Origin of the sequence: Streptosporangium sp. NPDC002721 (genome assembly GCF_042888905.1) — a bacterium.
GTDB lineage: Bacteria > Actinomycetota > Actinomycetes > Streptosporangiales > Streptosporangiaceae > Streptosporangium.
Genome location: NZ_JBIAQI010000001.1, coordinates 311,976 through 427,078, shown reverse-complemented (window position 1 = coordinate 427,078; position 115,103 = coordinate 311,976). Strand labels below are relative to the sequence as shown.

Sequence of the window (115,103 nt, the reverse complement as noted above, 5' to 3'; positions counted from 1 at the left end):
GGCGAAGGGACACCGGGGCTCGCGTCAGGCCGCCCGGGAAAGTCAGGTCGCTCGGAAAAGTCAGGCCGGTCGGAAAAGTTGAGCCGCTCGGGAAACACGGCTCGGGTCAGGCCGCCTCGGGGGACACCGGGGTGGCCACTCCAAGCCACTCCAAGCCACTTCAAGCCACTTCAAGCCGCTTCAGGCCGCGCGTCCCCGGGGCGGCACGGCCTCCGGGCCGGGTGGCGGCCCCGGCGGGGTGCCGTCCCCGAACGGCCTGCCGCCGAGCTCCTCGCGGCCGTGCGGGGTGAGCCATCCGGACAGGTCCGGGCCGCCGGGCACGATGTGACGGGGATTGCTCTCGTCCAGCACGAGGTGGTAGTGGCGCTTGATGTGGTCGAAGTCGACCGTGTCCCCGAAGCCGGGGGTCTGGAACAGGTCGCGCGCGTACGCCCACAGCGCCGGCATCTCCGTCAGCTTCGACCGGTTGCACCGGAAGTGCCCATGGTAGACCGCGTCGAAGCGCACCAGCGAGGTGAACAGCCGGATGTCGGCCTCGGTGATCGTGTCGCCGACCAGGTAGCGGCGGGTCCGCAGCCGCTCCTCCAGCGCGTCCAGGCGGGCGAACAGCGCGTCGTAGGCCCGCGAGTACGCCTCCTGGGTGGTGGCCATGCCCGCCTCGTACACCCCGATGTTCACGTCGCGGAACACCAGCTCGTTCAGCTCGTCGATCTCCGCGCGCAGCGGCTCGGGGTACAGGTCCGGGGCGCCGGGGCGGGCGAGTGCCGTCCACTGGGTCGCCAGGTCCAGGGTCATCGCGCCGAAGTCGTTGGTCACCAGGCGCCGGGTGGCCACGTCGACCATCGCGGGAACGCTGAACCCGCCGTCGTAGTCCGCGTCGGCGGCTAGGTACGCCTCGCTGAGGTAGCGGTAGCCGAGGACGGGGTCCCTGCCGCCGGGGCCGAGGCCGAAGTTCCAGCCCCGGTCGTCCTGGATGGGGTCGACGAGGGCCAGCGAGATCGCGTCCTCCAGGCCGAGCAGCCTGCGGCTCACCACGGCCCTGCTGGCGAACGGGCACGCGCGGCTGGCGACCAGCCGGTAGCGGCCCGGCTCCACCGGCCAGGCCGAACCCGGATCCGCGGTGATCCGGGCGTCGAAGTGGCTGGGGGACATCACGGACTCGGACTCCGCTTCGGCCCCTGCTTCGGTCCCTGCTTCGTTCCCTGCTTTGGACTCCGTGCTCAATTCGGCTCCATGGGATCGTGGTCGGTCTCTCCGACGGTGACCTTCCCCGTACGCGCCGGGGCATTACGACTTCGAGGGATCACAGGGCTCCGAGGAATCACGGCTTCGAGGAGTCCGCGGGGACCGGGGCCGCCGGGGTGCGGCGCGACCGCGCCCCGGCCGAGAGCGCCACGGCGGTCGCGACGTTGACCGCGGCCATCGCCAGGCAGAGCAGCGGGAGCCCGCCCAGGGAGAGCAGCGGCCCGGCGAGGACGAGGCTCCCGGCCGCCGCGGCGGCGCCCATGGCGAGCTCTCCGAGCCCCTCGGCGCGGTTGCGCAGCGGTTCCGGCGTCACCTCCACCAGCCACATGCTGCCGCTGACCAGGTGTAGGTTCCACGACACCCCGACCAGCGCCAGCAGCGCCAGGTCGGAGCCGACGCCGCCGCCGAGAACGCCGAAGGCCAGCGAGCCGGTCATGCACAGCGCGGCGACCCGCGCCACGGGGCGGGGGCCGAACCGCCTGCACAGCGCCGCCGAGACCGGCGCGAAGGCGAACATCGCGCCGATGTGCAGGGCGGCGAACATCCCGACCGCCTGAAGGTCCCACCCGCTGTGCTGCAGGTGGTTCGGCGCGGAGCCCATGATCGCCACCATGGACAGGTTGCCGGTGCCCAGGACCAGCAGCGGCAGCAGCCGCCCCGTCCCGCGTCCGGCGGCCGGGGTGTCCGTCGCGGACGCCTCCGGCCCGCCGCCACCACGCAGCCTGAGCAGGATCAGCGAGGCCAGCGGGAACACCACCACCGCGAGCAGGTGCAGACCCGTCTGCGGGGGCAGGCCCACCGCCCGCGCCACCGAACCGGTCGGTCCGAGCAGCACGGGGCCGAGGACCGCGCCGACGGTGACGGCGGCCACCGCCATCCCCATCGCCTGCGGGGCACGGCGCTCGTCGACGAGGTCGGTGGCCAGATAGCGGCCGAGCATCACACCGGTGGTGCCCGCGCCCAGCAGCACGGTGCCGAGCAGCAGGCTCGCCAGCCCCCAGTTCACCGAGAACACGACGACGGCCGCGCCCGCGGTCGCGCAGAGGTTGCAGGCGGCCGGGCCCCACACGCGCCCGAGCCGCCGCATGATCGCGCCCGCGGCGGGACCGGCGAGCGCCGACCCGGTGACCAGCGCGCCCATCGCCGTCGGGCCGTAGGCCGCCGATCCGGTGATCAGCTCGGCGAGCAGGGGGCCCGCGGTGGCGCCCGCGGCGAGCCCGAGCGATCCGACGATCTGGCTCAGGCACAGCAGCAGGACCGTTCCAGGAAGCCGGGTGCGTCCGGAGGTGTTCATCGCGCCGCCCACCACCTGACGCGGTCGTTGACCATGCGGTCCGTGGCCGTCATGTGCCGGCGGTGCGGTTCGCTCAGGTGCGCGACACGGCGTACGACGGACCGGGGCGTCTGTGCCAGATTGGCTTCCAGCAGGGTGCGCGCGAACCGGTCGAACGCGTCGGCCAGGTCGTGCTCCCGGGTCCCCAGGCAGAGGTCACCGAGACGGTCGAGTTGCCGTACGGCCGCCGCGGGCAGCCGGAACCGGCAGGCCACCACGTCGACGTCCGGGGAGACCGAGCGCTCGGCGCAGGAGGCCTCGAAGGCGTTGAACAGCGGGCTGATCCCGGTGAGGCCCGCCTGGCCCGTCAGGTCCGGGCAGTGCTGGGGCGGTCTGCCCGTCACGTCGTCGGCGATGCGCATCGCCGTCACCCCTTCCTCTCTCATCACCCCGACCGCCAGGTCCAGGGGGGTCGCCGGCAGGGCGAGGTCGCGGACGGCGTGCACGGCCGCCGCGCCGGTGCGGGCGCCGATCGCCGCCACCAGCAGCAGCTGCGCGGCCTCCTTCGCGGACTGCAGGTGGAATCGCCGGGCCGGTGCCGGCAGCCACAGCACCGTCCCCTCGCGGCACGAGCGGCGGAAGCGGCGCAGCAGCGGCGAGTCGTCGGCGACGTGGGCGAGGCGCGCGATGACGGCGTTCACCCGCCCCCGGGACGCGGCGTCGGCGACGATCAGCTCGATGGCCCGCTTGCTGGCCGACCGGACGTCGTGGGCGTACAGGAGCAGCGACTCCTCGGCGGAGGCGACGACCAGGACGCCGACCCGCGCCTCGGCGCAGGCGTCCACGACGTGGCGCGTGCCCAGCACGTCGGTGCACACCGAGTCGTGGGTGCCGCCCTCGGCCGTTCCCGTGACGGGACGCGTGGCCAGGTGGAAGACGACGTCGGGACGGACATCGGTGATCAGCCGGGAGACCCGCTCCCGGTCGCGGACGTCGAGGACGCGGTGCTCGGCGCCGTTCACTGTGCCTCCCACTGCGCCGTCAACGGTGCTGTCCACGGTGCCGTCCACGGTGCTGTCCACGGAGGCGTCCGGTGAGAGGCCGGCCGTCAGCAGCCTGCCCGGCCCCATGCCCGCCAGCCCGGCGACCAGCATGCCGCCGATGCGTCCCTCGGCCCCGATGACCAGCACGGTACGGCCGCCGACCAGGTCGCGTACCCGCCGGTGCGGCACGCCGACGTCCCGCCCGACCGGCGCGAGGACGTGCCGGTAGCGCGCGCCGCCCGCCGGGTACGTCGCGGTCAGCTCGGCGGTCAGCTCCCACAGCCTGCGCAGGGTGGCGTTGTCCAGCGCGCGGCGCCACGCGGGGGCGATGGCGCGGATCTCGTCGAGGATTCCCTCGATACGCCGTGCGGCACTCATCTCGAAGACTCCTGTACGGCAGGACCGGCTCGGGACTCGGTGCTCAGTGCTCGGTGTCCGGGACTCACGGGTCCGGACAGGGCCCGGGGCTCGGGACCCGCAGGTTCGACGGGTCCGACGGAGCCCGGGACCCGGGGTTCGGGGCTCGGAAGGCCGGACGGGGGCCCGATCGGCGCCCCGTCCGGAAGCGCGGCTCAGCTCGCGGCGGGAGCCCGTTTGATCCCGCTGATCACCCCGTGCGGGGTCCAGGTGTCCCCGGGCAGCCTGCGCACCTCGTCGAACCCCGTCTCGCGCATCCACCGCTCGTAGTGGCTCCAGCTGTAGATCATGCTGCGCGGCGCGGTGAGCGTGGCGAAGTAGGCGTTGTCCAGCGCCGAGTAGAGCGGGCCGTCGCCGGTGTCGCCGGACATCACGTTGAACACCATGACCCTGCCGCCCTCGGGCAGCGCCGCGTGCGCCTTGCGCAGCAGGTCGCGGTTCTGCTCCGGGGACCAGATGACCAGCTGGTTGGCGAACAGCACCGCGTCGTGGCCCTGGGGGTACGGGTCGTTGAAGATGTCGCCCACCCGCACGTCGATGCGGTCGCTCAGGCCGTTGTCGGCGATCTTGCGCCGGGCGATGTCCACCGCGCCCGGCAGGTCGAGGACGGTGAACTCGACCCCGGGGTTGGCGCGGGCCAGCTCGATCGCGTTGACCCCGTCGCCGCCGCCCACGTCGAGCACCCGGCGTACCCCGGTGAGGTCCGCCTTGGCGACCAGGACCGGGTTGGACAGCAGCGACCAGGAGCGCATGCAGCGGTAGAAGAGCCGCTCCAGCTCCGGCGTCTCGGGCAGCCGGTGGTACAGGTCGTCGCCCGTCCCCGCGAACCGGGCGAGCCCGGCGTTGGTGTTCTCCCGCAGCGACTCGACGAGGTCGGCCAGCGGAAGGTAGACGAGCTGGGCCTGGAAGGCGACGATGTCGGCCAGCACCTCCCAGGAACCGTCCTCGAACATCTCCCGGATCACCGCGCAGTTGCGGTAGCGCCCGCCGGTCACCTCGGTGAGCCCGAGGGCGGTGACGCCGAGCAGCAGGATCTCCGCCGGCCGCGGGCCCAGCCCGAGCGCGTCGCCGACCTCCTCGGCGGCCAGTTCCCCCTTGTCGCGCAGCAGGGCGAACAGGCCCAGCTCGCAGCCCGCGTTGAGCATCTGGAACGCCGCCGCCCCGAACAGCGGGCCGACGAGATCCTCACGTGACCGCACCTTCCGCGGACCCTGATGATCGTGAGGACCCTGATGGTTGTGAAGGGACACCGCGCTCTCCTCCCGTGTTCTCGCGCGTGGGGCCGTCACGACACGTCGAACAGCGTGCCGGGGACGGGGTGGCATCTCTGCTCGGTGCCCAGGTCGTCCAGCCGTGCCATCTGGGACTCGTCGAGGGTGAAGTCGAACACCTGGATGTTGGCACGGATGCGCTCGGGCCTGGCCGACTTCGGGATGACGACGATGTCGTGCTGCAGGTGCCAGCGCAGCACGACCTGCGCGGGCGTCCTGTCGCACTCCCTGGCGATCTCCACCGCCGTGGGATGCTGAAGCAGTCCCTGGTCACGGCCGATGGGGCTCCAGGCCTGCGTCACGATGCCGCGCTCGGCGTGCGCCGCGCGCAGCTCGTGCTGCGGGTACAGGGGGTGCAGCTCGATCTGGTTGACCGAGGGGACCACCGAGCACTCCTCGGCCAGCCGGTCGAGCTCGGCGACGCCGAAGTTCGACACGCCGATCGACCGGACGCGGCCGTCGGCCCGCAACCTCTCGAACGCCCGCCAGCTGTCCACGTACCGGTTCAGCGCGGGGCGCGGGAAGTGGATCAGGTACAGGTCGAGCTGGTCGAGGCCGAGCCTGGCCATGCTGTCGTCGAAGGCCCGCATGGTCTCGTCGTAGCCGTGGGCGTCGTTCCACAGCTTGGTGGTGACGAAGAACTCCTCGCGCGGAACCTCGCTGTTGGCGATCGCCTTTCCGACTCCGGCCTCGTTCTGGTAGGCGGCGGCGGTGTCGATCAGGCGGTAGCCCTCTTCGATCGCCGTCGTCATCGGCTCCACCACCTGGTCGGCGGGGATGAGGAACACCCCGTACCCGAGCTGCGGGATGGACACGCCATCGTTGAGGGGCACGTGCGGGATCGTGGTCACGGCAGGTTCGTCCTTCCTGTTCGGGGCCGTCGTCAGGAGTAGCGGCCGGGCTCGGGCACCTCGTCCAGCAGCCGGTACAGGCCGACCTCGCGGCGCTGGTAGGCCACCGGGTGGTGCAGCGTGTGGGTACGGACGTTGCGCCAGAAGCGATCGAAGCCGAACCGGTTCGCGGTGGAGCGGGCGCCGGTGACCTCGAAGATCCGTGAGGTGACCTCCAGTGCCACCTCGTCGGCCCGCGCCTTGACCGCCGCGGTCCGCACCTTGTACTCGCCGCGGATCCGGGGGGTGACCGAGTCGGGGTCGCGATGGAGCTCCATGCCCTCCTCGGCGACCTGGTCGGCCAGCGCCTCGGCGGCCCAGAGTTTGGCGGTCAGGTCACCGATGGTGTCCTGGACGCGGGGCTCGTCGACGGTGCGCTCGTAGCCGCCCCAGCCGCGGCCGTTCTGGGTGTACTCGATCGCGGCGCGCAGCGCGCCCCCGGCCACGCCCAGCCAGATGTTGCAGAACAGGAGCTGGCCGGTCGGCACGTTCGTGGTCGCGTAGGTACGCGGGTTGAACTCCTTGTCCCGGTAGCCCAGCGCGTCCTCCCATGGCACCCTGACGTCGCGGATGGTGATCCCGCCGCTCTCCGTCAGGCGCTGGCCCATGTTGTCCCAGTTGTTGTGGTGGATGATGCCCGGCTGGTCGGTGGGCACGACGGCCAGCACGTGGTCCTTGCCGTTCAGCACGCCCTCCAGCACCGTGTGGTCGGAGACCTTCACCCCGGTGCAGAAGTGCTTGCTGCCGTTGAAGACCAGGTGGTCGCCCTCGTCGGTGGCGACCACGTCGGCGTCGCGCGGGTTGAGGGCGCACCCGAAGAACCAGTTGCCCCGGGTGGCCTCGATCTCCAGCCGCCGGATCTGCTCCTCGGTGCCCAGCCACCGGGGCAGCCAGCACCAGGTGTAGTGGTCGCCCAGCAGCTGGCCGATCGACCCGTCGGCCGAGGCGACCGCCCGCACGACCCGGTAGGCCGTCGGCCACTCCTGGCCGGCGCCGCCGTGCTCCACGGGACCGAAGATCGGCACCAGTCCCGACTCCTTGAGGACCTGGATCTCCTCGTGCGGCGTCTGGTTGGCCCGGTCGCGCTCGGCCGCGCCGACGCTCAGCACGTCGGCCACCTCCCGGGCGCGGTCGACCCAGCCCTTCGGCGTGTCCGGCCTGGCCGACCAGTCGGGCCGGGGTATGGCCCCCGAAGGGGCGGGCGTGGTGATGGTCACGTTCTCTCCTTAGGGTGTCGGGGGGATCAGGGCGCCGGGACGGTCAGGCCGCGGGGCGCGTGGTGCCGTGCGGGTTGTCGATGACCGAGCGCCAGAGGCCGTCGGCGCCGCGCCGGATGACGTCGGTGCTCGTCCCCTCCATCCGCATGTGGTCGCCGCCGGGGCCGGTGCCCTCCACCACCCAGTCGGCGATGATCAGCGCGATGTCGTCCGCGACGTAGACGTGGCGGTCGCGGATGTCCATGGGCAGCCCGAGCGCGAGGAAGTCGGCGATCGCCTTGCTCGCCTCGCCGCCGGTGACGGGGTCGCCGGGGCCTCGGACGAACACCGCGCCGTCCTCCAGGCCGGCCTCGACGGCGGCCGCCTCACCGGAGTTGAAGGCGCGGCGGAAGTTCTCGGTGTGCTGGTACGGGTCGGAGACCGGGGCGAAGGCGCTCCTCGTCGAGCTGGTCATCTGTGCTCCTTCATGACATTCGGTGACTCGCGGTTTCCGCGGTCAGCGCGGGCCGGTGGCGGTGTCCCGCGACGGCGGGCTCGGCGACCTCGGCGGGTACGGGCTCGTGCGGTTCCGGCCACACCGAGTAGCGGCGCAGCCCGTACAGCAGCGGACGGCGCGACTCCCGGCGCAGCACGCGCTGGACCGCGCCCATCACGACGGTGTGGTCGCCGACCCGGTCGGCGCGCGACACCAGGCAGTCGGCGATGGAGTGGGCGTCCCGCACCAGGTGCGGGCCGCACGCCCTGCCGTCGACCGTCCACTCGGCGCGCTCGAAGCGGCGCGGATCGCCGGAGGCGAACAGCTCGGCGGTCGGCCGGGCGTTGTGGTCGAGAAGATTGAGGGTGAACCGCCGGGCGGCGAGCACCGCCGCCAGGGTCGGGCTGGCGTTGCGCACGCACACCAGCAGGGTCGGCGGGGCAAGGGTGACGCTGCAGACCGACGAGCAGGTTATGCCTTTGGGACTGCCGTCGGCGGAGACGACCGTCACGACCGCCACCCCGGTGGGAAAACCCGCCATCAGGGCGCGGAAGTCGTCCTGGCCGCTCTGATTCGTGTTCGGTACTTCGCGCATGTGATACCGCCTCTGCTGGCCGGGAGCCCGGTCCGGACCCGTACGCGACGATGTCCGGGAACCGCCTGCAATCACGTGAGTTCACGCTATGGGCGTCGGCTCTCGAAGCTCTCTTCACCCTCTCTCACCGGCCTTGACCTGGGCGGGCCATGAGACGGCGAGGCCGCCGGAGCGATGCTCCGGCGGCCTCGGGTGACGCCTGTCGTGCCGTGCCGGGCGTCAGGTGCCCGCGGCTCGGTGGGTCGTCATGGTCGTCGTCGTTGTCGTCGTCGGGCTGGGTGTCACGCGTTCGCGGCTCACGGCTCACGGCTCACGGCTCACGGCTCACGGCTCACGGCTCACGGCTCACCAGGAGCCGGTGGCGGGCGGGACGTCACGTGTGCGCGGCTCGCAGCGGCTTGAGCGCCTCGGCGATCCGGGCGAAACGGGCACCGTGGTATTCGGCGGCGGCGTACACGTGCTTGGCCAGGTCTTCGTCGCCGTCGCGGATGCTGATGCCGTACGGGTTGCCGCCCGCGGCGTGGATGAGGTCGTAGTCGACGTACCCGGTGGGGACGATGATCGAGCCCCAGTGGTGCATCACGTTGTAGAGGGCGACCAGGGTGGTCTCCTGCCCCCCGTGGACCTCGTAGCTGCTGGTGAACCCGGTCGCCGCCTTGCCCGCCAGCTCGCCCTCCTGCCAGATCTTGCCGGTCATGTCGAGGAACTGCTTGAGCTGGGAGCTGACGTTGCCGAAGCGGGTGGGCGTGCCGAAGACGAACCCGTCGGCCCAGACGAGATCGTCGACGGTGGCCTCCTCGATATGCGCGGTGGCGTCAACGTGCTCCCGCCAGGCCGGGTTGGAGTCGATCGCCGAACGGGGGGCCAGCTCGGTGACCCGGCGCAGCCGGACCTCCGCCCCCGCCGAGGCGGCACCACGGGCCAGGGCCTCGGCGAGCGCGTGCACGTTGCCCGTGGCCGAATAGTAGATCACTGCGATTCGGGTATTCATCAGCACACCTCTCAACTGTTCATTCGACAGATCTCAATTCAAAGGCGCGGGCGACCGGGCCCGCCGGGTTTCACGCGTACGCGTCCCATCCCGGCCGGGCCCCGTCCGTCTCCCACGCCTCCGTACGACGGCCGTCAGCTCGCGGACGGCACGGCCGCGACACCGTCCTGGTCGTCCGCGTCCGCGCCGACGATGCCGAGTTCCCGGCGGCCGAGCCGGGGGCGGGACGGTGACGGCACGCGGGACATCCGGCCGCGGTGGCGGGCGGCGAAGCGCAGCCCCTCGGCCTCCAGTTCGAGCCAGGCGCCCGGATCGGACGTCACCATCTCGATCATCTGCTCGCACACCGACGTCGGGCATTCGATCAGGCCGGACGCCCCCGCCTCGCCCCTGAGCAGCCGCTCGGCGCCCTGGGCGAGCCCCAGCCAGCAGTCGGTGGCGCGATCGAGCATGCCGGTCCGCTGCGCGGCGGTCAGCTCGCTGAGGGAGCGTTCCCTGGCGTACAGCCCCATCAGCTGGTGCATCCGGCAGCGCAACACCCCCATGTGGTCGGTGCCCGCCACGTCCAGCAGCCCCCGGTCGACGAGGTGTTCCAGGATCGGCTCCACGTCGGCGATCGGGGTGTCGACGGCGGCGGCGATCACCCAGGCGCCGAAGTCGGGCACCTGCAGCATGCCCGCCGCGTACCAGACCCGCCGCACGTCCGGGTCGAGGGCCTCGACACTGGGGGCCAGGTAGGAGCGCATGTCGAACGCGCCGTGGGAGAGCTCGTCCAGCCGGCGGTCCGGGTCGCTCAGCCGCTGCGCGAGACGGCCGATCTTGAGGTGGGTGCGGGCGGCCAGGCGCGCCGCGGCGGCACGCACCGAGAGCGCCAGCCTGCCGGTCGCGCCGACCACCTGGTCCACCGCCTCGGGCTCCGCCGCTATGCGGTGGACGCCCACGACCTTGCGCAGGAGCTCGACCGACTGGTCGACGGTGAGCATGCCCACCTCGACGGGGAAGTTGCCCGGGACGTCGGACAGGTTCGAGCGGCTGGTCATCAGCAGCGCGGCCTCGGGCGTGGCCGGGATGAGCGGCCAGACGTGACCGGCCCCGAGCACGTCGTCGAGCATGATGAGCACGCGCCTGCGGTCGAGCAGGCTGCGGTAGATCGCGGCCCGCTCGGAGAGCTCCTTCGGGATCGCGGTGTCGGCGACGCCGAAGGAGCGCAGGAAGCAGGACAGCACGTCGCCGACGTCGACCGGGTCGGGCCGGGAGCCGCGCAGGTCGGCGTAGAGCTGCCCGTCGGGGAACTCGCCGCGCAGCTGGTGGGCCACGTGCAGGGCCATGGCCGACTTGCCGGAGCTCCACTTGCCGTAGACGCCGCAGATGCGGGCGCCCTGGCTGTCGGCCGTCAGCGCGGCGCGGATGCGGCGCTCGTGCTCCGGCCGGCCGACGTAGTCGGGCAGGTCCGCGACAAGCTGGGCGGGCACGTTGACGGGCGTTTCCTCAAGGGTGTGAACCGGTTCGCCCGCCAGGACGCGCTGGTGCATCTCCCGCAGGGTCGGGCCGGGTTCGAGGCCGAGCTCGTCGACGAGGAGCGCCCGCCCCGCGGCGTACGCCTCCAGGGCCTCCGCCCGCCGGTCGGCGCAGTACAGCGCGTACATCAGCTGCGCGCGCAGGCCCTCCCGCAGGGGATACCGCTCCACCAGGGCCATCAGCTCGTCGATCAGCTCCCGGCCCCGGCCACACTGGAGCTCCAGGTCGATGCACTCCTCGATGACCGACAGCCGCCGCTCCTCCCACTTGGCGGCGATGGCCTGCACGGCGGGGCTGTCGACCTCGGCGAGCACCGGGCCGCGGAACAGCGACAGAGCGCAGCGGAAACGGGACGCCGCCAGCGTCCGGTCGCCCTGCGCGGCCAGCGAGCGGGCGTCGGCGACCTGCTCGTTGAACCGGTGCGCGTCGACGGTCTGCGGGTCGACGCGCAGGGCGTAACCCGGTGACGTCGTCTCGATGAGGTCCGCGACCGCTCCGGCGAGCGCGAAGGAGCGGCGCAGCTGCCATATGCACGTCTGCACCTGCTCGGCGGCGGTCCGCGGCGGCCTGCCCGCCCAGAGGGCCTCGACGATCTCCCCGACCGTCACGATGCGGCCGGCGCCGGCCAGGAGCATCGTGAGAACGATGCGCTGCCGGTTCTTGCCGACGACGACGGGTGTGTCACCGATCAGCACTTCAAGTGGACCCAGTATACGAAACAGCATGTGCGCCTCGACACTTCCGTTAACGGCAATCTAATCGGATCGTCTCGCCTCGTCCCATCAATCCCCATTCCCGGTCGGGTATTCACGGCGCCCTCCGCGACAACCCGGTTGACCATGGAAGGGGGACCGTCACGACCGTTCGTCACCTTGCCTTTCCTTTCACGATGGATCGCCGTTTCGCCGGAGGAGCGGCGACGCGGGGTGAATGTGACGCACCCATACCGCCAATTCCGGGTGATCACTATTCAACACATGTGATCTTGATTTAACAAGACCTCACCCTCTTTACATATAGCAAATCACCGCACACGTGGCAAGCCAGCGATAAATTGCATGGTCACGGCCAATAAGCGCCCATCAATCATAAGTCTCCCAACGTAATTCCAATTTTTACCGTGACATAATTCGTCACGCCACGTCGCCCCGTTCCGCACGCGTCGTCCCGGGGAAGCCGTGGGGAAGGAGGCCCGCGAGCGAGGAGCCGAAAGGGCGGAGGAGGCGGTTCACCAGGGAAGGTTCCCTGTCTCCGGTTCGGCGGCCGACCGGGCCCGGCATCGGGCGTCGGCGGCTCGCCGTGACCGGGCGCGACGGACCCGAATTTCGGTCAACATCGCCGGGTCCCGCACGTTTCGTTCACGGCACCCGGTCGCCGAATCACCGATCAGGGGCGAAGGACCGTGCCACAGAACGTTTCGGATTCCAGGAGGGAACACCCCCGCTTCAGGGAGAACGTCATTCCCCGATTACCAAACCCTCGTACGGTGCGGGAATTCCCGGGCCACGGGTACGGCCGAATTCAAGAATGTCCGGCCACGAAAACGGTGTCGATGAAAAACGCGTACGCGACCAGGTCCTGGTCGCGGCCGGCGACGGCGGGGAGAACACGCCATCGGCGACTTGAATTGTCGGAGGTCCTGCCTGCCCGGACAACCACCACCCATCGCGCTGTTTTGTTCGTTCTTCGCGTGCTTCGTTCTTCGCTTGCTTCGTGCTTTACGTGCTTCGTTCTTCGTGTGCGAGGAGCGACCGGCCCCCGGCCGACCATCGCTACCCGCGCGAGGATCGGTCAAACACGGCCGGGCGCGGTCCCGCACGCCCTTGTGCGACGTTCCGGCCCGCCGCCCTGTTCACGACCGTGGACGGACGGCCACCGGGCGATCGGGCTCACCCGCCGGTTCGCCGTCCCGTGGCCTGCCATCCGGTACGCGGGACACGGTGACGGCCGGGTCTCCGTTCGGAGACCCGGCCGTCGCGGTCCCGCACCGCGCGGGGCCGGAACCGGAGCCGGAAAGGTCAGGGCAGGGTCAGGGCCGCGTGACGGCCGTGTCCGGTCCTCGGACGCTCAGGGAGTCGGGGTGGGGGTCGGGGTCGGAGTGGGGGTCGGGGTCGGAGTGGGGGTCGGGACGGGGGTTTCCGTCACGGTGGGGGTCGGTTCGGGAGTGGGGACGGTCGGCGTCTCCGAGGGAGGCGGCGTGGGGGTCACGACGGGCGGCGTGGGGCAGACGACCTTGGGCTCGCGCCACTTGCTGGACCGCCAATGGTTGACCGACCACCAGTCGCCGCCGCGCCAGAACTTCTTGCTGGGCCGCGTCAGGTCGAAGACGTAGGCGGCCGTCGCCGTCTCGCCCGTGGCCGGCGGGCTCGTGGGCGTCTCACTTACGGTCGGCGTACTCGTGGGCGTTTCGGTCGGCGTGTCAGTAGGCGTGTCCGTGGGCGTCTCGCTCACGGTCGGCGTACTCGTGGGCGTCTCACTTACGGGCGGCGGGCTCGTGGGCGTCTCGCTCGCGGGCGGCGGGCTCGCGGGCGGCGTGTCCGTGGGCGGCGTGTCCGTGGGCGGTGTGCTCGGGGTCGTCTCGCCCGTCGCCGGTCCGCCCGTGGTCGTGGTCGCGGTCGTGGCGGTCACCGAGACCCAGTCGCCCTGCCTGATCATGTTGCCCCGCCGTCCCGAGAGGGACCTGGTGGAGTCGGTGATCGCGTACACCTTCTCGAAGCCGTCCTGGCTTCGCACCGTGATCGAGTCCTCCGCCACGGCGATCGCCTCGCCGGTCTGGGCGAACACCGTGAAGCCGCAGCCGTCCTTCGCCGGTAGGACGAACTCGCCGTGCAGCACGCCGGGGAACGCCACCCGGGGTACGCGCGGCGGTGGCGTCGGGGCCGGGGTCGGGGTCAGCGTGGGGTCCGGGGCGGGGGGCTCGCTCACCGTCACCGTCACGCTGGGGGTCGGCGTCTCCGTCGGCGCGGGAGCGGGCGGCGGCGAGGCCGCCGACGCCGAGGACACCCCGACGCCGCCCGAGGCCGCCAGTACGAAGGCGGTGGCGAGGACCATCGGGCGTGGAACGCGCCTGGGTGCTCCACCCGATCCGCTCGACGACACCTCGTTGGACCTGCCGGGGGTTGTTCGCGTCACCTTGTCCTCCATCTGGTTCGATCCGAAACCAGCGGGGGCGTCGAGGGGGTGCCTACGCCCGCCGCCGAGACCGAGGACCACCGCCCGGTCGTGGTCCTCTGTCAAGGGCGCGGGAAAGAGTGCCCGCTTCAAGCGGACCCATGCGAACAAAATAAGTGCACGACACCCTAAATCGGGCGTTCCAGCAGCTCACCACCGTGTTAAAAAATCGAATTTTGACCAGATTCGTCCCTGCCGGGCCCGTCATCCCGGTGCCGGACGGAGAAGGGGTGCCCCGGGTCCCGCGGGCCGACGATCGTCGCCCGCGTCCCGTACGGGATGCCCGGCGGGGTCCTCAGTCCGCCACACCCCGGTCGGCGACGACCTTGCCGACGCGGAGCCTCACCAGCCACTCCCCCGGCACGCCGTTGCGGCGGCCGAACTCGTCGGCGCGGTCGCGGCCCATGTACCGGCCGCCGATCTCGGTGGTCCACCTCAGCAGCTCGTCCTGGTCCGAGGAGAGGGTGACGATGCCCTCGATCATGACGTAGGAGAACGGCGGGGTCTCGTCGTCAACGCACAGCACCACCCTGGGGTCGCGCCGCAGGCTCTTGCCCTTGACGCCGCTCTCGTGGGTGGTGAACACCACGTCGTCCCTGTCGAGCACGAACCAGATCGGCGTCACGTGCGGCCTGCCGTCGGCCCTGACCACCCCGAGCTTGCCGGTGCGCGTCCCCGTCATCACGAACTCACGCCATTCGGCGTCGGTCATCTTCTCCATCCGACGATTGTCGTCGGCCTGTCTCCCGGACGCGCGCGGGACGCGCCGCCCGCACATCCCGCGCGCCCCCCGCGCCCCCGGCACGCTCAGGCGTACGAGGCGACCAACCCGACGACCACACCGGCGAGCGAGACGAGCGTGAGAAGGCAGCCGAGGAGCACGGCGGCCCGGAAGCCCCATCGTGCCCTGGAGACGTAGAGGAGGACGTACGGCAGGAAGCCCAGCACGCCGACGCCGAGGAACGGCATGGTCAGCGCGGCCAGGACACCGGAGGTGCCGGTCGGTACGGCGCGGTCGCCCTCGGGGGTGAGCCTGGCCGGTTTGACGTCACCGGCGCTGGAGTCGGGTGAGGCGTCGACCGGGATCGCGTCGCCACCGCCGTCGGGCGCGAAGCTGCCCTTGCAGTCGTAGCGGCCCCGGCCCAGGTCCTCGCACGAGACGACCGTGAGCGTCCCCGGGGTGCCGACGGAGCCCGTCGCGAGCTTGAGGTCGGGCACCGCGACCACGAAGGGCAGCACGCCCAGCCCCGCCCAGAGGATCAGCAGGACGGCCATGCCGACCTTGCCCGGGGTGCGTCCCGGGCCGGGGGCCGGCGCCGGCTGCAAGGCGTCCATCACGTTCTCGAATGCGCTGCTCATGGGGCAACGATGAGACACGCGACTTGCGAACCACCTGTCTATGACTTGTCCTGGACCGCCCTCGCCTCGGCCTCGGCGGCGTCCAGCTTGGCGGCCTCCTCGGGGGTGGGCGCGGTGCCGCCGAGGTGGCGGGGCTGCCACCAGACGCCCGGCGGGATCTCCGGGTAGCTCCGCTGCGCCTTGTCGAGCATCTCGGCCATGCGCTCGCGCAGGTCCACGGTGACGGCGTCGTAGTCGTCACCGCGCTGGGGGTACATGGGCTCGCCGACCTCGATCGTGATCGGCACGTGCCGCTGGAACAGCTTCTTGGGGTGGCCCTTGGTCCACAGCCGCTGGGTGCCCCACAGGGAGACCGGGATCATCGGCACCTTGGCGGCGACGGCCATCCGGACCGCGCCGTTCTTGATCTCCTTGATCGTGAAGGACCGGCTGATCGTGGCCTCGGCGAACACCCCGACGACCTCCCCCTCCTTGAGCGACTTCAGCGCCGCGCCGAACGCGGCGGCCCCGGCCGCGCGGTCGACCGGGATGTGGTGCATGCCGCGCATCAGCGGCCCGGAGATCCGGTGGTCGAACACCTCCTTCTTCGCCATGAAACGCACCAGGCGCTTGGAGGGGCGCGCGGCCAGACCGGCGAAGATGAAGTCGAGGTAACTGATGTGATTGCTGACCAGCACGGCCCCGCCGGTCCGCGGGATGCGGTCGGCGCCCTCGATGCGGATCTTGAGGTCCAGCGCGCGGAACAAGGTCAACGCCGCCCCGACGACCGGGGGGTACACGATCTCAGCCATGGCTGAACCGTACCTCAGCTCTCCCCCCGGCCCGACCTCCCCCGATCCCCTTCCCCGGGCCCTCGTGTGACCGGCCCTCAGTGCCCGCGGAACGCCTCCTCCAGCCACCACGACCCGCGCGCCCGGGCGACCCTGGCGTGCACCAGCAGGGGCCGCTCGCGCGCTCCCTCCAGCCACCGGGCCACCCCGGCGAGGTCCTCCCGATCCTGTACGGTGACCGCCTCGCAGCCGAAGCCGCGGGCGATCGCGGCGACGTCGGCGGGCGGGAAGGTCACGGTGTCCAGGGGGTGCCCGTCCGGGCCGAAGTGGTGCACCTCGGCGCCGTAGCCGTCGTCGTCGTACACCACGACCACCATCGGGAGGCCGAGCCGCACGACCGTCTCCAGCTCGGCGACGCCCATCAGCGCGCCGCCGTCGCCCAGCGCGGCCACCGGGAGCCGGTCCGGCCGGGCCAGGGCCGCGCCGATCGCGGTGGCCAGGCCGAGGCCGATCGACTGGAACGCCTGGGTGAAACAGAAGCCTCGCTCGTCGGGGACATCGAGGAACATCGACGGATATCCCATGAAATTTCCGGAGTCGACGGAGACCACGCGTTCCGTGGGAAGCAGGTCGTCCAGCGCGATCGTCAGCGTCCGGGGGTCGATCCTGCCGTTGCCGCTCTCGTCGGTGTAGGGAACGTCCCGCCAGCGGTTCTCCTTCGCGATCCGCGCGGCCAGCCCCGCCGAGCGGTACCCGGTTTCGGCCCCGCCTTCGCTCGCACCGCCGCGCGGCACACCGTCACCCCCTTCGAAGACAGCACCACCGTCGCCTTCTCCCAGCAGGCGGGTGACGGCCCGCGCGGTACGGGCGACGTCGCCGACCACCCCGAGGTGGACGGGCCGGTGGGCACCGAGCGCGGCGTCGTCCAGGTCGACCTGGACGACGGTGGTGCCGCGGCCGATCAGCGTGCCGTGGCGCATGGTCCACATGTTGAGGGCGCAGCCCCAGCCCACGAGCACGTCCGCGTCGCGGATGAGCTCGACCGTGAGCGGCGAGGCGAAGCCGCCGCTCACGTCCAGGTCCCACGGGCTGCCCCGGAAGAGCCCTCTGGCCACGGCGGAGGTCGCCAGCAGCGCCCCGGTCCGCTCGGCGAGTTCCTCGATCTCGCGCCGGGCCCCGCGTGCGCCCCGCCCGGACACGAAGACGGGACGGCGGGCCGCCGCGAGGATCTCCGCCAGCCGGGCGACCTGCCCGGCCCCGGGCTCCGGCGACCGGACGACCTCTTCGGCCGCGGATGCCGGAACCTCCCGGTCCGCGTCCGGGACGGTCAGGCCCTGCACCTCCAGCGGAAGGTTGAGCAGGACCGTACGGCGCCCGTCGCGGGCGATGCGGAACGCCTCGGCCGTGTCGGCGGCGGCGGTCTCCGCCGACACGATACGCAGCGGGACGGCACCCACCGCCCCCGCCAGCGCGGCCTGGTCGACGAAGAAGTTCGAGCGGGGCTCGGTCACCTCCCCGGCCAGCACGACGAGTGGGGTGCGGCTCTTGGCGGCCTCGGCGATACCGGTCATCGCGTTGGTGAGCCCGGGTCCCTGGTGGACGCTGAGCACGGCGACCTCGCCGCTGAGGCGGGCGTAGGCGTCGGCCATGGTCGCCGCGCCGCCCTCGTGACGCGCGGCGACGTAGCGCGCGCCGTACGCGACGAGAGCGTTGGTCACGTGGAAGTTGCCGCTGCCCACCACCCCGAAGGCGGTGCTCACGCCGAGTGAGGCGAGGGTCCGCCCCACGACCTCGGCGACGTTCACCTCTCGACCAGGGCCAGCACCCGCAGCGGGCTGCCCGAGCCTCCGGCGATGGGCAGCGGCGGGGCGACGACCACGGCGCCGGTCGCCGGGAGCCGGTCGAGGTTGCGCAGTTGGGTCAGGCCGTACTTCCCCGCGCCCAGCAGGAACGAGTGGCACGGGAAGGCGGGGTCGAAGCCGTGCGCGGCGCCCGCGTCGGTGCCGACGGTCTCCACGCCCAGCCCCGCGATCGGGGTCTCCTCGGCCAGCCAGCGGGCGCACTCGACCGAGACGCCGGGGGTGTGCGGGCCCGTCTCGTTCGCGTTCAGGAAGCGCTCCTGGTCGTGGGAGCGGGCGTCCCAGCCGGTGCGGTAGAGCAGCCACCCGCCCTCCGGCAGCGGCCCGTTGGCCTCCTCCCACGCCTTGACGTGCGCGATCTCCAGCAGGAAGTCGGCGTCCCCGGCCGCCTCGGCGGCGAAGTCGAGGACCACGGCCGGGGCGATCAGCCGGTCGACCGGCACCTGCGAGACGTCGTCGCCGTCCTTGCCGGTGACCCAGTGGACGGGCGCGTCGAAATGGGTGCCGGTGTGCTCACCGGTCACGATGTCGTTCCAGTACCAGGCGGGGCCGCGGTCGTCGTAGCGGCTGATCTCCTTGAGCTCGAACGGGACGGTGTTGCCGAACGGCTCCGGCAGCCGCAGGATCGGCGTCTCCGACGACAGCGGCGCCGTCAGGTCGATCACCTCGATCCCGCCGTTCCGGATGCTCTCCACCAGGTTCCGCAACACCGACATGACGCCTCCAACGGGGAAAAGACCTGGGCAGATCTTCCTACAGCGCCGCCTTCGCCCGCCACCTCCGCCTCCCTCGAGGACCGCCCGGCCCGGCCACCCGGTTCGGGGCGAACCCGGCGCGAGCCTCCGCGGACCCTCCGCGGGCCACCGCAGGCCACCGCGGGCCACCGCGGGCCACCGCGGGCCACCCCCTGCCGATGCTTGCCATCGCCCGCGATCGGGGCGAGGTTGGGAACTGTGAAAAAGCTCATCAACGATGTCGAGTCCGTCGTTCCCGATGCGCTGCGCGGCGTCGCGGCGGCCCATCCGGGGCTGCGGGTGGACGTGGAGAACCAGATCGTGTTCCGGGCCTCGGGGCCGCGCCCCGGCAAGGTGGGCCTGGTGTCCGGCGGCGGGTCGGGACACGAACCGCTGCACGCCGGATTCGTGGGGTATGGCATGCTCGACGCGGCCTGCGCCGGTGAGGTCTTCACCTCCCCGGTCCCCGACCAGATGATCGAGGCCACCGCGGCGGTGGACGGCGGGGCAGGCGTCCTGCACATCGTGAAGAACTACACGGGCGACGTGCTGAACTTCCGGATGGCCGCCGAGCTGAGCGGCGAGGAGGGGGTTCAGGTCGAGAGCGTGCTGGTCGACGACGACGTGGCCGTACGCGACTCCCTCTACACGGCGGGACGCAGGGGCACCGGCGCCACGCTGTTCGTCGAGAAGATCGCCGGGGCGATGGCCGAGACCGGCGCGCCGCTGGCCGAGGTCGCGCGGGTGGCCAGGGAGGTCAACGCCCGCAGCCGCTCCTTCGGGGTCGCGCTGAGCCCGTGCACCACGCCCGCGGCGGGCAGGCCCACCTTCGACCTCGCCGACACCGAGATCGAGCTGGGCATCGGCATCCACGGCGAGCCCGGCCGGACGCGCTCGGCCATGCGCCCGGCCCGCGAGCTGGTCCACCTGGCGATGGACGCGATCCACGAGGACCTGCCGCTGTCCGGTGACACCCTCGTCATGCTGAACGGCATGGGCGGCACGCCGCTGATCGAGCTGTACGTCGCCTACGCGACCGTCGTGGACCACCTGGCGGAGAAGGGGGCGCGGGCGGCGCGCAACCTCGTCGGCAACTACGTGACGAGCCTCGACATGCAGGGATTCTCGATCACGGTCTGCCGGTTGAACGAGGAGCTCACCCGGCTGTGGGACGCCCCGGTCGAGACCCCCGCCCTGCGCTGGGGCCGCTGATGACCCCCGAAACAGACACCCACCCGGATACCGACACGAATACGGGTACTGATACCGATACCAACACTGACACGAACACCGACACCGACACCGACACGGACGCCGACACCGACACGGACGCCGAGATGAACACCGCGATGGACACCGCCCTTTTCGCCGCCTGGATCGAGGAGACCGCCAGGACCGTCGCCGCGGAACGGGACCGGCTGACCGGCCTGGACGCCGCGATCGGCGACGCCGACCACGGCGCCAACCTCGACCGGGGCCTCACCGCGGTCACCGCGGCCCTGGCCGCCAGGGAGCCCGGCACCCCGGGCTCGCTGCTGGTGCTGGTGGGCAACACCCTGATTCGCAAGGTCGGCGGGGCGTCCGGCCCCCTGTACGGCACGGCGTTCCGCGAGGCGGGCAAGACGCTGGGCGACACCCCCGAGGTGTCCGTCGCGCAGCTCCACGCCGCCCTGGAGGCCGGGCTCGCCGGGGTGCGGAAGCTGGGGTCCGCGGCCGAGGGCGACAAGACCATGGTGGACGCCCTCGCCCCGGCCGTACGGGCACTGGAGCAGGCCGTACGGGAGGGGAAGGACGCGGCACAGGCGGTCGGCGCCGCGGCGGAGGCGGCCCGCGCCGGAGCCGAGGCGACGATCCCGATGCAGGCCCGCAAGGGGCGGGCCAGCTATCTCGGCCCCCGCAGCGTGGGCCACGAGGACCCCGGCGCCGCCTCCACCGCGCTCATCCTCTCCGCCCTGCGTACCGTGACGGCGCGGTGAGCCCGTCGTGGTAGGCATCGTCCTCATCTCGCACAGCGGCCCGCTGGCGGCCGAGGTGGCGCTGCTGGCCTCGCAGATCGGCGGCACGAACGTCCCGCTGGCCGCCGCGGGCGGCACCGAGGACGGCGGCCTCGGCACCAGTCCCGACCTGGTGGCGGCGGCGATCGAGGAGGTGGACCGCGGGGACGGCGTGATCCTCGTCCCCGACCTGGGAAGCTCGGTGCTCACCGCCCGGCTCTTCGAGGACGAGCGCGTGGTGATCGCCGACGTGCCGTTCGTGGAGGGGACGATCTCGGCCGTCGTGTCGGCGGGCACCGGCGCCCCGCTGCGGACCGTACTCGCGGCGGCCGAGGAGGCGAGGACCTTCCGCAAGCTCTGACGTACGCCCCCGCCCTCCGAGGAGAACGGGGGTCGACGGCGCGCGCGTGAGGCCGGGCCGGTCCCGGCGCCCGCACGTGACGAAGGCGGGGTCGGCGCGCGGCCGGGCCGGTGGCGCGCAGGCCGGTCGCGGCGTCCGCGCGTGGCGCAGGTAGGACTAGCGCGTGGCCAGCAGGCCCTCCAGCAGGCCGAGGACGGCCTGGACCGGAGGCGGCGTGGTGCCGAACTCCACGTCGGTCCCGCTGACGGAGTCCATCACGCTGACCGAGCTCTGCGGCAGTCCCCAGCGCTCGCCGCCGTCGTGCCCCACGCCGACCTCGATACCGGCGAAGGTGACGTACTCCCAGTTCTTCAGTTCCCTCCTGAGTGCCTCGTGGCCGCGTACGGTGGCCCACTCGGCGACGGCCGCGAGGATGTCGCCGAGCGTGTTCTCGCGCTCCTTCAGGTCTCCGGACTGGAGTTCCTCGATCAGGCGGTCCAGCTCGGCGCGCTGGGCGAGGAGTGCGTTGAGGTCGCTCATAGGGGAGCCTTTCAAGGGAGGTGAGAAGTATGCGGGTGGAAGCGGCGCGTTCAGTTGAAGATCGTTCACGAGAGGAGCGGGCCTCCACCCGGGCAGGACCCCGCCGCGATCCGCGAGCTGCCGGAGGCTTCGCCGATCGCCGGACAAGGACATTGCCGTCATGCGTCACATAATGGTGCCGTACGAGCCCACCCGGCGTCGATCCGTCTCGTGGAATCATCACCGCTCAGAGGCATCGGGCATCGAGAAGCCGGCGTGCGGGTCAGGGTACGGCGTCGCGAGCCCGCGCGGTGAGGTCGAGATACTCCCCGCGTCCCAGCGCGCGGACCTCGAAGCCGAGCCCGTGCCGCGTGGCGAAGCGGTGCGCGTCCTCCAGCGGCCGGGGACCGGGCAGGTGACGGACCGGCCTGCCCTCGCCGTCCACGACGAAGAGCCCGGACAGCCTCTCGTGGCGGTAGGCCACCAGACCGGCCGCGCAGCCCAGGTCGGGCCCGATCTCCAGGTCGTCGGGAACCATCCGCGAGCCGAGCCGGACGCGCAGCGTCCTCCCGTACGGGACGCGCACCGTCTTCCCGCGAGGGACGGAGAGGTACGGTCCCCCGGGCGGCCCGAGCGCGGTGCCGCGCCGGACGCGCCAGGTGTGCCACGCCTCGCGCGCGGGCTTCAGGACGACGAGCAGGGGGCGAAGGAGACCGCCAGCCACTTGGCGTCCAGCAGGTCCAGCAGCAGCCCGCCCAGCGCGGACAGCCCTCGCCACGCGAACCAGCCGCCCGCCGTGACGACGTAGGCCATCGCGACCAGCCCCACCGCCCCGGCGCAGACCGCGACGACCTTCTTGGTCCTGGACATCCGGTGGACCTTCAGACCGGTGAGGCGCGTCCAGCTGGGCGCCCGCCTGCTCAGCACGGTGCGCACCACCGTCGGCGGCGCCACCAGGGCGTCGTGCACGGGAAGCCTCCGCCCGGCCGCGAAGGCGGCCACCTCGTGGGCCGGCCACTCGCCGGGAAGGTCGGCGAGCACCAGCCCGTCGGCGTCGAGCAGGGCGAGGCCGGTGAGGGAGCGCGACTCCTCCCTGCCGGAGACGAGCACCGTGCGCTCGTACCGGCAGCCCCGCGTCCGCCGTGCTGCGCCACCCCCGCGCCCGGGTCTCGATGTCGGCGCGCCCCTCCCGCTCCGTGGCGTGGTGCCGGTACTCGAAGAGCAGGCCGGCGTGCGCGGCGAACGCCTCCACCAGATGACGGGGCCTGGCCCCCGGGGAGTCGAGCATGCCCCTTCCCCCGGCCTCATCCCGTGCGAAGCACGAAGCACAGGCTCGCTCGCGAACCCTCGAAAAAACCTCGTCCCCTTCATTGACGACGTTCCACCACCCCTTCTAACATTGTCTCTGTCAGCGACAAAGTTCGGCGCGTCCCGCGGACACGGGGCCCTGTCCCGGGCGTGGTAGTAATGGGACCCACGGAGGAGGCCGGACAGACAAGTTGGTGCGCCATGACCGAGCACTTCCTCGGCGTTCTCGGCATCGGCGAGGCGCTGGGAGTGAGCCGGCACGCGGTGCACAAGTGGCGCTCCCGCTATCCGGGCGATTCGCGTCACCCCTTCCCCGAGCCCGACGTCGAGGTCGACGGGGCTCCCGGCTGGCGGGCCGACCGGCTGGAGGAGATCACGCGCTGGCGTGACGGCCTGCCGGGCCGTGGCGCGGGCGGGGGCCGTCCCTCCGCCGCGCGCCAGGAGTACCTCCGGGCCGCGGCGGCGCGTGGCCTGGACCGGGGCGAGGCGATGCGCGCGCTCGTCACGTTCGCCGAGGAGTTCCCCGAGATGACCGAGCCGGAGATCTGCGCCTGGCTCATCGAGAAATGGCGCCGGTAGCACTTCCCGGCGGCACACCCCCAAACGGAAGGCGATGACGCATGCCCGAAATCGGTGGGAGCACCGCACCGGGATTCGAAGGAGTACGCGAGGCGTTCGCGGCCAACCTGGCCGGCGGGCAGGAGGTGGGCGCCGCGGTCGGCGTCTACCTGCACGGCCGGAAGGTCGTCGACCTGTGGGGCGGCCTCGCCGACCCCGCGACCGGACGCCCCTGGGAGCGCGACACCCTGCAGGTCGTGTTCTCCACCACCAAGGGCGTCACCGCCGCCTGCGCGCACCTGCTGGCCCAACGGGGCGAGCTGGACCTCGACGCGCCCGTCGCCGCGTACTGGCCGGAGTTCGCGGCGAACGGGAAGGAACACATCCCGGTCCGCTGGCTGCTCACCCACCAGGCCGGGCTGCCCGCGCTCGACCACCCGGTCACCCCGGCGGAGGCGATCGCCCGGGAGCCGGCGGTGACCGCGCTGGCCGCCCAGCGCCCCCTCTGGGAGCCGGGCACCGCGCACGGCTACCACGCGCACACCTACGGCTGGCTGGTCGGAGAGGTCGTCCGCCGGGTGACCGGCCGCAGCCTCGGCGCGTTCCTCTCCGAGGAGATCGCCGCGCCGCTCGGCCTGGACCTGTGGATCGGGCTGCCGGAGAGGGAGCTGCCCCGGGTCAGCCGCATCGTCGCCGCCCCCATCGACCTGGACGCGTTCGCCCGGATCGACCTGGACACCCTTCCCGAGCCCGCGCGCGAGGTGATGCGGGCCTACGCCGACTCCACCTCGCTGACCATGCGGGCGATGACCGTCGTCACACCGATGCTGAACCACGACGACCCCGCCGAGCAGGTCGCCGAGATGCCCTCCACCAACGGCATCTGCACGGCCCGCGCGCTGGCCCGCTTCTACGCCGCGCTCATCGGCGAGGTCGACGGGCATCGTGTCCTCTCCCCCGCCACCCTGGCCGCGGCGACGGCGGAACAGGCCGGCGGCGTCGACCGCGTCCTGCTGACGCCCGTCCGGATCGCCACCGGTTTCGGCCTGCCGACCCCCGACTCCTTCTGGTACAGCCCGACCGCCTTCGGGTTCTCCGGCTACGGCGGATCGCTCGGCTTCGCCGACCCGGCGACCGGCCTCGCCTTCGGCTACGTGATGAACCACATCCAGGAGGGCGTACCCGACCGCAGGGCCGCCGACCTCCTCGACGCGGTCCACGAGGGGATCGGGGCCCAGGCCCGGTGAGACAGGCTGACCCGACCCAGTGGTCCGGGCGGTGCCGCGCGGGCACCGCCCGGACACGGTCAACCAGTGGAGCAGGGCCTTCCGTTGAGGCCGAAGCCCACGGGGACGGGCCAGGGCCCGCTGTAGGAGGCGACGAACCCGACCGGCACCGTCGAGCCGGCGGGAATGACCCTGTTCCACTGCTTGCTCGTGCCGGTGAGCCGCGAGCCGGTCTGGGTCCAGTCCGCCGACCAGCCCGAGATGAGGCGTACGGCCGACGGCGGGTAGTCGACCGTCAGCGTCCAGCCGTCGATGGCGGTCGTGCCGGCGTTGCGCACGGTGATGTCCGCGGTCAGCCCCGGACCCCACCTCGTCGCGTGGTACGACACCACGCATGAAGGGCCGGGCGTCGGGGTCGGGGTCGGGGTCGGGAGACCCTCCCTGGCCAGGGCGGACAGCGGGTCGGACGGCGCGCCGAGGTTGCCGGCCGCGTCCCTGGCGACCACGACGTAGGTGTAGCGCCGCCCGGTGACCAGGCCGGTCTCGGCGAAATGCAGGAAGCCGGGAGGGACCGTACCGACCTTCGTGTAGGCCGTCGCGGTCTCGCGGTAGACGTCGTACGCCGTCACCGCCACGTTGTCGCTCGACGGCTGCCAGCAGAACGTGACACCCCGGTAGTCCCACAGGCAGGGCTCGCTCAGGCCGGCCGGCTTGGACGGGGGCACGCGGTCGCCGGGCGGGGGCGTCGGCGAGGCGGTCGGCGTCATGCCGACCGTCGCTGACACCGTGATCAGGGTGGAGGGCGGGCTGACGTTCCCCGCCGCGTCCCTGGCCACGACGTACATCGTGTACGAGCGGTTCAGCTCGCCCGAGAAGCCGCCGATCGTGCCGGTCGTGGTCGCGGCGAGGACGAAACCACCGACCTCCAGGCGGTACAGGTCATAAGCGGCGACCCCCGTGTCGTCCGTCGAGGGGTTCCAGCAGATGGAGGCGTAACCGGTCGGGGTGGAGGCGGCCGGCACCGGGCAGGGCCGCAGCCCGGCGGGACGTGTCGGCGGGGTGGTGTCGCCGGCCGCCCCCACCGGGGCGACCGCGTACGGGGCCTCCCCCGCCGGGGCGACCGCGTACGGGGCGCCCCTGGCCGGGACGGCGGCCAGGGCCGTCTCCCCGGCCGGGCCGATCGCCGGTACGGCGACGAGTAACGCCAGGGTGAGGAGTCCGAGGGTGAGAAGGACAGCCATCAGGGATCGCCTGCCGAGTTGCATGATTCCCCTATCGAACCGCGTCGGCGTGTGACCCCCCGCAGGAATTGTGAATCATCTTCGGCACCCCGTAAAGCATCGGTCTCACCGGGACTCGCCCGACGATCGGCCGTCGGATCGTCAGCGCGGGGTGCGGCCGAGGTAGCGGAGCAGGTCGTCGGCGACCGGGGTGGAGGAGGGAGCACCGGCACCGCGACCGACACCGCGACCGAGGTGGAGGTGGAGCCCTACCGTCTGGTCAGCTGGCGCCGCCGCTGGTTCCTGGTCGCCTACGACCTCGGCGCGCACGCCTGGCGGGCGCTGCCCGTCGCGGACCTGACCGGCGTCCGGTCCGCGTCCCGCCGCTTCGCGCCCCGCTCCCTGCCCGACGACGACCTGGTCGCCTTCGTCCTGCGCGAGGTCGCGCGGACCGGCTGGAAGGTGCACGCCCGCGTCACCGTCCTCGCCCCCGCCGAGACCGTGATCGCCCGCATCAACCCCGCCGTCGGCGTCGTCGAGGCCGTCGACTCCCGCACCAGCGTCCTCGTCACCGGCGCCGACGCCCTGGAGACCGTCGCCGTCTACCTCAGCATGCTGATGATGGACTTCCGCGTCGACGGCCCGCCTGAACTGGTCGCCCACATCCGCACCCTCGCCCGCCGCTACGCCGAAGCCCTCGACGGGTAGGCCCCCGGCCCGGCTCCTTTACAACGTAGATTCATCGCCGGACCGGAAGGGGCGCCGGTCACCGCCCGACGGTGCTCTCCCTGACCATGAGCCGGTAGCCCGCGCCCACCTCCTTCGGGGCGCGGTCGGCGGGGCCGTCGATCCGCTCCTTGAGCAGGCCCACCGCGGTCCGGGCCAGCTGGGCCTTGTCGGGGGCGACCGTGGTCAGGGTCGGGGTGCTGAAACGGCCGTCCTCGATGTCGTCGAGGCCGGCCAGCGCGACGTCCTCGGGCACCCGCAGACCGGCGGAGAGGATGGTCCGCATGGCGCCCAGTGCCAGCAGGTCGTTGAAGCAGAAGACCGCGTCGGGCGGTTCGGCGCGCTTCAGCAGCGCGGCCATCGCCGCCGCCCCCTGGTCCCTGCGGTAGCGCTCGACCGTGGCGACCGTCTCGGGCAGCCCGTGGGCGGCCATGGCCTCGCGGTACCCGGCGAGGCGGAGCGGGGCGGTGCCGCTGGCCGCGTTGTCCTCGGCGCCCAGCGCGGCGACGCGGGTGCGGCCGAGCCCGATCAGGTGCTCGGTGACGTCGCGCGCCGCCCGTACGTTGTCGATGGCCACGTGGTCGGCGGGACCGTCGTGGATCCGCTCGCCCAGCAGCACGAGCGCGGTGGCGTCGGTGCGCGCCGCCAGCTCGTCGGCGCCGATGGCGATGGGGCTGAGGATCACCCCGTCCACCCGGTGGTCGCGGACCCCGTCGAGGATGCGCCGCTCCCGCTCCAGGCTGCCGTCGGTCTGCTCGATGACCACCAGCCACCTCAGCTCGGCCGCGGCGTCGATGACGAACCTGGACAGCTCGGCGAAGTAGGGGGCGTCGAGCTCGGGCAGCGCCAGGGCGATCACGCCGGTGCGCCCCTGACGCAGGCTCCTGGCCGACAGGTTGGGCCGGTACTCCAGCTGGGAGAGCGCCTCCTCGACCTTGGCCCGTGTCACGGGCGACACATGGGCGTACCCGTTGACGACGTTGGAGACGGTCTTCACCGACACCCCCGCCAGGCGCGCGATGTCGCGCAGGCTCGCTCCCACCCGCTCCCCCATTCCCGCCGCGCTCTCCGCCGTCCGGCCCGGCCCGGCCGGCGCTCCACGGACCGTACGAGATCCGATTCCGACGATCGTAACGCCCCGGTATCGACTTCCGAAGCGACTGTTTACAACGTTGAAACAACGTTGTAGAAACCCCGTACCACGAAATGTCGCATTAACAGAGAGGTCGTGTCTTGGCGACCACCGCCCGTCTCACCCTGGACCCCGCCTTCCGGATCGGCCCGGTGGAGCCCCGGCTCTTCGGTTCCTTCGTCGAGCACATGGGCCGCTGCGTCTACACCGGCGTCTTCGAGCCCGGCCACCCGCTGGCCGACGCCGACGGCCTGCGCACCGACGTGCTGGCGCTGACCCGCGAGCTCGGGGTGACGCTGGTGCGCTACCCCGGAGGCAACTTCGTCTCCAACTACCGCTGGGAGGACGGCGTCGGCCCGGTCGAGGAGCGTCCGGCGCGGCTGGACCTCGCCTGGCGGAGCCTGGAGGGCAACGGCTTCGGGCTCAACGAGTTCATGGCCTGGGCCGCCAAGGCCGGGGTCGAGCCGATGATGGCGCTCAACCTCGGCACCCGGGGGGTGGCCGAGGCGCTGGAGCTGGTCGAGTACGCCAACTACCCCGGCGGCACGCGCCTGTCGGACCTGCGCCGCTCGCACGGCGTCGACAAGCCGCACGACGTGCGGCTGTGGTGCCTGGGCAACGAGCTGGACGGCCCGTGGCAGATGGGCCACAAGACCGCCGCCGAGTACGGCCGGCTCGCCGCCGAGACCGCGCGGGCCCTCAAGCGCTTCGACCCGGAGCTCTCCCTGGTGGCCTGCGGCAGCTCCAACAGCGGCATGCCGACGTTCGGCGCCTGGGAGGCCGAGGTGCTGGAGGCGACGTACGAGATGGTCGACTACATCTCGCTGCACGCCTACTACGACCCCTCCGACGGCGACGTCGACTCCTTCCTGGCCAGCGGCGCCGACATGGAGCACATGATCCGTTCGATCGCGGCCACCGCCGACCACGTGGGCGCGAAGCTGCGCAGCAAGAAGAAGATCAGGCTCTCCTTCGACGAGTGGAACGTCTGGTACCAGAGCCGCTTCCCCGGCGAGTCGTCGCTGGACTGGGAGGAACGCCCGCGCCTGATCGAGGACACCTACGACGTCACCGACGCGGTGGTGGTCGGCAGCCTGCTCATCACGCTGCTGCGCAACGCCGACCGCGTCGGGGTGGCCTGCCAGGCGCAGCTGGCCAACGTCATCGCCCCCATCAGGACCGAGCCGGGCGGCCCGGCGTGGCGGCAGAGCGTCTTCCACCCGTTCGCGCTGACCGCCCGGCACGCCCGCGGCCAGGTGCTGCGGGTGGAGCCGGAGTGCGAGGTGATCCCGACCGCCAGGTACGGCGAGGCTCCCGCGATCTGGGCGACCGCCACGCACGACGAGGCGACCGGCGAGCTGACACTGTTCGCGGTCAACCGCGACCGGCACGGCCCCTGCGCGCTGGAGATCACGCTTCCCGAGGGCATGCGTCCCGTGGAGCACCTGGAGCTCACCGACGACGACCTGTCGGCGGTCAACTCCGCCGGCGCGCCCGACCGTGTCGTCCCCCGGCCGGGCGACGGCCCGCGCGTGGAGGGCCGCCGCGCCGTCCTGAACCTCTCACCCGTCTCGTGGAACATCGTCCGCTTCGCTCCCCTTTCCCCCCAGGAGTAGGAACATGACCAGTCCCCTGTCTCGCCGCTCGTTCATGGGCCTGACCGGCGCCGCCGGTCTCACCGCCGCGCTGGCCGCCTGCGGCGGCGGCACCAAGCTCGGATCCGGCGCCCCCTCCCCCGCCCCGGCCGCGCCGACCTTCTCCGGCGGGGAGTACTCCGGCCCCAAGGTGACCCTGGACTACTGGAACGGCTTCACCGGCGGCGACGGCCCGCACATGCGGACGATGCTGGAGGCGTTCAACAAGGAGTACGCCGGCCGCATCGAGGTCCGCAACGTCACCCGGCGCTGGGAGGATCTCTACCCGGCCATGCCGACGGCCATCACCGCGGGCAAGGGCCCGGACGTGGCGGTCATCCACAACGACTGGATCGGCACCTTCGCCACCCGCAAGACGCTGATCCCGCTGGACGACGTGGTCGGCGCGCTGAAGCTCAGCGAGTCCGACTTCATCCCCGCCGTGTGGAACGCCGGGATCTACGACGGCAAGCGCTACAGCGTCCCGCTGGACGTGCACAGCCTGGCCGACTACTGGAACACCTCCCACCTGGAGAGGATCGACCTCGACGACGCCCCTGCCGACAGGGCCGGGTACGAGGACGCCCTGGGCAGGCTGAAGGAGGCCGGGATCGAGAACCCGTTCTGGATGCCCAGCAAGTGGCCGGCCCACCTGATGTTCATGAGCCTGCTCTGGCAGTTCGGCGGCGAGCTCTACAGCGAGGACGGCGCGAACGCGCTCTGGGGCTCCGAGGCGGGCGCCAAGGCCCTGGGCTGGATGGTCGAGCAGATCGACAAGGGCTTCAGCCCGGCCAAGGTCGCCCAGGACAGCCAGTACGCCGCCTTCAAGAACGACAAGGTCAGCTTCACCTGGGACGGCATCTGGCAGATCAACGACCTGAAGACCAACGCCAGGTCGCTGAAGTGGGGCATGTCCCCGATCCCGAACATCGGCGGCACGACCGCGGCCTGGGCCTCCTCGCACAACTTCGTGATGACCTCCCAGGCGGGCAAGGACCCGAACAAGGTCCAGGCGGCCAAGTTCTTCATCGACCACATCAGCCGCCAGTCCACCGAGTGGGCCAAGGCCGGGATGGTCCCGGCGCGCAACTCCGCCCGCCAGGACCCCGCGATCGCCGACCTGCCGCAGATCAGGATGGCTTCCGACGTGGGCATCTTCCGCTTCCTGCCGCCGCTGCCCGGCGTCGGCGACGTGCAGTCCAAGGCCCTGGAGCTCGCGGTGGCCAAGGCCGTGCTGAAGCAGGCGTCCCCGGCCGACGCGTTGAAGGAGGGCGTGGCGTCCGCCGACAAGCTGCTCGCCACCAACAAGCGGAAGTACGAGAAGTGAGCCTGCTCACCGAGCGGAAGGGCCGGTCCCCCGCCGCCGGGGACCGGCCCCCCGCCGGCGGGGTCACGCCCAGGATGCGGCCCTGGACGCCGTACGCCTTCCTCGCCCCCTACCTCGCGCTGTTCGCCGTCTTCATGCTGCTGCCGATCGGCTTCGGCTTCTGGACCAGCCTGCACGAGTGGGACATCAACCTCCCGGACAAGCCGTTCGTCGGGCTGGAGAACTACGCCGAGCTGTTCGACCCGGACAGCGTGGACGGCTCGCGCTTCTGGACGGCGATGCGGGCCACCGGCGTCTTCACCGTCGCCTCGGTGCCGCTGCTCATCGTGCTGCCCCTGCTGGTCGCGCTGCTGATGAACGGCCGCTTCGCGGGGCGCAACGTCTACCGCGCCGTCTACTTCGCGCCGTACGTGCTGGGCGTGGCCGTCGTCGGGTTCGTCTGGCAGTTCCTGCTGGACGGCAACATCGGCCTGGTCAACCACTACCTCGGCCTGGACGTGCAGTGGACCACCGACGTGCCGCCCGCCTGGATCGCCCTCGTGGGCGTGACGGTCTGGTGGACGCTCGGCCTGAACTCGGTCATCTTCCTCGCCGGGCTCCAGGACATCCCGCGCGAGCTGCACGAGGCCGCGATGGTCGACGGCGCCTCCGCCTGGCAGCGGTTCCGGTCGGTGACGCTGCCGGGGCTGCGACCCGTCACGGTGTTCGTGGTCAACGCCACGATCCTGGCCTCGGCCAACATGTTCGGCCAGTCCTACCTGATCACCCGTGGCGCCCCCGCCGACCAGACGAAGACCGCGATCTACCTCATCGCCGAGACCGGCCTGCGCCAGTTCGACATGGGCACCGCGTCGGCGATGAGCTTCATCCTCGCCGCGTTCCTGATGGCGGCCAGCGCCCTGGTCTTCGGCGCCTTCAGAGACAGGAGCGGGCGATGACCCTCGACACCCGGCGGCTGCGGCGCTCCCTGCTGCACCTCGTCCTGGCGGTGATCGCGGCGCTCTACCTGAGCCCGCTGATCTACATGTTCTCCACCTCGTTCAAGACCCGCGAGGCGGCGGGGGCGACCGAGCCGCAGTGGATCCCGGACCCGCCCTCCCTGGACGCCTACCGGGAGCTGCTCGGCAGCGCCGACAGCCCGATCATGACCTGGTTCGTCAACAGCCTCGCCGCCGCCACCGGCCACGCGGCCCTGGTCCTGGTCACCGCCGCACCGGCCGCGTACGCGCTGGCCAGGCTCCGCTTCCGCGGCCGGAACACGATCTTCGCGACGGTCGTGGCGACGCTGTTCGTGCCGCCGGTGGTGCTGCTGATCCCCAACTTCCTCATCGTCAACGAGCTCGCCTGGGTGGACAGCCTGCCCGCCGTGATCGTCCCGGCCGCGGCCGGCGCGTTCGGCGTGTTCTTCCTGCGGCAGTTCTTCGTCACCCTGCCCGGCGAGCTGGAGGAGGCCGCCGAACTCGACGGCTGCAACCGCTGGCAGATCTTCACCACCATCGCGCTCCCCCTGGCCCGCCCCGCCCTGGTGACGCTGTTCCTGCTGTCGTTCCTGACCAACTGGAACGACTTCCTGTGGCCGATCTTCGTGCTGCTCAGCCCCGAGTCCCTGACCCTGCCCGCGGGGCTGGGCAACTTCCAGAGCGCCAACAGCATCCGCTACGACCTGCTGATGGCCGGCGCGGTGATCGCCAGCCTGCCGGTGATCGTGCTCTATCTCGTCGCCCAGCGCTGGGTCATCGAGGGCATCTCCCGCTCGGGCCTGAAGGGCTGAACGGACCCGCCGTCACGCCGGGCCCGCCGCCGGGGGATTCCCGATCGCGGGCAGGATCGCCTGGTCGACTATCGCCGCGAGGTCCTCGTCAGTGGGCGGTGCCCCGGCGTCGATCAGGCGCTTGGTGACGAGGGCCTCGCCGATGTCGGCCACGACCGGGGTGAGCAGCTCGGCCGGGAAGTGGCCCCGATCGGCGTAGTGCTGCAGCACGGTGCGGGTGAACGTGCCGCCCCGGTTGGCGAAGACCCGCTCGAACAGGGCCTCTGACATCAGCGCGGCGCTTTTCGGGTCGGTGAGGATGGACGCGACGGCGCGGCCCGCCGGGCTGAGGGCCCAGTCCACCATGAGGCGCAGGGCGCGGACGAGGTCACCGCGCAGGTCGTCGGCCCCCGCCGTCGGCTCCTCGACCGGGTGCTGGTGGTAGAGCGCGTCGAGGAGCACCTCCCGCGGGTCCGACCAGCGGCGGTACAGGGTCGTGCGGGGCGTGGCCGCGCGCCGGGCGATGCCGTCCATGGTGAGCCGCCCCGCGCCGACCTCCACCACCTCTTCCAGCACGGCGTCGTGGATGGCCTTCAACAGTTCCTCCCCGCGCCGGCGCGTCCGGGCGTTGTGATCGCCCATCGGTCCCCCTTGCCTAGCTGCACGGGCGTATCTTACTCTCAAGCATTAGCTACACTCATGTATCTAATTTCGAGGGGACAACCATGTCCATCGCCCCACCGGCTCCCGTTCACGGGGCCACTCCCGTCGCCCGGCGCGCGCTCGCGCCCGATCTCGCACGCGGGCTGATGCTGCTGCTCATCGCGCTGGCGCACGCGCACATGTACCTGTCAGGCCACGAGGCGGGCTTCCGCGGCTACGCGCTCGACGGCGGCCCCCTGGACCGGCTGGTCGCCGGGACGCAGATCCTGCTGGTGGACGGACGCGCGCTGCCCATGTTCGCCGCCCTGTTCGGCTACGGCCTGGTGCAGCTCGCCAACCGGCAGCTCGCCACGGGCGGGAGCTGGCCACAGGTGCGCAAGGTGCTGCGCCGGCGGAGCCTGTGGCTGCTGGCGTTCGGGTTCTGCCACGCGCTGCTGCTGTTCTTCGGCGACATCCTCGGGGCGTACGGGCTGGTCGGGCTCGTGCTCGCCGGGTTCGTCCGGCGCGAGGACAAGGTCGTGCTACGGGCCGCCGTCGTAGGGCTGGTGCTGCACGTCGTGGTCCTGCTCGGCTTCGGGCTGCTCACCGTCTCCGCGCCCAAGGGCGACACGCCCGCCGCCATGGCGGACCCGGTCCAGGCGACCGTGATGCGGCTCATCGGATGGGCCACGATGACGCCCACCTACTTCGCCGCCGGCGTGGTGCTGGCCTTCCTGTTCGGGATCTGGGCGGCGAGACGCCGCCTGCTGGAGGACCCCGCCTCGCACCGGGACCTGCTCTCCCGGGTCGCCGTCCTGGGCACCGGCCTCGCCGTGGCCGGCGCGGTGCCGCTGACGCTGATCGACACCAGCGTCTGGACGCCGTCCGACATGGTGGCCGTGCCGGCGTACGCGCTGCACAGCGTGACCGGCATCGCCGGCGGGCTCGCGTACGCGGCCGTCATCGGACTCGCCACCGGCCGGATGCGGCGCGACCGTCCCGGCCCGGTCGTCAGGGCCCTGGCCGCGTGCGGTCAATGGTCGCTGACCTGCTACCTCCTCCAGTCAGTGATCTTCGTGGCGGTGTTCGCGCCGTACGCCGGAGGGCTCGGCACGCGCGTGGGCGACGCCGCGGCGTCCGGCATCGCCGTGGTGACCTGGCTGGCCACCGTGGTGCTCGCCGCGCTGCTGGCACCCGGCGGGCGAAGAGGCCCGGCCGAGGCCGCCCTGCGTCGCCTCACCTACTCGCGCCGCTGACTCTTCCGTACGTCGCGGTACGACGGCGGCCGGTCGGCGGACATCCGGCGATGCCGTACGAGACCCGGCATCTCCGGGACACCCCGCACGCGCATGGAGGTTGTCGAATTCGACGGCCCCGAGCACCAGCGGATTTGCAGTAGGCCGGGCACTCTACTTGTAGCGGAAGTAGACGAAGAGGCGGCCGTGGTTCTTGGCGTCCTTGTCGATGCGGTGGTAAAGGGCCTTGATCTCCTTCTGCTCCAGGAAGCGCAGGACCTTCTTCTTCAGCTGGCCCGAGCCCTTGCCGGGGATGATCTCGACCTCGGTCGCCTTCTTCCTGATCGCCTCGTCGATGATGCCCCGCAGCGCCTTGTCGATCTCCCCGCCCTTGTTGTAGAGGGGGTGTAGATCAAGCTTGAGCTTCAACCGAGCCTCCCGCGTGTCAGGTGGGGACAGTTTACGCGGGGCGGGCCGCCTCACCTCCTGGGCCGTCCCGCCTTCTCGGTCGCCCCGCTTTCTCGGTCGTCCCGCCTTCCGGATCGCCTCACCTTCGCGGCGATCACGGCCACCCGTGACCTCACATCGCGCCGGTACGGGAAGGCCCGAGGCCGCCGACCTCGGGGAGACCGGAACACCGGCCGAGTCTGCCATCAAACATGACTAATTCCCGTGATAATTGTGTCAATTTGATGATCTAGGCAAATAAATGGTCTCTAGTTAGGCTCCCTGTCATGATCGGCCGCCTTTACCGGGTGGCCGATCGCGCGTCACCCACCGGGGAGGGTCACGGCCTCTCAGGCATGCCCTGCCCCGGGCGCGCGGGTGGCCTCCCTCTCTGCGGGTGCAGCGGTTCATGCGTGCCTACAGGGAGGTCTCGTTGGCCAGGAAGCCCTACTTACCGAGGATCAGGCGCGTGGCGGTACTCGCCGCCGGCGTCGGGCTCGTCGCGGCGATGGCGCCGCCGGCGAGCGCGGATCCCACCCCCACCCCCACGCCGTCCACCAAGTGGACGGCGACTCCCCTGACCGGGGGTGAGCCGGTCCAGGGCGCGAAGTCCCCCACCGGCAAGCTCGCCCGGAGTGACGAGGGGCTGTTGAAGTCGACCTCGGGCGCCACGGTCAACGTGATGGTGAAGCTCGACTACGACTCCTTCGCCGCCTACCAGGGCGGCCTCGACGGGCTTCCGGCGACGAGCCCGGCGAAGACCGGAAAGGCCCTCGACCTCAAGAGCGGCGACGCGAAGAAGTACCAGCAGCACATCGAGGACGTCGAGAACACCTTCCTCGCCGAGCTGGCCAGGAACGTGCCAGGCGCCAAGGCGGGCCAGAAGCTGCGGACCGTCTACGGCGGCATCGCGCTGCGCGTCCCCGCCAACAAGGCCGCCGCGCTGCTGAAGCTGCCCGGGGTGGCCGCCGTCCAGGAGGACAAGCCCGAGCAGCTGCTGACCGACTCCAGCCCCGCGTTCATCGGGGCGCCCGCGATCTACAGCAAGCTGGGCGGCAGCTCCTCGTCGGGCAAGGGCGTCATCGTCGGCATCCTGGACTCCGGCGCCTGGCCCGAGCACCCCCAGTTCGCCGACCCCGGCACGCTGCCCGCCGCGCCCCCGACCAAGGACGGCACGCCGCGCGTCTGCGACTTCGGCGACAACCCGCTGACCCCGGCGGCCGACCCGTTCGTCTGCAACCGGAAGATCATCGGTGGCGCCCCGTTCCTGGACACCTACAACGCGAACGTCGGCGGCGAGACCTTCCCGGACAGCGCCCGCGACTCCAACGGCCACGGCACCCACACCGCGACGACCTCGGCGGGCGGCCCGGTGGCCGACACGAACCCGCTCGGCATCAGCAGGGGACCGATCCACGGCATCGCCCCGGCGGCGCACGTGTCGGTCTACAAGGTCTGCGGCCAGGCCGGCTGCTACCCCTCCGACTCCGCCCAGGCGGTCGGCCGGGCCATCCTCGACGGCGTCCGGGTGATCAACTTCTCGATCTCCGGCGGCACCTCCCCCTACAGCGACCCGGTGGAGCTGGCCTTCCTCGACGCGTACTCGGCGGGCGTGCTCGTCTCGGCCTCGGCGGGCAACGCCGGTCCGGGCGCGGCGACCGTCAACCACGTCAGCCCGTGGGTGACCACGGTGGCGGCCTCCACGCAGACCAGGACCTTCCAGTCGACGATCACGTTGTCCGGCTCCGGCGGCGCGACGGCCACGCTGAAGGGCGCCTCCATCACCCCGGGCCTCGCCTCCCCGCTGCCGGTGGTGCGGGCCTCGGCGCCTCCGTACTCCAACCCGCTGTGCACGACGCCGGCTCCCGCGGGCCTGTTCACCGGGAAGATCGTCGTCTGTGAGCGCGGTCCCGACCGGGTCCTGAAGGGCTTCAACGTCCGGCAGGGCGGCGCGGCCGGGATGATCCTGTACAACGCCACCCCGCTCGACGTGATGACGGACAACCACTGGGTCCCCTCCGTCCACATCGACAAGCCCGAGGGTGACGCCCTGCTGGCGTTCCTGACGGCCAACCCGAGCACGACGGCCTCGTTCACCCAGGGCACCAAGACCACCTGGCAGGGCGACGCGATCACCACGTTCTCCTCGCGCGGCCCCGGCGGCGACTTCCTCAAGCCGGACGTCACCGCCCCCGGCCTGCACATCCTGGCCGGTCAGACGCCGCTGCTGGAGGGTCCGGCCGGTGGTCCCCCGGGCAACCTGTACCAGGTCATCTCGGGCACCTCGATGTCGTCGCCGCACGTCGCGGGCTCGGCGGCCCTGCTGTTCGCGCTGCACCCGACCTGGACCCCGGGCCAGGTGAAGTCCGCGATGGAGACGACGGCCAAGACCTCGGTCACCAAGCAGGACCGCGTCACCCCGGCCGACCCGTTCGACACCGGCGGCGGGCGCGTCGACCTGACCAAGGCCGGCGACCCCGGCCTGACCCTGGACGAGACCGGTGAGAACTTCACCGCCTCGGCCGACGACCCGCTCAACCGCATCGACCTGAACCTGCCGTCGGTGAACGCCCCGATCATGCCGGGTCTCATCACCGCCAAGCGGACGTTCACCAACGTCACCGACAAGACGCTCACCTTCACCGCCACGGGCACGACCGTGAGCGGCGCGAACATCACGGTGCTGCCGCCGCTGTTCACCGTGAAGGCGGGCAAGAGCGTCAAGCTCAGCGTGGTGATCACCGCGCCGGACCTGCCCGAGGGCCAGTACTTCGGCCAGGTGAACCTCAAGCAGGTCGGCGGCTCGCGCAACCTGCACCTGCCGGTCGCGTTCGTCCGCAAGGAGGGCGCCATCCCGGTGGACCAGACCTGCGCACCGGCCACCATCCCGCGCAACACCGGCGAGTCCACCTGCACGGTCACCGTGCAGAACGACACCCTGGAGGACGCCGAGGTCACGGCGGTCAGCACGCTCGACGGCAGGCTGCGCCTGAACTCGGTGACCGGCGCCACCAAGGTCGGTACCCAGATCGCGACGACGAAGACCACGCTCGCGGCCAGGCAGCCGGACAGGCCGGGCATCGCCCCGGGCACCGGTCCCGCGCCGTACCTGCCGCTGGACGCCTTCGGCATCGCGCCGGTGCCGATCGGCGACGAGCAGGCGATCAACTTCACCGTGCCCCCGTTCCAGTACGCGGGCAACACCTACAGCAGGATCGGCATCGTCTCCAACGGCTACACGGTCGCCGGGGGCAGCTCGGGCTCGGCCGACGTCTCGTTCCAGCCGCAGACCCTGCCCGACCCCACGACCCCGAACAACGTGCTCGCCCCCTACTGGACCGACCTGGACGGCACCGGCGCGCCGGGCGTCTACGCCGGTACGCTGACCGACGGCGTGAGCGACTGGCTCGTCATCGAGTGGCGGCTCAACCTGTACGGCACGAGCGACCTCAAGGTCTTCCAGCAGTGGATCGGCCTGAACGGGACCGAGGACATCACCTACACCTACGACCCGGACAACCTGCCCGGCGATCCCCCGGCGGGCTACGGCCTCACCGTGGGCGCCGAGAACGCCGACGGCACCGCGGGCGGCCAGATCACCGGCCCGCCGTCCGAGGACCTGCGGGTGTCCAGCACTCCCGGCGCCCCGGGAGGCAGCCTGAGCTACACGATGAAGATCAAGGGCGTCAGCCCCGGGATCGGGTCGGTGACGACGGGCACGTCGACACCGCAGGTCAAGGGCCTGACGATCGAGGTGGACAAGATAACCGTCCAGTAGTGACGACGTGATGGGCCCGGCGCGTCGCGCCGGGCCCATTTTCGTTCACGCCTCGGACTCGTCCGGGCTTGCCAACCCGGGCCCGTCCTCGTTCACGACCTCGGGCCCGTCCTCGTTCACGACCTCGGGCCCGTCCGGGGTCACGGGCCCGGACCCACCCGGACTCGCGACCTCGGACTCGTCCGGGCTCACGCGCTCGGGCCCGTCCGGGCTCGCGGGTTCGGGGTCAGCGGTGGAGATAGTCGACCAGGTGCGCCTTCTCGGTCTCCAGGGCCTCGATGGAACTCTTGACCACGTCGCCGATGCTCACGATCCCGGCCAGCCGGCCGGAGTCCACGACCGGCACGTGCCGGATGCGGTGCGTGGTCATCGTCTGGCGGAGGTCGTCGACGTCGGCGTCCGTCGGGCAGGTGCGGACCTCGGTCGTCATGATCGACGACACCGGCGCGTCCAGCACTACGGCCCCGCGGTCGTGCAGCCGCCGCACGACGTCACGCTCGGAGACGATGCCCGCGATGGACTCGCCGTCCTCGGACACCACCACGGCACCGATGTTCTTCTCGGCCAGAACGGTCAGAAGCTCGGTGACCGTCGCGTCCGGGCGGACGGTCGCCACCTCCGCTCCCTTGCCTTGCAGAATCGTACCGATCAGCATTGACACCACCTCGGTTCAGCCTGGCGCGGGTATCCCACTCCTTTGCCCCTTTGTGCCACACGCTAAGCACCGAAAAAGGCAAAGGGTGTGACTGTCAGGTAACGGGCAGCAGCCGTACCGCGTCAAGGGCCAGGGTGAGTTCCACGATGTCGAGCGGGCGCGCGAGCGAGCGGCCGGTGAGCTGCTCGATGCGGCGGATGCGGTTGAAGACCGTGTTGCGGTGGCAGTACAGCTGCCCCGCGGCGCGCATGGCCGAGCCCTCGCACCGCAGCCACGCCTCCAGGGTGCCCAGGAGCACCTCCCGGTCGGCCTGGTCGAGGGCGAGGATGGGCCGCAGCACAGCGCCGCTGAGGTGACCGGCGAGCTCGGGCTGGCTCACCACCAGCGCGGCGGGCAGCCTGTCCTCCAGCCTGGCGATCTCCGGGCCCTCGCCCACGCAGGTGCGCAGGGCGAGCTCGGCGAGCCGCCTGGCGCGGCCCAGTTCCGCCAGCCCCTCGACGACCGGGCTGATCCCCGCGCACCCGGTGACGTGCGGGCGGAGCTCCTCGGCCAGGTCGTCCATGTTCGCGTCGTGCAGCAGCACGACCGACACCTCGTAGTCGGGGCGCATCCGCCACAGCAGGCGCATCACGCCCAGGGCGGTCGGCCGGGGGGCGTCGTCCCCGTGGTCGTGGCGGCCGGGCAGCCGGGTGATGACGACGGCGTACCGGCCCAGTTCGGGCAGGTCGAGCCCGGCGGCGGCGCTGCGGACGAGGGCGGCGTCGACCCGGTCCTCCAGGAGCGCGTCGAGCAGGGCCTGGACCCTCTCGGCTGTGCGGCCGAACATCTCGGCCTCCCGTCTTCGGTAGGCCTCGGCGGCGGCGATCGCCTGCCTGTCGATGGCGTGCCACACCTTCGTGGCGCTGCGCAGCAGGACAGGCAGGCTGTCTGATTCCTCTTCGGCGACCACGTCGATGAGACCGTCCCACATCACCTGGGCGGAGAGCCGGTAACTGCGCAGCAGGGAGTCCATGGGCAATCCCTGCTCGGCCCTGCGCCGGGCGGTCTTCTCCGCCTGCGGCAGGTCACACCGTTCGGAACGGGGCAGCAGGATGGCGCCGATACCGTCCCGCATCGCCTCGTAGACGCTCTGCCAGTGGTCGTCGGTGGGGACCATCCGCCGGTACGCCTCGTCGGTGTCACGGATCTTCGCGACCAGCTCGTCGGTGAGCTCCGGAAGTCTCCGCAGCAGCCTGCGGGCGGCCAGGCGCATGATCCTGCGTACTTCGTCGTCCGTAACCGGGCGGGTCCCCATCTGGGGATCGTGACAGCAAGGAACCTGGCCGAACAAGGTTCTGTTCTGTTTCGTGATCCGGGGTTGTGCGCGCGCACAACCGGCACCCGTCCCGCATGGGCGCCCGCCCCGACTTCACCCTGCCCTCTGGACGCCGGTGAAGCGCCTCGGTTGGGTGCGTTCATCGGCTGTCAGGAGGCACACATGGACGTGCACGACCCTCGCCCGCCCGGAGATTCCGGGCTGGTCGTCAGGGATCTGGCGGTGAGTTACGGCCCGGTCCTGGCCCTGCGGGGTGTCTCGCTGGACGTCCCGCGCGGTTCGGTCGTCGCGGTGCTCGGCGGCAACGGCGCGGGGAAGTCGACCCTGCTGCGCGCCGTGTCGGGCACCCTCAGGTTCCACCGGGGCGGGATCACCGCCGGCGAGGTCGGTTTCGGCGGTACGCGCCTGTCCGGCGTCGCCACCTCGGCCGTGGTGGCCAGGGGCGTCGTCCAGGTGCCCGAGGGGCGCAGGGTCTTCGCGCGGATGACGGTGGAGGAGAACCTGAGGGCCGGCGCCCTCGGCGCGCCCGACCGCCGGACCGCGGCCGAGGCGCGGGAGGGCGTGCTCGCGCTCTTCCCCGTGCTCGCCGAACGCGCCGGGCAGCGCGCGGGCCTGCTGTCCGGGGGCGAGCAGCAGATGCTCGCCATCGGCCGCGCGCTGATGGCGAGGCCGAGGATGCTGCTGCTGGACGAGCCCACCCTCGGTCTCGCGCCGATGATGGCCGCGAAGATCGCCGACACCATCCGCGAGATCAACGCCGGGGGAACCACGGTGCTCCTGGTGGAGCAGAACGCCGCGATGGCCCTGTCCCTCGCCTCGCACGCCTACGTGCTGGAGGTCGGCGAGGTGGTGCTGTCGGGACCGGCCGCCGAGCTCGCCGCGAGCGACGAGGTGCGCCGCCGCTACCTGGGCATCGAGGACCCGGCCCCGGTCGTCGCGGGGTCTTCGGAGAGCCCGAGGGCCGCCCGCCCGGCGCTGGCGAGGTGGTCCGCGTGAGTGACACATACCAACCGGACGGTACGGATACTTCCATTCCCCGGCTCGATGTGCGTGACGTCACCGTGCGCTTCGCCGGGCTCACCGCGCTGGACGCGGTCGGCTTCAGCGTCGAGCCCGGCAGCGTCCACGCGGTGATCGGGCCCAACGGGGCGGGCAAGTCGACCTGCTTCAACGTCCTGTCGGGCGTCTACCGGGCCACCTCGGGCAGCGTGCGGTTCGGCGACGCGGAGCTGACCTCCCTCGCCCCGCACCGCATCGCCGCCCTGGGCGTGGCGCGCACCTTCCAGAACATCGCCCTGTCGCCGCGCCTGTCGGTGCGGGACAACCTGATGCTCGGCCGCCACCGGCTCACCCGCGCCGGGTTCCTCTCGGCCGGGCTTCGGCTGCCGTCGGCCCGGCGCGAAGCGGCCGCGCACGGCGAGCGGGTGACCGAGATCGCGGCGTTCGTCGGGCTCTCCGAACGGCTGGCCACACCGGTCGGGCTGCTGCCGTACGGCGTGCAGAAGCGCGTGGAGCTGGCGCGGGCCCTGTGCATGGAGCCCCGGCTGCTGCTGCTGGACGAGCCGGTCGCCGGCATGAACGGCGGCGAGCGCCGCGACATGGCCGAGCTGATCGTCGCGGTACGGGAGAGCCTCGGCATCTCGATCCTGCTGGTCGAGCACGACATGGGGATCGTCATGCGGCTCGCCGACGCGGTGACGGTCCTCGACTTCGGCAAACGCATCGCGGACGGCTCCCCCGGCGAGGTGCAGAACGACCCCGAGGTGGTCCGCGCCTACCTGGGCGCGGCCGCGGAGAGCACCCCGGCCGCGGACACCCTGGTCGAGGACGCGCTCGCCGACAGCGCGAAAGACGGGAGCGCCGGGAAGGCCGGGAAGGCCGCGGGCAAGGACGAGGAGGTCGCCTCATGATCACTTTTCTCGAACTCCTGGTGAACGGGATCTCCGTCGGGGCCGTGTACGCGCTGATCGCCCTGGGGTTCGTCATCATCTTCAAGGCGACCGAGGTGGTGAACTTCGCGCACGCCTCGCTGCTGCTGGTCGGCGGCTTCATCGTGGCCAAGATGCACCCCTCGGTCGGCTTCTGGACCGCCCTGCTGATGGGCGTCGCCGGGGCGGCCGTGGTGGGCGCCCTCATCGAGTTCCTGATCATCCGCCGGGCGAACGTCGCCTCGCACAGCGTGCTCGCGATCGTGACGATCGGCGTCGACATCGTGCTGACGACCGAGCTGACCAGGCAGATCGGCACCGACGTGCTCGCCCTGGGCGATCCGTGGCACGACCGGGTGCTGCACCTGGGCCCCGTCAGCGTCGCCCAGACCCGGGTGGTCGCGTTCGCCGTCGCGGCGGCCCTGATCACCGCGTTCCTGCTCGCGTTCAAGTACACCAACTGGGGCATCGCCATGCGCGCCACCGCCGAGGACGCGGAGACGGCGGCGCTGATGGGCGTGCGGCGCGGGCGGGTCTCGATGGGGGCCTGGGCGGTCGCCGGGGCGCTCGCCGCCGTCGCCGCGCTCTTCCTGTGCGTCTTCCCCACCCCGGGGCTGGACCGCAGCACCACCTTCGCGGCGATGAAGGCGTTCCCGGCGGCGATCCTCGGCGGCCTCGACTCCACCACGGGGGCGCTGGCCGGAGGGCTGATCATCGGCGTCACCGAGGCCATGATGAGCGGCTACCAGAACGACCTGGCCTTCCTCGGCCGGGGCATCGGCGACGTCGCGCCGTTCCTCGTGATGATCATTGTCCTGCTCATCCGGCCCGCGGGGCTGTTCGGGACGAGGGAGCTGGCACGTGTCTAAGAAGGTCATCCTCTCCTGCGTCGCGCTGGCCGCGGCGGCGATCGCCGTACCGTTCTACCTGGAGGGCTTCTGGCTGCAGGCCGGGCTCTTCGCGATGTCGGCGGCGATCGGCGCGATCGGCATCAACCTGCTGACCGGCGCCACCGGCCAGCTGTCCATGGGGCACGCGTTCTTCCTCGCGGTCGGCGCGTACGCCTACGTCTACTTCGGCTCCGAGCCGGAGGGCGGCGCGCACGCCCTCGGCGGCCTGGGTCTGCCCACGCCCGTCGCGGCGCTGCTCGCGGTGCTCACGGCGGGCGTCGCGGGCGGGGTGTTCAGCCCCATCGCCGGACGCCTGAAAGGCGCCTACCTCGGCATCGCCACCCTCGCGCTGATCTTCGTCGGCCAGCACGTGCTGTTCAACGCCGAACCCGTGACGGGCGGCTACAACGGGCGCGTGGTGCCGCCGATGGAGCTGTTCGGGTTCACCTTCGCCGACACCCCCGAGCTGGTGGTGGCGCAGGTGCCGTTCGGGGCGCTGGAACGGCTCTGGTTCCTCGGGCTGGTCCTGCTGACCGGCGCGGCGCTGTTCGCCCGCGGGGTGCTGCGCGGCCGTCCCGGGCGGGCGATGAACACCATTCGCGACCACGAGATCGCGGCCGGGGTGCTGGGCGTGCCGGTGGCCCGCTACCGCGCCGGGGTGTTCGTGCTGTCGTCGATGTACGGCGGCCTGGCCGGGGTCCTGATCGCGCTGGTCTTCCAGCGCACCGTGCCCGACTACTTCGGCCTGCTGCTCTCCCTCGACTACCTCGCGATGATCATCATCGGCGGGCTCGGCTCCGTCGCGGGCGCGGTGATCGGCGCGATCTTCATCTCGATGCTCCCCCAGCTGCTCAGCCGCTACAGCGACGCCCTGCCGCTGGTGGCCGAGCCGGGCTCGGGCGGGGTGTCACCCGCCGAGGCGGCCCGCATCCTGTACGGCGCCGCCGTGGTCGTCGTCGTCCTCTTCCTGCCCGGCGGGCTGCTCGGCCTCGCCGGGCGCCTGCGCCTGGCGGTGAACCGGCGGCTCACCCCCGTACCGGCTCCCTCCGCGGCGAAGACCCCGCTCTCCCCCTCCCCCTCCCCCGACACAAGGAACTGATGACATGGGAATCCCAAGAACCCCGGTCCGGCGCATCGCGGTACTCGCCGCCCTCGCCCTGGCCGTCACCGCGTGCGCCAGCGAGAAGGCCACCGGGGGCAGCGGCGCGGCCGCCCCCTCCGCCGTCGGGGGGGACGGCGTGAAGACGGGCCCCGGCGTCAGCGCCGACAAGATCACGATCGGCCTGATGACCGACCTCACCGGCCCGTACGCCTCGTTCGGCAAGAGCCTCACCCAGGCGCAGCAGCTGTACTTCGAGCAGACGAACGCGGCCGGGGGCGTGTGCGGGCGGCAGCTGGAGGCGCTGGTGCGCGACCACGGCTACGACGCGCAGAAGGCGATCGCGGCCTACACCGAGATCGCCCCGAAGACGGTGGCGATCGCCCACTTCGTCGGCTCGCCCATGGTGAACGCGCTCAAGCAGCGCATCGAGACCGACCAGATGCTCACCATCCCGCAGGCCTGGGCGACCGGGCTGCTGGGCAGCAAGTCCATCCAGGTCACCGGGACGACCTACGACATCGACATGATCAACGGGGTGGACTTCCTGACCAAGGAGAAGGGCATCAAGTCCGGCGACAAGATCGGTCACCTGTACTTCGAGGGCGACTACGGCGAGAGCGCGCTGAACGGCTCCAAGTACGCGTCCGAGAAGCTCGGCCTCACGCTCGTGGAGCAGAAGATCAAGGCCACCGACCAGGACATGAGCGCCCAGGTCGCCGCGTTCAAGGCGGAGGGCGTCAAGGCCATCCTGGTCTCCGTCGGCCCCAGGCAGACCGCCTCGCTCGTCGGCGTCTCGCTCGCCAAGGGCATGGACGTGCCGTTCGTCGGCAGCAACTCGGCCTACTCCCCGCAGCTGCTGCCCACCCCGGCCGGGCCAGCGCTGCTGAAGGACTTCTACTACATGACCGCGGGCACGCCGATCAGCGCCGACATGCCCGCCATGAAGAAGCTCGCCGCCGACTACGCGGCGAAGTACCCGGACACCGCCATCGACAGCGGCGTCCCCTCGGGCTACTCGGCGGCGGCGATCGTCGTCGACGCGCTCAAGAAGGCCTGCGAGGGCAAGGACCTGACCCGGGGCGCCGTCGTCGCCGCGCACCGCGGCCAGTCGTCCTGGGGCGCGGAGTTCGGCACGGTCATGGACTTCACCACCTTCGACAAGCCCGCCTCGCTGCTGTCGTACGTGGCCAAGCCGGACAAGGCCGCCCTGGGCGGCGCCGTCGTCTTCAAGGAGGCCGCCACGTCCGACCTGGCCAAGGAGTACCAGGTCCCGGTGGGCTGACCCGTGTGCGCGGTGCGGCCCGGTACCTGCCGGGGGTGCGGGCCGCACCGCTCCGGACTAGCGTGGAGGTGACCAGAGACCTTCGCGCCCGGGGACAAAATGACCCAAAAGCTCAACACCGGCAGCCATGACCTGCCGGTCTCCGACGCCCTCGCCGCGTTCATGACCACCGGCTGGGCCGACACGCACCGCGACGACCTCGCACCGCTGCCGCAGGCCGCCTACACCGCCAAGCGCCGCGCCGCGCTCGCCGCCCGCTTTCCCGGCGAGCGGCTGGTGATCCCGTCCGGCACGCTCAAGGCGCGCAGCAACGACAGCGACTACCGGTTCCGGGCGCACAGCGCGTTCGCCTACCTCACCGGCGACCAGGAGCCCGACGACGTGCTGGTCGTCGAGCCCTCCGGGGAGGCCACGCTGTTCCTGCGCCCCCGCTCGCCGAGGTCGGCGCCGGGCCAGGCCGGCCAGGAGTTCTACCGCGACCGCCGCTACGGCGAGTTCTGGGTGGGCCGCCGCCCCGACCTGGCCGAGGCGGAGGCGATCCACCAGGTCGCCTGCGCGCCGATCGACAGGCTGGGCGACGCGCTCACCGGGCCCGCCCGGGTGCTGCGCGGGGTGGACGCGTCCGTGGACGGGCGGGTCTCGCCCGGCGACGGTGACGAGGAGCTGGAGACGTTCCTCTCCGAGATGCGGCTCGTCAAGGACGAGTGGGAGATCGCCGAGCTGCAGTTCTCGGTCGACGCGACCACGCGCGGGTTCGAGGACGTGGCGCGGGCCCTGCCCGCCGCCCTGGGGCACCGGCGCGGCGAGCGCTACCTGGAGGGGGTCTTCGGCCTCCGCGCCCGCCTGGAGGGCAACGCGGTCGGCTACGACAGCATCGTGGCCTCCGGCGCCAACGCGTGCGTGCTGCACTGGATCCGCAACGACGGGCGGCTGGCCGGGAACGAGCTCCTGCTCCTCGACGCGGGCGTGGAGACCGACCACCTCTACACCGCCGACATCACCAGGACCCTGCCGGTGTCCGGGCGCTTCACCCCGGTCCAGCGCCAGGTCTACGAGCTGGTGTACGAGGCCCAGGAGGCGGCGATCGCCACCCTGCGCCCCGGTGCGCGCTTCCGCGACTTCCACCGCGCGGCCATGCGCGTCATCGCGGAGGGACTGCACGACTGGGGCGTGCTGAAGATCGGCGCGGACGAGGCGATGGAGCCCGAGAGCGGCCTGTACCGCCGCTACACGCTGTGCAGCAGCGGCCACATGCTCGGCATGGACGTGCACGACTGCGCCAGGGCCCGCTCGGAGGCCTACCTGGACGGCGTGCTGGAGGAGGGACAGGTGCTGACCGTCGAGCCCGGCCTCTACCTGCAGCCGGACGACCTGACGCTGCCCCCGGAGCTGCGCGGCATCGGCGTGCGCATCGAGGACGACCTCGTCGTCACCGCCGACGGCGCCCGCCTCATGTCGGCCGGGCTGCCCCGCCACCCCGACGAGGTGGAGAGGTGGATGGAGGACGTCAGGGGTTCAGACCTGGCGGGGTGACCGGTCAAGCCTGACGGGACGAGCGCCCGGGGGTGGGGTCGAGGAAGACCTGCGTCACCGAGGGGAAGCGTTCCTTGAGCACGCGTTCCACCCGGTCGGAGGCCTGCTCCAGCCCCGCCCCCGTGGTGTCGTCCACGAAGTCGACGCGGGCGGCGACCAGCGTCTCGCCGGGGCCCAGCATCATGGTCAGGAGCTCCACCACGCTCTCGACCTCGGGCAGGGCGGCGATCTCCTCGCGGATGCGCTCCGTCAGCCCCTCGGGCGCGGCCTGGCCGATCAGCAGGGAGGCGTTGGCGCGGATGAGGTGGATCGCCACCCACAGGAGCAGCAGGCCGATCACCACGGAGGCGGTCCCGTCCCAGAGGGACGAGCCGGTCAGCTGGGAGGCGAGCAGTCCCGCCGCGGCGATCAGCAGCCCGGCCAGGGCGGCCGCGTCCTCGAACAGCACCGCCTTCAGCGCCGTGTCGGAGGTCTTCGCGACATAGCGCCGCGGGCTCACCTCGAAGCGGCGGGCCTCCCCCCGCACCTGCGAGAACGCCTTGAGGAACGAGATCCCCTCGATCACGAACGAGACCGCGAGGACCACGTACGAGATCGTCAGGTCGGTGAGCCTCTCACCGGTGAGGATCTCGTGCACCCCGTGGGTGATGGAGAACCCGGCTCCGCCGGTGAGGGTGGCGAAGGCCGCCAGCAGCGCCCAGAAGAACCCCGCCTTGCCGTAGCCGAACGGGTGCCGCGCGTCGGCGGGGTGACCGCCCCTGCGCACCGCGACGAACAGCAGGACCTCGGTGACGGTGTCCGCGGCGGAGTGGGCGGCCTCGGACAGCATCGCCGACGAGCCGCTGACCAGCCCGGCGACCAGCTTGGCCACGGCGATCGCGAGGTTGGCCAGACCCGCCACGACCACCGTGGCGAGGCTCTCCGATCCGGCTTTATCGACATCCGTCCCCTTATCCGGCATGTGGTTACTTTACGGGTGACGATTCCCTTGCTTCCCACCGGTGGCTCGCCGCGTCCCGCCTGGTAGCCGGGCCGGATCGTGATCCTGACTCTGTCAATTCGTCACATCGCCCACCACGAGCGATCGGCACCTTCTGATGTAAGTTCTGATCTATGACCCTGAAGCAAGCCCCGCCCGGCGAGCGAAGCGGTCGGCCGGGGGACGGATCCGCCGGGATCGCGGCCACACACGCGGTGAACGAGAGTGGTGAGCGACCGGTGAACGACCAGGAGCCTCGCTGGCTGTCCTCGATCGAGCAACGGGCGTGGCGCGCCCACCTCGCCGTGCACAAGCTCCTCGACCACCGCCTCGACCGCGAGCTCCAGCCCTTCGGGCTCTCGGTCAACGACTACGAGATCCTGGTGAACCTGTCGGAGACCCCCGGTCACCGCATGCGGATGAGCGATCTGGCGGACGCCACGATCCAGTCCCGCAGCCGCCTGTCCCACCAGATCTCCCGGATGGAGGCCGCCGGCCTGGTCGCCAGGGAGACCTGTCCCGACGACCGGCGCGGCACCTTCGCCGTCCTCACCGAACACGGCTGGGCGACCATCCAGAGGGTCGCGCCCCACCACGTGGCCGGGGTGCGCCGGCATTTCATCGACCTGCTCACCGACGACCAGCTGATCGAGCTGGAGGCGGCGTACGCGCCGGTGGTGGACCACCTCAAAGGCATCCGCTGACGCGGGACCGGCCGGGAGGGCGGCTCGCGGGGGCGTCCGCCGACACGCTGTTCGCCGGTGGGGCCCGCGAGGGCACCCGTCGACGCGGAACCGGCCGGTCGACCCCGTAGAAGCGCCCGCCGACCCGAAAACCGTAGAGGCGTCCGCCGACCCGGAACCGGCCGGTGAAGCCCGCGAAAGCACCCGCCGACCCGCAACCGCAGAGGCGTCCGCCGACCCGGAACCGGCCGGTGAAGCCCGCGAAAGCACCCGCCGACGCGAAACCGATACCGGTCGTTACTCCTTAGTAGACCAGAGTGTCGTTACGATCCGCCCATGTCTGCTCGCCGGATCCTCATCATCGCGGTGATCGCCGCGTTCTCCCTGGTCACCGCGTGCAGCGGCGGTGGTGCCCCCGACAGCACCCCGGCCCTCCCCAACGGAGCCGACCTGCTCAAGAAGTCGGCGGAGGCGACGCGCGCCGTGAAGTCGGCCGCCTTCTCGATGGAGACCGAGGGCACCCCGCCCGTACCGGTCAAGAAGGCCACCGGCCGTCTCAGCGGGACCGGCGACGCGGACGGCACCCTCCAGATCGACGTGATGGGCAGCCTCCAGGAGATCAATTTCGTGCTGATCGGGGAGACCGTCCACTTCAAGGGCGTGACCGGCGGCTTCCAGCGGATGTCGCGCAGCCAGCTGGCGGCGATCTACGACCCGTCCGCCATCCTCAACCCGGAGAAGGGCGTCGTACAGCTGCTGGCCAACGCGCTGGACGCCAAGACCCAGGCCGCGGAGAAGCTGGACGGCGTCGACACCTACCGGGTCTCGGCGACGCTCTCCCAGCAGGTGCTCGCCACGATGGTGCCCGGCCTCTCGCAGAGCGTCGACGCCGTGCTCTGGATCGACAGGGCCACCAACCGGCTGCTCAAGGCGGACCTGCCCCTGACCGGCGGCAAGGTGGTCGTGGCCTTCAGCGACTACGACGTGCCGGTCCAGGTCACCGCTCCGGCGGAGTGACGGTGACCCGCACCGCCCCGGAGGGCACCCGCGCGGCCCGGCGGCGGACCGCCCTCGGCGTCGGCGGCACCGCGGTGCTGCTGGCGGCCCTGGACGCGTACGTCGTGGTCACCGTCCTCGTCGACATCGCCAGGGACGTCGACGTCCCCGTCAACCACCTGGAGCGCGCCACCCCGATCGTCACCGGTTTCCTGCTCGGCTACATCGCGGCCATGCCGCTGCTCGGCCAGCTCTCCGACCGGTACGGCAGGCGCCCGCTCATCCACCTGTGCCTGGCGGGCTTCGCCGCGGGCTCGGTCGTCACCGCGCTGGGCGAGACGGTGCCCTGGCTGGTCGCGGGGCGGGCCCTGCAGGGGGTGGCGGGCGGCGCGCTGCTGCCCATCACCATGGCCCTGATCGGGGACCTGTGGGACGAGGACGAGCGCCCGGTGGCGCTCGGCGCGGTGGGGTCGGCCCAGGAGCTCGGCAGCGTGCTCGGCCCCCTGTACGGCGCGGCCCTCGCCGCCCTGGTCCCGGTCACCCTGCAGGTCGGCGGCGTGCAGCTCGGCGGCTGGCGGTCGATCTTCTGGCTGAACGTCCCGCTGGTGGCCCTGGCGGCGATCGCCGTGCAGCGCTCGGTGCCGCCGCCCGACCGCGACCGGGCCCTCGGGGCGGGGGCGGGCAGGCGCGTCGACGTGGTCGGCGGGCTGCTGCTCGCGCTCGCGCTCGGCCTGCTCGTGGCCGGCCTCTACAACCCCGACCCCGGCGAGTCGGTCCTCCCCTCGTGGGGCGTGCCCATGATCGTCGCCGGTGTCGTGTCCGGTGCCGCGTTCGTCGCGTGGGAGTGGCGGTCGCGAACCCGGCTGATCGACATGACGGGGGTGTCGCGCGGCCCGTTCCTCGCCACGCTCGGGGTGAGCTTCCTGACCGGCGCCGCGCTGCTGGTGACCCTGGTCGACGTGCAGCTGGCGGCGCAGACGCTGCTGGGCCTCGACAGCCTGGACGGCGCCCTGGTGCTGTCGCGCTTCCTCGTCGCGCTCTCCGTGGCCGCGCTGGCGGGCGGCCTCATGTCCCGCCGCTACGGCGAGCGCGCGGTGACGGTGATCGGGCTCGCGGTGGCCGCGGCCGGATACGTCCGCATCGGCCAGTGGCCCCTGGACCTGGCCTCGGCCGGATACCGCATGGACGCCGACCTGATCGTCGCCGGGCTGGGACTCGGCCTGGTGATCGCCCCGGTCTCCTCGGCGGTGCTGCGGGCCGTTCCCGCCGCCCAGCACGGGGTGGCCTCCGCGGCGGTGGTCGTCGCCCGGATGATGGGCATGCTGCTCGGCGTCGCCGGGCTTTCGGCGTGGGGCTTCCACCGCTTCCAGTCGCTCACCGCCGACCTGGACACGCCCCTGCCCTTCGGCGTGGACCCCGTCGTGTACGCCGGACAGCTCGCCGAGTACCAGAACAGGGTGAAGGAGGCGCTGCACACCGAGTACAGCGAGATCTTCCTGATCACCGCCGTCCTGTGCGGCCTGGGCGTGCTGGTCGCCCTGCTGCTGCCACGCGGCTCCGGGCGGGCGGAGAAGCCCTGACCCGGACGCGTGCCCGCCCCTGCCCGGCCCGGCCACGCGCCGGAACCTCCCGTCCCGGACAGAACCTGCCCGGGACGGGACGGGACCACCGACCGTCAGAAGACTCACGCCCGGAACAGGCCCCGTACCCAAACAGGGCCCGAGCGGGGCCCGCGCCCGGACCGGGGCTCATGCCCGAAACAGGCCCCGTACCTGAGACAGGGACCGTACTCCGAACGGGGCTCATGCCCGGAACAGAGCCCGCGCCCTGACTGGGGGCCGTAACCGGAGCGGGGCCCGCGTTCGGGACGAGGCCCGTAACCGGAGCGGGGCTCCTACTTCTTCTTCTGTCCCTGGCGCTTCTCGCGGATCTTCATGGTGACCTCGATGGGCGACCCGGCGAAGCCGAACTCCTCGCGGATCCGGCGCTCGATGAAGCGGCGGTAGGTCTCCTCCAGGAAGCCCGAGGTGAACAGCACGAACTTCGGCGGCTCCGTCGACGCCTGCGTGGCGAAGAGGATCTTGGGCTGCTTGCCGCTGCGGACCGGGGGCGGGGTGGCCGCGACCAGGTCGGTCAGGAAGGCGTTGAGGCGGGCGGTGGGCACCCGGGTCGACCAGGAGTCGAGCGCCTTCTCGATCGCGGGGACGATCCGGTCGACGTGCCAGCCGTTCTTCGCGGAGATGTTGATCCGCAGCGCCCACGGCACGCGGACGAGCTGGCGGTCGATCTCCTTCTCCAGGTAGTAACGGCGGTCCTCGTCGAGCAGGTCCCACTTGTTGAACGCCACGACCATGCACCGGCCGGACTCGATCACCAGGGAGATGATCCGCAGGTCCTGCTCGGTGAGCACGTCGCTGGCGTCGATGAGCACCACCGCGATCTCCGAGCGCTCCAGGGCCCCCCGGGTGCGCATGCTCGCGTAGAAGTCGGCGCCCTTGAGCTCGCGGTCGCGCCGCCTGATCCCCGCGGTGTCGACGAAGCGCCAGGTCTTGCCGCCGAGCTCGACCAGCTCGTCCACCGGGTCGCGGGTGGTGCCCGCCATCGGGTCGACCAGCACGCGCTCGGAGCCCGCCAGCTTGTTCAGCAGCGAGGACTTGCCCACGTTGGGTTTGCCGACCAGGGCGACCCTGCGCGGGCCGCGCTCGGGGCCGAAACGCTGCTCGGGCGTCTCCGGCAGCTTGTCGAGGATCACGTCCAGCAGGTCGCCGCTGGAACGGCCGTGCAGGGCCGAGACCGGCTGCGGCTCGCCCAGGCCGAGGGCCCACAACCCGGCGGCCTCCAGCTCCATCTGCTGGTTGTCGACCTTGTTGGCGGCGAGGATGACCGGCTTGCCGGACCCGCGCAGCACGTGGCCGACGATCTCGTCCGCGTCGGTCACGCCCACGACGGCGTCGACCACGAACAGGATCACGTCGGCGAGCTCGGCCGCCACCTGGGCCTGCTCGGCGATCTTCAGCGCCATGCCGGTCGCGTCGGGGTCCCAGCCCCCGGTGTCGACCACCGTGAACCGGCGCCCGCGCCAGGTGGCGTCGTAGGTGACCCGGTCGCGGGTCACCCCCGGCACGTCCTCCACGACCGCCTCCCGGCGGCCGATGATCCGGTTGACCAGGGTGGACTTGCCCACGTTGGGGCGGCCCACCACGGCCACTACCGGCTGCGGGGCGGTGTCGGGCCCCACATCCCGCTGCGAGCTGTCGTCGGTCCCCGAATCGGCGAGCTCCGCGTCGATCCAGCCGTCTTCTTCGTATACCCCGGTCACGCCTTTTCCTTAATCACACGCAGTATTTCGGCGATGACCTCTTCGAGGTTCAGCGCCGTGGTGTCGAGCTCGACGGCGTCGGCCGCCTTCGCCAGCGGGTCCGCCTTCCTGGTCGAGTCGAGGGTGTCGCGGCGGGCCATCGCGGCCCGCTGTGCCTCCACCGTGGTGCCGGTGAGCTCCGCCGTGCGGCGCAGCGCCCTGGCGTCCGCGCTCGCGGTCAGGTAGATCTTGACCGCGGCGCCGGGCGCCACCACCGTGCCGATGTCACGGCCCTCGACGACGATGCCGCCCGAGCCGATGATCTCACGCTGCTCGGCCACCAGCCGGTGCCGTACCTCGGGCACCGCGCTGACCGCCGAGACGGCCGCGGTGACCTCGGTGGTGCGGATCGGCGCGACGGCGTCGACGCCGTCGACCGCCACCACCGCGAGGTCCGGGTCGGTGCCCAGCGTGAGGACCGGGTCGAGCGCCCTGGCGGCGATCGCCCCGGGATCGGCGAGGTCGACGCCCTGCTGGAGCATCCACCAGGTGATCGCCCTGTACATCGCGCCGGTATCGAGGTAACGCAGCCCCAGGGCCCGCGCCACCCCTCGTGACGCGCTCGACTTACCCGATCCCGAAGGACCGTCCATGGCGACGACCAGTCCGGTCACGACGCCTCTCCCTTGCAGCCCGCTTCAGTTGTCCGTACGAGGCTACCGGGAGCCGGGAAGGAACCACGCATCGAGCGAGAAGACGGGCGCCCGGCCGCCACGCCTCCGGCCGGCCTCGCGGCGTCGTGCCCCGCGAGGACGGCCGAAGATCAGGAGGGAGGGGTCAGGGCAGGTGCCAGCCGCTCTCCCGAAGGGCCTCCGACAGCGCCGCCACCGCCTCCGGGCGCACCCAGAGCTCGGCGGCGCCCAGCGGCAGGCCGGGGGCGTGCTCCAGCCGGACGTCCTCGATGTTGACGCCCGCCTCCTTCGCCGCCTGGAACAGCCGGGCCAGCTCGCCGGGCCGGTCGCCGACGATGACCTGGACGGTCGCGTAGGTGCGCGCCGGACCGCCGTGCTTGCCGGGGATCCTGCCCGTACCGGCGACGCCCCGGTGCAGCAGCTCGGTGACGCGGATCATGGCCTCGCCGGGGTCGGCGGCGGCCGCCGAGGTGCGGAGCGAGGCCGCCGCGGCGGCCAGGTCGGCCGCCACCGCCTCCAGCACCTCCGCCACCGGCAGCGCGTTGCCCGACAGGATCCCGGTCCAGAGCCTCGGGTCGCTCGCCGCGATGCGGGTGACGTCGCGCACTCCCGGCCCGGCCAGTCCGAGCGCGGTGACCGGAGCCTCCGCGAGACGGGCGGCCACCGCGGAGGCGGCCACGTGCGGGGCGTGCGAGACGACCGCCACGGCCCTGTCGTGCTCCTCGGCACCGATCCTGACCGCCTCGCCGCCGCAGAGCTTGACGAGCCCGTACAGGGCCTCCAGGGCGTCCGGTGAGGTCTCCGGGGTCGGGCACAGCGCCCACGGGCGCCCGAGGAACAGGTCGGCCCGCGCCGCGGCGGGCCCGGAGCGCTCGCGCCCGGCGAGCGGGTGCCCGGCGACGTAGGTCGTCAGGTCGCAGCCGAGGCTCACGGCCTCCCGGAGCGGGAGCGCCTTGACGCTGGCCACGTCGGTGTAGAAGCGGGCCGCACCGGCCTTCTGGAGGGCGGCGAGCCGCCCAGCGACCACCTGCGGCGGAACCGCGATGACCGCGACGTCCACGGTCACGCCCTCGGCCCACTCGACCCCCGCGCCCAGCTCCCGCGCCAGGCGCAGGGATCCCGGGTCGCTGTCGGCCAGGTGGACGGCCACGCCCTGCTCGCGCAGGGCCAGCGCGATCGAGGTGCCGATCAGTCCCGTACCGACGACCAGGACGCTCTCCAGGCCGCTCACGCGCGCCCCTCCGAGGTGGTGCCGCATAAGTGGCCCACGGGGCCTTCGGAACTCTCGGTGCCCTCGGGGCCTTCGGGGCTCACTGGGCGATGTCCACGCGAAGGGCGACCGCGCCACGCAGGTAGACGTGCTGGATGTCCTGGCGGGGCCAGTCGACCTCGACGTGGGCCATCAGCCGCACCACGCGGGGCAGCGCGCCGGGGACGTCGATCTCGGAGGCGCAGATCAGCGGGACGTCGTGGAAGCCGAGCTTGCGGGCGGCCAGGGCGGGGAACTCGGCGGTGAGGTCGGGCGTGGCCGTGAAGATCACGCTGATCACGTCCTCGGTGGTGAGCCTGTTGCGCCCCATCACCTCCGTGACCAGTTCGGTGACCCCGGACAGGATGGCGTCCCGGTCGTTGGACTCGACCTGGGTCGCACCGCGGATCGCCCGCACCATCGTCGTTCCTCCAGTCCCTGCGCGCCGGATCGTCCGAGGACGATCCGGCGCGTCCTAACACGTGTTTCAGGGAAGGCTACAACCCGACGGCGGCGTAGAGCTCCCCGACTTCGGTAAGGGTCAGCGCGCGTACGGTGCCCGGCTTGAGGCGGCCGAGCTTGACCGGGCCGAACTCGATGCGGGCCAGGTCGATGACCGGGTGCCCGACCTCCTCCAGCATGCGGCGCACGATGTGCTTGCGCCCCTCGTGCAGCACGATCTCGATCAGCGCCTGCTGGCCGTGCTCCTGGACCAGGGCGAAGGAGTCGGCCTTGGCGAGGCCGTCCTCCAGCTCGATGCCCTTCTTCAGGCGGCGGCCGAGGTCGCGCTCGATCCGGCCGGGCACCTTCGCCCAGTACTTCTTCTGGACGCCGTAGCTCGGGTGGGTGAGCCTGTTGGCCAGCTCGCCGTCGTTGGTGAGCAGGATCAGGCCCTCGGTCTCGGTGTCGAGGCGGCCCACGTGGAACAGCCGCTCGGTGCGGTCGGCCACGAAGTCGGCCAGCGAGGGACGGCCGTCCGGGTCGGACATGGTGCTGACAACGCCGATCGGCTTGTTGATCGCGAGGTAGACCAGGTCGGGCATGGTCGGCAGGCGCTTGCCGTCGACGTGGATGACCTGCCTGGCGGGGTCGACCCGGGCGCCGAAGCGGCGGACCACCTGTCCGTCGACCGTCACCCGGCCCTCGCCGATCATGTCCTCGCAGGCCCTGCGGCTGGCGACGCCCGCCTGGGCGAGGACCTTCTGCAGCCGGATGCCGTCGGGGACCTCGGTGGTGTCGCGCTCGTCGACGTAGTCGCGGTCGTAGAAGTCGGAGTCGCGCTTGGGCTGGCGAGCGGTCTTGAACCGGTCGTTCGCGATCGTGCCCGGCCTGAGCGGCGCCTTCGCCGCGGGGGCCCGGTTGCCGGACCGGTCCGCGGGGGTCCGGCGCTCGCCGTACGCGTCGGCGCGGCCGCCGCCGATCGTCTGGACGTCGTCCCGGCGCCCGGTCCTGCCGAAGCGGCCGCGGGAGCCACCGGCGGGCGCGTCACCGCGACCGCGGTCGGAGCCGGGCCTGCCACGGTCGGAACCGGGCCTGCCGCGCGAGCCGTCACGGTCGGCGCGGAAGCCGCCGCGGTCGTCACGGCGCGGACCGTCAGAGCGGAAACCATCGCGGTCGTCACGGCGCGGGCCATCGGAACGGAAGCCATCGCGGTCGTCACGGCGCGGACCGTCGGAACGGAAGCCGTCACGGTCGTCGCGACGCGGACCGTCAGAACGGTAACCGCCCTGCGAACCACCCGAAGGCCTGCCACCCCCGTACTGGCTCCGCGAACCATCACGCTCCGCCCGGAAACCACCACGATCATCACGACGCGGACCGTCAGAACGGAAACCACCCCGCGAACCACCGGACGACGAACCACCACGATCGTCACGACGCGGACCGTCAGAACGGAAACCACCCCGCGAACCACCGGACGACGAACCACCACGATCGTCACGACGCGGACCGTCAGAGCGGAAGCCGTCACGGTCGTCGCGACGCGGACCGTCAGAACGGTAACCGCCCTGCGAACCACCCGAAGGCCTGCCACCCCCGTACTGGCTCCGCGAACCATCACGCTCCGCCCGGAAACCACCACGATCGTCACGACGCGGACCGTCAGAACGGTAACCGCCCTGCGAACCACCCGAAGGCCTGCCACCCCCGTACTGGCTCCGCGAACCATCACGCTCCGCCCGGAAACCACCGCGATCATCGCGACGCGGGCCGTCGGAGCGGTAGCCGCCCTGGGAGCCGCCGCGAGACCCGCCGGAGGAGGATCCGCCCCGGGAGGAGCCGCCGCGGAATCCGCCGGACTGCGAGCCCCCACGGGGATTGCCACCGCGCGGGGCTCCGCCACGGCCTTGACCGCGTCCATCACCGGACGGGGTACTGCGCCTGTTGTTCACTACTTCTGCTCCTCTAGGGATTCCATGTCGTCGGGCAGGAAGGGCGCCAGCTCGGGAAGCTCGTCGAGCTCCCGCAGGCCCATCCGCTCGAGAAAATACGAACTCGTCCGGTAGAGCACGGCTTGGCTCTCCGGTTCGGTGCCGGCCTCCTCGACCAGCCCCCTCGTCATCAGCGTGCGCATGACGCCGTCGCTGTTGACACCGCGGATGGCCGCCACCCGGGCCCGGCTCACCGGCTGCCGGTAGGCGACCACGGCCAGGGTTTCCAGCGCGGCCTGGGTCAGGCGCGTCTGCTGGCCGTCGCGGACGAACCGCTCCACGAGTGGCGCGCACTCGGCCCGCGTGTAGAAACGCCAGCCGCCCGCGACCTCTCTCAGGTCAAAACCCCGCCCGTCGGCGGTGTATTCCGCAGAAAGCTCGCGGATCGCCCGTCCGACCTCGTGGACGGGCCGCTCCAGAACCTGGGCGAGCGTCACCTCGGCGACGGGCTCGTCAACCACCAGCAGGACGGCCTCCAGCCCGGCGCGCAGGTCCGGCCCGGCACTCGCCCCGGTCCCGGCACGCGCCTCCGGCTCGGCATGCGGGCCAGGAGCGGTACGCGAGTCCGGCTCGGCACTCGGTCCGGCCCCGGGGCGCGGACCGATCTCGGCACGCGGACCGGGCTCGGGTGCCAGGTCAGTCATCGGCGGGCTCTCTCTTCGGGCTGTTCGGGCTGTTCGGGGTCTCGTCGTAGTCGTCGGCCACGGCGACATCGCCGTCGTCGCTGCCGGTCCAGGTCACGTGCAGCTCTCCGAGAGGCTCCACCTGCTCGAAGGACACGGCCGCCTCCCGGTAGAGCTCCAGGACGGCCAGGAAACGCGCCACGACCTCGAAGGTTCCGGCGCAGTCGGAGGTGAGGGCCCGGAAGGTCGCCCGGCGCATCCGCCGCAGCCGCTCGACAAGGATAACCGCCTGCTCGCGGACATTGGCGAGCGGTTGGTAGATGTGGGCCGTCGAGACCGACGGGGGCGTCTTGGGCGCGAAGGCCCGCTGGGCGATCTCCGCGAGGCGGTCGGGGCCGATGCCGAGGATCAGCTCGGGCAGCAGGCTCGCGAACTCGGCCTCCATCGGCACCGTACGGGGGAAGCGCAGCGCCTCCTCGGCCATCCGGCCGGAGAAGACCTTGACGACCTCCTTGTAGGCCCGGTACTGCAGGAGGCGGGCGAACAGCAGGTCACGGGCCTCCAGGAGGGCGAGGTCCTCCTCGTCGTCGACCTCACCCGAGGGCAGCAGCCTGGCGGCCTTGAGGTCGAGCAGGGTCGCCGCGACGAGCAGGAAGTGGCTCGTCTGGTCCAGGTCCCACTCCGGGCCCCTGGCCCGGATGTAGGAGATGAACTCGTCGGTCACCTGGCTGAGCGAGACCTCGGTGATGTCCAGCTTGTGCTTGGAGATCAGACCGAGCAGAAGGTCGAAAGGGCCCTCGAAGACCTCCAGATGCACCTTGAAGGTGTCATCGTCGGTCTTCGGCTGCTCGGTCATCCCGCCATTCTCCCGCACCCGGAGGCGGGATCACCGCTCCAGCGCGGCCCACCTGGCAAGGACTTCCCTGGCCAGCTCGCGATAGGCGCTGGCGCCGAGCGAGGAGGAGTCGAAGCTGGTGATGGGCTCACCGGCCACGGTGGCGTCGGGGAAGCGGACCGTCCGGTTGATCACCGTGTGGTAGACCTTCTCGTCGAAGGCCTCGACGACCCGGGCCAGCACCTCGCGGCCGTGCAGGGTGCGCGCGTCGTACATGGTGGCGAGCAGGCCCTCGATGACCAGCTCGTCGTTGATGCGCTCCTGGACCTTGATGATGGTGTCCATGAGCAGCGCGACACCGCGCAGCGCGAAGAACTCGCACTCCAGCGGCACCATCACGCCGTGCGCGCAGGCCAGCGCGTTGATCGTGAGCAGGCCCAGGGAGGGCTGGCAGTCGATCAGGCACACGTCGTACTCGGGCAGGAGAGGCTTGATCACCCGGCCGAGCACCTGCTCGCGGGCGACCTCCGTGACGAGCTGGACCTCCGCCGCCGACAGGTCGATGTTGCTGGGCAGCAGGTCCATGCCCTCGACGCCGGTCTCCAGCAGCACGTCCCTGGCGGTGATCTGCCGCTCCATGAGGAGGTTGTAGACCGTCAGGTCGAGCTGGAGGGGGTTGATCCCGAGGCCGACCGAGAGGGCGCCCTGCGGGTCGAAGTCGACCAGCAGGACCTTGAGCCCGGCCTCCGCCAGCGCGGCGCCCAGGTTGATCGTGGTCGTCGTCTTGCCGACGCCGCCCTTCTGGTTGACCATGGCGACGACCCTCGCCGGCCCGTGCACCGTACGGGGGGGCGGGTCGGGGAAGACCGGCCGGGGACGCCCGGTCGGGCCGAGGACTCCCCCGCTGCGAGGGGTCCCGGCGGTCTTGGTGTCGCCCCAGGGATTCTCGGGGTTTGCCGGGGTCGTTCCCCGGATAGAACCGTCGGTGGTCACAGTCACCAGTCGAACCTCCCTGACGGCCTCTAACCGGACCGTCCGGACGGACACTATGGCGTCAACACGTATGCGGCAAGGCGGCACGCCCGGACATAAGCAAGGTCAATCCCGCGTGCGCGGATGCGCGGCGGCACAGACCTCGCGGAGCTTGTCGACCGTGACCTGCGTGTACACCTGGGTGGTGGTCACCGAGGCGTGGCCGAGTAGTTCCTGAACCACCCTAACGTCCACACCCCCGTCAAGGAGGTGTGTTGCGAACGAATGTCGCAACATGTGTGGCGACACTCCTTCGAGCCCGCCGCGCTCGGCGGCGGCCTGCAGGACCTCCCAGGCGCCCTGGCGGGTGAGCCGCCCGCCCCTGGCGTTGAGGAAGAGCCCCGAGGTGCCCCGGCCGTGCGAGGCGATGCGGGGGCGCGCCCGGGTGAGGTAGGCGCGCAGCGCCTCCCCCGCGAAGCCGCCCAGCGGCACCAGCCGGGTGCGTCCGCCCTTGCCCCGCAGGCACACCCGCTGGGCCTCGGCCTCCAGGTCGACGTCGTCGACGGTGAGCCCCACGGCCTCGGAGATGCGCGCCCCGGTGCCGTACAGCAGTTCGAGCAGGGCCCGGTTGCGCAGCGTGAGCGGGGCTCCGTCGGGGCCCGAGGCGGCGATCAGGCGCTCCACGTCGCGGACGCTGATCGCCTTGGGAAGCCGCCTGAGCTGGCGCGGCGCGCGTACCTCGTGGGCCGGGTCGTGACGGCAGACGCCCTGGCTCAGCGCGAAGCGGTGCAGGCCGCGCACCGCGGAGACGGCCCGCGCCGCCGAGGCGGCGACGAGGGCCTGGTGTCCCCCGTCGCCCTCCCTGAGCGCCACCACGAAGGCGGTGACGTCACCCTCGGCGATCTCGCCGAAGGTGACGCGCCCGCGGTGCCTGAGATGCTCGACGTACCGCAGGAGGTCGCGGCGGTAGGAGGCCAGGGTGTTGGCGGCCAGGCCCCGCTCCACGGCCAGATGGGCGAGGTAGCTGGAGAGGACGGCCTCCGTCTCGCTCAGGGTGTCCTCCTGTCATGCCTCCGGTGCGTCGGCGGGCCGCAGTGAGGCGAATCCATCCGCCGAAGCGGCGTATGCGGCGAGAATACCGGCCACGGCTTGGGAATTGTGGATCATTCCCGCCATGGCACGCCGAACCGCGTCGGACAGGGGAATCCAGACCACCGGCATGTCGGCCTCCTCGTGCCGGTGGACGAAGTCCAGCTCCCCCTCGGGGATGGGACTGACGTCCCTGGCGAGGAAGATGCGGGTGCGCTCGTCGGTCATCCCGGGCGAGGTGTAGGCGTCGACCAGGGTGTGCCAGGTGCCCGCCCGGTAGCCCGCCTCCTCGGCGAGCTCGCGGGCCGCCCCGGCCTGCAGGGGCTCGCCCTCGACGTCGCGCAGCCCCGCGGGCAGCTCCCACAGCAGCCGCCGCACCGGGTGGCGGTACTGGCGGATCAGCAGCACCCGCCCGCTGTCGTCGAGGGCGACGACGGCCACGGAACCCGGGTGGGTCACGTAGTCGCGATTGACGACTTCGGCGTCCGGCATGACGACCGCGTCGGTGACCCCGGTGATGACGCGGGCGCGGAAGTGCTCGGTGGAGGAGACGACCTTCCACTCCTCCGGAACGTCCACGACCTCCACGGGGTCCCGGCCTTCTCCCGCGCCGCTCACTTTCCCCGCCCCGCCTTGGCGGCGGTGCCGCGGATGTCGGCGTACGTCAGGGCGGCGCCGATCAGGCCCTTGAACAGCGGGTGCGCCCGGGTCGGCCGGGAACGGAACTCCGGGTGCGCCTGGGTGCCGATGAAGAAGGGGTGCACGTCGGCGGGCAGCTCGGCGTACTCCACCAGGCGGCCGTCGGGCGAGAGGCCGGAGAAGACCAGGCCGACCTTCTCCAGCTGCTCGCGGTAGGCGTTGTTGACCTCGTAGCGGTGGCGATGGCGCTCGTCCACCTTCGCCATGCCGTACAGCTGGCGGGCGAGCGTGCCCTCGCCGAGCCTGGCCGGGTAGAGGCCGAGCCTCATGGTGCCGCCCATGTCGCGCTCGCCGGAGACGACGTCCTCCTGGTCGGCCATGGTGGAGATGACCGGGTGGGTGGTCTCGGCGTCGAACTCGGTGCTTCCGGCGTCCTCGATGTCCGCGAGGTTGCGGGCGGCGTCGATGACCATGCACTGCATGCCCAGGCAGATGCCGAGCAGCGGGATCTTGTTCTCCCTGACGTGCCGGATCGCGCCGACCTTGCCCTCGATGCCGCGTACGCCGAAGCCGCCGGGCACCAGGACCCCGTCGACGCCGTCGAGCTCGCGGGCCGCGCCCTCGGGGGTCTCGCAGTCGTCGCTCTTGACCCAGCGGATGTTGACGCGGGCGTCGTTGGCGAAGCCGCCCGCGCGCAGCGCCTCGGTGACCGACAGGTAGGCGTCGGGCAGGTCGATGTACTTGCCGACGAGCGCGATCGTGACCTCGTTGGCCGGGCGGTGCACCCGGCGCAGCAGCTGCTCCCACTCCTTCCAGTCGACGTCCCTGAAGGGCAGGCCCAGGCGGCGCACCACGTAGGCGTCCAGGCCCTCGGAGTGCAGGACCTTGGGGATGTCGTAGATGCTGGCGGCGTCGATGGCGGAGACGACCGCGTCCTCGTCCACGTCGCACATCAGGCTGATCTTGCGCTTGATCGCGTTCGTGACCGGGCGGTCGGAGCGCAGGACGATCGCGTCGGGCTGGATGCCGATGCTGCGCAGCGCGGCGACCGAGTGCTGGGTCGGCTTGGTCTTCAGCTCCCCGCTCGGCCCGATGTACGGCAGCAGCGAGACGTGCAGGAAGAACACGTTGTCGCGGCCGACCTCGTGGCGGACCTGGCGGACGGCCTCCAGGAAGGGCAGCGACTCGATGTCGCCCACGGTGCCGCCGACCTCGGTGATGACCACGTCCACGTCGGGGCCGGCCATCGACCGGATGCGGTCCTTGATCTCGTTGGTGATGTGCGGGATGACCTGCACGGTGTCACCGAGATACTCGCCGCGGCGCTCCTTGGCGATGACGTTGGAGTAGACCTGGCCGGTGGTCACGTTGGCCGAGCCGTGCAGCTCGGTGTCGAGGAAGCGCTCGTAGTGGCCGACGTCGAGGTCGGTCTCGGCGCCGTCGTCTGTGACGAACACCTCACCGTGCTGGAACGGGTTCATCGTGCCGGGGTCGACGTTGAGGTAGGGGTCGAGTTTCTGCATGGTGACCCGCAGGCCGCGCAGCTTGAGGAGGCGCCCGAGGCTGGAGGCCGTCAGTCCCTTCCCAAGACTGGAGGCGACGCCGCCGGTGACGAACAGATGCTTGGTGTGTGCGGCGCTGCGCAAGAAGGCTCCCGTGGTCGTTACAGATCGTCGGCGCACCCTGATGAATGGCCTACAGGTCCACGGGCTCTCAGAATAACAAACGGCGCAGGCGAAGTGCCCGAACAACCCCCCACCCGCATTCTCCTCAAACCCAACCAAGCGGTAATTTGATCCGTTATGTCACTTCATGGTGTGGTACGGCGTGCCTTGGGCAGCGTCGTCCACCGGCTCTGGGAAGCGGTCCGCGAGGCCGGCGCCGTCACCCCCGCCAGCCCCGCCGGGTACCGCTTCCGGCACCTCGGCGAGGGCGCCTGCCTGTCGTTCCCGCTCGGAGCCGTCTTCGGCGAGGCCTGGATCGAGATCGGCGACCACACCCTGATCGGCGAGCGGGTCTCCATCTCCACGGGCATGGGCCCCGGGGTGGACCTGGGCCCGGACTCGATCGTGCGGATCGGCGGGGGCTGCTCCATCGGCAGGGGCAGCCACATCGTGGGCCACCAGTCGATCGACATCGGCGACGACGTCTTCACCGGCCCGTACGTCTACATCACCGACCAGAACCACGTCTACGACGACCCCGAGGCGCCGATCGGCCGCCAGTGGCCGCGCAACAACCCGGTGTCGATCGGGTCGGGCTCATGGCTGGGCACCGGCGCGATCATCCTGCCGGGCACCCGGATCGGCAGGCAGTGCGTGGTGGCGGGCGGGGCGGTGGTACGCGGGGAGTTCCCCGACCACAGCGTGATCGCGGGCATCCCCGCCAAGGTGGTGCGCCACTACGTGCCGGGCCAGGGGTGGCTGCCGCCCCACATGGAGGTCGCGGAGACCGGGAAGCCCGCGGGCCCTGTGGACGTCACGGACACCGAGACCGGAGTGATACCGCGAGAGGGCACGGATCGGGATCGATCGACGGCCGGGAACCGTTGAAGGAGGAGAGAGAAACTACGGAGGTGCGATGCTCGCGGCACTGACGGGCCTTGGACTCTCCACCGCGGCCGGGCTCAACGCCTACATCCCGCTGCTGGTGGTCGGCCTGCTCGCCAACTTCACCGATCACGTACGGCTGCCGCAGGAGTTCGCCTGGCTGTCCAACGGCTGGGTGCTCGGGATCATCGGCGTGCTGCTCCTGGCGGAGTTCGTGCTCGACAAGGTCCCGGTGGTCGACAGCGTCAACGACATGATCCAGACCGTCGTCCGCCCGGCCTCCGGCGGCGTGGTCTTCAGCGCCACCGAGGCCGCCGCCCGACTGGACGGCTCGACCTGGATGACCCACAACCCCTGGCTCAGCTGGGTGCTGGGAATCGTGATCGCCCTGGCCGTGCACACCATGAAGGCGACCACCAGGCCCGTGGTCAACGCCACCACGGCCGGGGTGGGAGCGCCCGTGGTCAGCACGGTCGAGGACGCCGGGGCCCTGGGCATCAGCCTGGTGGCGATCTTCCTGCCGGTCCTGGTCGTCGTGGTGGTGGCGGGGCTGGCGCTGTTCGCCTGGTGGGCGACCCGCAGGATACGGCGACGGCGGACGGCCGCCCCGAGCCTGCGATGAGACCGCACCCGCGCGACCGCGCCACGAAGCGTGCCGCCCCCTTTTCCGCGGCCTGTTCCGCGGGCTCTTCCGCGGGCTCTTCCGCGGGCTCTTCCGCGGGCTCTTCCGCGGGCTCTTCCGCGGGCTCTTCCGCGGGCTCTTCCGCGGGCCACGGTGTGGTGGTCCGCGCCGCGGCGCCCGCCACGACCGGTGCCACTCCCTCAGCCGGGCGGGTGGCACCCCCGCCCGCTCCGGCCGGCTCCGCGAGGCTCGCCCCCCACGCGGGGGCCGCGGCGCGGGATATGCTCGAAACACCCTGTCCAGCCCCTGTCGGGAGGTGGCTCCGATCGGCGATTTCCTGATCGTCCTGCTGGTGATCCTGCTGTTCTTCCTTCTCCTGGGAGGAGTCGGGATCTACTTTCTGGTCAAGGTCGGCAAGAAGGCCACGAAGAAGGCCAGGGCCGTCTCCACCAGGGTCGCGACCCACGTGGCGGCGATGGGCACCGGCGACGCCGCGGAGACCGAGCGGATGCGCCTCGACCTGCGGCGCGAGGTCTCCCTGACCCGCCAGGCCGTGGACAACGCGCTGCATGCCGGCTGGGGCCTGGGCGACCTGCCCCACCTCGTGGCGGAGATCTCGGTGCACGCCGACCAGCTCGACGCCCAGCTCGCCCATTACGCCCAGGAACGCCGGGTCTCGCCCTACATCGACCACACGGCGCTGGGCCGCCTGCGCGAGCACCACGCCAAGCTGACCACGTCCTGCGCCAGGATCAGGGCCGACCTGCGCGACGACCAGATGGCGCACTCGTCCGGGGGCATCGACGAGATCCAGGGCCGCACCGACCTGGAGATCGAGGCCCGCCGCCGCGCCCCCGACCCGCTGGACCAGATCGACGAGCTCTACAACCGCACGATGATCAACCGCACCCACCCCGACGACTCCCGCTGACCCTCCCCTCACGGCGTCCCCGCCATGAGGTGACCGGCGACGGACCGGTCACCGGCCGGTGGCCGCTCGTGGTCACCGCGTCCCGAACGACCCACGAGTCGTGCACGGTGAGTGCCAGGATGACTCCGTCAGGTAATGTTCCGGGTGTCGCCGAAGGAGGTTCTCTGATGACAGCCGTTTTCCCCGAGTGGTTCTACCCGGGGCCGACTGGCGGGTGGACCGCCGACATGCTCGATCATCTTCCCCCCGGCGCGCCCCGGCATGTCGAACTGATCGACGGGTCGCTCATCATGATGTCTCCGCAGACCGCTTTCCACATGCTCATGCTCAGACTTCTCGAAAGCAGGCTCACACCTCCCGACGATCTTGCCGTCGTCCGGGAGATGACCGTGACCCTGGGCATGAGGCAGCGGCCCGAGCCCGACATCATGGTGGTGGCGGCCTCCGCGCTGACGAGCCTGAGGACGACCTCGTTCAAGCCCGAGGACGTGCACCTGGTGGTCGAGGTGGTGTCTCCCGAATCGCTGGAGCGAGACCGCACCACCAAGCCCATCAAATACTCCGACGCCGGGATCAGGCACCTCTGGCGCGTGGAGCAGGAGGACGACAGACCCGTCGTCTACACCTTCGAGCTGGAGCCCGCCGTCAAGGCCTATGTCCCGACGGGCATCCATCGGGGGCGGCTGAAGACGGACGTCGGCTTCGAGGTCGACATCGATCTCGACCTCGGCACGTTCATCGGCCCCTGACCTCTCCCCCGCGGTCGAGACCGTGGGCCTCCGACCCGGAGGCGTCCGGTGGGTCCCACGTTTCCGCGAGGTCGTCGTAGGTCGCCCCGGCGTTGATGCGGGCGCGCATGGCCTGGGCCTGGGCGGTGGTGGGCAGGAAGCCGTCGAGCAGGGCGGGAAGACCGAGGCGCCAGCCGAGCAGGGCCCGTGGCGACTGCCGGTGCCCGGCGCGGATCACCGAGACGCCGACCCTGATCGCGTGCTCGTTGCCGGGCGGGACGCCCGGGCGGTCGGTCTCGACGGCCGAGTAGCGGAAGCCGTCGGCGAGGTCGCAGGGCGGGCAGCCCCTCGGGCCCCTGCCCAGCCGGGATCCGCAGCCGGGGCAGGCCAGCCGGTCGAGGGCACCGTCGACGACCCGCCAGTCGTGCCGGTCGGGCTCGTCGACGACCATCTCGGCGATCGCCGACTCCTCCTCTGCGGACAGCTCTCCCCCGCCGCGCCCCCCGCCCCCGCCGGACCCGACGGCCGGTTCAGCCGTACCGGACCCGGCGGGCGGTCCGCCCTCTCCGCGTCCAGCGGACGGCCCGGCCTCGCCGCGCCCGGCGGGCGGCCCGGTCGCGCCGAACCGCCCTCGCAGGAACTCCCGCCAGCCGTCCTCGACGATCCGGTCGACCAGCGCCGCGCACCGGTCGCAGCCGGGCGCCCCTCCGTACTCCCAGCAGCCGCAGCCGGCACACCGTCGCATACGACGACCGTATCCGGGCGCCCTCGTGACGGACGAGCCGTTTTCCCCCGGCCCGGCCGCGCCTCCCGGATGCCTTGCCCCCGGGTGGCCCCGGCCCTCCCGTCGTCTTCGGCGACCGGTCGTACCGGCGGCGGGTCGGATCGCCCGGAAGGCGACCGGGTCAGGAGACCCCGGCCTCGCGCATGTCGCGTACCTCCCGCTTGAGCTCCTTGATCTCGTCGCGGAGCCGGGCGGCGACCTCGAACTGGAGATCGGCGGCGGCCTGGTGCATCTGCTCGGTGAGCGACTCCATCAGCGCCTCCAGCTGGGCCCTGGGCATCTCTCCGGCGATCGCCTTGGCGTGCTGGCCCGCCTGCTTGACCGCGAAGCCGGGGACCGGGGCCTTGCCGCGCGACTGCTGGCGGCCGCTGCCGCCGAGGAGCTGGGCGGTGTCGGCGTCCTCGCGGCTGAGCGAGTCGAGGATGTCGGCGATCTTCTTGCGGAGCGGCTGCGGGTCGATGCCGTTGGCCTCGTTGTAGGCGATCTGCTTGGCCCGGCGGCGGTTGGTCTCGTCGATCGCCCGCTCCATGGAGGGGGTGACCCGGTCGGCGTACATGTGCACCTGGCCGGAGACGTTTCTGGCCGCGCGGCCGATGGTCTGGATCAGGGAGGTCTCCGAGCGCAGGAAGCCCTCCTTGTCGGCGTCGAGGATGGCCACCAGCGACACCTCGGGCAGGTCGAGGCCCTCGCGGAGCAGGTTGATGCCGACCAGCACGTCGAACTCGCCCATCCGCAGCTCGCGCAGCAGCTCGATGCGGCGCAGGGTGTCGACCTCGCTGTGCAGGTAGCGGACCCGGATGCCGAGCTCCAGCAGGTAGTCGGTGAGGTCCTCGGACATCTTCTTGGTCAGCGTGGTGACCAGGACCCGCTCGTCCTTCTCGGTGCGGGTGCGGATCTCGTGGATCAGGTCGTCGATCTGCGACTTGGTCGGCTTGACGATCACCTCGGGGTCGATCAGGCCGGTCGGGCGGATGACCTGCTCGACCACGTCGCCCTTGGAGCGGCCCAGCTCGTAGGTGCCGGGGGTGGCCGACAGGTAGACCGTCTGGCCGATCCGCTCCAGGAACTCCTCCCACTTCAGCGGGCGGTTGTCCATCGCGGACGGCAGGCGGAAGCCGTGGTCGACGAGCGTGCGCTTGCGGGAGGCGTCCCCCTCGTACATCGCGCCGATCTGCGGGACGGTCTGGTGGGACTCGTCCAGGACCAGCATGAAGTCCTCGGGGAAGTAGTCGAGCAGGGTGTTGGGGGCGCTGCCCGGGGTGCGGCCGTCCATGTGGCGCGAGTAGTTCTCGATGCCGGAGCAGGTGCCGATCTGGCGCATCATCTCCAGGTCGTAGGTGGTGCGCATGCGCAGCCGCTGGGCCTCCAGGAGCTTGCCCTGGCGCTCCATGGTCTCCAGGGTCTCGGCCAGCTCGGCCTCGATGCCCTGGATGGCCTTCTCCATCCGCTCGGCGCCCGCGACGTAGTGGGAGGCGGGGAAGATGTAGAGCTCCTCGTCCTCGGTGATCACCTCGCCGGTGAGCGGGTGCATGGTCGCGAGCTTCTCGATCTCGTCGCCGAACATCTCGATCCGCACCGCGAGCTCTTCGTACTTGGGGATGATCTCGACGGTGTCGCCGCGCACCCGGAAGGTGCCCCGGGTGAAGGCCATGTCGTTGCGGACGTACTGCATGTCGACCAGGCGGCGCAGCAGGGTGTCGCGGTCGATCTCCTGGCCGACCTTGAGCCTGACCATGCGGTCGACGTACTCCTGCGGGGTGCCCAGGCCGTAGATGCACGACACGGAGGCCACCACGATCGTGTCGCGGCGGGTCAGCAGCGAGTTGGTCGCCGAGTGGCGCAGCCGCTCGACCTCCTCGTTGATCGAGGAGTCCTTCTCGATGTAGGTGTCGCTCTGCGGGACGTACGCCTCGGGCTGGTAGTAGTCGTAGTAGGAGACGAAGTATTCGACCGCGTTGTTGGGCAGCATCTCGCGCAGCTCGTTGGCGAACTGGGCGGCGAGCGTCTTGTTGGGCTGGATGACCAGGGTCGGCCGCTGGAGGCGCTCGATCAGCCAGGCGACCGTGGCGGTCTTGCCCGTGCCCGTGGCGCCCAGCAGGACGTTGTCCCTGTCACCCGCCTTGACACGCCGTTCGAGCTCGGCGATCGCGGCGGGCTGGTCGCCCGATGGGATCATTTCGGTGACGACCTCGAAGGGTGCCACCCTGCGCTGCAAATCTGTTACCGGCCTCACCTGTCCCACTGTAGGCGGCGTGACCGACAATCCTTCTTCATAGGCCCGCGCACGGGCGGACCGCCGTCAACCACACGGGTCCGCGCACGAGCGAGCCATCGTCAACCGCGTGGCAAGCGATCCGCAAGCGGGATCCCCTTGACTGTCTCGCGTGCCAATGATCACAAAGCGTGATATATCGGGCTTCCGATCTGTCACCGACCCGGAGGTGTGATGTCCCGGCCAAGAGAAGCCGCGCAGTACGCGAGGGCCGCAGCCCAGGCCATAGGACAGGGCGGCGACGTACGCCAGATGGTCGGTCAGGCCGTGGGGCAGTACGCCGGCCAGGCCGCGGGCCAGTACGCGGGCCAGGTCGCCGAGCAGTTCGTGGGCCAGGCGGGCACCGGGAACTCCGGTGCCGACAAGGGCTTCGCGCTCAACCCCTCCGACTTCGTGGCCGCCCGCGACCAGGGCTCGTCCCTCGGCACGGTCATCGAGGCCCGCAGCGTCCCGCTCAACGAGGCCGGGGAGATCGTCAACCGGAGCTTCGGCGGCAAGGGCTCCGGCGGCGAGCCGGTCCACGTCATCTCCCCCGTGGTCATCCCCAAGGGCACCACCGCCAGGGTGGTCGTCCCGCTGGTCGTGCTGGCCGGGCTCGGCCTGGTCGGGCTCGTCGCCACCGGGCTGCCCGAGGGGGCCCGGGTGCTGTTCGGCCCGCACTACTGGGCCGTGCTGGTGCTGGCCGCGGCGTTCCTGTGGTGGCGCAGGAGCGTGGTCATGGTGCCCGAGGGCTGCAAGGCCCTGATCACGAAGTTCGGCAAGCTCGTGCAGATCGCCGAGCCGGGCCGGGTGACGCTGTTCAACCCGTGGAAGCGGGTCAGCTACATCGTCAACACCACCCGTGAGTACCCCTTCAACGCCCCCATCCGCGAGGCCCCCACCCAGCAGGGCGTCAAGGCCAGCGTCGACCTGTTCCTGCAGTTCCGGATCGAGGACCCGGCCGAGTTCATCTTCGTGCTCGGCTCGGTGAGCGGCTTCCAGGCCAAGCTGCAGAACGCCATCAGCGAGGTCACCCGCTCCCTCATCTACGCCCAGCGCGCCGAGGAGATCTACGACCTGGTCGGCGAGAGCACCATGGGCATGCTGGACAACCTCAACCAGCAGTTCCTGCCCGCCGTACGGCTCACCGACGTCAACATCACGCACGCCGAGCCGTCCAGCCAGGAGTACCGGATGGACCTGGCCGCCCCCGAGATGATCAGGGTCGCGAAGGAGGCGTACACCTACGAGTACGAGCTCCAGCTGCGCAAGGAGCAGAACGAGGGTGACCTGATCAGGGAGCTGGCCGGGCTGCAGGAGCAGCTGTCGGCCATCCACGCCGAGATCGCCGGGCACCAGGCCAGGATCGACACCGCGCTGGAGCGCGCCTCCCACCAGGCCAAGGCCCAGGGCGGCCAGCGGCTGGTGGAGGCGGAGGCCGTCGCCAAGGCCAACGCGGCGCTGCTGGAGGCCCAGGCGCTGGACATCCGCTCGCTGAGCGCCGCCGAGGCGCCGGAGATCCTCGACTACCGCTTCCAGCAGGACCTGCTCGACAAGCTGGAGGCCGTCGCCTCGCACCTGCCGCACCTGGTGCAGGTCGGCGACGCCGTCGACATCGACCTGCTCGCGCTGGCCAGGCAGCTGGTCGGCAACCCCGAGGCCCAGCTGTTCTCGCAGGCGGACATGGCCGCGATCAGGGCCCGGATGAACGAGATCGGCGGCCGTGTCGAGGAGCGCGGGGCGGAGATCAGCTCCCTGCTCAACCCGCCCGCGGACACCGTCGTCCCCGTCCCCGTCGCGGGCCAGAACATCCAGGAAGAGGTCCGATGAGCGGCAGAGAGTTCTCCAAGATCAAGGAATCCCTGGCCGCCTGGTCGGAGATCCGCCAGCTGCTGCGCGGCGGCGAGTCGGGCCAGCTGGTCCCGGTGGTGATCCCCAAGGACCGCCGCGGCTTCGCCTGGGTGGCGCTGCTCCTCCTCGCCCTCTACCTGGCCGGGACGGCGGTGTTCGCCGGCGGGGCGATCTCCTTCCTGGCCGCGGTCGGAGCGGTGTTCTCCCTGGTCGCGGCGCTGGTGTGGCTCTGGCGCCGGGCGATCATCGAGATCGAGGAGGGCACCACGGGCGTGCGCAGCCGGTGGGGGGCCATCGTCGGCACGCTGCCCCCCGGACGCCACTACCTGTGGCTGCCGTGGGACCGGGTGGACGCGGTGGTCGACACCTCCACCGAGATCCCCTACTCCGCGCCGATCGCGGCCTGCCCGACGGCGGAGAACGTCCCGCTCAAGTCGATCGAGTTCTTCCTGAAGTTCCGCATCGTCGACCCGGTGGCCTTCGTCCGTACGATCGGCGCCGGTAACTTCGACCTGGTGCTCAGCAGCGCCGTACAGGACGCCATCCGCCAGCGCAGCCGCCTGGTGCACACCGAGCGCGCCTACGACCTGCGCGGGTCCGACGTCGGCGACATGCAGGAACTCCTCACCCGCCAGCTCGGCCGGTACGGCGTGCGCATCACCGGCGCCAACATCCCCGACGTGCAGCTGCCCGACCAGTACCAGCAGCACCTGGCCACCCGCGAGAAGGTCGCCAAGGAGCTGTCGGCCTTCGAGCGCGAGTGGGAGCTCACCCGCAAGCGCAGGATCGACACCCTGCTGATGGAGATCGAACGTTCCAAAAAGACGCGGGACGCGCGTATCGTCGAGGTGAGAGCCGCCGCCAACACCGCCCGTAAGGACGTCGCCCGCATGCTGGAGGAGCACGAGACCGAGGCGCAGCGGGTGCGCTGGGAGATCGAGGCGAAGGGCCGGGCCGAGCTCACCTCCGCCGAGAACGAGGCGAAGGGGCTGCGCAGGCTCGCCGACTCCTACCGCGACAACCGCGCGGTGCTGCAGTACGAGCTGGCCCGCCGCAGGCTCGACGTGGGCGCCAGGCTCGCCGAGAGCGCCCCGCGTCCCGTCGTCGTCCGCACCTCCGGCGCCTCCGGCGACACCTCCGCCCTGTCCACCCTCCTCCTGGCCCAGATCCTGCCCCGGCTGAACGACGGCGGCGGCGGCAACGGCCAGGCCGGACCGCAGAACCACACCCCCTGACAAGCCCCCTGACAAGCCCCCTGACGAGCCCCTTGATGAGAACAATCTCCAACCCCTGGGAGTCCTAGATGGTGTTCCGTAAGCTGATGGCCGCGTTCGGCGCCGGTGTCGAGGTCGACACCGTGCTGCAGAACTCGCAGGTGCGACCCGGCGAGGTCCTGCGCGGGCAGGTCAACTTCCGCGGCGGCGGCTCCGACTACAAGGTGGAGGGCATCTTCATCGACTTCACCGCCGTCGTCGAGGTCGAGAGCGGCGACAACGAGTACAAGTCGACGTACAGCTTCCTGCGCCAGCAGATCACCGGCTCCTTCCACCTCGCCGCGGGCGCCCCGCAGTCGGCCCCCTTCGAGATCCAGGTCCCCTGGGAGACCCCGATCAGCGCCATCGGCGGCCAGCCGCTGCGCGGCATGCAGCTCGGCGTCTCCACCGAGCTCGCCCTGGCGGGCGCGCTCGACAAGGGCGACCTCGACCCGCTGTTCGTCAACCCGCTCCCCGCCCAGGACCACGTCCTCGGCGCGCTGGACAACCTCGGCTTCCGCTTCAAGAAGGCCGACCTGGAGCGGGGCACCCTGCACGGCTCGCGGATGCCGTTCTTCCAGGAGATCGAGTACTACGCGGGCGGCGACTACCGCCGCCACTTCAACGAGCTGGAGCTCACCTTCATCGCCGGCCCCCAGGCGATGGACATCATCCTGGAGGCCGACAAGCGCGGCAGCTTCGGCTCCAGCAACGACACCTACAGCCGCTTCACCGTCCACTACAACGACCACCCGGGCCAGGTGGAGCAGTCGCTGCGCGGCGGCCTGCAGTCGATGGCCCAGAAGCGCGGCTGGTTCTAGCCTTACCCGCTCTTCGTGAGTGACGGGTGTGCCCTGGTCTCCGGGGCACACCCGTTTCGCTGTTCGTACGGCGTGTGAGGAGCACCGGGGGCGTGCCGGGGCCACCGCCCGCGTACCGGATCGTGCCCCGCGCGTGTGCTCGCGAAGGCCGGACGCCGGATCGGCCACCCCGCCCGCCGGGCCGCGACTCCTTCCTGTCTGCCGTAGGGTCCCTGCCAGGGGTCGGCCGGTGACGGGATGGGGCGGAGGACGGGTGTTGGGCGGCGATGCGACGGTGGAGGCCGCGCGGGCGGGTGACGAGTCCGCGTTCGCCGCGCTCGTCGAGCGTCACCGGGGTGAGCTGCGGGTGCACTGCTACCGGATGCTGGGCTCGTTCGACGAGGCTGAGGACCTGACGCAGGAGACGTTCCTGCGCGCGTGGAAGGGTCTCGGCGGCTTCGAGGGGCGCTCGACGTTCCGGGCATGGCTGTACCGGATCGCGACGAACGCCTGCCTCGACGTCCTCGACGGCCGGGCGCACCACCGGGTGCTTCCCCGCCACCTGGCGGGGCCGTCGGATCCGGGCGCCGCGCTGGCGCCCCCCGCCGACATCGCGTGGCTGCAGCCCTTCCCCGACCGGCTGCTGCGGGAGCCCTCCGCGCCGAGCGAGGCCGAGCCCGACTCCGTGGTCGTCACCAGGGAGACGATCGAGCTCGCGTTCCTGGCCGCGCTCCAGCACCTGCCGCCCCGGCAGCGGGCGGCGCTGATCCTGCGCGACGTGCTCGGCTGGCCCGCCAGGCGGGTCGCCGCCCTGCTGGACGGCAGCGTGGCGTCGGTGAACAGCGCGTTGCAGCGGGCCCGTACGACGCTGAGGGAGCACCTGCCCGAACGCCGCCTCGACTGGGCGCCGTCGGCGGAGCCCACCGAGCGGGAGCGGGCGGTGCTGCGGCGCTACATGGACGCGATGGAACGCGCCGACCTCACCGCGGTCGCCGACCTGCTGGCCGAGGACGTACGGACGGAGATGCCCCCGTGGCCCACCTGGTTCCGGGGCCGCGACGCGGTCGTGGCGGCGCTGGCGGCGAGCTGGGACACCGGCTCGCCCGACCACGTGGGCCGGTTCCGGATGCTGCCCGTCCGCGCCAACCGGCAACCGGCCGTGGCGACCTACGTACGGCGCCCCGGCGAGCCCGCCTACCGCGCCTTCGGGATCTCCGCGCTGCGGATCGAGGACGACCGGATCGCGGAGGCCGTCGCCTTCCACGACCCCGGCCTGTTCGCGGCGTTCTCCCTGCCCATGACGTTGTCTCCTGAGGACCGATGAGTTCTCGCGCGATCCGCCGTCTCAGCACGGGTCAGCTGGAACCGATCCGACGGAGGTAGCTCATGAGCAGGATGCTGTATTCGGTCACCATGTCGCTGGACGGCTTCATCGCCGGGCCTGGCGGTGACATGTCCTGGATGTCCGAACACCTCGGCCCCAACCCGACGGTCGACAGGCTCGTCGGCGAGATCGGCGCGCTTCTCGTCGGCAACCGCACCTTCGGCGGCGACGACCCCCACCGGGGCACGGACAAGGAGGGCGAGGCGTTCGGCGGAGGATGGAGCGGGCCGCAGTTCGTGCTCACCCACCACGCACCGGACACCCCGGTGCCGGGCGTCACCTTCGTCGGCGACCTCGACAGCGGCGTCACCGCGGCCAGGGCCGCCGCGGGTGGGAAGTACGTCAACATCCTCGGCGCCGACGTCGCCCGGCAGTGCCTTGAGGCGGGTGTGCTCGACGAGATCCTCGTGTTCGTCGCACCCGTCATGCTGGGTGACGGCGTCCGGCTCTTCGACCACCCGGGCGGGACCAACGTCAGGCTGGAACGCGTCGAGCTGGCCGAGGTGCCGCACGCGACGGGCATCCGGTTCCGCGTCGTCCGCTGAGCCGTCCCCGGCGGCAGAACGCTTTCCGGTCACCCGATCGGTGCCCTGCCACCCCGGACCGGGCCGTCACCGACAGCGGGACGCTCTGTGGTCAATTGACCGACGCCCTGCCACCTCGAACCGGGCCGTCACCGGTGGCGGCGAGTCGGCGTTCCGCCGCCACCGGGGATCCGGGGCCTCACAGGTCCAGCTGGTACTGGAACGTCCTGTGGGTGGGCCGGTAGCCGAGCGAGTCGTTGACGGCCCGCATGTGGGTGTTGCCGTCGGCCGTGTCGGCCAGCAGCCCGCCCAGGGCCGGGTGGCGTTCGCGGGCCTGCCGGATGGCCTCGGCCTTCATCCACCTGGCCAGGCCGTGGCCCCGGTGCTCCGGCAGGACTCCGGTGCCGTAGTGCTGGCCGTCGCCCTTGCCGTCACCGGGTACGACCAGCTCGGTGAAGCCCGCGATCGAACCGTCGGACTCGTCGACGGCGACGACCGTGTGGAGCGACTCGCCACGGTCCGCGATGGCCTTGGCGGCGGCCCTGACCCGTTCGACGTCCCAGACCACGACCCCGTAGTCGGTGTCGTCCATCGGCATGTCGTCCATGGCCCGGCGGGAGGCGGTGAAGGTGTCGGCCAGCTCGTCCGGCACCGTCCCGTCCCAGGAACGCAACCGGTACCCGGCGGGCGGGCTGTCCGCGACCGCGTCCACGGCGGCGTCGGCCAGCGCGAGCCTGGCGTACGTCAGGGTGAGCACCTTCCTGAACCCCCTGGCCGCCAGGAACAGGTCGCCCGGCGTACCGGCGCCGGCCTGGACCAGCACGCAGCGCCGCCCTTCCGACTCCGCACCCGCCACCGCCCGCGCCAGCAACTCGGACCCGACCCCCTTACGCCGCTCGGCCGGGTGCACGTTCAGCTCCAGCTCGGCCAGGTGGTCCTGCCCCTCCCGCTCGAACAGGCGCAGGAACGCCGACCCCACCGGGGCCCCCTCACCGTCGGAGGCCAGCCACACCAGACGGCGACTGGACGCGCCCGGGTGAGGATCGGCCAGCGGGACGATCTGAATCGACAAGACAACTCCATCTTCCAGTTCTGACGACCGAACCATCCGCAGGGGCTCAGAGCGACGGCATTCGGCACACGCAAAGGCTCGCCTCAATGTAGTACATAAGTAGTACCATGGGCGCATGGAAGCCACCGCCCGCGAGTTCAACCAGCAGTCCGCTCGCATCCTCGCCGCCGCCGAGCACGGAGAGACGGTCGCGGTCACCAAGAACGGCCGCCACATCGCCACCCTGGTCCCCGCCCACCAGGCCGAGCCGCCGCTCCCCTACCCCACCGATCCCATGGGCGATGACGATCTTCCCCTGTTCGACGGACCCGCCGATCTGTCAGCGCAGACTGACGCACTCCTGGCCGAGGGCTTCGGCCGGTGAACGTGCCTGTGGCCATCGCCGACACCTCCGCGCTGCTGGCGACCTTCAACCGTCAGGACACGGAGCACGACGCATGCGTCAAGGCCCGCGCCCAGGTGGGCCACCTGGTCATCTCCCCCCTGGTCCTGGCCGAGCTCGACTACCTGGTCACAAGCAGGATCAGCCAGCACGCCGCCTTCGCGATCCTCGACCACATCATGGGCAGAATCGATGTGAAACGGTACGAGGTGCCCGAGGTGTCACCGCACCTGCGCACCGCCGGCGCGCTCATGACCCGCTATCGGACGATGAACATCGGCCTGACCGACGCGATGAACGCGGCTCTGGCGGCCGAGTTCCGGACCGACGCCGTCTTCACGCTGGATCGTGAACACTTCCGTGCGATCCGCCCGCTCACCGGCCACGAGTGCTTCCGCCTCCTGCCCGACGACATCTGACGGACCGACGGCGTCGATCAGGTGCTGGGATGGCGAGTGGCAGGTGCGCGGCGAGCCGGGGCAGCCACTCGGCTTCCTTCCTGGCCTGCCCGATGGCATCGGCGTGGCGGGGCAGCCGGACGGCCAGCCCCTCCCCGAGCCGGTAGATCACATGATCCGAGCCGGCCGGGTCGAGCAGCTTCAGGGGCGACCCGGCCCACTGCGGGAACTGCGTGTCGACCAGGCGCCTGACCAGTGCGGCATCGATCACGGGGCGGATGTCCGCGTGTCTCACGGCCGTCAAGAACGGCTCCTGCGATCGGCCCGCTCCGTGTGGCGGACAGCCAGGGTCATCACAGCGCGTCGCGAGCCCGCTTGTCGACCGGGTTTCCCGGAGCCGGCGCTCAGCACCGTCCCGTCCGGTTGAACCTCGTGGGTACCGGGCTTACTCGTGGATACCGGGCTCACTTGCGGGCGAGAGTGAGTATGTGGCCGCTGACGCCCAGCAGAGAGGGGACCAGCTCCAGGCGACGCTGGGCGTCGAGCATGAGAGCGCGGCGCTCGGGGTCGTCGAGCCAGTCGCCGACGTCGCCGTACAGCCAGAAGGCTCCCTCCAGGCCGTAGCGGGTGACCTCCGGCAGCCCCGCGTCGGCGAACTCGGCCGGGACATCGTCGGGGTCGTGCATGTAGGCGTTGAAGTCAATGCCCGGGCCGTCCAGAAGCCCGTCCACCAGGGCCGCGTTCGCCGTCTCCCGTGGCTCTTCCCGCAGATACAACCCCTGGTAGACCATGTCGTGCACGGCCGCGTAGCGGTTGATGGTCGCGGCGGCCACCAGGCCGCCGGGCCGCACCACCCGTACCGCCTCGGCCAGGGCACGGACCCGGTCGACCCGGTCGGCGAGATGGTAGAGCGGGCCCAGCAGCAGCACCGCGTCCACGCTCTCGTCGGGCACCGGCAGTCGCCTGGCGTCACCCTGTCGCGCGGTGACCCCGGCCAGCCGCGCCGCCCGCTCCACGTGCAGCGGCATGGGATCGATCAGCTCGACTCGGTGTCCGTCGGCGGCCAGCCACTCCGCGTGCACCCCGGTGCCGCCGCCCACGTCCAGCACCCTGGCCGGAGCCGGAGGCAGCGCCCTGCGCAGCACGTCCTGCGTCCGCCAGAACTCCAGCCGCCCGCGACCGGCGCGAAGCCTCTCGTCTTCCTTGTCTTGCCCGTAGTAAGCGAGCAGTTCCGGTGTCATCGCCATGCTCGATCATGTCTTCGGCGCGTGTTCGCGGGCAAACGAATTAGACGGCCGGACGGTGGACATATGCCCTAATGTCCATGACCATGAAAATCCGCATGATCATGGCGACGGCCGCCACCTCCGTCCTGCTCTTCCCCGGTACGGCCACCGCCCTCGCATACCCGGTCGAGGACGCCCCGCTCCTGACCGGCAACCCTCTCTACTCCGCCGGCAAGGTCCCCGCCGCGGGGTGCGCCGACAGACCCGCCAAGGGCAAGAGCCTCGCCTCGGTGAAGAAGCACGTCAAAGCACTCGTCACCTGCATGAACGACGCCTGGCTCCCCCATCTGAAGGAAGCCGACCTGTCGTTCGTGCCGCCCGGCCTGGAGATGACGGGAGCACCCCTGGGGGCGAAGTTCGAGCGCTACTGCTTCGGCGCCAAGATGAACCCCGCGAGGTCTGAAGCCGTCAACTGCTTCGGAACCAACATCTCCGTACATATCCGTCCCGACTGGATCAAAGCCTCCGACGACCTCCCGATCCTCGTGGAGCTGAGTTCCGTCTACGGCGAGTACGTACAGCACCTGGTCGACATCAGGGAGGGCTACAACGCCCTGCACGCCGACGACGACAAGGAAATCCAGGAACAGCTCCGCCGCTACAGCCTGCAGGCGAAGTGCTTCGGCGGGATCACCGCGAAGAGCGTGTGGCACGCCCTCGGCTACCAGGCCAAGGATGCTCGGCGCCTGCCGGACCTCGCCAAGGCCGACGCCGACGCCTCCAAGAGCAAGGACCGCTACTTCGGCAAGGGCACCAACGTCGCCTACTGGACCAAGCGGGGCTACTCCACTTCCGACCCCAAGTCCTGCAAGACCTGGACCGCTCCCTCCAGCAAGGTCTCGTAGCTCTCCTCCCGTGCCACCCGGTCCACTTGATCCACCGGCCTGGTTCCCGCTCGCCGGGACCCACGCCGGTCGGAAACTTGAACGCTCCCGCTTTTTCGAGGAACTGCTCGAATCTGTCGAGCGAAAACCGGCGCGTTCGGAAGCTTCATCAGGCATTCGAACGGCCGAGGGTTTCAATTCGGTTCGCCTGCCGCGTCATCCTTACGCGAAGAACCGTGACCGGCCCCGAAAACATCTTCCCTGATCATTGTCTCGGCGCTCGCCCCTCACGCTCATTCTCGGCCGCCAGGCGGCGCGCCATTTCCCCAAGGGTGACGGCGCACATCACGTTGGACAGATTTCCTCTGTTGAGAACCTCGTCGGACAGGCTGTGGCGGCGTACGGCGTAATAGCCGCCTCCCGCGGCCTCGGAGATGAGCCAGTACCTGCCGTACCGGGCGATGAGGATGGCTATCGTCCCGGGTTTCGCGCCGTCTGGCATGTCGGTCATCGCCAGGCCCCCTTGATGCAGCGGCCTGTCATCGCCGGGCCAACTCGAACCAGACGACACGCTTGCGCCCTGCCGCCCCTCGTAGCAGCCCCACGACAGAGCCACCTCGCTGACCAGCCAAAGCCCACGACCACCCTCGGCGTCCTCGTCAGGCTCGGCCGGGAGGCAAGGCACGCAACTGGAAGACCCCTCGTCGATCACCGCCACCCGGATGACCTCGCCGAGGTTCGCCACCACGATCGTCACCCGACCTCCGACACGTCCCGACTCCGAGTGCCTGACCGCGTTCAAGGCCAGCTCGCTGACCAGAAGCTCCGCGTCGTACGTATCCGGCTGACCTGAGTCTTCCAGCACGCTTCGCACGTATCGCCGGGCCGAGGAAACCGACTCGACCACGCCGGGCAGATCCACCCGGCCCAGCAGACCGAGTGCGGGAACCGTCTCGGCACCCATCGGATCACCGCCATTCCCGTAATGGCGCAAGCGTTGAGAATTCACCTGCCCCAATGGCTCCACTAACCAGGCGAATTGTCCATTTAGTTCTCTTGTATCCGCCTGGACAAAGTCTTGGCTTATAGAATGCGCACAGTTATGCTGCCGTTGCAGAACAGATCGGCCGACAAATCAGCGACGAAAAGCCACACGAGCTGTAGGCGTTTGTCGTTCATTCGACAGCCGACGTCATCGCGACGATTGAGAGGTGAACATGGGAAACGATCTCGACCCACGCCTGACACCGGCTCAGCGCTTCGGCCGCGAGCTGGGGCGAGCCCGCAGGGAGGCGGGTCTGTCGCAGGCCCGGCTGGGTGATCACCTGGGCGTCTCGTCGTCGTTCATCGGGCACATCGAGACCGGCAACCGGAGACCCAGCACCGCGCTGGCGGCCGACTTCGACAGGTTCTTCAAGACCGACGACCTTTTCACCCACCTCTGCCGCAACATCACCGCCCCCACCGGACCGACCTGGTTCCTCAGATGGTCCGACGAGATCGAGCCCCGTGCCCGCGTGCTGCGCAGCTGGGACCCGCTCCTGGTCTCCGGCCTGCTCCAGACGGAGAACTATGCGCGAGCCGTCTTCCGTGGCGACCTGGCAAGCTCGGAGGAGGAGGTCGAAGAGCAGATCGGCGCCCGCATGCGACGGCAACTGATCCTCAAGAAGGACAATCCACCCGTGCTGTGGGCACTTCTCGACGAGTGGGTGCTCCGCCGCCCTGTCGGAGGTTCCGAGGTCATGTGCGAGCAGCTCGACCACCTCGCGACCATCGCCGGTCGCCAGAACGTGACGGTGCAGATCGTTCCGCACGACGCCGCCTGCACGGCCGACATGATGTCCGGATTCGTGCTCGCCCAGCTGGCGGACGCACCGACCGCCGTCTCCGTGGAATCGGCGGGTGAAGGCGAAGTCTCGGCGGAACACAATCTGGTAGGCGTCGTCTGGGACAGATATGACAAGATCCGAGCAGAGGCGCATCGTCCCGGCCAGTCGCTAGAGATGATCAAAGAAGCGAGGGACCAATGGAAGCAGCAGACCTGACCGGCTTCGATCTCTCCGAGGCCATCTGGAAGAAGAGCTCCCTCAGCGGCGGAAGCGGCGGAAACTGCGTCGAGGTCGCCGGAAACCTCCCGGGAGCCGTCGCCGTCCGCGACAGCAAGAACCCTGCCGGCCCAGTCCTCGTTCTCGCTTCGAGCGGGTGGCACATCTTCCTCGACGCGGTGAAGTCGGGCCACTTCAACTGACCGGCAACATTACTCGCAACTTTCTTCTTGCCTTGAACCCCCTCATCGAGGACTACCGGGCGAAGAATGTTTGGCGAAGAGCAACTGATCGTAATCTATACAGAATCCATCCTGCACCCTATGCTAACGCTTCATGTTCGGAAGAAATTTGTTCCTCATCCTTGGAACCACGACCCTCATTTACGCTGGCGTCGGCACCATAGTCACCGACACCCAGAACACCGATTCGATCATTAGCGTGGCACTCGTGGGAATTGGATTTATGATCGGCGCTCTTACGATGGCAGTCAGTGCATCGAAGCAGGCTTAATCCCCTACCCCACGGATCATACCAATAATTTTTCCATGGTCATCGACACAAGGAATTCTGCACGCCAATAAAATTGGCGATCGATATTTGAAACAGGTCAACCCGTTTCTTTCAACCGAAGAACAGGTAGGAGCCAATAGCCAGTCAGCCGACTGCGTCACAAAATTATATACCATATCCCACGTAAGTATTATTTCTATCAGCCACAAATATCTGCCGCAGCCTACAGACTTCAGCCACCCACTGCCCATTTAACCATATAGCCAGAGGCGGGGATCCCTATAACCATCAAGATCCCCGCATGACAATCAGCCTGAAACTACAATTCCGGATACAGAGTCTTTACATGCTTTGGACAGGAATGGCCAAGTGCTATAGGAGGACCGTAACGGTTCGGCAGATCCCAACACGAGGAAGCTGCCATCCTAATCCGGCCATCTGGATGGCCCGGATTTTTAAAGGGGGGATGGATTTCGGCGTCAAATCCAATCTGGAATTCCCGAATATGACAGAGGCCTGGCAGAGATCCTTTACATGTGACCTCAAGATTGTCGTCGCCCTGGGTGGGATAATGAAGAACTCTATCGCCCTTTTCTCCTCGTACGATCTTTTTCTCGCACTCCTCACCGGCCATCGGCTCGTAACCCGGCGGAAAAGTGATGTTGAGAACACCCGAAAGTGTTTTGGCGCAGAACTTGTCAGTGACCGTGATGGACACGTTCTTTATGAACTGCTGATTCTTGTATTTATCGAGAAAATTTTTAGTGAAATAAGCCTGCACCCATACGCGATGCTTGGCGACTCTCAGTTCCTCCAACTTCCAGGCCGGGTTGGGCTTCCAGCCATGCATGCCTGAAGCTTGGATGGTCATACCCTTATAGGGAGTCTTGGTCGCTGGATTTTGCGGAACCTGCGGCTGAGCTCGATACCAAGAGCACGAGTTCTTGGCCTCGATGACTTTTAGACATACATCAGACGCAAGGCCCGGGCTTGCAGCACCAGCCGAAACACCACACACTTGCTGAACTGTTCCATCAGGGTGAACGAAGCCGGAGCAAGGATCGGAATGATCCGTTGAATCCTTATGCGCCTCGATCGGAACCTCGATGATGCTCATTCCTCCGCAGCGATCGAAAACGAACACTGACAGGAACAGGCCGACGACGAAGACGAGCAGCTGCCAGGGGAACAGCGCGAGGGTGAGCCTCTTGCGGTCACGCCAGGCGAAGGCGGCGATCATCACGGCCGCTCCGCCCAGGGCGGCGAACTGGATCGGCAACTCCAGCAGGATCGCGGCGACGAACAGCGCGCACGCCGAGATCGCGATCCTGAACAGCACCGGGTCGGCGATCGGGCCGGGGACCGGCGGCTCGTAGCGGGCGGCCCCGCGCCGGCCACGGCGCCAGAAGAACAGCCACAGGAGGACCATGGTGACCGTGATGGAGACGAGCTGGGGGAACCAGAGCCGTCCGGCGAACTCGCGGGCGGACATGCCGAGCCGTTCCATGGCCAGCAGGTTCGTCAGGTTCGACACCGGCAGGAGCAGGGCGGCGGTGTTGGCGAGCCAGAGGGTCGTCATGGCCAGCGGCAGCGCGGCGATCCCGGTCCTGGCCGCGAGGGCGAGCATGACGGGCGTCAGCAGTACCACCGTGGTGTCGAGGTTCAGGAACATGGTCACCAGCGAGGCGAAGACCGTGCACAGCAGGAACAGCGCGACGTGGTTCCCCCGCCCCAGCACGGCCAGCCGGGTCGCGATCACGTCGAAGAGCTGAGCCTCCTTGACGAGGTCCGCCAGGACGATCACCGCGGCGAGGAACAGCAGGATCGGCCCGATCCGCTCCATCTCGCTCCAGGCCTCCTGGAAGGAGAGCAGACCGGTCGCGACGAACAGGAGGCCGAGGCCGAGCAGTCCGAAGCGGATCCGATCCAGGACACTCGATCGCCGCAGCACATCGGACATGCTCGCACGCCTCACCTGCGCGAACGTGTCCGGGGGGCGTCATGCTCAAGCGTCGGCGCGGGTCACCGAGTTCCCCGGACTCCAGCTCGCTCAGGCGGGCCCTGGGGTCCCCTGGACGACCGGTCCGCTCAGGTGGTGGCGCGGGCCGTCAGGTCGGACCAGATGTCGTCCATCCGGGACTCCAGCTCCTCCAGGGTCCCCTCGTTCGGGACGACGATGTCGGCGATCTCCAGCCGCTCCTCGCGGGTCGCCTGGGCGGCGAGCCTGGCCCTGGCGTCCTGCTCGCTCATGCCGCGCAGCTCGACCAGGCGGGCGACGCGCACCTCGTCGGAGGCGTCGACGACGATCACCACCTCGTACATCGGGGCGAGCTTGTTCTCCGCCAGCAGCGGCACGTCGTAGATCACGATGCTGCCGGGGGCCGCCTGTTCCTGCAGCTCGCCGACCCTCGCGCCGACGAGGGGGTGGACGATGGCGTTGAGGGAGGCGAGTTTCTCGGAGTCGGCGAAGACGATCGAGCCGAGTTTCTCCCTGTTGAGCGAGCCGTCCTCGTGCAGGACGTCCGTGCCGAAGACCCCGGTCACGCGCGCCAGCCCGGGGGTGCCCGGCTCGACCACCTCTCTGGCGATCTTGTCGGCGTCGATGACCACGGCGCCGCGGGCGCCCAGCCGCCGGGAGACCTCGCTCTTGCCCGACCCGATGCCGCCGGTAAGCCCCACCTTCAACATGATCCGCAGCATACGCCGTACGGGCCGTGCTTCGGTGCGGTCGGCTGCGTCGCCCTTGCCGCATCCCGCCGACTCACCCCACAAATGGGCACAAATCACCCCTGGCGACGCCGGAGACCCCGTCTGCCGCCCTTCCACCTGGGACGCTCACGGAGCGCCGACCGGCGTACGGGAAGGCTCCTGGGGCCTTACAGCTGCCTGCGCATGTGCACCAGGGTGAGGTGGTCGCTCATCGGCTCCCTGCGGGTCTCGCGGTAGCCGTGGCGGCGGTAGAGGCGCAGGTTGCCCTCCGACAGGTGGCCGGTGAACAGGTCGAAGGCGAGTGCCGTGGCGGCCTCGTCGTGCAGGGCCGCCAGCAGGGAGCCGCCGATGCCCTCGCCCTGCCGGTCGGGGACGACCACCAGGCGGCCGACCAGGCAGGTCGTACCGGACATCCGGCCGCGGACCGACCCCACGATCCTCGCCCCGTCGCGGGCGACGAGCACGGTGGCCGTCTCGACGGCCTTGCGGACCTGGGCGGCCGACTCCACGAGCGGTGGGATGAACGGGTCGCCGTAGAGCTGGGCCTCGCCCACGTAGGCGGCGCGCTGCACGGTCAGGATCTCGCCCGCGTCCTCGGGCTCCGCCAACTCGATCACGGTCACGGCGCCACCCTAGCGGCGGGGCGAGAGACCGGGCGAGGCCGGGCGACCGCCACCGGACGCTCCCACGGACCCCCAAAGGGCCGGGAAGAAGCGAAGCGGCCTCGGTGGGGGGCGAGGAACCTCGCGAGGCCGCACGACAGGAGAAGCCCGGGAAACACGGGAAGGCCCCGCCGGGAACGCGGAGCCGCGACGGGAGACCCTTCCGGGAACGCGGAAAGGGCCCCGCCGGAGCGGGGCCCTTCCGTCGATCTTCTACCGCGTTGTCATGACAGCGAGGTCAGTTCTGGCCGCCCGCGAGCTTCTCGCGCAGAGCCGCGAGAGCCTCGTCGGAGGCCAGGGCGCCCGCCGCCGGAGCGGAGGAGCCGCTGCTGCTGGAAGAGGCGCCGGTGGAACCCGAGGACGGGGTCTCGCCGGAGTAGGACGTGGGGGCAGCCTCGCCCGCCTCGGCCTCGGCCTTGCGGGCCTCCTCGACCTGCTTCTTGTGAGCCTCGAAGCGGGTCTGAGCCTCGGCGTACTGCCGCTCCCACTCCTCGCGCTGCTTGTCGAAGCCCTCGAGCCACTCGCCGGTCTCGGAGTCGAAGCCCTCGGGGTAGATGTAGTTGCCCGAGTCGTCGTAGGTCGCCGCCATGCCGTACAGCGTGGGGTCGAACTCGACGTCGGCGCCGATCGCGCCCTCGTTCGCCTGCTTGAGCGACAGCGAGATCCGGCGACGCTCGAGGTCGATGTCGATGATCTTCACGAAGATCTCGTCGCCGACCTGGACGACCTGCTCGGGGATCTCGACGTGGCGCTCGGCCAGCTCGGAGATGTGGACCAGGCCCTCGATGCCCTCCTCGACGCGGACGAACGCACCGAACGGCACCAGCTTGGTGACGCGACCCGGGACGACCTGACCGATCTGGTGGGTGCGGGCGAACTGCTGCCAGGGGTCTTCCTGCGTCGCCTTGAGCGACAGGGAGACGCGCTCGCGCTCCATGTCGACGTCGAGCACCTCGACGGTGACCTCCTGGCCGACCTCGACGACCTCGGAGGGGTGGTCGATGTGCTTCCAGGAGAGCTCGGAGACGTGGACCAGACCGTCGACGCCGCCGAGGTCGACGAACGCACCGAAGTTGACGATCGAGGAGACGACGCCCTTGCGGACCTGACCCTTCTGCAGGGTGTTGAGGAACGTCTGGCGAACCTCGGACTGGGTCTGCTCGAGCCAGGCGCGGCGGGACAGAACCACGTTGTTGCGGTTCTTGTCGAGCTCGATGATCTTCGCTTCGAGCTCGCGGCCCACGTACGGCTGGAGGTCGCGGACGCGCCGCATCTCGACCAGGGACGCCGGCAGGAAGCCGCGCAGGCCGATGTCGAGGATGAGACCACCCTTGACGACCTCGATGACCGTGCCGGTGACGATGCCGTCCTCGTCCTTGATCTTCTCGATCGTGCCCCAGGCCCGCTCGTACTGAGCGCGCTTCTTGGACAGGATCAGGCGGCCTTCCTTGTCCTCCTTCTGGAGGACGAGGGCCTCGACGTGCTCGCCAACCTCGACGACATCCGCCGGGTCGACATCGTGCTTGATCGAGAGCTCGCGCGAGGGGATGACACCCTCGGTCTTGTAGCCGATGTCGAGCAAAACTTCGTCTCGATCGACCTTGACGACGGTGCCCTCGACGATGTCGCCGTCGTTGAAGTACTTGATGGTCAGGTCGATCGCTGCGAGGAACTCTTCCTCGGAGCCGATGTCGTTGACCGCTACCTGCGGGGTGCTCGAGGTGGCCTCAGTGCTGCTCGTCATGTGTGGAGTTGCTCCGAACGCGGACAGATGTCGATGTGGCGAACGCGCGGCAGGCCTCTTACCGTCAGCCGAAGAATTCGTCGGCGTGATCGAGCGCGAGCCCACTCCGTCCGAGACGCGCGCGAGCCCACAACGCAGCGATCAGCATATGAGACCAGACGGGTATGGTCAATCCAGTGACTCTACGCGTCCGCGTGCCGAAAGGATAACGATCTCGCTCAATAAGCGTTGATCTTCTTCTTCCAGTCGGCCCCGATACTACCTCGAAGCCCCCGGGGGATGGAGATCCGATCGGGATCGCCGTCGGCCGTGTAGCGCTCGCGGGGATGCTTGTCCAGCCACCCGAGCCAGTACTCGGAACACCACTTGCGGCACTCCCCCCTCCTGCCGTTGCTCTGGATCCGCTGGATCGCGCGCCAGTCGTGGTCCTTGACGAACGGGGAGACCGACGGTTCGGCACCGGCGAGGAAGACGCCCTTGAACCGATAGGACACTCCGTCCCATTTCCCTTTCTGAACGGTAGATCTTTTGCGGGGCATCGCGCCGAACGGCAGCGCCATCGTCTCCGAAGGGGGGACGCCGAGCCTCTTCAGCAGCCGCTCGACCCTGGCCAGCTGCTCGGCGATCTTCTTCTTGGACAGACTCGGCAGGTGGGGGTGGCTCCAGGTGTGGTTGGCCACCTCGAAGCCCCGCGAGGCGAGCCATCGCACGGCCCGCTCCTGGTCCTCGCGCTCGCGCAGGCCGAACGGGTCCCGGTTGACCCAGAAGGTGGCGACGGGCCGGAAGCCGGGGTACTTCTTCGCCACCTGGTAGATGATGCCGACCGCCGTGTTCCTGGCCGGGGTGCCGTCCGCGTCGAGGGCGAAGTGGCTGGGGTGGCCGTCGTCGAAGGTCAGCACGACCGGGTGCCTGCCCGCCGGGATGTCCATCCTCCCGGTGGCGAACTCCCGCGCGGTGACCGGCACGTAGCCGCCCCTGGCGAGCCGCTCCAGCTCCTTGCGCACCTGGGCGGGGGTGCGGTCGATGGAGGCCAGCCTCTTGCGGGTGATCCGGTGGTACATCAGGATCGGGACCGCCCCGGCCTCGTTGGCCTTCACCTGCCGGGCGAACTCCGCCGAGGCGGTGATCGGCGGCGGCAGCTCGGCCGAGGGCAGGTCGGGCGCCGGCGAGGGGGACGCGGACGGTGACGACGACGGACCGCTCGTCGTCGTGCCGGGCCTGGCCGCGCCGGGTGGCGCGGAGGCCGGTGGAAGCACCAGGAGCACCACCACCGCCACCACGACGACCAGCACGTTGGCCAGTAAAATGATCTTCGTCAGGGGGATTGGACTCCGCACAGAACTCCCGTGCCCGTCGAGCTTTCGGCTTGGATCACCAGCCTAGAACAGACTCGGACAGGCCCGGCCAACCAGCGAAGTCCGGCATCCGTGAGCCGGATCCCCGCCCCCGGGAAACACCTTCCGGGAGAGGCCGTCAGTGCCCGGCGTCCTCCCAGGTGCGGCCGACGCCCACCGAGACGGCCAGCGGGACGCGCAGGGAGTACGCGGCGTTCATGCGGTCGGTGACCAGCTCCCGCAGGGTCTCCAGCTCGCCGGGGGCCACCTCGAACACGAGCTCGTCGTGGACCTGCAGCAGCATCCGGGAGCCGAGCGAGGCCTCCTTCAGCGCGCTCTGCACGTTGAGCATCGCGACCTTGATGATGTCGGCCGCCGACCCCTGGATGGGCGCGTTCAGCGCCATCCGCTCGGCGATCTCGCGGCGCTGGCGGTTGTCGCTGTTGAGGTCGGGCAGGTAGCGGCGGCGGCCGAGGATGGTCTCGGTGTAGCCGTCGTTCCTGGCCTGGGCGACGATCGCGTTGAGGAAGTCGCGGACGCCGCCGAACTCCTCGAAGTACTCCTCCTTGAGCGCCCGCGCCTCGGGGACCGGGATGCTGAGCTGCTCCGACAGCCCGAAGTCGGACAGGCCGTAGGCGAGGCCGTAGTTCATCGCCTTGATCTTGGCCCGCATCTCCCCGGTGACCTTCTCCGGCTCGACGTCGAAGACCCGGGCCGCGGTGGCGAGGTGGAAGTCGTGCCCGGACTCGAAGGAGGCGATGAGCGCCTCGTCGCCGGACAGGTGGGCCATGACGCGCAGCTCGATCTGGCTGTAGTCGGCGGTGAGCAGGGTCTCGAAGCCCTTGCCGACCACGAAGCCCTGCCGGATGCGGCGGCCCTCGGCGGTGCGGATCGGGATGTTCTGCAGGTTGGGCTTCTCCGAGCTGAGCCGCCCGGTGACCGCCACGATCTGGTTGAACGTGGTGTGGATGCGGCCGTCGTCGGCGATCTCCTTGATCAGGCCCTCGACCGTGACCTTCAGCTTGGCCTGGTCGCGGTGGCGCAGCATGATCGTCGGCAGCTCGTGCTCGGTCTGGGCGGCGAGCCAGGCCAGCGCGGAGGCGTCGGTGGTGTAGCCCGTCTTGGTCTTCTTCGTCTTGGGCAGGTTGAGCTTGACGAACAGGATCTCCTGGAGCTGCTTGGGCGAGCCCAGGTTGAACTGCTCGCCGCCCACGGAGGCGTGCGCCGCCTCGACCGCCTGCTTCACCGCGGCGCCGAACTCGGCCTCCAGGGCGCCGAGGTGCTCCCGGTCGGCGGCGATGCCGGCCCGCTCCAGCTCGGCCAGCACGGTGACGAGCGGCAGCTCCACGTCGCGCATGAGGTGGATGCCGCCCAGGGGCTCCAGGAACGCCTCCAGCGCGTCGGCGAGCTCGCCGACCGCCAGCGCCCGCAGGGCGAGGTCGCGGGCGCCGTCGTCGTCCTCGGCGTCGAAGAGGCTGGCCTGGCCGCCGTTGTCGGCCTCGCTGCGCAGCTCGCGCCGGAGGTAGAGCCGCACGAGGTCCTCCAGCGGGAACGAGCGCTGGCCCGGCATCGCCAGGTAGGCGGCGAGCGCGGTGTCGCAGGTGAGGCCGCGCAGCTCCATGCCCTGCGCCCACAGCGCCAGCATCGGGCCCTTGGCGTCGTGCACGGCCTTGGGCCTGGAGGCGTCGGCCAGCCACTCGCGCAGGGCCACCTCGTCGGCCTCGGTCAGCGTGGTCGGGTCGATGAACGCCGCGCCGGGGCCGCCCTTCGCGCCGGCCGCCGCTCCCGCCCCGGCCGCCGCGATGGCGATGCTGTCGACGCGGCCGGTGCCGCTGCCGTACGCGCCCTTGAAGGCGAGGCCCGCGCGGCCCTCGGGCAGCGCGCGCAGCCACGGGCCCACCTCGTCGGGGCCCAGGGTGACGGCCTCGACCTCGAAGCCCTCCTCCGCCTCCGCCTCGGCCGAGCCGATCGTCTTGAACAGCCGGTCGCGGATCTCGCCGCGGAACTCCAGCGTGTCGAGGATCTTGTCGATCTCCTCGCGGTCGGCCGCGCCGATCTCCAGGGCCGTGACCTCGAGCTCCAGCGGCACGTCGCGGATGAGCTGGGTGAGCCGCCGGTTCATCAGCACCTGGTCGAGGTGGTCGCGGAGCTTGTCGCCGACCTTGCCCTTGACCTCGTCGACCCGGTTGACCAGCTCCTCCAGCGAGCCGAACTCGCGGATCCACTTGGCGGCGGTCTTCTCGCCCACGCCGGGGATGTTCTTCAGGTTGTCGCTGGAGTCGCCGCGGATGGCCGCGAAGTCGGGATACTGGGCCGGGGTGAGCTCGTACTTCTCCAGCACCGCCTCGGGGGTGAAGCGGGTCATGTTGCTGATGCCGACGCGGGTCATCAGCACGGTGACCCGCTCGTCGACGAGCTGCAGCGCGTCGCGGTCGCCGGTGACGACCAGCACGTTCATGTCCTGCTCGGCGGCGCGGGTGGCGAGGGTGGCGATCAGGTCGTCGGCCTCGTATCCGGCCAGCGACAGGTGCGGGACGCGCAAGGCGTCGAGCATCTCGTGGATCAGGCTCATCTGGCTGCGGAAACTGTCGGGGCTCGCGCTCCGGTTCGCCTTGTAGTCGGCGTACTCCTCGTGGCGGAACGTGGGCTCGGAGCGGTCGAAGCAGACCGCCACGTGGGTCGGCCGCTCGTCGCGGAGCACGTTGACCAGCATCGAGGTGAAACCGTAGACCGCGTTGGTCGTCTGGCCCGTGGTGGTGGAGAAGTTCTCCTCCGGCAGGGCATAGAACGCCCGATAGGCCAGTGAATGCCCATCCAGCAGCAGGAGACACGGACGAGTGGGGGTCGCTTCGCTCTTCGGCACACCGAAAGCCTAGTCTCCTGGTGCGACAGAAAACCTGGCCTCGTACGACAGGAGACGCCCCCTTGACCGTGACAGACCGCGACGAAGCCGCCCGGCGCATCGAAGAGGCGCTCGGCGCATCGCACAGGAACACCCTCGTGGACCGGATGGGCATCGAGATCACCGAGGCCACCGCGGAACGGGTGGTCGGCACGATGCCGGTCGAGGGCAACATCCAGCCGTACGGCCTGCTGCACGGCGGCGCGTCGTGCGTGCTGGCGGAGACGCTGGGCTCGACGGGCGCGGCGATCCACGCGGGCCCCGGGCGGATCGCCATGGGCATCGAGATCAACGCCACCCACCACCGCTCGGCCACGTCCGGGCTGGTCACCGGGGTGGCCACCCGGATCCACGGCGGCCGTACGCTCGCCACCTACGACATCGAGATCGTCGACGAGCAGGGCCGCCGGGTGTGCACCTCGCGTCTCACGTGCATGCTGCGCGACGCCTGACCAGGCTCTTCCGCGCCGTCGAACGCCCGGGAACACCCGCCGATCGTCTGATCACGTCTCGTCCTCGATCATAATCGGACCGCCTTTTTGCCATCCCCGAGCGAGGAGTCCGCTACGGTGGGTGACGGCGATGCCCGTGGGGGGGCCGAGTAGAAAACGTGCGGGGTCGGGGAAGCTCCGTATGGCGCCAAAGGTCTCCCCCGGGCTCGCCGCACTCGATCCAGGTCTTCGAAGCACCCCGGGCCGTTCCCTCCCCCGCTCGACCCCGCTCACCCCTGCTCGGACCCGCTCGACCCCTGTGACACGCGTACGGCCCGCGCCGGGCGGGCGCGGGCCGTACGGGACGGGACTCCGTGGCGGTGGGTCAGATGTCGGTGTGCGTCGGGTCGAGCACGCGGCGCAGGAAGGTCTTCGTGCGCTCGTGCTGCGGAGCACTGATCACCTGCTCCGGGGCGCCGTCCTCCACGATCACGCCGCCGTCCATGAACACGACCCGGTCGGCCACGTCGCGGGCGAACGCCATCTCGTGGGTGACCACGAGCATGGTCATCCCCTCCTCGGCGAGCTTGCGCATGACCGTGAGCACGTCTCCGACGAGCTCGGGGTCGAGCGCCGAGGTGGGCTCGTCGAAGAGCATCAGCGCCGGGCTCATGGCCAGTGCCCTGGCGATGGCCACGCGCTGCTGCTGCCCGCCGGAGAGCTGGGCGGGGAAGGCCTCGCACTTCTCACCGATGCCGACCTTGTCCAGGTTCTCCCTGGCGATCCGCTCGGCTTCCGCCTTGCCCCGCTTCAGCACCCGGCGCTGCGAGATCATCACGTTCTGCAGGACGGTCATGTGCGGGAACAGGTTGAACTGCTGGAAGACCATCCCGACGCCGCGGCGGGCGGCGTCGATGTCGACGTCGCGGTGGGTCAGCTCCACGCCGTTGACGACGACCTTGCCCGAGGTGGGCTGCTCCAGCAGGTTCACGCAGCGCAGCAGGGTGGACTTGCCCGACCCCGAGGGGCCGATGACGCAGACCACCTGGCCGGGGTCGACGGCGAAGTCGATGCCCCGCAGGACCTCGTTCTTCCCGAAGTACTTGTGCAGGTCGCGGATCTCGACCGCGTGGGCCGCGGGGGCCGCCGGAGCGTTCGAAGTCGAAGTCACTGTCACCGTCCCCTCGCCTGCCGCCGCTCCAGCCGGGACGCGAGGTACCCCAGCGGGATGGTGACCAGTAGATACGTCACGCCTACGACCAGGATGGGCGTGGCGTTGGCATAGGTCGAGGCCGTGTCGTTGCCGAACTTCGTGAGTTCCACGTAGTCGCCCGAGACGCCCAGGAACAGCACCAGCGAGGAGTCCTTGAGAAGGGACACGAACTGGTTGGTCGTCGGCGGGATGACGATGCGCACGGCCTGCGGGATGACGATGCTGACCATGGCCCGCGTGTAGGACATGCCCAGCGAGCGCGCCGCCTCCATCTGTCCCTTGGGGACCGCCTGGAGTCCGGCGCGGAGCGTCTCGGCCATGTAGGCCGAGCCGACGATCGTCAGGCCCAGGATGCCCTGCCCGTACGTGCCGCCGGGCACCTCGAAGCCGGTGATGGCCAGCGGCAGGAACAGGATGAGCAGGAAGACCAGCAGGGCGGGCAGCCCACGGAAGATCTCGATGTAGGCGACCGCGATCCACCGGTAGGGCCGCACCGACGACAGCCGCATCAGCGCGAACAGCAGGCCGAGCAGGAAGGCGAAGACGAAACCGCCGACCGAGTAGATGATCGTGTTCTTCAACGCGATCGTGAACAGGTCGGGAAGCGTCTTCTCGGCGATGTCGGGCCTGGTGAAGTTCTCCCCGAGCTTGCCCCACTCGATGCGCAGGGCGAGGAAGACGACCACGGCCGCCAGCACGAAGTACTGGACGCCCCTGCTGATCTGCTGCCGCTTACGGGGACTGAGCCCACTCCTGGCGGGGGTGCCCCCGCCGGGAGTGGGCTCGGCCGTCTTTGGGTGGTCGGTCATCGGTTAACCGAGCTCTCCGGGCTTCTTACCGAACCACTTGACGAAGATCTGCTCGTAGGTGCCGTCGGCCTTGGCCTCGGCGATCGAGTCGTTGATCGCCTTGAGCACGATCGGGTCGGCGCCCTTCTTGAGACCGACGCCGTACTGCTCGCCGGTGTCGAGGCTGGCGACCAGCTCGAACTTGTCGGCGATCTCCGGCTTCTTCAGCCAGGTGAGGACGACCGGGAGGTCCTGGACGATCACGTCGACCTGGCCGGACTGCAGGCCCAGCAGCTCCTTGGGGGAGTCGGCGAACTCCTTGGGGTCGAGACCCTTCTCCTTGACGTAGTCGAGGCCCGTGGTCGAGGCCTGGGCGCCGAGCTTGAGGCCCTTCGCCTTCACCTCGTCGAGGGTCTTGACGCCGATCCCCTTCTTGGCCAGCAGGGCCTGCGTGGCGTCGAAGTAGGGCTCGGAGAAGTCGATGTTGGCCTTGCGCTCCTCGGTGATCGTCATGCCGGCGGCGGCGACGTCACACTTGTTGGTGGCCATCGCCGCGCCGCTCTTGATGACGGCGAAGTCGATGTCGACGATCTCCTGCGTCAGACCGAGCTTCTTGGCGGCCAGGTCGACGATGTCGACGTCGAAGCCGACGACCTTGTCACCCTCCTTGAACTGGAAGGGCTCGTACGGGAGGTTGGTGCAGGTGGTCAGCTTGCCGGGGGTGACGAGCTTGGGGCCACCCGCGGCCGCGGGGGCGCTTGCCGAGGAACCATCGCTCGGGCTGGCGGAGGTGGACCCGCCACCACCGCAGGCCGAAAGGCCGAGCGCACCGGCGACGACCATGGCGCCCACCGCCATCGCACGACGGGAAACAAAACTCAGGCCCACGAAGGCCTCCTTACGGTCAATGTCGCTTCTTGTATGGATACCTCAGTGCAGGTCATGCTTCATCACCTGCATAATCATGCAGATCACCAGTACGACACAATTCGGACAACAACCGCGTCCGGAGTTTTCTGTTCAATACCCTGCCGTCACGCGGATCCGGGCGCCGTCACTTGCCGGATCGAGGACCGTCATCCGGGGGAGCCGTTGAACTTCAGGATTTACCTGGCTACCTTGCCGGATGTGCGTGGTCCCCTGATCCTGCTCACCGGCGCCGCCCTCGCCGCCGCCCTGTCCGGCTGCGCCGGAGCCGATCCGGCGCCCTCCGCCTCTCTCCCGGCTCCTCCGGTCACGCCCACCCCGACCTACGAGCTCCCGCCGCGCCCGGTACGGCCGGGCGAGAGCCCCGTCAGGGCCGCGCCGGTCACCGACGGCGACACCCGCTTCCAGGTGATCGGCCTGCAGAAGGGCCTGAGCGGCTTCTTCGGCAGCCACGCCGAGTGGCAGGCCAAGGGGCAGTACGTGATCGTGCGGATCCTGGTGGAGAACCCCGGCCGCACCAACGCCCGTTTCGACGCCAAACGGCAGAGGCTCGTCGCCTCCGACGGCGTCGCGTACGCGATCGACAAGTTCGCGCAGGCCATCAAGCGGCAGCCCGACGAGCTCCCGCTCGGCGCCGGGGTCAGGGTCGAGCTGGACCTCTGGTACGACATCCCCAAGGAGGCGAAGGTCTCCGCGATCCAGCTGTTCGGCGACCCGCCCCTCGGCGTGACCGGCGGCACCGACGGCGTGCGGGTGCCGCTGGCCTGAGCCGCCTCCGCCGCCGCCTGCCGCGGCACCGTATGTCCCGGTGCCGTTTGCTCCGGCACGGCCTGTCCCGGTGCCGTTTGCTCCGGTGCGGCCTGTCCCGGTGCCCCTGCCGTACCGGCGTGGACGGGCCCGCCGCGCGGGTGCGCGACGGGCCCGTCACCTGCCGTCAGGCCCGTGAGCTCACGGGATCAAGGCAGCTCTTCCTTCTCCGTGGGCTCTCGCTTCTCCTGCGGAGCGGCAGCGGGAGCGGGAGCCGCCGGAGCCGGGGCCGGAGCCGCCGGGGCGGGGGTGGTGTGCGCCGCCTCCGCCTTCAGGTCGATCTCCGCGCCGCCGCCCAGGTAGGCGGCCTGCACGGCGGGGTCGTTGAGCAGCTCGTCCGCGGGCGCGCTCTTGACCACCTTCCCGGTCTCCAGGACGTAGGCGCGGTGGGCCAGCTTCAGCGCCTGCTGGGCGTTCTGTTCCACCAGCAGCACCGTGGTGCCCCGGCGGTTGATCTCCTCGATGATCTCGAAGATCTGCTGCACCAGCAGCGGCGCCAGGCCCATCGACGGCTCGTCCAGCAGCAGCACCTTGGGCTTGGCCATCAGCGCGCGGCCGATGGCGAGCATCTGCTGCTCGCCGCCGGACATCGTGCCGCCCATCTGGGTCCTGCGCTCGGCCAGGCGGGGGAACAGCTCGTAGACCTCGGCCAGGTCGGCACTGAAGTCACCCGAGCGGGTGTACGCGCCCATGAGCAGGTTGTCGTGCACCGTCATGCCGGGGAACACGCCCCGGCCCTCGGGCGCCTGCCCCAGGCCCGCGAGGACCCGCTTGTGGCCGGGCATCTTGCTGATGTCCTTGCCGTCGAAGAGGATGCTCCCCGACGACAGGCCACGCAGGCCCGAGATCGTCTTCAGGGTCGTGGTCTTGCCGGCCCCGTTCGCCCCGATGAGCGTGACGATCTCGCCTTCGTTCACCTCGACCGAGATGCCCTTGAGCGCCTCGATCTTGCCGTAGTGGACACGGATGTCCTTTACCTCAAGAAGCATCGGCGGGAGCTCCCAAATACGCCTCGACGACCCGGGGGTCGGTCCGCACCTCGTCCGGCAGGCCGTCGGCGATCTTCTGGCCGAAGTCCAGCACCGCGATGCGGTCACTGATGCCCATGATGAGGCTCATGTCGTGCTCGATGATCAGAATCGTCCGGCCCGCGTCGCGGATGTCCCGGATCAGCTGCTGCAGGGCCACCTTCTCCGCCGGGTTCATACCGGCGGCGGGCTCGTCCAGCAGCAGCAGCTTCGGGTCGGTCGCGAGCGCGCGGGCGATCTCCAGGCGGCGCTGGTCACCGTAGGGCAGGTTCTTGGCGTGCTCGTTCGCGCGGTGCGAGATGCCGACGAAGTCGAGCAGCTCCATCGCGAGCTTGCGCCCGTCCTTCTCGGCCCGGCGGTGCCAGGGAAGCCCCAGCGCCACGCTGACCATGCCCGACTTGTGGTGCGCGTCCGCGCCCACCATGACGTTCTCGATGGCCGTCATGTTGTGGAACAGCCGGATGTTCTGGAACGTGCGGGCGATGCCCCGCTTGGTGATCTTGAAGCGCTTGACGCCGCTGATCTTCTCGTCCAGGAAGCGGACCTCGCCCTCGGTCGGCTGGTAGACGCCGGTGACCACGTTGAAGACCGTGGTCTTCCCGGCGCCGTTCGGGCCGATGAGAGCGAAGATCTCCCCCTCGTTGATGGTCAGGTTGACCTCGCGCAGTGCCGTGACACCGCCGAACCGCATGACGAGGTTCTTCAGCTCCAGCATGACGCGGCCGGCGCGCTCCGTCTGGACCGCCTTGGGGTTCGCGCCGGCCGGGTTCGTCCCGGCCGGGTTCACTTCGGCGCTCACTTGGAGGCCACCTCCTCACCATGCGACTCGGGCCCGGGAACCTCGGCTCCGAGCGTACCCATCCCGCCTGACCCCTCTTTCAGCTCCGCCTTGCGTTGGCGCGATGGCAGCAGACCCTCCGGACGGAAGATCATCAGCGCCACGAGCACCGCGCCGAAGATCAGCATGCGGTACTCCTGCAGGCCGCGGAACCGTTCGGGCAGCCAGGCCACCACGAAGGCGCCCAGCATGACACCCGGCAGGTTGCCCGCGCCGCCCATGACCACCGCGGCCAGGATCGTCGCCGACAGCAGGAACTGGAAGTCGTTCGGGTTGATCGAGATGGCCTTCGCCGCCCACAGCACGCCCATCGCGCCGCCGATGGAGGCGCCGATGGCGAAGGCGAGCATCTTGAAGCGGAACGTCGGCACGCCCATGACCTCGGCCGCGTCCTCGTCCTCGCGGATCGCCGCCCAGGCGCGCCCGACGCGGCTCTTCTCCCAGCGCTTCACCAGGATGATCACGATGACGGCCAGCGCGACCAGCAGGTAGTAATAGGGTCGCGGGTCCAGCACGCCGTAGTAGAACGGATCGACCCCGAACACGTTGGGGATGCTGATCCCGAACAGGTGCAGTTCCTCGTAGCTCGGCGGGTGCGGGATGCCGCGGATGCCGTTCGGGCCGCCGATCTCGTCGGTGTTGCGGGCGGTGATGCGGATGATCTCACCGAAGCCCAGCGTGACGATCGCCAGATAGTCGCCGCGCAACCGCAGCGTCGGAGCGCCCAGCGTGATGCCCGACAGGGCGCAGATCCCGATGCCGACGAGCAGGATGAGCCAGAAGTTCCAGCCCAGCCGGGTGCCGATCAGCGCCATCGCGTAGCCGCCGACCGCGTAGAACGCGACGAAGCCCAGGTCGAGCAGGCCCGCCTGGCCGACCACCACGTTCAGGCCGATCGCCAGGACCACGTAGGTCCCGATCGGGAAGAACAGGATGCTCGCCCAGTCGGTGTAGGGCGACATGATCGGGGCGAGGCTCTCCGACGGCAGCAGCAGCGCCCCGATGATCAGGGCTACGTAAAGGATCCAGCGCTGCCAGCCGGGAGTGTCCTGCCAGCGGTCGTGCATGGTGTCACCGAAGCGGCCGAGACCGTTGCGGAAGCCTGCCAGTGGATTCTTCTGGTTCATGCGCGCGCCTGCTGGAGTGATTCACCGAGGATGCCGGTGGGGCGGAACATCAGGACCAAGACGAGGATGGTGAAGGAGATCACGTGCTTCCAGTCGGAGCCGAAGAAGATGGCTCCGTAGTTCTCCACCAGCCCGAGCGTGATTCCGCCGACCAGGGCGCCGCGCAGGTTACCGATGCCACCCAGGACCGCCGCGGTGAACGCCTTGATACCGAAGAGGAATCCGATGTAGTAGTTCGTGTTCTCGTACGAGATCAGGTAGAGCGCGCCCGCCACGCCGGCCATGCCGCCGCCGATGAGGAAGGTCATCCGGACGATCCTGTTGATGTCGACACCCATCAGGACCGCGGCCTCGGGGTTCTGCGCGGTGGCGCGGATACCCCGGCCGATCTTCGTGCGGTTCACCAGGGCGTCCAGCGCGATCATCATGCCGATCGCGGCGAAGATGACGAAGAGCTGGTCGATCCGGACCGCGTGGCCGAAGATCGAGAACAGCTCGGTCCGCTCCATGATGCGGGGCAGACCCATCTGGATCCTGCCCTGCTCGGGACGGTCGAAGACGTTCGGGATCACCAGGAGCGCGAAGAGCTCCTGCAGGAAGATCGAGGCACCGATCGCCGAGATCAGCGCCGCCAGCCGGGAGGCGCCGCGCTGGCGCAGCGGCCGGTAGGCGATGCGCTCCAGGGCCACCGCGGTGCCCGCCGAGGCGAGCATGCCGGCCAGGATCATCGCCAGGATGAGGCCCACCAGCGCGATGCCGGTGAGGGGCGAGTTGATGCCGAACACGAACGGTACGAACATCGCACCGAAGGTGCCGATCATGAAAACTTCGGAATGCGCGAAGTTGATCAGCCGCAGCACGCCGTACACCATCGTGTAACCGAGCGCGATCAGGGCGTAGATCGAGCCGAAGGCCAGGCCGTCGATCGTTGCCGGCCAGAACTGATTGATGAAGTCATTGAGCACTAGGGATTACCACTTCTAGCGGGGGTCGCCTGCACGTCCGGGTAGCACACCGCCTCCAGCAGAACCTCGTGGACTCTCTGGAAGTACGGGAGGAGCGGGAACGCATTCGCGGCGTTCCCGCTCCCCGCGCGTCGACTACCTACTGTCCTTCAGCGCCGGACTAGCCCAGCTTGGCCTCTGCGGCCTTGCCCAGCAGGCCGATCGCGCCATCCTTGACCTGGTAGATGTAGATGTCCTTCGCCGCGACCTCACCGTTGGCCTCGAACTTGACCTGCTTCGAGACGCCCGCGAGGTCCACCGTGGCGATGAACTCGTTGATCTTGTCGGGGGTGACGTTGCCCGCCTTGATGGCATCGACGAAGACCGTCGCGGCGTCGTAGCCCTCGGCCGCGTAGATGGCCGGGTCGGCGCTGTAGGCGGCCTTGTAGGCGTCGGCGAAGGCCTTCACCTTGGCGTCGGTGACGTCCGGGGTGGCGATGTAGCAGGGGCAGCCGACCAGGGCGCCCTCGGCGTTCTCGGCACCGGCGCCGTCGATCAGGCCCTTGTCCAGCGAACCGTCGCCGGACAGGAACTTCGCGGTCACGCCCTTGTCGCGGAGCTGCTTGAGCAGGTTGCCGCCCGCGGCGTAGTAACCGCCGAAGAAGATCGCGTCGGGCTTGGCCGCCGCGACCTTGTTGACCACGGAGGAGAAGTCGCTCTCGGCCGGGTCGAGCGAGTCGGTCTCCGGCTTGATCCCCTTGGCCTCGAGCGCGCCCTTGACCGCGTCGGACAGCGGCTTGCCGTACTCGGACTTGTCGTCGATGACGAAGACCTTCTTCGCGCCGACGCCGGTCGCGATGAAGTCACCGATGCCGGGGCCCTGGATGCTGTCGCTGGGCAGCACGCGGTGCCAGAACTTCCAGCCGTTCGTCGCCAGCGCGGCGTTGGTGGCGGACGCCGAGATGCTCGGCAGCTTCGCCTCCTCCAGCACCGGCGCCACCTGGGCGGACTCACCGGAGAACGCGGGACCGATCAGGCCGACGATCTTGTCGGTCTTGATGGCCTGCTGGGCCAGGGCGACCGCCTTGGACGGGTCCGCCTGGCTGTCGTACTCGACAAGCTCGATCTTCACGGCCGGGTTGGTCTTGTTGTACTCGTCGATGACGAGCTTCGCACCGTTCCGGGGGGGAATGACGATGCCGGCGTTGGCGCCGGTGAGGTCACCCATGAAGCCGATCTTGACGGTACCGGGGGCGGCAGCACCGGAGCTGCCCTCAGCAGCCGGCGTGGCCTCCGTACCGCCGCTGCTGCAGGCAGCGAGACCGAGAGTGAGCGCCACACCGGCGGCAAGCACTCCACCGAGGCGTGCAGTCTTAGGCCGCAAGGTTGCCTTCCTTTCGCCCGGACCCTCGTCGGGACCGAGTTCACAGATGCCCTTCCCTGGCGGGTGGCCAGGGGTTGTGTCGGTTAGTACAACTAGCGGATGTCACGGGTCGATACAGGACGGCCCACCGTTGCCGCTTCGTTATAACACCGATCCTTTTCGGCTATCAGATGCAAAAGCCGTGGTCACTGGCGACCTTACGGCCTCCGGGGGGATCGCCTGGACCGTCCGGAGCTTCGCTCCGAACCCCCTGGGAGGCGCTCTACGGGCGCCTGGCGGGCACAACGTCCGAAAATGACCGAAATCCCCCGTCAGGCCTCCGGGGTCTCCACCTCCGCCTCCGCGCCGTCCGCCACCACGATCTGCGCCACCTGCCGCATGCTCAGCCTGCGATCCATCGAGGCCTTCTGGATCCACCGGAACGCCTGCGGCTCGCTCCAGCCGTGCCGCTCCATCAGCAGGCCCTTGGCCCGCTCCACCAGCTTGCGCGTCTCCAGCCGCTCCGAGAGCGTGCCGACCTCGCGCTCCAGCGCGGCGATCTCCTGGTGCCTGCTGACCGCCATCTCGATCGCCGGGACCAGGTCCGACTTCGTGAACGGCTTCACCAGGTACGCCATCGCGCCGGCGTCCCTCGCCCGCTCGACCAGATCGCGCTGCGAGAAGGCCGTGAGGATGAGACAGGGCGCGATCCGCTGCGACACGATCTGCTCGGCCGCGGAGATCCCGTCCAGGATGGGCATCTTCACGTCCAGGATCACCAGATCCGGGCGCTGCTCCATCGCCAGCTTGACCGCCGACTCACCGTCCCCGGCCTCCGCGACGACCGCATACCCCTCCTCCTCCAGCATCTCCTTGAGGTCGAGGCGGATCAGTGCCTCGTCTTCCGCGATCACCACTCGCCGCTGCGTACTCACGAGCAAGAGAGTACCGACGTCCGCTAGATTGGGACCACGCCGGTGCCCGAGAGTGATCTACTTCTAGGTAAGCTCTTAGGTGGCGCGCAAAATTCGGACATAGAACAAAAAAGCCCCGATAGACCAATCGGCAGAGTCGATGGACTCAAAATCCATTCAGTGTGGGTTCGAATCCCACTCGGGGCACCATCGTCATGGAGCCGATCGGCCGGAGGCCGGTCGGCTTCGCTGTTTCCGGCGCCGTGCGCGGCGCTGTTTCCCACATCGTGCGCGGCGGCACTTCGGGCGCCATGCGCAGCGGTGTTTCCGGCACCGTGCGCGGCGGTTCGAGAACCGCCGGTGATGTTCGGCGGAAACCGTCGGCCACGCTCCTCGCCTCCTCCGGTTTCCCTCCTCCTGCCTTCAGGCGCTCGGTGTCGTGAATCGGGCGTCGCGGCCTCCCCGCGGGAGCGGTGTGCGAACGGCGCATCGGCGACTTCCCGCACCAAGGCGCGGATGGGGGCCTCATGAGCGGAGTAGGTTGCTCGCAAGTGGCGTGAAGTGGCGAAACAGGAGGTGTCGGCGTGGAAACTTCGGGGGACGGCCGGACGGGGCTGGACGATCTCGGTGCCGGGCGGGTGTGCCTTCCCGAGCGGGTGAGGCTGAGCGGGCACGGGGTGGTGCTGCGCGAGTGGGAGGACGACGACCTGGCGGCCATGGTGGAGCTGTTCGACGACCCCGAGGTGGCCTACTGGACGCCGCTGGCCTCGCCGTTCGACCCGGAGGCGGCGCGGGCCTACCTGGAGCGGGCCCGGCGGCGGCGGGCGGCCGGGGAGCGGATGCAGCTGGCGATCACCGTGGACGGGGGTGAGCCAGCCGGTGAGGTGCTGCTGATGCTGAGCGGGCTGGGCCTGGACGTCGCGGAGATCGGTTACGGGCTGGGAGCCGCCTACCGGGGCCGGGGGCTGGCGTCGGGGGCGGTGCGGGTGATGACGGAGTTCGCCCGGAAGACGGTGGGGGTGTCCCGGCTGCTGCTGGAGATCGAGGCCGGCAACGCGGCGAGCGTGGCGGTGGCCCGCGCGGCGGGATACCACCTGACGGACGCGCCGCCCGTCCCCTCTGAGGAGAAGGGGCGGCCGCTGGTGTTGCGGACGTGGGAGTACGAGGAGAGCGACCGTCGCGGGTAAGGGTTCACGCGCGGGGGGACGCGGTTTGTCGGGTTGTGTTGTTGATCTCGACTCGGTCAGACAGATATGTATGAATGTCATTAATCCTGAGGAAAGGTAAGCGGTCCAGGAGAGACCCGTCGCGTTTCCCGATCGCGGAGCGCGTCTCATCCCCCTGCCGAAAGTGAGACACGTGTGACGTCCTCGCCTGGCCAGTCCCTAAGCAGCACACAGCTTTCCGACGCCAAGCGAGCACTGCTGGAGAAACGGTTGCGCCGCCGCGCCCCGGATCCGGTGTTCACGATCCCCCGGCGGCCCGCCGGGCAGGGGGCGCCGCTGTCGTTCGGGCAGGAGCGGCTGTGGTTCATGGACCAGTTCGCCCCCGGCACCGCCGCGTACACGATCCCGATGACGTTGCGCCTGACGGGGCCGCTGGACGTCGCGGCGCTGGAGCGGGCGATCGGGGCGGTGGTGGCCAGGCACGAGAGCCTGCGGACGCGTTTCCCGGCCGACGAGGACGGGCGCCCGACGGCGGTGGTGGAGGAGCGGGTCGAGGTTCCGCTGGAGAGGGCGGAGGCGGACGGCGAGCGCTCGGCGGTACGGCTGGTGAGCGACGCGGCGGCGCTGCCGTTCGACCTGGCGCGGGGGCCGCTGCTGCGGGCGCTGCTGGTGCGGGTGGGCGAAAGGGACATCGAGCACGCCGGGGACACCGGGAACGCGGGAAACGCCAACGCCCGGAACGCCGAGGCGGCCGGGGAACCCGCGGACACCGGGGACACCGGGGACACCGGGGAGCGCGCCGAGGATCACGTGCTGCTGGTTGCGCTGCACCACATCTGCGGTGACGGCTGGTCCACCGACATCCTCGCCGAGGAGCTGGGAGCCTGTTACGCGGGGACGGAGCTTGCCGAGCCGCCGTTGCAGTACGGCGACTACGCGTTGTGGCAGCGCGACCGGCCCGTCTCCGAGGCTGGTCTGGCGTACTGGCGCTCCCGGCTGGCCGGGGTGGTTCCGCTGGAGCTGCCGGTGGACGGGCGGCGGCGGGGCGAGCAGACGTTCGCGGGCGCCTCGCACATCTTCAACCTGGGGCAGGGGCTGACGGAGGGGCTGACGCGGCTGGCGCGTGAGTCCGGCACGACCCTGTACATGGTGCTGCTCGCGGCGTACCAGGTGCTGCTGGGCCGGTACGCGCGCCAGGACGACTTCGCGGTCGGCTCGCCGGTGGGCGGGCGTCCCCGGCGGGAGCTGGAGAGCGTGATCGGCATGTTCGTGAACGTGCTGGCGATGCGCGCGGACCTGTCGGGCGACCCGGGGTTCCTGGAGTTGCTGGAGAGGGTCAGGCGGACCACGACGGAGGCGTACGAGCACCAGGAGCTGCCGTTCGAGCAGCTGGTCGGCGAGCTGGGCATCGAGCGGGACGTGAGCAGGTCCCCGGTGTTCCAGGCGGTCTTCGCGCTGCAGAGTTACGGGCGCAGGGAGGGGGCGCGCTGGCCCGGCCTGTCGGTGGAGCCGTTCGTGTTCGAGGCCAGGGCGACGCGGTTCGACCTGGAGCTGTTCCTGACCGAGCAGCCGGACGGGATGGGCGGATTGTTCGTCTACAACCGCGACCTGTTCGACGCGGCCACGGTCGAGGGGATGGCCGCGCAGCTGGAGACGCTGCTGGTGGCGGTGGTGGCCGATCCGTCGGCGCGGATCTCGGAGCTGGACGTCCTGACCGCGGAGGAGCGGCGGCGGGTGCTGGCGTGCGCGGCGGGTCCCGGCGAGCCGTACGCGGACGGGGCGACGCTGGGCGGGATGTTCGAGGCGCAGGTGGCCAGGACGCCGCGGGCGGTGGCGGTGGAGTTCGAGGGCGAGCGCCTGACGTACGCGGAGCTGGAGGCGCGGGCCAACCGGCTGGCGCACCGGTTGCGGGGGCTGGGGGTGGGACCGGGAGCCCTGGTCGCGGTGTGCGCGGAGCGGTCGGTCGAGCTGGTGGTGGCGTTGCTGGGGGTGGTGAAGGCCGGGGGCGCGTACGTGCCGCTGGATCCGGACTATCCGCCGGAGCGGCTGGCGTTCATGCTGGCCGACGCGGCGGTGCCGGTGCTGCTGGCGCAGCGGGCGGTGCTCGACGTGCTCCCCGAGGACCTGCGGGGCGCGCTCTCCGGTGCGCCGGGCGCGGGTACGGGGTCGGGGGCGGGTACGGGGTCGGGGTCGGGGTCGGGGGCGGCCGTGCTCACGGGAACGGGCGCGGCGGGAAGGGCGCCCGGGGTCGTGACGGTCGTGCTGGACGATCCGCTGGACGGGCCGGACACTCCCCCGGAGCCGTCGGCGACGTCGGCGGACGCGGCGTACATGATCTACACCTCGGGGTCGACGGGACGGCCCAAGGGGGTGCCCAACACGCACGGGGGCATCCGCAACCGGCTGGGCTGGATGCAGGGCGTCTACGGGCTGACCGGCGACGACGTGGTGGTGCAGAAGACCCCGGCGGGTTTCGACGTGTCGGTGTGGGAGTTCTTCTGGCCGCTGGTGACGGGCGCGCGGCTGGTGCTGGCCCGTCCCGGCGGGCACCGGGACGCGGCGTACCTGCGGGACCTGATCGTGGAGCGGGGGGTGACGACCGCGCACTTCGTCCCGTCGATGCTGGCGGCGTTTTTGGAGGAGGAGGGCGTCGAGGCGTGCGGGTCGCTGCGCCGGGTGGTGTGCAGCGGCGAGGAGCTGACCGCGCACGTGGCCGAGCGGTTCTTCGGGCGGCTGCCGGGGACGGGGCTGTACAACCTGTACGGGCCGACGGAGGCGGCGATCGACGTGAGCCTGTGGCGGTGCCGCCCGGGTGACGCGACGGTGCCGATCGGGCACCCGGTGGAGAACACCTCGCTGTACGTGCTGGACCACCACCTGCGGCCGGTGCCCTTCGGGGTCCCCGGCGAGCTGCACATCGGCGGGGCGCAGGTGGCGATGGGCTACCACGCCCGCCCCGGCCTGACGGCGGAGCGGTTCGTGCCCGACCCGTTCGGGACGGCCGGGGCGCGCCTGTACCGGACGGGTGACCTGGTGCGCCTCCGCCGCGACGGCGCGATCGAGTTCCTGGGACGCATCGACCACCAGGTGAAGATCCGCGGGCAGCGGATCGAGCCGGGCGAGATCGAGGCGGTGCTGCGCGGGCTCGCGGGGGTGCGCGAGGCGGTGGTGACGGTGCGGGAGGACGGCGCGCCGGGCGACAAACGGCTGGTCGCGTACGTGGTCCCCACGGATACGGATGGGGTGGAGCTCGACGGGGCGGAGCTGCGGCGGGCGTCGAAGGTGACGCTGCCCGACCACATGGTGCCGTCGGCGTTCGTGGTGCTGGACGCGCTGCCGCTGAGCCCGAACGGCAAGCTGGACCGCAAGGCGCTGCCCGCGCCGGAGCGGCGCGGCGCCGAGGCGGCGGGGCCGGGGGCCGAGCCGCGGACGCCGGTGGAGCGGGCGATCGCCGACATCTGGCGGGAGCTGCTGCAGGTGGAGTCGGTCGGCGCCGACGGCGACTTCTTCGAGCTGGGCGGCCACTCGCTGGTCGCGATCCAGGCGGTGGCGCGGATGCGCAAGGCGCTGCCGGTGGTCGGGGGGCGCGCGGTCGGGGTGATGGACCTGTTCAAGCACCCCACGGTGCGCGAGCTGGCGGCCCTGGTGGAGCGGCCCGCGGGTCCGGCGGGGCCGCGGAGCCTGCTGTACGAGCTCACCAGGCCGGGGCCCGCGCTGATGACGTACGTGTGCGTCCCGTACGGCGGGGGCAGCCCGCTGATCTTCCAGCCGCTGGCCGACGCGCTGCCGGACGGGTGCTCGCTGCACGCGCTGGCCTTCCCCGGGCATGACCCCGGGTTGCCGGACGAGGAGACCAGGCCGATCGACGAGGTCGCGGACCTGTGCGTGACCGAGATCCTGGAGAACGTCGAGGGCCCCCTCGCCCTGTACGGGCACTGCGGCATCGGCGGCGCGCTGGTGGTGGAGGTGGCGCGACGGCTGGAGGAGCGGGGCCGCGCGCTGGAGGCGGTGTACATCGGGGCGATCTTCCCGTTCGCCAGGCCCAGGGGCCGGATCGCCGGGCCGCTGGCGCGGCTGACCCGCTACGACCGGTTGCGCGGCGACCGGGTGTACGAGAACCGGATGAAGTCGATGGGCACCGACATCTCGGGGCTGGACGACGAGCAGATCCGGTTCATGGTGCGCAACCAGCGGCGCGACACCCTGATCGCGGAGGAGATCTTCACGCGGGTGCTGGCCGAGCGGGTGAAGCGGCTGCGGGCGCCGGTCATCTCGGTGGTGGGCGAGCAGGACCCGACGACCGACTACTACCAGGAGCGCTACCGGGAGTGGCACTTCCTGAGTGACACGACGGCGCTGGTGATCCTGGACGAGGCTGGCCACTATTTCCTGAAATATCGGGCTGCCGAGCTGTCGGAGATCCTCACCAACACGCACATCGCGATGGGGTACGGCGCGGCGGACACGCTCGACCGGCCCTCGCGGGGCCCGGGGGCGGGCTGGTGGGTCGAGGAGGTCTCCGTCGACTCGGATCCCGCTCCGGAAGGGGGCGGTGAGGGCGCGTCCGGCGCCGCGACGGTCGCCTCCTCCCCCGAAGCGCCCGACCCGGGGAGAGGGTCCGGCGGTGAGGACACGACAGGCCCGGCGGGCGCTGCCGGTGCCGGTGCCGGTGCCGGGAGAACCAACGGGAGCGGCCCCGGGAGGGCGAGCGGGCACGGGAAGACCACGGGACCCGGGAAGGCCACAGGCCCCGGGAGGGCGAAGGCCGGGGCGGGGGCGAAGGCCGGGACGGGGGCCAAGGCGCCGCCGCCCAGTCTGCGGCGGTTCCTGGTGGTGGCGGCCTTCCAGCTGGTGTCGATGGTGGGCACCGCGATCACGGACTTCGCGATCCCGGTGTGGATCTACCTGACCACCGGGTCACTGGTGGACTTCGCCCTGTTCGTGGCGTTGTCGATCATGCCGGGGGTGGTGATCGCGCCGCTGGCCGGGGCGATCGTGGACCGGTCGAGCCGCCGCTCGATGATGATCCTCGGCAACTGCATGGCGGGCGGCACGCAGCTCGTCCTGGGCGCCCTGTTCTGGACGGACACGCTGCAGATCTGGCACATCTACCCGCTGACCGCGTGCCTGTCGATCGCACTGATCTTCCAGCGGGTGGGCTTCACCACCGCGCTCCCCCAGCTCGTCCCCAAGGAGTACATGGGGCACGCGGCCGGGGTGGTGCAGATGGTGATCGGCACCGCGCAGTTCGTGGCGCCGCTGGTGGCCGTCGCGCTGCTGTCCACGATCGGCCTGGGCGGCATCCTGGTGATCGACGTGGCGAGCTTCGTGCTGGTGCTGGGCGCGCTGCTGCTGATCCGCTTCCCGGACACGATGGCGCACTCGCCCAGGGAGCCCCTGTCGAAGGAGATCGCGCAGGGGTTGCGGATGTCGATCGGCAACCGCCACCTGCGGGCGGCGATGATCTACTTCGCGACGCTCAACGTGATGCTCTCGGCGCTGCTGCTGTCGATAACCCCGCTGGTGCTGTCGTTCTCCACGCTGACCGTCGCCGGGCAGATCTCCTTCGTCGGCGGCCTGGGCGGGACCGTGGGCGGCATGGTGATCGCGCTGTGGGGCGGTCCGAGGCGCCGGCGGATGCGCGGGGTGATGCTGGCGACGCTGGGACTGGCGGTGTTCGCGGTGATCACCGGGTCGCAGCCCACCGCGTGGGTGGTGGGGATCGGGGCGTTCGGCCTGTGGGGCTGCCTGTCGATCGTGAACGGCACCTTCCTGACGATCATCCACACGAAAATACCGCAGCGCTTCCACGGCCGCGTGCAGTCGCTCAACCAGATGGTGTCGTGGTCGACCCTGCCGATCGGCATGGCGGTGGTGGCGCCGCTGGGCGAGCGGCTGCTCAACCCGCTGCTGCTGCCCGGCGGCGCGCTGGCGCCGACGGTGGGCTCGGTGATCGGCGTCGGCCCGGGCCGGGGCGTGGCGCTCATGTACGTCGTGCTGGGCCTGGGCATCGCGGCGCACGTGCTGATCTCGATGCGCACGCGGGTGCTGTCGCGTTTCGACGACGAGATGCCGGACGCCCAGGCGGACGACCTGGTCGGGGCCCAGATCCTGCGGGAGCGGGCGGGCAACCGGGTGAGCGTGGCCTGGACCGCCCCGGCGTTCGCCAAGGCGATCACGATGCCGCTGCCGCTGGAGCGCGCGCAGGCGGTGCTGCGCGTCCCGTACCCGGACGCGGAGGTGCGGGAGGTGGTGCTGCGGACCGGCGGTGAGATCAGCGCGGTGTATGAGGTCAGGTGCGCCGACCGCGAGCTCATCGTGAAGATCTACCCGGACGTGCTGGCGGCGCGGCTGCACAAGGAGGCGCGCGTCTACGAGCTGCTGCGCGGCAGCGGCGCCTCCTGCCCCGAGATGGTCCACTGGGACACCTCGCGGCGCGACCTGCCGCACGCGTACGCGGTGATGACGAAGGTGCCGGGCCGGCCGCTGTCGGAGGTGTCGGCCGGGCTGGCGGCCGGCGAGGTCGCGGGCCTGTACCGGGAGATGGGCCGGACGCTGCGGGCGGTGCACGGGGTGCGCGTGGAGGGGTTCGGGCCTATCGACGGGCCCCGGGAGAGCTCCAACGAGGCGTACGTGGGCGGGCAGCTGGACCTGAGGCTGGCGCAGTTCACCGAGTTCGGCGGGGACGCGGGGCTGCACGCGGAACTCTCCGCGTACGTCGCGCGCCACCGCCACCTGGTGGCGCGCTGCGAGGCCCCCGTGCTGTGCCACAACGACTTCCACGAGCGCAACGTCATGGTCGCCGGGCAGGACGGCCCGGCGGGCCCGCTGCGGATGACCGGGGTCATCGACATGGAGAACGCGCTGGGCGGCGACCCGCTGATGGACCTGGCGCGGACCGACTACTTCGCGGTCAGGGGTGACGCGGAGCGGCGGCGGCACCTGCTGGAGGGGTACGGCGACCTGCCGGACGACTGGGCCGATCGCCTGGCCTTCTACCGGCTCTGCCACGCCCTGGAGCAGTGGCACTGGCTGGCCACCCTGGGTGAGACCGCCGCCCTGCCCGTGATCGCGGAACAGCTCCGCGAGTGTTTGAAGGAGAACGCGTAGGTGACTCCTCCGCTCCCTGAAGGGAGCGGCTTCTCGTTAAGCCGCTTGCGCGATGTCGCGAAGGGCAAGCCCTGCCCTGAGGATGTTGATCGCCGCGTTGGCGTCGGCATGCGCCGTATGAGCGCACCGCTGACAGTTGAACTCGGCTTGGGTGAGGCGGTTCTCCTTCGCGCAGTGCCCACACCGCGAGCAGGTGCGGGAGGTGTTGGCAGGGTTCACCGCGATCAGCTCTCGACCGGCGCTTTCAGCCTTGTGCGACAGGATCGTCAGGAACACCCCCCAACCCGCGTCCAGGATGCTGCGATTCAGACCGGACTTCTGCGCGACGTTGCGGCCGGGTGCCTCCACGGTGCCGGACGCCGATCGGGTCATGCCGGCGATCCGCAGGTTCTCATGCGCGATGACGTCATAGGCACGAACCAGGCGCAAGGCCGCCTTGTGCGCGCCGTCGAGGCGTTGGCGGCGGACCTTGCCGTGCAGGGCGGCGAGCCGAGCCACAGCCTTGCGGCGCCGTTTCGAGCCGCGCTTGGTGCGGGCAAGATCGCGCTGGGCGACGGCGAGACGGTCTGCGGACGCCGCCAGGTGGCGCGGGTTGTCCAGGTGCTCTGCGTCGCTGGTGGTGACCAGCGACGCCACTCCCATGTCGATCCCGACGGCGGCGCCCGTGGCGGGCAGGGCCTCGGCGGGTACGTCGTCGCAGGCGAGGATCACATACCAGCGCGAACCCTCATGCTTCACGCTGATCGTCTTTACAGTGCCCCGTACGGCGCGGTGCCGGTGGACGCGTACATGCCCAATGCCCTGGAGGCGGACGAACGTCGCGAAGGGGTGTTCGGGCTGGGAGTCCCACCGGCAGCCGTCGCCGTCCTTGGGCCAGGTCACCGTGTCGAACCGGCCCTTGCCCTTGAAACGCGGATAACCCGGCGTACACCCGGCCTTGAAACGGGCGAAGAACGCGGCGAACGCCTTGTCGAGACGGCGCAGGGTGGCCTGCTGGGAAGAGAACGACCAGCGGCCCTGGCCGTCCGCGTCATCAGCGCGGATGTGTTTGAGGTCAGCCGACTGCTCGCCATAGCGGATTGTCACGCCTGCCGTGCGGTAGGCGGTGCGGCGGTGCTCCAGCGCGGCGTTGTACAGGACGCGGTGGTCATCCAGGCACGCGGCCAGCGCAATGGATTGACGGGCAGTGGGGCGGATCAGAAATTTGAACGACCTACGCACGGGCACCCCCGCTCATGGGGGCTCGTGCGTAGTGGGTGTCGATGGAGCGCCGCACGATGTCGGCGGACACCGCGCCGACCCTGGCCACGAAGGACGACCGCAACCACAGCGTGGGCAGCTGGGAGCGCAGGTGATGGGAGGTGAAGCCCTTCACCCACCCGCCGAGAACCGGGCAGCGATACTTCGGGCACCACACCATGAGGTATCCGAGGTCGTACGCCACGCCGGAGCAGGTGCGCATCCAACGAGTCACACGCTCATTACAACAGCACCATCCATCCAACGCACGACGATCGGAAATCTCCAATGCGCAGACCTGACCGGCCAGGGCACGCTAGGGCCCTGGTGGCCCCTCCGCTCCCGATTCCCTTGTCATTCGAAGGCGACAGTTCCCTCGGGAGGATCTGATGGACGTCTTTCCCGCCTCGTTCGCCCAGGAGCGGATCTGGTTCCTGCACGAGCTCCTGCCGGACCTGGCGGTGTACAACACCGCCGTCCGCTCGGAGGCGGCCGACCTGCGTCCGGTGGACCCCGACCTGCTGGAGCGGGCGCTGGCGGTGCTGGCGGGCAGGCACGAGTCGATGCGGACGGCGTTCGAGCTGCGCGACGAGCGGGTCGTGCAGACGATCGCGGACCGGGTGCCGGTCTCGGTGGCCAGGACCGACCTGTCCGGGCTGCCCCCCGAGGAGGCGGCCCGGGAGTTGGAGCGGGTCGCCGCGGAGGAGGCGCGCGCGCCGTTCCGGCTGAACAGCGCCCCGCTGTGGCGGGTGCGGCTGGTGACTTTGGGCGGCGGGGAGTGCCGGCTGCTGCTGGTCCTGCACCACACGGTCTTCGACGCCTGGTCGGCCGGTGTCCTGTGGCGGGAGCTGACCGAGGTCTACCTGGCGCTGCGCGAGGGCCGCGAGCCCGTGCTGCCCGAGCTCGCGATCCAGTACGCCGACTACGCGGTCTGGCAGCGCGACCGGCTGGGCGGCGGCGAGCTGGACGGCGACCTGGCCTACTGGCGGGAGCGGCTGCGCGGGAGCGTCCCGCTGGAGCTGCCCTCCGACCGGCCGCGCCCGGCGGAGATGAGCTACCTGGGCTCGACGCTGGACTTCGCGGTGCCCGAGGAGCTGACCGAGCGGGTGGGCGCGCTGGCCAGGGCGCGGGGCACCACGTCGTTCACGGTGCTGCTGACGGCGTTCTCGGTGCTGCTGGCGCGCTGGAGCGGGCGGACCGACGTCGTGGTGGGCTCCCCCGTCGCCGGGCGGGAGCTGCCGGAGCTGGACGCGCTGATCGGCATGTTCGTCAACACCCTGCCGATGCGTACCGACCTGGGCGGCGACCCCGCGTTCGGCGAGGCGCTGGACCGGGTGCGCACGACCGTGCTGGAGGCGTTCGACCACCAGAACGTGCCGTTCGCGAAGCTGGTGGAGGTGGTGGACCCGCCCCGCGACCCCGGCAGGACGCCGCTGTTCCAGGTGGGGTTCAACCAGGTCGCGGTGGACGGGCGCGGCCGGTACGGGAACGGCACCTCCAAGGCCGACCTCACCATGGAGCTGCACAACCCGGAGGGCAGGATGGAGGGCTGGGTCGAGTACAGCACGGACCTGTTCGACGAGGACACGATCCGCCGCCTGGTCTCGGCGTTCCTGACGCTGCTCGGCGCGGCCGTCGACGACCCGGACTCGCCGATCTCCCGGCTGCCGCTGATGGACGGGCCCGAGCGGGCCCGGCTGCTCGCCTCCTGGCACGGGCCGGAGGCCGCCTACCCCGAGCGCTGCCTGCACGAGCTGATCGCCGAGCGGGCGGAGCGGACGCCGGACGCCGACGCGGTCGTCTCCGCCGAGGGGACCCTCACCTACGGGCAGCTGGAGGAGCGGGCGGGCGCGCTGGCCCGGCGGCTGCGCGAGCGCGGGGTGGGGGCCGAGACGCCGGTCGCGGTGTGCCTGCCCAGGAGCGCGGAGCTGATCGTGGCGCTGCTCGCGGTGCTGAAGACGGGCGGCTGCTACGTGCCGCTGGACCCCGACTACCCGGCGGACCGGCTGGGGTTCATGCTGGCCGACTCGGGCAGCCCGCTGCTGCTGACCCGCTCGACGATGGTGGAGCGGCTGCCGTCGAACCATCCCCCGGCGATCCTGCTGGACGCGCTGCCGATGAACGGGGCCTCGGAGTTCGTCCCCGGCCCGGTCTCCCCCGACTCCCCGGCGTACGTGATCTACACCTCGGGGTCGACGGGGGTGCCCAAGGGGGTGGTGGTGCCGCACCGCGGGGTGGTGAACCTGGTCACCGGGCTGGGGTTCACCGAGCGGGAGCGGATGCTGCTGCTGACCTCGCTGTCGTTCGACATCGCGGCGCTGGAGATCTTCGGCCCGCTGACGGCGGGCGGCGCGGTGGTGCTCGCTCCCCCGCACGGCAACGGCGGGCTGGGCGAGCTGGTGGCGCGGGCGGGGGTGACGACGGTGCAGGCGCCGCCGTCGGTGCTGGAGGAGATCCTGGAGCGGCTGCCCGCCGGGCTGCCGCGCGTGTTCAGCGGCGGCGAGCCGCTGCCGGTGTCGCTGGCCGGACGGATCCAGCGGGTCGCCGGCGAGCTGTGGAACCTCTACGGGCCGACGGAGACGACGATCTGGTCGCTGGCGCACCGGGTGCCGGAGGGCGCGGAGTCGATGTCGATCGGCATGCCGGTCGCGGGCACCACGGCGTACGTGCTGGACGAGGCGATGGAGCCGGTGCCCGTCGGGGTCTCCGGGGAGCTGTTCCTGGGCGGCGACGGGGTCGCCCGCGGCTACCGGGGGCGGCCGGGGCTGACCGCCGAGCGGTTCGTCCCCGACCCGTTCGGCCGGGGCGGACGCCTCTACCGGACGGGCGACCTGGTGCGGCGGCTGCCCGACGGGACCCTGGAGTTCCTCGGGCGCGCGGACGACCAGGTGAAGGTGCGGGGGGTGCGGATCGAGCTGGGCGAGGTGGAGGCCGCGCTGGCGGCGCACCCGGGCGTGCGGCGGGCGGTCGCCGCGGTCAGGGACGACGCTCCCGGCGGGCGGGCACTGGTCGCGTACGTGGACACGGGCGCCGACGCGGGGGCTGGTTCGACCGCGGGCGCGGGTGCGGGTGCGAGCCCCGATGCCGACGCGGGTGCGGGAGTGGGTTTGACCGCGGGTGCGAGCGCCGATGCCGACGCGGGTGCGGGAGTGGGTTTGACCGCGGGTGCGGGAGTGGGCGCCGGGGAGCTCCGGGCGTTCCTGGCGTCGCGGCTGCCCGCCACGATGGTGCCGAGCCTCTTCGTGCCGGTGCGGGACTTCCCCCGGCTGCCCAACGGCAAGCTCGACCGCGCCTCGCTGCCCTCGCCCGTCGCGGAGGGGGCTCCCGCGGCGCCCGCCGGACCGGTCACGGCGAGTGAGGAGCTGGTGCACGAGATCTGGTGCGAGGTGCTGGGCAGGAACGGCATCGGGATCGACGACGACTTCTTCGACGTCGGCGGGCACTCGCTGCTCGGTACCAAGGTCGTCGCCAGGATCTGCTCGGCGGTGGGCATCGACCTGCCGCTCAACGCCCTGTTCACCACGCGCTCGGTCCGCGGGCTGGCGCTGGTGGTGGAGGAGTGCCTGGCCACGGAGATCGACCGGCTCACCGACGAGGAGGCCGAGCGGATCGCCGAGGAGTACGACCGAAATGACAGTCCGGTGAACTAGGACCGAAATCGGCATTTTGGACACTTGCTCTTGGTAGCTTCCGGCCACATTCGGTGTCCAAGGAGTGAGACGCTTCACGACACACGGAAGTGGCCGGTCACCTTCCGTTCACGGAATCGCCGTGAGCTGCGGTGATGTCAGAGCGTGAGAACGC

99 protein-coding genes and 1 tRNA gene are annotated in these 115,103 nt (G+C 70.7%); 41 read left to right on the top strand and 59 right to left on the bottom strand.

Annotated elements, in window-relative coordinates:
* Positions 1–180: 180 nt before the first annotated feature.
* From ACFYWM_RS01730 to ACFYWM_RS01655, 16 genes are all read right to left on the bottom strand, one after another.
* A complete protein-coding gene (locus ACFYWM_RS01730) occupies positions 181–1,152 on the bottom strand; it encodes a glutathione S-transferase family protein (RefSeq protein ID WP_389907300.1) in 972 nt (323 codons plus the stop codon).
* Positions 1,153–1,321: 169 nt separating this feature from the next.
* Positions 1,322–2,539 carry an MFS transporter gene (locus ACFYWM_RS01725; RefSeq protein ID WP_389907298.1) on the bottom strand — a complete coding sequence of 406 codons (1,218 nt, stop codon included), beginning with the start codon at positions 2,537–2,539 and terminating at the stop codon, positions 1,322–1,324.
* Positions 2,536–3,939: an NAD-dependent epimerase/dehydratase family protein gene (locus tag ACFYWM_RS01720; RefSeq protein ID WP_389907296.1), complete on the bottom strand. Its 1,404-nt coding sequence runs from the start codon at positions 3,937–3,939 to the stop codon at positions 2,536–2,538. The genes ACFYWM_RS01725 and ACFYWM_RS01720 overlap by 4 nt, the downstream gene beginning before the upstream one ends.
* A 194-nt stretch (positions 3,940–4,133) precedes the next feature.
* Positions 4,134–5,177, bottom strand: a complete 1,044-nt coding sequence (locus ACFYWM_RS01715) for a methyltransferase (RefSeq protein WP_389907294.1) — start codon at positions 5,175–5,177, stop codon at positions 4,134–4,136.
* A gap of 86 nt (positions 5,178–5,263) precedes the next feature.
* Positions 5,264–6,082, bottom strand: a complete 819-nt coding sequence (locus tag ACFYWM_RS01710) for an aldo/keto reductase (RefSeq protein ID WP_389907292.1) — start codon at positions 6,080–6,082, stop codon at positions 5,264–5,266.
* Positions 6,083–6,132: 50 nt separating this feature from the next.
* Positions 6,133–7,356, bottom strand: a complete 1,224-nt coding sequence (locus ACFYWM_RS01705; protein WP_389907290.1) for an acyl-CoA dehydrogenase family protein — start codon at positions 7,354–7,356, stop codon at positions 6,133–6,135.
* A gap of 43 nt (positions 7,357–7,399) precedes the next feature.
* Positions 7,400–7,810: a YybH family protein gene (locus tag ACFYWM_RS01700; RefSeq protein ID WP_389907288.1), complete on the bottom strand. Its 411-nt coding sequence runs from the start codon at positions 7,808–7,810 to the stop codon at positions 7,400–7,402.
* 10 nt (positions 7,811–7,820) lie between these two features.
* Positions 7,821–8,426: a flavin reductase family protein gene (locus ACFYWM_RS01695; protein WP_389907286.1), complete on the bottom strand. Its 606-nt coding sequence runs from the start codon at positions 8,424–8,426 to the stop codon at positions 7,821–7,823.
* 373 nt (positions 8,427–8,799) lie between these two features.
* Positions 8,800–9,417 carry an NAD(P)H:quinone oxidoreductase gene (gene wrbA, locus ACFYWM_RS01690; protein WP_389907284.1) on the bottom strand — a complete coding sequence of 206 codons (618 nt, stop codon included), beginning with the start codon at positions 9,415–9,417 and terminating at the stop codon, positions 8,800–8,802.
* A gap of 134 nt (positions 9,418–9,551) precedes the next feature.
* On the bottom strand, positions 9,552–11,630 hold the full coding sequence (locus ACFYWM_RS01685; RefSeq protein WP_389907282.1) for a BTAD domain-containing putative transcriptional regulator: 2,079 nt from the start codon (positions 11,628–11,630) through the stop codon (positions 9,552–9,554).
* Positions 11,631–13,002: 1,372 nt separating this feature from the next.
* Positions 13,003–14,067, bottom strand: a complete 1,065-nt coding sequence (locus tag ACFYWM_RS01680; RefSeq protein ID WP_389907280.1) for a hypothetical protein — start codon at positions 14,065–14,067, stop codon at positions 13,003–13,005.
* Between the two features lie 334 nt (positions 14,068–14,401).
* A complete protein-coding gene (locus tag ACFYWM_RS01675; RefSeq protein WP_389907278.1) occupies positions 14,402–14,827 on the bottom strand; it encodes a PPOX class F420-dependent oxidoreductase in 426 nt (141 codons plus the stop codon).
* 86 nt (positions 14,828–14,913) lie between these two features.
* The gene (locus tag ACFYWM_RS01670; protein WP_389907276.1) at positions 14,914–15,465 is read right to left on the bottom strand and encodes a hypothetical protein; all 552 of its coding nucleotides are present in this window, start codon (positions 15,463–15,465) and stop codon (positions 14,914–14,916) included.
* Positions 15,466–15,503: 38 nt separating this feature from the next.
* On the bottom strand, positions 15,504–16,256 hold the full coding sequence (locus tag ACFYWM_RS01665) for a lysophospholipid acyltransferase family protein (protein WP_389907274.1): 753 nt from the start codon (positions 16,254–16,256) through the stop codon (positions 15,504–15,506).
* Positions 16,257–16,333: 77 nt separating this feature from the next.
* On the bottom strand, positions 16,334–18,040 hold the full coding sequence (locus ACFYWM_RS01660) for a thiamine pyrophosphate-binding protein (RefSeq protein ID WP_389907272.1): 1,707 nt from the start codon (positions 18,038–18,040) through the stop codon (positions 16,334–16,336).
* Positions 18,037–18,810 carry a cyclase family protein gene (locus ACFYWM_RS01655; RefSeq protein WP_389907270.1) on the bottom strand — a complete coding sequence of 258 codons (774 nt, stop codon included), beginning with the start codon at positions 18,808–18,810 and terminating at the stop codon, positions 18,037–18,039. Before ACFYWM_RS01655 ends, ACFYWM_RS01660 begins: the two co-directional genes overlap by 4 nt.
* Before the next feature lie 237 nt (positions 18,811–19,047).
* On the opposite strand from ACFYWM_RS01655, the gene dhaK reads away from it, so the two are divergent.
* The 3 genes from dhaK (at position 19,048) to ACFYWM_RS01640 (ending at position 21,183) form a co-directional block, all read left to right on the top strand.
* On the top strand, positions 19,048–20,040 hold the full coding sequence (gene dhaK / locus ACFYWM_RS01650; protein ID WP_389907268.1) for a dihydroxyacetone kinase subunit DhaK: 993 nt from the start codon (positions 19,048–19,050) through the stop codon (positions 20,038–20,040).
* A gap of 137 nt (positions 20,041–20,177) precedes the next feature.
* Positions 20,178–20,804: a dihydroxyacetone kinase subunit DhaL gene (dhaL, locus tag ACFYWM_RS01645; protein WP_389907266.1), complete on the top strand. Its 627-nt coding sequence runs from the start codon at positions 20,178–20,180 to the stop codon at positions 20,802–20,804.
* A 7-nt stretch (positions 20,805–20,811) separates the two neighbouring features.
* On the top strand, positions 20,812–21,183 hold the full coding sequence (locus ACFYWM_RS01640) for a PTS-dependent dihydroxyacetone kinase phosphotransferase subunit DhaM (protein ID WP_389907264.1): 372 nt from the start codon (positions 20,812–20,814) through the stop codon (positions 21,181–21,183).
* Between the two features lie 156 nt (positions 21,184–21,339).
* On the opposite strand, the gene ACFYWM_RS01635 is transcribed toward ACFYWM_RS01640, so the two are convergent.
* From ACFYWM_RS01635 to ACFYWM_RS01625, 3 genes are all read right to left on the bottom strand, one after another.
* Positions 21,340–21,702, bottom strand: a complete 363-nt coding sequence (locus tag ACFYWM_RS01635) for a hypothetical protein (RefSeq protein WP_389907262.1) — start codon at positions 21,700–21,702, stop codon at positions 21,340–21,342.
* A gap of 262 nt (positions 21,703–21,964) precedes the next feature.
* Positions 21,965–22,405 (bottom strand): hypothetical protein, encoded by a 441-nt coding sequence (locus ACFYWM_RS01630; RefSeq protein WP_389907260.1) that lies wholly within the window; start codon positions 22,403–22,405, stop codon positions 21,965–21,967.
* Complete coding sequence (locus ACFYWM_RS01625; protein WP_389907258.1) at positions 22,366–22,791, bottom strand: hypothetical protein; 426 nt, start codon at positions 22,789–22,791, stop codon at positions 22,366–22,368. The genes ACFYWM_RS01630 and ACFYWM_RS01625 overlap by 40 nt, the downstream gene beginning before the upstream one ends.
* 399 nt (positions 22,792–23,190) lie before the next feature.
* Between ACFYWM_RS01625 and ACFYWM_RS01620 the strand changes: the two genes are divergently transcribed.
* Together ACFYWM_RS01620 and ACFYWM_RS01615 are read left to right on the top strand one after the other, a co-directional pair.
* Positions 23,191–23,568, top strand: coding sequence for a hypothetical protein (locus ACFYWM_RS01620; RefSeq protein ID WP_389907256.1), 378 nt, complete (start codon positions 23,191–23,193; stop codon positions 23,566–23,568).
* Positions 23,569–23,609: 41 nt separating this feature from the next.
* Complete coding sequence (locus ACFYWM_RS01615) at positions 23,610–24,794, top strand: serine hydrolase domain-containing protein (RefSeq protein ID WP_389907254.1); 1,185 nt, start codon at positions 23,610–23,612, stop codon at positions 24,792–24,794.
* A gap of 59 nt (positions 24,795–24,853) precedes the next feature.
* On the opposite strand, the gene ACFYWM_RS01610 is transcribed toward ACFYWM_RS01615, so the two are convergent.
* Positions 24,854–26,014, bottom strand: a complete 1,161-nt coding sequence (locus ACFYWM_RS01610) for a cellulose binding domain-containing protein (RefSeq protein WP_389907252.1) — start codon at positions 26,012–26,014, stop codon at positions 24,854–24,856.
* 51 nt (positions 26,015–26,065) lie between these two features.
* Here ACFYWM_RS01610 and ACFYWM_RS01605 point away from each other — a divergent pair, with 51 nt between their 5' ends.
* Complete coding sequence (locus ACFYWM_RS01605) at positions 26,066–26,701, top strand: helix-turn-helix transcriptional regulator (RefSeq protein WP_389907250.1); 636 nt, start codon at positions 26,066–26,068, stop codon at positions 26,699–26,701.
* Between the two features lie 58 nt (positions 26,702–26,759).
* Here ACFYWM_RS01605 and ACFYWM_RS01600 read toward each other — a convergent pair whose 3' ends face one another.
* Entirely contained in the window at positions 26,760–27,761 is a 1,002-nt protein-coding gene (locus tag ACFYWM_RS01600) for a LacI family DNA-binding transcriptional regulator (RefSeq protein ID WP_389907527.1), read from the bottom strand.
* Positions 27,762–27,952: 191 nt separating this feature from the next.
* Between ACFYWM_RS01600 and ACFYWM_RS01595 the strand changes: the two genes are divergently transcribed.
* The 4 genes from ACFYWM_RS01595 to ACFYWM_RS01580 are packed head-to-tail and all read left to right on the top strand — an operon-like array spanning position 27,953 to position 32,583.
* On the top strand, positions 27,953–29,467 hold the full coding sequence (locus ACFYWM_RS01595) for an alpha-N-arabinofuranosidase (RefSeq protein ID WP_389907248.1): 1,515 nt from the start codon (positions 27,953–27,955) through the stop codon (positions 29,465–29,467).
* Between the two features lie 4 nt (positions 29,468–29,471).
* The gene (locus tag ACFYWM_RS01590; protein ID WP_389907246.1) at positions 29,472–30,812 is read left to right on the top strand and encodes an extracellular solute-binding protein; all 1,341 of its coding nucleotides are present in this window, start codon (positions 29,472–29,474) and stop codon (positions 30,810–30,812) included.
* Positions 30,809–31,750 carry a carbohydrate ABC transporter permease gene (locus ACFYWM_RS01585; RefSeq protein ID WP_389907244.1) on the top strand — a complete coding sequence of 314 codons (942 nt, stop codon included), beginning with the start codon at positions 30,809–30,811 and terminating at the stop codon, positions 31,748–31,750. Before ACFYWM_RS01590 ends, ACFYWM_RS01585 begins: the two co-directional genes overlap by 4 nt.
* Complete coding sequence (locus ACFYWM_RS01580) at positions 31,747–32,583, top strand: carbohydrate ABC transporter permease (protein ID WP_389907242.1); 837 nt, start codon at positions 31,747–31,749, stop codon at positions 32,581–32,583. The genes ACFYWM_RS01585 and ACFYWM_RS01580 overlap by 4 nt, the downstream gene beginning before the upstream one ends.
* Before the next feature lie 12 nt (positions 32,584–32,595).
* On the opposite strand, the gene ACFYWM_RS01575 is transcribed toward ACFYWM_RS01580, so the two are convergent.
* Entirely contained in the window at positions 32,596–33,204 is a 609-nt protein-coding gene (locus tag ACFYWM_RS01575) for a TetR/AcrR family transcriptional regulator (RefSeq protein ID WP_389907240.1), read from the bottom strand.
* A gap of 83 nt (positions 33,205–33,287) precedes the next feature.
* Between ACFYWM_RS01575 and ACFYWM_RS01570 the strand changes: the two genes are divergently transcribed.
* On the top strand, positions 33,288–34,460 hold the full coding sequence (locus ACFYWM_RS01570) for a DUF418 domain-containing protein (protein ID WP_389907238.1): 1,173 nt from the start codon (positions 33,288–33,290) through the stop codon (positions 34,458–34,460).
* Between the two features lie 153 nt (positions 34,461–34,613).
* Here the strand turns inward: ACFYWM_RS01570 and ACFYWM_RS01565 are convergent, their stop codons facing one another.
* Positions 34,614–34,868, bottom strand: a complete 255-nt coding sequence (locus ACFYWM_RS01565) for a Smr/MutS family protein (protein ID WP_329093428.1) — start codon at positions 34,866–34,868, stop codon at positions 34,614–34,616.
* Between the two features lie 487 nt (positions 34,869–35,355).
* Between ACFYWM_RS01565 and ACFYWM_RS01560 the strand changes: the two genes are divergently transcribed.
* A complete protein-coding gene (locus ACFYWM_RS01560; protein WP_389907236.1) occupies positions 35,356–38,664 on the top strand; it encodes a S8 family serine peptidase in 3,309 nt (1,102 codons plus the stop codon).
* A gap of 226 nt (positions 38,665–38,890) precedes the next feature.
* Here the strand turns inward: ACFYWM_RS01560 and ACFYWM_RS01555 are convergent, their stop codons facing one another.
* A complete protein-coding gene (locus ACFYWM_RS01555; RefSeq protein WP_389907234.1) occupies positions 38,891–39,319 on the bottom strand; it encodes a CBS domain-containing protein in 429 nt (142 codons plus the stop codon).
* Positions 39,320–39,413: 94 nt separating this feature from the next.
* Positions 39,414–40,613 carry a PucR family transcriptional regulator gene (locus ACFYWM_RS01550; protein WP_389907232.1) on the bottom strand — a complete coding sequence of 400 codons (1,200 nt, stop codon included), beginning with the start codon at positions 40,611–40,613 and terminating at the stop codon, positions 39,414–39,416.
* Positions 40,614–40,796: 183 nt separating this feature from the next.
* Between ACFYWM_RS01550 and ACFYWM_RS01545 the strand changes: the two genes are divergently transcribed.
* From ACFYWM_RS01545 to ACFYWM_RS01520, 6 genes are all read left to right on the top strand, one after another.
* The gene (locus ACFYWM_RS01545) at positions 40,797–41,630 is read left to right on the top strand and encodes an ABC transporter ATP-binding protein (RefSeq protein ID WP_389907230.1); all 834 of its coding nucleotides are present in this window, start codon (positions 40,797–40,799) and stop codon (positions 41,628–41,630) included.
* Positions 41,627–42,544: an ABC transporter ATP-binding protein gene (locus ACFYWM_RS01540; RefSeq protein ID WP_389907227.1), complete on the top strand. Its 918-nt coding sequence runs from the start codon at positions 41,627–41,629 to the stop codon at positions 42,542–42,544. Before ACFYWM_RS01545 ends, ACFYWM_RS01540 begins: the two co-directional genes overlap by 4 nt.
* The gene (locus ACFYWM_RS01535; RefSeq protein ID WP_389907225.1) at positions 42,541–43,431 is read left to right on the top strand and encodes a branched-chain amino acid ABC transporter permease; all 891 of its coding nucleotides are present in this window, start codon (positions 42,541–42,543) and stop codon (positions 43,429–43,431) included. The genes ACFYWM_RS01540 and ACFYWM_RS01535 overlap by 4 nt, the downstream gene beginning before the upstream one ends.
* Positions 43,424–44,551: a branched-chain amino acid ABC transporter permease gene (locus tag ACFYWM_RS01530; RefSeq protein ID WP_389907223.1), complete on the top strand. Its 1,128-nt coding sequence runs from the start codon at positions 43,424–43,426 to the stop codon at positions 44,549–44,551. Before ACFYWM_RS01535 ends, ACFYWM_RS01530 begins: the two co-directional genes overlap by 8 nt.
* 4 nt (positions 44,552–44,555) lie before the next feature.
* A complete protein-coding gene (locus tag ACFYWM_RS01525; protein WP_389907221.1) occupies positions 44,556–45,836 on the top strand; it encodes an ABC transporter substrate-binding protein in 1,281 nt (426 codons plus the stop codon).
* Positions 45,837–45,935: 99 nt separating this feature from the next.
* On the top strand, positions 45,936–47,369 hold the full coding sequence (locus ACFYWM_RS01520; protein ID WP_389907219.1) for an aminopeptidase P family protein: 1,434 nt from the start codon (positions 45,936–45,938) through the stop codon (positions 47,367–47,369).
* Positions 47,370–47,373: 4 nt separating this feature from the next.
* On the opposite strand, the gene ACFYWM_RS01515 is transcribed toward ACFYWM_RS01520, so the two are convergent.
* On the bottom strand, positions 47,374–48,330 hold the full coding sequence (locus ACFYWM_RS01515) for a cation diffusion facilitator family transporter (protein WP_389907217.1): 957 nt from the start codon (positions 48,328–48,330) through the stop codon (positions 47,374–47,376).
* A 257-nt stretch (positions 48,331–48,587) separates the two neighbouring features.
* Between ACFYWM_RS01515 and ACFYWM_RS01510 the strand changes: the two genes are divergently transcribed.
* The 3 genes from ACFYWM_RS01510 (at position 48,588) to ACFYWM_RS01500 (ending at position 51,607) form a co-directional block, all read left to right on the top strand.
* Positions 48,588–49,052, top strand: a complete 465-nt coding sequence (locus ACFYWM_RS01510; RefSeq protein ID WP_389907215.1) for a MarR family winged helix-turn-helix transcriptional regulator — start codon at positions 48,588–48,590, stop codon at positions 49,050–49,052.
* A gap of 315 nt (positions 49,053–49,367) precedes the next feature.
* Entirely contained in the window at positions 49,368–50,048 is a 681-nt protein-coding gene (locus ACFYWM_RS01505) for an LppX_LprAFG lipoprotein (RefSeq protein WP_389907213.1), read from the top strand.
* 2 nt (positions 50,049–50,050) lie between these two features.
* Positions 50,051–51,607 carry an MFS transporter gene (locus ACFYWM_RS01500; protein WP_389907211.1) on the top strand — a complete coding sequence of 519 codons (1,557 nt, stop codon included), beginning with the start codon at positions 50,051–50,053 and terminating at the stop codon, positions 51,605–51,607.
* 314 nt (positions 51,608–51,921) lie between these two features.
* Here the strand turns inward: ACFYWM_RS01500 and der are convergent, their stop codons facing one another.
* The 11 genes from der to ACFYWM_RS01445 all read right to left on the bottom strand — a co-directional run bounded on the left by der (position 51,922) and on the right by ACFYWM_RS01445 (position 63,502).
* Positions 51,922–53,346 (bottom strand): ribosome biogenesis GTPase Der, encoded by a 1,425-nt coding sequence (gene der / locus ACFYWM_RS01495; RefSeq protein ID WP_389907209.1) that lies wholly within the window; start codon positions 53,344–53,346, stop codon positions 51,922–51,924.
* Positions 53,343–53,999 (bottom strand): (d)CMP kinase, encoded by a 657-nt coding sequence (gene cmk / locus ACFYWM_RS01490; protein ID WP_389907207.1) that lies wholly within the window; start codon positions 53,997–53,999, stop codon positions 53,343–53,345. Before cmk ends, der begins: the two co-directional genes overlap by 4 nt.
* A 163-nt stretch (positions 54,000–54,162) precedes the next feature.
* The gene (locus ACFYWM_RS01485; protein WP_389907205.1) at positions 54,163–55,275 is read right to left on the bottom strand and encodes a prephenate dehydrogenase; all 1,113 of its coding nucleotides are present in this window, start codon (positions 55,273–55,275) and stop codon (positions 54,163–54,165) included.
* Between the two features lie 52 nt (positions 55,276–55,327).
* On the bottom strand, positions 55,328–55,687 hold the full coding sequence (gene aroH, locus ACFYWM_RS01480; protein WP_389907203.1) for a chorismate mutase: 360 nt from the start codon (positions 55,685–55,687) through the stop codon (positions 55,328–55,330).
* 76 nt (positions 55,688–55,763) lie between these two features.
* Entirely contained in the window at positions 55,764–56,420 is a 657-nt protein-coding gene (locus tag ACFYWM_RS01475; RefSeq protein WP_389907201.1) for a pseudouridine synthase, read from the bottom strand.
* Positions 56,421–57,658: 1,238 nt separating this feature from the next.
* Positions 57,659–58,342 (bottom strand): SMC-Scp complex subunit ScpB, encoded by a 684-nt coding sequence (gene scpB, locus ACFYWM_RS01470; RefSeq protein WP_389907199.1) that lies wholly within the window; start codon positions 58,340–58,342, stop codon positions 57,659–57,661.
* Positions 58,335–59,177, bottom strand: a complete 843-nt coding sequence (locus ACFYWM_RS01465; RefSeq protein ID WP_389907197.1) for a segregation and condensation protein A — start codon at positions 59,175–59,177, stop codon at positions 58,335–58,337. The genes scpB and ACFYWM_RS01465 overlap by 8 nt, the downstream gene beginning before the upstream one ends.
* A 30-nt stretch (positions 59,178–59,207) precedes the next feature.
* Positions 59,208–60,155, bottom strand: a complete 948-nt coding sequence (locus ACFYWM_RS01460) for a ParA family protein (RefSeq protein ID WP_329093373.1) — start codon at positions 60,153–60,155, stop codon at positions 59,208–59,210.
* A 99-nt stretch (positions 60,156–60,254) separates the two neighbouring features.
* Complete coding sequence (locus ACFYWM_RS01455; protein WP_389907525.1) at positions 60,255–61,181, bottom strand: tyrosine recombinase; 927 nt, start codon at positions 61,179–61,181, stop codon at positions 60,255–60,257.
* A gap of 12 nt (positions 61,182–61,193) precedes the next feature.
* Positions 61,194–61,805, bottom strand: coding sequence for an NUDIX domain-containing protein (locus ACFYWM_RS01450; RefSeq protein ID WP_389907195.1), 612 nt, complete (start codon positions 61,803–61,805; stop codon positions 61,194–61,196).
* Positions 61,806–61,831: 26 nt separating this feature from the next.
* Complete coding sequence (locus ACFYWM_RS01445; RefSeq protein ID WP_389907193.1) at positions 61,832–63,502, bottom strand: CTP synthase; 1,671 nt, start codon at positions 63,500–63,502, stop codon at positions 61,832–61,834.
* A 156-nt stretch (positions 63,503–63,658) separates the two neighbouring features.
* Between ACFYWM_RS01445 and ACFYWM_RS01440 the strand changes: the two genes are divergently transcribed.
* The 4 genes from ACFYWM_RS01440 (at position 63,659) to ACFYWM_RS01425 (ending at position 66,707) form a co-directional block, all read left to right on the top strand.
* The gene (locus ACFYWM_RS01440; protein ID WP_389907191.1) at positions 63,659–64,408 is read left to right on the top strand and encodes an acyltransferase; all 750 of its coding nucleotides are present in this window, start codon (positions 63,659–63,661) and stop codon (positions 64,406–64,408) included.
* A 28-nt stretch (positions 64,409–64,436) separates the two neighbouring features.
* Complete coding sequence (locus tag ACFYWM_RS01435; protein WP_389907189.1) at positions 64,437–65,027, top strand: DUF4126 domain-containing protein; 591 nt, start codon at positions 64,437–64,439, stop codon at positions 65,025–65,027.
* A gap of 316 nt (positions 65,028–65,343) precedes the next feature.
* A complete protein-coding gene (locus tag ACFYWM_RS01430) occupies positions 65,344–65,958 on the top strand; it encodes a hypothetical protein (RefSeq protein WP_389907187.1) in 615 nt (204 codons plus the stop codon).
* 167 nt (positions 65,959–66,125) lie between these two features.
* Positions 66,126–66,707, top strand: a complete 582-nt coding sequence (locus tag ACFYWM_RS01425) for a Uma2 family endonuclease (protein ID WP_389907185.1) — start codon at positions 66,126–66,128, stop codon at positions 66,705–66,707.
* Here the strand turns inward: ACFYWM_RS01425 and ACFYWM_RS01420 are convergent.
* On the bottom strand, positions 66,694–67,431 hold the full coding sequence (locus ACFYWM_RS01420) for a hypothetical protein (protein WP_389907183.1): 738 nt from the start codon (positions 67,429–67,431) through the stop codon (positions 66,694–66,696). The genes ACFYWM_RS01425 and ACFYWM_RS01420 overlap by 14 nt on opposite strands.
* A gap of 160 nt (positions 67,432–67,591) precedes the next feature.
* A complete protein-coding gene (gene uvrB, locus ACFYWM_RS01415; RefSeq protein WP_389907181.1) occupies positions 67,592–69,703 on the bottom strand; it encodes an excinuclease ABC subunit UvrB in 2,112 nt (703 codons plus the stop codon).
* A gap of 213 nt (positions 69,704–69,916) precedes the next feature.
* On the opposite strand from uvrB, the gene ACFYWM_RS01410 reads away from it, so the two are divergent.
* The 5 genes from ACFYWM_RS01410 to ACFYWM_RS01390 all read left to right on the top strand — a co-directional run bounded on the left by ACFYWM_RS01410 (position 69,917) and on the right by ACFYWM_RS01390 (position 75,554).
* The gene (locus ACFYWM_RS01410; protein WP_389907179.1) at positions 69,917–71,551 is read left to right on the top strand and encodes an SPFH domain-containing protein; all 1,635 of its coding nucleotides are present in this window, start codon (positions 69,917–69,919) and stop codon (positions 71,549–71,551) included.
* Entirely contained in the window at positions 71,548–72,807 is a 1,260-nt protein-coding gene (locus ACFYWM_RS01405; RefSeq protein ID WP_389907177.1) for an SPFH domain-containing protein, read from the top strand. Before ACFYWM_RS01410 ends, ACFYWM_RS01405 begins: the two co-directional genes overlap by 4 nt.
* 68 nt (positions 72,808–72,875) lie before the next feature.
* On the top strand, positions 72,876–73,646 hold the full coding sequence (locus tag ACFYWM_RS01400; protein WP_389907175.1) for a sporulation protein: 771 nt from the start codon (positions 72,876–72,878) through the stop codon (positions 73,644–73,646).
* Between the two features lie 253 nt (positions 73,647–73,899).
* The gene (locus ACFYWM_RS01395) at positions 73,900–74,949 is read left to right on the top strand and encodes a sigma-70 family RNA polymerase sigma factor (protein ID WP_389907173.1); all 1,050 of its coding nucleotides are present in this window, start codon (positions 73,900–73,902) and stop codon (positions 74,947–74,949) included.
* Between the two features lie 62 nt (positions 74,950–75,011).
* A complete protein-coding gene (locus ACFYWM_RS01390) occupies positions 75,012–75,554 on the top strand; it encodes a dihydrofolate reductase family protein (protein ID WP_389907171.1) in 543 nt (180 codons plus the stop codon).
* Between the two features lie 178 nt (positions 75,555–75,732).
* Here ACFYWM_RS01390 and ACFYWM_RS01385 read toward each other — a convergent pair whose 3' ends face one another.
* Positions 75,733–76,605 carry a GNAT family N-acetyltransferase gene (locus ACFYWM_RS01385; protein ID WP_389907169.1) on the bottom strand — a complete coding sequence of 291 codons (873 nt, stop codon included), beginning with the start codon at positions 76,603–76,605 and terminating at the stop codon, positions 75,733–75,735.
* Between the two features lie 115 nt (positions 76,606–76,720).
* Here ACFYWM_RS01385 and ACFYWM_RS01380 point away from each other — a divergent pair, with 115 nt between their 5' ends.
* The gene (locus tag ACFYWM_RS01380; protein WP_389907167.1) at positions 76,721–76,969 is read left to right on the top strand and encodes a type II toxin-antitoxin system Phd/YefM family antitoxin; all 249 of its coding nucleotides are present in this window, start codon (positions 76,721–76,723) and stop codon (positions 76,967–76,969) included.
* Positions 76,966–77,406, top strand: coding sequence for a PIN domain-containing protein (locus tag ACFYWM_RS01375; protein ID WP_389907165.1), 441 nt, complete (start codon positions 76,966–76,968; stop codon positions 77,404–77,406). Before ACFYWM_RS01380 ends, ACFYWM_RS01375 begins: the two co-directional genes overlap by 4 nt.
* A 443-nt stretch (positions 77,407–77,849) precedes the next feature.
* On the opposite strand, the gene ACFYWM_RS01370 is transcribed toward ACFYWM_RS01375, so the two are convergent.
* Positions 77,850–78,632, bottom strand: coding sequence for a class I SAM-dependent methyltransferase (locus tag ACFYWM_RS01370; RefSeq protein ID WP_389907163.1), 783 nt, complete (start codon positions 78,630–78,632; stop codon positions 77,850–77,852).
* A gap of 77 nt (positions 78,633–78,709) precedes the next feature.
* Between ACFYWM_RS01370 and ACFYWM_RS01365 the strand changes: the two genes are divergently transcribed.
* The gene (locus ACFYWM_RS01365; protein ID WP_389907161.1) at positions 78,710–79,516 is read left to right on the top strand and encodes a hypothetical protein; all 807 of its coding nucleotides are present in this window, start codon (positions 78,710–78,712) and stop codon (positions 79,514–79,516) included.
* Positions 79,517–79,760: 244 nt separating this feature from the next.
* Here the strand turns inward: ACFYWM_RS01365 and ACFYWM_RS01360 are convergent, their stop codons facing one another.
* Entirely contained in the window at positions 79,761–80,459 is a 699-nt protein-coding gene (locus tag ACFYWM_RS01360) for an ATP-binding protein (protein ID WP_389907159.1), read from the bottom strand.
* A 253-nt stretch (positions 80,460–80,712) separates the two neighbouring features.
* Here ACFYWM_RS01360 and ACFYWM_RS01355 point away from each other — a divergent pair, with 253 nt between their 5' ends.
* Both ACFYWM_RS01355 and ACFYWM_RS01350 read left to right on the top strand, forming a co-directional pair.
* Positions 80,713–81,540 carry a Scr1 family TA system antitoxin-like transcriptional regulator gene (locus ACFYWM_RS01355; protein ID WP_389907523.1) on the top strand — a complete coding sequence of 276 codons (828 nt, stop codon included), beginning with the start codon at positions 80,713–80,715 and terminating at the stop codon, positions 81,538–81,540.
* Positions 81,522–81,743 carry a DUF397 domain-containing protein gene (locus ACFYWM_RS01350; protein WP_389907157.1) on the top strand — a complete coding sequence of 74 codons (222 nt, stop codon included), beginning with the start codon at positions 81,522–81,524 and terminating at the stop codon, positions 81,741–81,743. The genes ACFYWM_RS01355 and ACFYWM_RS01350 overlap by 19 nt, the downstream gene beginning before the upstream one ends.
* 629 nt (positions 81,744–82,372) lie before the next feature.
* On the opposite strand, the gene ACFYWM_RS01345 is transcribed toward ACFYWM_RS01350, so the two are convergent.
* From ACFYWM_RS01345 to polA, 6 genes are all read right to left on the bottom strand, one after another.
* Positions 82,373–84,013, bottom strand: a complete 1,641-nt coding sequence (locus tag ACFYWM_RS01345; protein WP_389907155.1) for an SLC13 family permease — start codon at positions 84,011–84,013, stop codon at positions 82,373–82,375.
* Between the two features lie 128 nt (positions 84,014–84,141).
* Positions 84,142–84,741, bottom strand: coding sequence for a dephospho-CoA kinase (coaE, locus tag ACFYWM_RS01340; protein ID WP_389907153.1), 600 nt, complete (start codon positions 84,739–84,741; stop codon positions 84,142–84,144).
* Positions 84,742–84,929: 188 nt separating this feature from the next.
* Positions 84,930–85,385 (bottom strand): GNAT family N-acetyltransferase, encoded by a 456-nt coding sequence (locus tag ACFYWM_RS01335; protein WP_389907151.1) that lies wholly within the window; start codon positions 85,383–85,385, stop codon positions 84,930–84,932.
* A gap of 277 nt (positions 85,386–85,662) precedes the next feature.
* Positions 85,663–87,168 (bottom strand): 30S ribosomal protein S1, encoded by a 1,506-nt coding sequence (gene rpsA / locus ACFYWM_RS01330; RefSeq protein ID WP_362835365.1) that lies wholly within the window; start codon positions 87,166–87,168, stop codon positions 85,663–85,665.
* Between the two features lie 218 nt (positions 87,169–87,386).
* Complete coding sequence (locus ACFYWM_RS01325; protein ID WP_389907148.1) at positions 87,387–88,505, bottom strand: polysaccharide deacetylase family protein; 1,119 nt, start codon at positions 88,503–88,505, stop codon at positions 87,387–87,389.
* 136 nt (positions 88,506–88,641) lie between these two features.
* A complete protein-coding gene (gene polA / locus ACFYWM_RS01320; protein WP_389907146.1) occupies positions 88,642–91,365 on the bottom strand; it encodes a DNA polymerase I in 2,724 nt (907 codons plus the stop codon).
* A 146-nt stretch (positions 91,366–91,511) separates the two neighbouring features.
* On the opposite strand from polA, the gene ACFYWM_RS01315 reads away from it, so the two are divergent.
* A complete protein-coding gene (locus tag ACFYWM_RS01315; protein ID WP_350967528.1) occupies positions 91,512–91,856 on the top strand; it encodes a hotdog fold thioesterase in 345 nt (114 codons plus the stop codon).
* Positions 91,857–92,220: 364 nt separating this feature from the next.
* On the opposite strand, the gene ACFYWM_RS01310 is transcribed toward ACFYWM_RS01315, so the two are convergent.
* From ACFYWM_RS01310 to ACFYWM_RS01300, 3 genes are read right to left on the bottom strand one after another with little or no spacing between them, the layout of a single operon-like run.
* Positions 92,221–93,006 (bottom strand): amino acid ABC transporter ATP-binding protein, encoded by a 786-nt coding sequence (locus ACFYWM_RS01310; RefSeq protein WP_389907144.1) that lies wholly within the window; start codon positions 93,004–93,006, stop codon positions 92,221–92,223.
* A gap of 2 nt (positions 93,007–93,008) precedes the next feature.
* On the bottom strand, positions 93,009–93,857 hold the full coding sequence (locus ACFYWM_RS01305) for an amino acid ABC transporter permease (protein ID WP_389907142.1): 849 nt from the start codon (positions 93,855–93,857) through the stop codon (positions 93,009–93,011).
* A 3-nt stretch (positions 93,858–93,860) separates the two neighbouring features.
* On the bottom strand, positions 93,861–94,724 hold the full coding sequence (locus ACFYWM_RS01300) for an ABC transporter substrate-binding protein (protein WP_389907140.1): 864 nt from the start codon (positions 94,722–94,724) through the stop codon (positions 93,861–93,863).
* A 240-nt stretch (positions 94,725–94,964) separates the two neighbouring features.
* On the opposite strand from ACFYWM_RS01300, the gene ACFYWM_RS01295 reads away from it, so the two are divergent.
* Positions 94,965–95,531 carry a DUF4352 domain-containing protein gene (locus ACFYWM_RS01295; RefSeq protein ID WP_389907138.1) on the top strand — a complete coding sequence of 189 codons (567 nt, stop codon included), beginning with the start codon at positions 94,965–94,967 and terminating at the stop codon, positions 95,529–95,531.
* A 188-nt stretch (positions 95,532–95,719) separates the two neighbouring features.
* On the opposite strand, the gene ACFYWM_RS01290 is transcribed toward ACFYWM_RS01295, so the two are convergent.
* The 6 genes from ACFYWM_RS01290 to ACFYWM_RS01265 all read right to left on the bottom strand — a co-directional run bounded on the left by ACFYWM_RS01290 (position 95,720) and on the right by ACFYWM_RS01265 (position 101,805).
* Positions 95,720–96,559: an ABC transporter ATP-binding protein gene (locus ACFYWM_RS01290; RefSeq protein WP_389907136.1), complete on the bottom strand. Its 840-nt coding sequence runs from the start codon at positions 96,557–96,559 to the stop codon at positions 95,720–95,722.
* Positions 96,549–97,313: an ABC transporter ATP-binding protein gene (locus ACFYWM_RS01285; protein WP_389907520.1), complete on the bottom strand. Its 765-nt coding sequence runs from the start codon at positions 97,311–97,313 to the stop codon at positions 96,549–96,551. The genes ACFYWM_RS01290 and ACFYWM_RS01285 overlap by 11 nt, the downstream gene beginning before the upstream one ends.
* An 80-nt stretch (positions 97,314–97,393) precedes the next feature.
* Entirely contained in the window at positions 97,394–98,563 is a 1,170-nt protein-coding gene (locus tag ACFYWM_RS01280) for a branched-chain amino acid ABC transporter permease (RefSeq protein ID WP_389907134.1), read from the bottom strand.
* On the bottom strand, positions 98,560–99,528 hold the full coding sequence (locus ACFYWM_RS01275; protein ID WP_389907132.1) for a branched-chain amino acid ABC transporter permease: 969 nt from the start codon (positions 99,526–99,528) through the stop codon (positions 98,560–98,562). Before ACFYWM_RS01275 ends, ACFYWM_RS01280 begins: the two co-directional genes overlap by 4 nt.
* 160 nt (positions 99,529–99,688) lie before the next feature.
* Complete coding sequence (locus ACFYWM_RS01270) at positions 99,689–100,846, bottom strand: branched-chain amino acid ABC transporter substrate-binding protein (RefSeq protein WP_389907130.1); 1,158 nt, start codon at positions 100,844–100,846, stop codon at positions 99,689–99,691.
* 356 nt (positions 100,847–101,202) lie between these two features.
* The gene (locus ACFYWM_RS01265; RefSeq protein WP_389907128.1) at positions 101,203–101,805 is read right to left on the bottom strand and encodes an ANTAR domain-containing response regulator; all 603 of its coding nucleotides are present in this window, start codon (positions 101,803–101,805) and stop codon (positions 101,203–101,205) included.
* 112 nt (positions 101,806–101,917) lie between these two features.
* Between ACFYWM_RS01265 and ACFYWM_RS01260 the strand changes: the two genes are divergently transcribed.
* The 3 genes from ACFYWM_RS01260 to ACFYWM_RS01250 all read left to right on the top strand — a co-directional run bounded on the left by ACFYWM_RS01260 (position 101,918) and on the right by ACFYWM_RS01250 (position 110,060).
* Positions 101,918–101,994: transfer RNA gene (locus ACFYWM_RS01260), tRNA-Leu, on the top strand.
* Positions 101,995–102,368: 374 nt separating this feature from the next.
* Positions 102,369–102,971, top strand: a complete 603-nt coding sequence (locus ACFYWM_RS01255; protein WP_389907126.1) for a GNAT family N-acetyltransferase — start codon at positions 102,369–102,371, stop codon at positions 102,969–102,971.
* Between the two features lie 174 nt (positions 102,972–103,145).
* Positions 103,146–110,060 (top strand): amino acid adenylation domain-containing protein, encoded by a 6,915-nt coding sequence (locus ACFYWM_RS01250; RefSeq protein WP_389907124.1) that lies wholly within the window; start codon positions 103,146–103,148, stop codon positions 110,058–110,060.
* 36 nt (positions 110,061–110,096) lie between these two features.
* Here ACFYWM_RS01250 and ACFYWM_RS01245 read toward each other — a convergent pair whose 3' ends face one another.
* Complete coding sequence (locus ACFYWM_RS01245) at positions 110,097–111,287, bottom strand: RNA-guided endonuclease InsQ/TnpB family protein (RefSeq protein ID WP_389907122.1); 1,191 nt, start codon at positions 111,285–111,287, stop codon at positions 110,097–110,099.
* Positions 111,274–111,534, bottom strand: coding sequence for a hypothetical protein (locus ACFYWM_RS01240; protein ID WP_389907120.1), 261 nt, complete (start codon positions 111,532–111,534; stop codon positions 111,274–111,276). Before ACFYWM_RS01240 ends, ACFYWM_RS01245 begins: the two co-directional genes overlap by 14 nt.
* A 154-nt stretch (positions 111,535–111,688) precedes the next feature.
* On the opposite strand from ACFYWM_RS01240, the gene ACFYWM_RS01235 reads away from it, so the two are divergent.
* Positions 111,689–114,949: an amino acid adenylation domain-containing protein gene (locus ACFYWM_RS01235; protein ID WP_389907118.1), complete on the top strand. Its 3,261-nt coding sequence runs from the start codon at positions 111,689–111,691 to the stop codon at positions 114,947–114,949.
* Positions 114,950–115,103 lie beyond the last annotated feature (154 nt).

Excerpts from the sequence above, each read along its gene's own strand:
- ACFYWM_RS01670 (WP_389907276.1), bottom strand. The coding sequence starts at position 15,465 with ATGAGCAGCGCATTCGAGAACGTGATGGACGCCTTGCAGCCGGCGCCG.
- ACFYWM_RS01575 (WP_389907240.1), bottom strand. The coding sequence starts at position 33,204 with ATGGGCGATCACAACGCCCGGACGCGCCGGCGCGGGGAGGAACTGTTG.
- ACFYWM_RS01425 (WP_389907185.1), top strand. The coding sequence starts at position 66,126 with ATGACAGCCGTTTTCCCCGAGTGGTTCTACCCGGGGCCGACTGGCGGG.
- rpsA (WP_362835365.1), bottom strand. The coding sequence starts at position 87,168 with ATGACGAGCAGCACTGAGGCCACCTCGAGCACCCCGCAGGTAGCGGTC.
- ACFYWM_RS01370 (WP_389907163.1), bottom strand. The coding sequence starts at position 78,632 with ATGGCGATGACACCGGAACTGCTCGCTTACTACGGGCAAGACAAGGAA.
- ACFYWM_RS01720 (WP_389907296.1), bottom strand. The coding sequence starts at position 3,939 with ATGAGTGCCGCACGGCGTATCGAGGGAATCCTCGACGAGATCCGCGCC.
- ACFYWM_RS01590 (WP_389907246.1), top strand. The coding sequence starts at position 29,472 with ATGACCAGTCCCCTGTCTCGCCGCTCGTTCATGGGCCTGACCGGCGCC.
- ACFYWM_RS01405 (WP_389907177.1), top strand. The coding sequence starts at position 71,548 with ATGAGCGGCAGAGAGTTCTCCAAGATCAAGGAATCCCTGGCCGCCTGG.
- ACFYWM_RS01420 (WP_389907183.1), bottom strand. The coding sequence starts at position 67,431 with ATGCGACGGTGTGCCGGCTGCGGCTGCTGGGAGTACGGAGGGGCGCCC.
- ACFYWM_RS01390 (WP_389907171.1), top strand. The coding sequence starts at position 75,012 with ATGAGCAGGATGCTGTATTCGGTCACCATGTCGCTGGACGGCTTCATC.
- wrbA (WP_389907284.1), bottom strand. The coding sequence starts at position 9,417 with ATGAATACCCGAATCGCAGTGATCTACTATTCGGCCACGGGCAACGTG.
- aroH (WP_389907203.1), bottom strand. The coding sequence starts at position 55,687 with ATGGTGCGGGCGATCCGCGGTGCGACCCAGGTCGAGTCCAACGACCGG.
- ACFYWM_RS01675 (WP_389907278.1), bottom strand. The coding sequence starts at position 14,827 with ATGGAGAAGATGACCGACGCCGAATGGCGTGAGTTCGTGATGACGGGG.
- ACFYWM_RS01475 (WP_389907201.1), bottom strand. The coding sequence starts at position 56,420 with ATGATCGGCGAGGGCCGGGTGACGGTCGACGGACAGGTGGTCCGCCGC.
- ACFYWM_RS01435 (WP_389907189.1), top strand. The coding sequence starts at position 64,437 with ATGCTCGCGGCACTGACGGGCCTTGGACTCTCCACCGCGGCCGGGCTC.
- ACFYWM_RS01380 (WP_389907167.1), top strand. The coding sequence starts at position 76,721 with ATGGAAGCCACCGCCCGCGAGTTCAACCAGCAGTCCGCTCGCATCCTC.
- ACFYWM_RS01365 (WP_389907161.1), top strand. The coding sequence starts at position 78,710 with ATGACCATGAAAATCCGCATGATCATGGCGACGGCCGCCACCTCCGTC.
- ACFYWM_RS01315 (WP_350967528.1), top strand. The coding sequence starts at position 91,512 with ATGGGCATCGAGATCACCGAGGCCACCGCGGAACGGGTGGTCGGCACG.
- ACFYWM_RS01515 (WP_389907217.1), bottom strand. The coding sequence starts at position 48,330 with ATGCCGGATAAGGGGACGGATGTCGATAAAGCCGGATCGGAGAGCCTC.
- ACFYWM_RS01655 (WP_389907270.1), bottom strand. The coding sequence starts at position 18,810 with ATGTCGGTGTTGCGGAACCTGGTGGAGAGCATCCGGAACGGCGGGATC.
- ACFYWM_RS01535 (WP_389907225.1), top strand. The coding sequence starts at position 42,541 with ATGATCACTTTTCTCGAACTCCTGGTGAACGGGATCTCCGTCGGGGCC.
- coaE (WP_389907153.1), bottom strand. The coding sequence starts at position 84,741 with ATGTTGAAGGTGGGGCTTACCGGCGGCATCGGGTCGGGCAAGAGCGAG.
- ACFYWM_RS01635 (WP_389907262.1), bottom strand. The coding sequence starts at position 21,702 with ATGAGCGACCTCAACGCACTCCTCGCCCAGCGCGCCGAGCTGGACCGC.
- ACFYWM_RS01400 (WP_389907175.1), top strand. The coding sequence starts at position 72,876 with ATGGTGTTCCGTAAGCTGATGGCCGCGTTCGGCGCCGGTGTCGAGGTC.
- ACFYWM_RS01545 (WP_389907230.1), top strand. The coding sequence starts at position 40,797 with ATGGACGTGCACGACCCTCGCCCGCCCGGAGATTCCGGGCTGGTCGTC.
- ACFYWM_RS01695 (WP_389907286.1), bottom strand. The coding sequence starts at position 8,426 with ATGCGCGAAGTACCGAACACGAATCAGAGCGGCCAGGACGACTTCCGC.
- ACFYWM_RS01285 (WP_389907520.1), bottom strand. The coding sequence starts at position 97,313 with ATGCTGGAGCTGAAGAACCTCGTCATGCGGTTCGGCGGTGTCACGGCA.
- ACFYWM_RS01350 (WP_389907157.1), top strand. The coding sequence starts at position 81,522 with ATGGAAGCAGCAGACCTGACCGGCTTCGATCTCTCCGAGGCCATCTGG.
- ACFYWM_RS01580 (WP_389907242.1), top strand. The coding sequence starts at position 31,747 with ATGACCCTCGACACCCGGCGGCTGCGGCGCTCCCTGCTGCACCTCGTC.
- ACFYWM_RS01550 (WP_389907232.1), bottom strand. The coding sequence starts at position 40,613 with ATGGGGACCCGCCCGGTTACGGACGACGAAGTACGCAGGATCATGCGC.
- ACFYWM_RS01355 (WP_389907523.1), top strand. The coding sequence starts at position 80,713 with ATGGGAAACGATCTCGACCCACGCCTGACACCGGCTCAGCGCTTCGGC.
- ACFYWM_RS01700 (WP_389907288.1), bottom strand. The coding sequence starts at position 7,810 with ATGACCAGCTCGACGAGGAGCGCCTTCGCCCCGGTCTCCGACCCGTAC.
- dhaL (WP_389907266.1), top strand. The coding sequence starts at position 20,178 with ATGGACACCGCCCTTTTCGCCGCCTGGATCGAGGAGACCGCCAGGACC.
- ACFYWM_RS01570 (WP_389907238.1), top strand. The coding sequence starts at position 33,288 with ATGTCCATCGCCCCACCGGCTCCCGTTCACGGGGCCACTCCCGTCGCC.
- ACFYWM_RS01505 (WP_389907213.1), top strand. The coding sequence starts at position 49,368 with ATGTCTGCTCGCCGGATCCTCATCATCGCGGTGATCGCCGCGTTCTCC.
- ACFYWM_RS01235 (WP_389907118.1), top strand. The coding sequence starts at position 111,689 with ATGGACGTCTTTCCCGCCTCGTTCGCCCAGGAGCGGATCTGGTTCCTG.
- ACFYWM_RS01665 (WP_389907274.1), bottom strand. The coding sequence starts at position 16,256 with ATGGCTGAGATCGTGTACCCCCCGGTCGTCGGGGCGGCGTTGACCTTG.
- scpB (WP_389907199.1), bottom strand. The coding sequence starts at position 58,342 with ATGACTGACCTGGCACCCGAGCCCGGTCCGCGTGCCGAGATCGGTCCG.
- ACFYWM_RS01360 (WP_389907159.1), bottom strand. The coding sequence starts at position 80,459 with ATGGGTGCCGAGACGGTTCCCGCACTCGGTCTGCTGGGCCGGGTGGAT.
- ACFYWM_RS01730 (WP_389907300.1), bottom strand. The coding sequence starts at position 1,152 with ATGTCCCCCAGCCACTTCGACGCCCGGATCACCGCGGATCCGGGTTCG.
- ACFYWM_RS01520 (WP_389907219.1), top strand. The coding sequence starts at position 45,936 with ATGACCCAAAAGCTCAACACCGGCAGCCATGACCTGCCGGTCTCCGAC.
- ACFYWM_RS01615 (WP_389907254.1), top strand. The coding sequence starts at position 23,610 with ATGCCCGAAATCGGTGGGAGCACCGCACCGGGATTCGAAGGAGTACGC.
- ACFYWM_RS01410 (WP_389907179.1), top strand. The coding sequence starts at position 69,917 with ATGTCCCGGCCAAGAGAAGCCGCGCAGTACGCGAGGGCCGCAGCCCAG.
- ACFYWM_RS01305 (WP_389907142.1), bottom strand. The coding sequence starts at position 93,857 with ATGACCGACCACCCAAAGACGGCCGAGCCCACTCCCGGCGGGGGCACC.
- ACFYWM_RS01525 (WP_389907221.1), top strand. The coding sequence starts at position 44,556 with ATGGGAATCCCAAGAACCCCGGTCCGGCGCATCGCGGTACTCGCCGCC.
- ACFYWM_RS01280 (WP_389907134.1), bottom strand. The coding sequence starts at position 98,563 with ATGAACCAGAAGAATCCACTGGCAGGCTTCCGCAACGGTCTCGGCCGC.
- ACFYWM_RS01345 (WP_389907155.1), bottom strand. The coding sequence starts at position 84,013 with ATGTCCGATGTGCTGCGGCGATCGAGTGTCCTGGATCGGATCCGCTTC.
- ACFYWM_RS01725 (WP_389907298.1), bottom strand. The coding sequence starts at position 2,539 with ATGAACACCTCCGGACGCACCCGGCTTCCTGGAACGGTCCTGCTGCTG.
- ACFYWM_RS01440 (WP_389907191.1), top strand. The coding sequence starts at position 63,659 with ATGTCACTTCATGGTGTGGTACGGCGTGCCTTGGGCAGCGTCGTCCAC.
- ACFYWM_RS01620 (WP_389907256.1), top strand. The coding sequence starts at position 23,191 with ATGACCGAGCACTTCCTCGGCGTTCTCGGCATCGGCGAGGCGCTGGGA.
- ACFYWM_RS01290 (WP_389907136.1), bottom strand. The coding sequence starts at position 96,559 with ATGCTTCTTGAGGTAAAGGACATCCGTGTCCACTACGGCAAGATCGAG.
- ACFYWM_RS01485 (WP_389907205.1), bottom strand. The coding sequence starts at position 55,275 with ATGCGGCACCACCTCGGAGGGGCGCGCGTGAGCGGCCTGGAGAGCGTC.
- ACFYWM_RS01555 (WP_389907234.1), bottom strand. The coding sequence starts at position 39,319 with ATGCTGATCGGTACGATTCTGCAAGGCAAGGGAGCGGAGGTGGCGACC.
- ACFYWM_RS01465 (WP_389907197.1), bottom strand. The coding sequence starts at position 59,177 with ATGACCGAGCAGCCGAAGACCGACGATGACACCTTCAAGGTGCATCTG.
- ACFYWM_RS01610 (WP_389907252.1), bottom strand. The coding sequence starts at position 26,014 with ATGGCTGTCCTTCTCACCCTCGGACTCCTCACCCTGGCGTTACTCGTC.